The following is a 115,343-nucleotide window of genomic DNA, read 5'->3' on the forward strand; positions in this document are numbered from 1 at the left end:
ACGGAAGTCGACAGGCCGATTTTCATTTGGCGCGACGGTGAACGGAACCGCGGCTCACGCCGCCTGCTTCATCGCATTGGGCCGACAGCCGTTCGCTGCACGAAAGGCCGATGCGCTGCCGCTGCGCGCCTCGGCCGCCTTCGACTGCGCATGCTTGCGCATCCGCGCAGACAGCTCGTTGCACAGATTCACGCCGGCATCGCCGTACAGCGCCTGCATGACGCGCATCAGCGTGCCCGACTCGTGCCAGACCTTGAACCGGCGATGGCAGGTTTGATAGGACGGGTAGCGGCGCGGCATCGACGACCACGTCGCGCCGCTGTAGATCACCCATAGCACGCCGTTCAGCACGGCGCGCGTGTTGGCGAGCGGACGGCCGCGCAATTCGGCGCGCGGCTGCATCTCCGGCAGAAGCGGCGCGATGCTGCGCCATTCGTAGTCGGTCAATTCGCGATACGGCGTCATGGAGATCTCCAGCCTTAGGAACCATGACGCAACGATATCGGCTGACCTCGACGCTGAATATAAGACGAATCTGAAATTGCGCGTCGATTCGATGCATTTGACGGGATTTAACGATTGGATCGCAACGCGCACACAGCCGCGCTCAGGTGAGCGAAGTATCGACGATGCGCCGCGGCGTCTCGAGATATTCCTTCGACTGCATCTCGACGATGCGCGACACCGTACGCGCGAACTCGTTGGCCATCGGGCCTTCGACGTACAACTGCTCGGCCGGCACCGCCGCCGACATCAGCAGCTTCACCTTGTGGTCGTACAGCACGTCGATCAGCCAGGTAAAGCGCCGCGCTTCGGACGCCATGCGCGGCGACATCTGCGGCACCTCGGACAGCACGATTGCATGAAAGCGGCTCGCCAGTTCGAGGTAGTCGTTCTGCGAGCGCGGCCCGCCGCACAGCGTCGCGAAATCGAACCAGACGACGCCGTCGGCCTTGCGCAAGGCCTTCAGTTCGCGCTTCTCGATATGCAGAATCGGACTTTCGTCGGGCACCGCCGCGAGCTTCGCGAACGCATGACGCAGTTCGCGATCGGCCTGCGCGCCGAGCGGCGTGTGATACATCTGCACCTGCGCGAGCGTGCGCTGCCGATAGTCGATGCCCGCATCGACGTTGATCACGTCGAGCTTCTCCTTGATCAGCGCGATCGCCGGCAGCATGCGGTCGCGATGCAGGCCGTCCGGATAGAGGTCGTCCGGATCGTAGTTGGACGTCATCACGAACTGCACGCCGTTCGTGAACAGCCGATCGAGCAGCCGGTACAGGATCATCGCGTCGGCGATGTCGGACACGTGGAATTCGTCGAAGCAGATCAGCCGGTAGCGCTTCGCGATGCGGCGGGCGAGCTCGTCGAGCGGATCGGCCTGCCCCTTCAGTTCCTCGAGCTCGCGATGCACTTCGCGCATGAACTCGTGGAAATGCAGGCGCGTCTTGCGCTGGACGGGCACGACCGCGTAGAAGCTGTCCATCAGGAAGCTCTTGCCGCGGCCGACGCCGCCCCACATGTAGACGCCGCGCGGCAGATCGGGGTGATTGATCAGCTTCTTGAACGCGTTCGAGCGGCGCGCCTTGTACGCGACCCACTCGTCGTAGCAGCGCTGCAGGCGATCGACGGCCGCCCGCTGCGCGGCGTCCGACTGATAGCCGCGCGTGGTCAGCTCGCGTGTGTAGTATTCGGTGACGTTCATCGGGCAAACCAAAAAAACGAAGGCGAGCGGGAAACCCCGCCCGCCTTCGTCATGAGACGGCTGCGCCGGCCGACGTGCGGCCGGCGCCGGACCACGCTCAGCTGTTCAGCGAGCGTTTGTCGACGGCGAGCGCCGCTTCGCGCATCACTTCCGACATCGACGGGTGCGGATGGCAGATGCGGGCGATGTCTTCCGACGCCGCCTTGAACTCCATCGCCACCACGGCTTCCGCGATCAGATCCGACGCGTTCGCCGCGATCACGTGCACGCCGAGCAGTTCGTCGGTCTTCGCGTCCGCGATCATCTTCACGAAACCGTCCGGCGCGTTCATGCCGAGCGCGCGGCCGTTGATCGAGAACGGGAACTTGCCCGTCTTGATCTCGCGGCCTTCCGCCTTCAGCTGCTGCTCGGTCTTGCCGACCCACGCGATTTCCGGGTACGTGTAGATCACCCACGGAATGCAGTTGTAGTCGATGTGCGGCTTCTGGCCGTCGATCACTTCCGCGACCAGCACGCCTTCGTCTTCCGCCTTGTGCGCGAGCATCGGGCCGCGCACGACGTCGCCGATCGCGTAGACGTTCGGCACCGCCGTGCGGCAGTGGTCGTCCACGTCGATGAAGCCGCGCTCGTTCGTCTTCAGGCCGATCGCCTCGAGGCCGAGATTGTCGGTGTTCGGCACGCGGCCGACCGACACGATCAGGCGGTCGGCGTCGAGCGTCTGCGCGTTGCCGTCCTTGTCGGTGTAGGCGATCGACACGCCGTTCGCGGTCGTCTTCACTTCGCCGATCTTCACGCCGAGATGGATGTCGAGGCCCTGCTTCTTGAACAGCTTCGCGGCTTCCTTCGCGAGTGCTTCGTCGGCTGCGCCGAGGAACGCCGGCAGCGCTTCGAGCACCGTCACTTCGGCGCCGAGACGACGCCACACCGAGCCGAGCTCGAGGCCGATCACGCCTGCGCCGATCACGGCGAGCTTCTTCGGCACCGAGTCGAACGTCAGCGCGCCTTCGTTGTCCGACACGATCTTGTTGTCGACCGGGATGCCCGGCAGATGACGCGCCTTCGAGCCCGTCGCGATGATCACGTTCTTCGCGGTGACGACTTCGGTTTCGCCCTCGCCGCTGACTTCGATCTGCACGCCGGCGTCGGTCTTGCCGGTGAACTTGCCGTGGCCCTTCAGCCAGGTGATCTTGTTCTTCTTGAACAGGAACTCGATCCCGCTCGTCATCTTCTCGACGATCGCATCCTTGCGGCCGAGCATCTTCGCGATGTCGATCTTCACGCCGTCGACGCTGATGCCGTGATCGGCCAGATGATGCTGCGCGTTTTCGAACTCTTCCGACGAGGCGAGCAGCGCCTTCGACGGGATGCAGCCGACGTTCAGGCACGTGCCGCCGAGCTTCAGCGCGCCGGCCGGGTTCTTCCACTTCTCGATACAGGCAACGGTCTTGCCGAGCTGCGCGGCACGGATCGCGGCGATGTAGCCGCCGGGGCCGGCGCCGATCACGACGACGTCAAATTCCTTGGACATGGCAATCCTTTCTACTTGTGCATCCGCACGGACGCGCGGTCGCGCGCCCGTGCGGAGCGGGTCAATGCGGTGAGACTCGGCTTACAGGTCGAGCAGCAGACGTGCCGGATCTTCCAGCGCATCCTTCATCGCGACGAGCGACAGCACGGCTTCGCGGCCGTCGATGATGCGGTGGTCGTACGACAGCGCGAGGTAGTTGATCGGACGGATCACGATCTGGCCGTTTTCGACGACCGGACGCTCCTTCGTCGCATGCACGCCGAGGATTGCCGACTGCGGCGGGTTGATGATCGGGGTCGACAGCATCGAGCCGAACACGCCGCCGTTCGAGATCGAGAACGTACCGCCCGTCATTTCCTCGATCGACAGCTTGCCGTCCTTCGCCTTCTGGCCGAATTCGGCGATCTTCTTCTCGATCTCGGCAAGGCTCAGCTGATCCGCGTTGCGCAGGATCGGCACGACGAGGCCGCGCGGCGAACCGACCGCGATACCGATGTCGAAATAGCCGTGGTAGACGATGTCGTTACCGTCGATCGACGCGTTCACGAGCGGGAACTTCTTCAGCGCGTGGACGGCCGCCTTCACGAAGAACGACATGAAGCCGAGCTTCACGCCGTGTTCCTTCTCGAACTTGTCCTTGTACTTCGCACGCAGGTCCATGACCGGCTGCATGTTGACTTCGTTGAACGTCGTCAGGATCGCGTTGGTCTGCTGCGACTCGAGCAGACGCTCGGCGATACGCGCACGCAGGCGCGACATCGGCACGCGCTGTTCCGGACGGTCGTTCAGCCAGGTCGTTGCCGACGCCGGCACCTTCACTTCCGGCAGCGCCGGCTTGGCCGCGGCCTTTGCCGGTGCGGCGGCCGGAGCAGCCGCCTTCGGCGCGCTGCCGGCGGCGAGCGCGTCGCCCTTCGTGACGCGGCCGTCGCGGCCCGAGCCGGCGACGTCGCCTGCCGACAGGCCCTTCTCGGCCAGCAGCTTCGCTGCGGCCGGCGAGGCCGTGCCCGACGAAGCGGCCGTCGTCGATGCTGCGGCCGTCGCGGCAGCCGGCTGAGCGGCCGGTGCCGCTGCGGGTGCGGCGGCCGGCTTGACTTCGGCTGCGCCTGCCGCGGCTTCGGCAGCGCCCGCCTTCGCTTCGGTGTCGATCGTCGCGATCACCTGATCGGCGACCACCGTGTCACCGTCGTTCTGCAGCACTTGCGCGAGCACGCCCGCGGCCGGCGCCGGCACTTCGAGCACGACCTTGTCGGTCTCGAGTTCGATCAGGATTTCGTCCTGCGCGACTGCTTCGCCCGGCTTCTTCTTCCACTGCAGCATGGTGGCTTCCGACACCGACTCCGAAAGCTGGGGGACTTTGACTTCTACGATAGCCATGTGATTTTCCTGGATGCTTAATCTGGGTAATGACGAGATTCCTGCGGCTCTTTCGGCCCGTGCGGCGCGCGGCGCGCGCGGCAGGCCGAAAGAGACGGGAAAGCGCAGCGCGCCTTCCCGTATCGCTTCCGTCGATTATTTCGCGATCGATGCGCTCTTCAGGCGGCCGAATGCACCTTCGACGAGGGCCTTCTGCTGCTCGTAGTGCTTCGCGTAGTAGCCGACCGCCGGCGAGGCCGAAGCCGGGCGGCCGCTGTACGCGAGCTTCTGCCCTTCCTTCATGCCTTCCTTCAGGTGGTGCTCGACGTAGAACCAGGGGCCCTGGTTCTGCGGCTCGTCCTGCACCCAGACCACTTCCGTCGCGTTCTCGTACTTCTTCATTTCAGCTTCGAACTGCTTGTGCGCGAACGGATACAGCTGTTCGATACGGATGATCGCGACGTCGTTCGCCTTCGTTTCGCGGCGGTGCGCGACGAGGTCGTAGTACACGCGGCCCGAGCACACCAGTACGCGCTTGACCTTCTTCGCGTCGATGCCGCCGTCGATTTCGCCCAGCACGGGCTGGAACGAACCCTTCGCGAGTTCCGACAGATCCGACACCGCTTCCTTGTGACGCAGCAGCGACTTCGGCGTCGCGACGATCAACGGCTTGCGGAACAGACGGATCATCTGGCGACGCAGCAGGTGGAAGATCTGCGCCGGCGTCGTCGGCTGGACGACCTGCATGTTGTGATCCGCGCACAGCTGCAGGAAACGCTCGATGCGGGTCGACGAGTGTTCCGGACCCTGGCCTTCGTAGCCGTGCGGCAGCAGCATCGTGAGGCCCGACACGCGGCCCCACTTCACTTCGCCCGACGAGATGAACTGGTCGATCACGACCTGCGCGCCGTTGACGAAGTCGCCGAACTGCGCTTCCCACAGCACGAGCGTGTTCGGCTCGGCGGTCGAGTAGCCGTATTCGAAGCCCAGCACCGCTTCTTCCGACAGCACCGAGTCGATCACCGTGAACTTCGCCTGGCCTTCCGCGATGTTCTGCAGCGGCACGTACGTGCCGTCGTTCCAGCGCTCGCGGTTCTGGTCGTGCAGCACCGCGTGACGGTGCGTGAACGTGCCGCGGCCCGAGTCCTGGCCGGTCAGGCGCACTGCATAGCCCGATGCGACGAGCGACGCGAACGCGAGGTGCTCGGCCATGCCCCAATCGAGCGGCTGATCGCCGCGCGCCATGTTGCGGCGATCGTTGATCACGCGCTCGACGAGCGGGTGAACCTTGAAGTTTTCCGGCACCGTCGTGATGCGTTCGCCGAGACGCTTCAGTTCGGCGAGCGGCACGGCCGTATCGGCAGCGTCCGTCCACTTGCGGTTCAGGAACGGCACCCAGTCGACCGCGTACTTGCTCTTGTAGTTCGACAGGACCGGATCGACCGTGTGGTGACCGTCGTCCATCGCCTTGCGGTACGCCTTCACGTAAGCTTCGGCGTCTTCGGCGGTGATCACGCCCTGCTGCACGAGCTTCTCGGCGTACAGCGCGCGGGTGCCCGGGTGCTGCGCGATCTTCTTGTACATCAGCGGCTGCGTGACGGCCGGCGTGTCCTGCTCGTTGTGACCCAGCTTGCGGAAGCAGACGATGTCGATCACGACATCCTTGTGGAACTGCATGCGGTAGTCGATCGCGATCTGCGTCGCGAGGACCACGGCTTCCGGATCGTCGCCGTTCACGTGCAGCACCGGCGCCTCGATCATCTTGACGACGTCGGTACAGTACAGCGTCGAGCGCGCATCGCGCGGGTCCGACGTCGTGAAGCCGATCTGGTTGTTGATGACGATGTGCAGCGTGCCGTGCGTGCCGTAGCCGCGCGTCTGCGCGAGGTTCAGCGTTTCCATCACGACGCCCTGGCCCGCGAAGGCCGCGTCGCCGTGGATCTGCACCGGCAGCACTTGCGCGCCGTCTTCGTCGCCGCGACGGTCCATCCGCGCCTTCGCGGAACCTTCGACCACCGGGTTCACGATTTCGAGGTGCGACGGGTTGAACGCGAGCGACAGGTGAACCGGGCCGCCTTCCGTCGACACGTCCGACGAGAAGCCCTTGTGGTACTTCACGTCACCGGCCGGCAGGTCGTCGACGTGCTTGCCTTCGAATTCGGCGAACAGGTCCGCCGGCATCTTGCCGAGCGTGTTCACGAGCACGTTCAGACGGCCGCGGTGGGCCATGCCGATCACGATTTCCTGCACGCCCTTCTTGCCCGCGTGCTGGACGACTTCGTCCATCGCCGCGATGAAGCTCTCGCCGCCTTCGAGCGAGAAGCGCTTCTGGCCGACGTACTTCGTGTGCAGATAGCGCTCGAGGCCTTCCGCAGCCGTCAGGCGGTTCAGGATGTGCTTCTTCTTGTCGGCCGAGAAGTTCGGCGTCGCGCGGATCGATTCGAGACGCTCCTGCCACCAGCGCTTCTGTTCCGGATCGCTGATGTACATGAACTCGGCGCCGATCGTGCCGCAGTACGTGTCGCGCAGGCCCTTCACGATATCGCGCAGCGATGCCTGATCGAAACCGAAGTACAGGTTGCTTGCGCTGTACGTCTGGTCGAGGTCGGCTTCGGAGAAATCGTAGAACGCGGGTTCGAGTTCGGGAATGGCGGGACGTTCGCGACGCTTCAGGGGATCGAGATTGGCCCATTGCGAGCCGAGGAAGCGATAGGCGCTGATGAGGGACTGGACGTGGACTTGCTTGCGCGCCGTTGCCAGATTGGTACCGCTTTCGCGCGGAATGAAGGCATTGGCCTTCGCGCGCTGGGCGAACGACTCGACGATCGGGTAATGCGCCACGTCGCTGGCGTTCGAACCGTCCGTCGCAGGAACGTTCTGCAACGCGTCGAAATACTCTCGCCAGTTCTCGGGCACTGACGCCGGATTATCGAGATATGCTTCGTACTGTTCTTCTACGTACGAAGCATTGCCGCCGAACAAATAGGAGTTCAGCTGGAACTGCTTCATTACATCTGACATTTTACGCTCACCTTTCTTCGAGCTTCTCGAGAAATAGCGGGTTACTCAACCTTCCGCGACACGGCCTGACCGTTTAGCGGATTGCGCGAATCAAGTCTGCTGGGAAGGACCTAAAACTTGCGTGCGCGCAGCATATCACAGAACCGATACCGAAGTTCACGGCGGAACACGCACGAAAGCGCCGTGCGACGGGGTTTTGCCGCATTGCCGCGCAGGGTTGAAACAGTGTTTTGCAGCGCGTCGTCGCATGCGGCGCGCGACCATGCAAAAAGCCGCCCGAAGGCGGCTTTCTGGCGACCGGCGATCAGCACCGCGCGACTCAGTCGACTGCGGCTTCGCGGCTCGCGCGGCGACGCTCGTGCTCCTTCAGGAAGCGCTTGCGCAGACGGATCGATTGCGGCGTGACTTCGACGAGCTCGTCGTCGTCGATGAATTCGACCGCGTACTCGAGCGACATCTGGATCGGCGGCACGAGGCGCACCGCTTCGTCGGTGCCCGAGGCGCGCACGTTGGTCAGCTGCTTGCCCTTGATCGGGTTCACGACGAGGTCGTTGTCGCGGCTGTGGATGCCGATGATCATCCCTTCGTAGAGCGCATCGCCCGGCTTCACGAACATGCGGCCGCGATCCTGCAGCTTCCACAGCGCGTAGGCGACTGCGGCGCCGTCGTCCTGCGAGATCAGCACGCCGTTGCGGCGCTCGCCGACCGAGCCTTCCTTGACCGGTGCGTACGAGTCGAAGATGTGGCTCATCAGGCCCGTGCCGCGCGTGAGCGTCAAGAATTCGCTCTGGAAGCCGATCAGCCCGCGCGCCGGAATCCGGTATTCGAGACGCGTGCGGCCGCGGCCGTCCGACGCCATGTCGAGCATTTCGCCCTTGCGGCGGCCGAGCTCTTCCATCACGCCGCCCTGGTGCTCGTCCTCGACGTCGACCGTCAGCAGCTCGTACGGCTCGTGCTTCACGCCGTCGATTTCCTGCATCACGACGCGCGGACGCGACACGGCGAGTTCGTAGCCTTCACGGCGCATGTTCTCGACGAGAATCGTCAGATGCAGTTCGCCGCGGCCCGACACTTCGAACACCGTTTCGTCGCCGGTGTCGCGCACGCGCAGCGCGACGTTGTGGTTCAGCTCCTTCATCAGACGGTCGCGGATCTGGCGGCTCGTCACGAACTTGCCTTCGCGGCCCGCGAGCGGCGACGAGTTCACGAGGAAGTTCATCGTCAGCGTCGGCTCGTCGACCGTGATCATCGGCAGCGCTTCGGGCGTGTCGACGGCGCAGATCGTCGCGCCGATGCCGACGTCTTCAATGCCGTTGATCAGCACGATGTCGCCGGCCTCGGCCGATTCGACCTGGACGCGCTCGAGGCCCTTGAACGACAGCACCTGGTTGATCTTGCGGTTCAGCACCTCGCCTTCCGGACCGAAGCGCATCGCGACCTGCTGGCCCGGCTTGATGCGGCCGCGCGTGATGCGGCCGACGCCGATCCGGCCCACGTAGGTCGAATAGTCGAGCGACGTGATCTGCAGCTGCAGCGGCGCGTCGGGATCGGCCGGGCGGACCGGCACGTGCGCAAGGATCGCCTCGAACAGCGGACGCATGTCGCCTTCGCGCGCCGCCGGATCGAGCGACGCGTAGCCGTTCAGGCCCGACGCATAGACGATCGGGAAATCGAGCTGCTCTTCGGTCGCGCCGAGCTTGTCGAACAGGTCGAACGTCTGGTTGATGACCCAGTCGATCCGCGCGCCCGGACGGTCGATCTTGTTGACGACGACGATCGGCTTCAGGCCGAGCGCGAGCGCCTTCTTCGTGACGAAGCGCGTCTGCGGCATCGGGCCCTCGACCGCGTCGACGAGCAGCAGCACCGAGTCGACCATCGACAGCACGCGCTCGACTTCGCCGCCGAAGTCCGCGTGCCCCGGCGTGTCGACGATGTTGATGTGCGTGCCTTCGTATTCGACCGCGCAGTTCTTCGCGAGAATCGTGATCCCGCGCTCCTTTTCGATGTCGTTCGAGTCCATCACCCGTTCGGCAACCTGCTGGTTCTCGCGGAAGGTGCCGGACTGGCGAAGCAGTTGGTCGACGAGCGTAGTCTTGCCGTGGTCGACGTGGGCGATGATGGCGATGTTGCGAAGGGCGCGGGTCATAGAAACCTGGAAATCGATTGAACGCGCAAACGCGCACGCTCGTTCGACACGGGCGCGCGCGTTGCAGCTTGGAAAGCCTCAAATTATAGCACGCGCGAATGTCGTCAGCCGGCAGTTGCGTTGCAACGCAGCATGCGGGCCGCCGGCAACGACCTGCTCCGTCGATCGTCGATGCGCGCAAGCGGCGTGCCGCGCACCGTAAAAACCCCGATGCGCGTAAGGAAATGCGGCGGCGTTCAGCGCGCGCGCATCCGTTCGATTAACATTTGCCGCGGCAAGCAATTGTGCCTATACTGCTGCCTAGTCAACTATTGCAGCTTCAGGGTTTTATGTCGGATTCCTCTTCTCATTCGCCCGCGTCGGCGCTGTCGTCGTATCAGATGAACGACAGCGTCGGCTATCTGATGTCGCGCGTGAAGTCGCTGATGACGAACCTCGTCACGCAGCGTACGCAGGAGGAGCTCGGCATCACGGGCACGCAGGCGAGCATGCTGTTCATGATCGCGGTCGGCAAGTGCTCGACGGCCGCGGAGCTCGCGCGCGAATACGCGATCGATGCGAGCGCGGTCACGCGCCTGCTCGATCGCGTCGAGAAACGCGGGCTGCTGTGCCGCGTGCGCTCCGTCGAAGATCGCCGCGTCGTGCGCCTCGAACTGACCGACGAAGGCCGGGCGCTGGCCGAGCGGCTGCCGGCGATCTTCCGCAGCGTGCTCGATCAGCTGCTGGGCGGCTTCACGCCGGAAGAAGTCGGGTTCCTGAAGAGCATGCTGCGCCGGATTCTCAGCAACTATTGCGAGACCGCCGGCGGCAGCGTCGCGCAATAGTTGCCATAACAATTACTTTTGACAGATTAATGTAAGGAAATCCTTGCAGTGTCCATCATTCATTCCGAGTCAGGGATCAGCGCGATGAAATCCTCCCCGTTGTCCGTGCGTGCCGGGTCGCGCCGCACCGCCGTTGCCGTCGCGGTCGCCGCACTGGCACTGGCGGGCTGCGCGAACTACATCGGCATCAAGAGCGACAAGCAGATCGCCCCCGCGTCGCAATTCGAAACGGCGCAGAGCCTTCCGGCCCAGGGCGGCCGCTGGCCGTCGCTCGACTGGGCAAGCCAGTTCGGCGATCCGCAGCTGCCGAAGCTGATCGACGAGGCGCTCGCCGGCAATCCGTCGATCGCGCAGGCGCAGGCGCGCATCGCGAAGGCGTCGTCGTACATCGAATCGTCGCGCTCCAACCTGCTGCCGAAGGCCGAAGCGAGCTACTCGTGGACGCGCGAGCTCTATTCGGCGAACGGCCTCTTCCCGCCGCCGTACGGCGGCCAGTGGTACAGCGAGAACAACGTGCTCGCCAGCGCATCGTGGGAGCTCGACCTGTGGGGCAAGAACCGCGAGCGTCTGCGCACGGCCGTGTCGCAGGAAAAGGCCGCGGAAGCCGACATGCAGCAGGCGCGCATCACGCTCGCCTCGTCGGTCGCGCGCACCTACAACTCGCTCGCGCAACTGTACGCGCTGCGCGACATCGCGCAGCGCGAGATCGCCAACCGCGAGTCGGTCGGCAAGATCACCGACGGCCGCGTGTCGGCCGGCCTCGACACGAACGTCGAACGCCAGACCGCGCGCGGCAACATCGCGACGACGCAGGCGTCGCTGTCCGATCTCGACGGTCAGATCACGACCGTGCGCTATCAGCTCGCCGCACTGCTCGGCAAAGGGCCGGACCGCGGGCTGCAGATCGCCGCGCCGGTGCTGAACCCGGCCGGCGACGTCGCGCTGCCCGACAACCTGCCTGCCGACCTCGTGTCGCGCCGCCCCGACATCGTCGCCGCGCGCTGGCAGGTCGAAGCGGCAATGCACGACGTGAAGGAAGCGAAGGCCGAGTTCTTCCCGGACGTGAACCTCGCGGCCGGTTTCGGCTTCGATGCGTTCGGCTGGGGCAAATTCCTGAACTTCACGAGCCGCCAGGCGCAGTTCGGCCCGGCGATCCACCTGCCGATCTTCGACGCCGGCGCGCTGCGCGCGCAGCTCAAGGGCCGCTACGCGGACTTCGATCTGTCGGTCGCGAACTACAACCAGACGCTGATCAGCGCGCTGAACGACGTGGCGACGCAAGTGGCCGCGATCCGTGCGATCGATCGCCAGATGGGCGACGCGCAGCGCGCGCTCGACGCGTCGACGCGCGCGTACGACCTCGCGGTGATCCGCTACAAGGCCGGGCTGTCGCCGCAACTGCAGGTGCTGACCGCGGACAGCAACCGGCTCGCCTCGGAGCAGACCGTGACGAATCTGAAGATGCGCCGTCGCGACATGCAGCTCGCGCTGATCAAGGCGCTCGGCGGCGGCTTCGATGCGACCGGCACCGCGCTCGCGGCACCCGAGACCGCCAAACAGACCCGACAGGCCGCCAACTGATCCGGCGCCGCCCTACCAAGACACTCGAAATAACGGACGGAGAAAATCGCCATGAGCGACCCTCAACAAAACGCCGCCAGCGCCCAGCCGCAGAACAACGGCAAGCGCAAACGGATGATGACGCTGCTCGTCGCGGTCATCGTGATCGCGGCCATCGCATACGGCCTCTACTACTTCCTCGTCGCGCGCTTCCATGAGGAAACCGACGACGCATACGTGAACGGCAACGTCGTGCAGATCACGCCGCAGGTCACGGGCACCGTGATCGCGGTCAAGGCCGACGACACGCAGACGGTGAAGGCCGGCGATCCGCTCGTCGTGCTCGATCCGGCCGACTCGCAGGTCGCGCTGCAGCAGGCGGAAGCGAACCTCGCGCAGACCGTGCGCCAGGTGCGCGGCCTGTTCGTCAACGACGATCAGTACCGCGCGCAGGTCGCGCTGCGTCAGTCCGACCTGTCGAAGGCCGAGGACGACTTGCGCCGCCGTCTCGCCGTCGCGCAGACGGGCGCGGTGTCGCAGGAAGAAATCTCGCACGCGCGCGACGCCGTGCGCGCCGCGCAGGCGTCGCTCGACGCCGCGCAGCAGCAGCTCGCGTCGAACCGCGCGCTGACCGCGAACACGACGATCGCGTCGCACCCGAACGTGCTCGCCGCAGCCGCAAAGGTTCGCGACGCATACCTCGCGAACGCGCGCAACACGCTGCCCGCGCCGGTGACCGGCTACGTCGCGAAGCGCTCGGTGCAGGTCGGCCAGCGCGTGTCGCCCGGCACGCCGCTGATGTCGGTCGTGCCGCTGAACGCGGTGTGGGTCGACGCGAACTTCAAGGAAGTGCAGCTCAAGCACATGCGCATCGGCCAGCCGGTCGAACTGACGGCCGACATCTACGGCTCGTCGGTCGTCTATCACGGCAAGGTGGTCGGCTTCTCGGCCGGCACGGGCTCGGCGTTCTCGCTGCTGCCGGCGCAGAACGCGACCGGCAACTGGATCAAGGTCGTGCAGCGCCTGCCGGTGCGTATCGAACTCGATCCGAAGGATCTCGACAAGCATCCGCTGCGCATCGGTCTGTCGATGCAGGTCGACGTCAACATCAAGGACGAACGCGGGGACCAGCTCGTCAACGTACCGAATACCGTCTACCAGACCGACGTGTTCGCGAAGTACGGCGACGAAGCCGACGCGGAAATCGCACGCATCATCGCGGAAAACGCGGGCGGCAACGCGCCGGCGCCCGCTGCCGCTGCGGCGAAGCGCACCGCCGCGCCGAAGCTGATGTAACCGTTCCGACTCCGGAAAGACAAACGACATGGCACAGGCTCCTGTCTCTCACCCGCCCTTGCAGGGCGGGCAACTCGTGATCGGGACGATCGCGGTGTCGCTCGCGGTCTTCATGAACGTGCTCGACACCTCGATCGCGAACGTCGCGATCCCGACGATCTCGGGCGACCTCGGCGTGTCGTCCGATCAGGGCACGTGGGTCATCACCTCGTTCGCGGTCGCCAACGCGATCTCCGTGCCGCTGACCGGCTGGCTGACCGACCGCATCGGGCAGGTACGCCTGTTCCTCGCGTCGATCATCCTGTTCGTCATCTCGTCATGGATGTGCGGGCTGTCGCCGACGCTGCCGTTCCTGCTCGCGTCGCGCGTGCTGCAGGGCGCGGTGGCCGGCCCGATGATTCCGCTGTCGCAGTCGCTGCTGCTCGCGAGCTACCCGCGCGCCAAGGCGCCGATGGCGCTCGCGCTATGGTCGATGACGACCCTGATCGCGCCGGTCGCGGGCCCGATTCTCGGCGGATGGATCTCGGACAACTACTCGTGGCCGTGGATCTTCTACGTGAACATTCCGGTCGGCATTGCAGCCGCGATCGCGACGTGGTCGATCTATCGCACGCGCGAATCGACGGTGCGGCGCGCGCCGATCGACGGCGTCGGTCTCGCCCTGCTCGTCCTCTGGGTCGGCTCGCTGCAGATCATGCTCGACAAGGGCAAGGATCTCGACTGGTTCGCATCGACGACGATCATCGCGCTCGCGCTGATCGCGATCATCTCATTCGCGTTCTTCGTGATCTGGGAGCTGACCGCCGAGCATCCGGTCGTCGACCTGTCGCTGTTCCGCATGCGCAACTTCACGGGCGGCACGATCGCGCTGTCGGTCGGCTATGGGCTCTACTTCGGCAACCTCGTCCTGTTGCCGCTCTGGCTACAGACGCAGATCGGCTATACGGCGACGGACGCCGGCCTCGTGATGGCGCCGGTCGGTCTGTTCGCGATCCTGCTGTCGCCGCTGACGGGCAAGTTCCTGCCGCGCACCGATCCGCGCTACATCGCGACGGCCGCGTTCCTGATCTTCGCGCTCTGTTTCTGGATGCGCTCGCGCTACACGACGGGCGTCGACGAATGGTCGCTGATGCTGCCGACGTTCGTGCAGGGGATCGCGATGGCTGGCTTCTTCATCCCGCTCGTGTCGATCACGCTGTCCGGCCTGCCCGGCCACCGCATTCCTGCGGCATCGGGCCTGTCGAACTTCGTGCGGATCATGTGCGGCGGCATCGGCACGTCGATCTTCCAGACCGCGTGGGATCACCGCAACAACTTCCACCACGCGCAGCTGGTCGAGCAGACGAATCCGTACAACCCGACGTTCAATCAGGCCGTCACGCAGATGAACAACCTCGGGCTGACGCGCGACCAGGCGCACGGGCTGATCAACAACATGGCCACGCAGCAGGCCGCGCAGCTCGGCGTGAACGATCTGTTCTACATCTCGGCGGCGATCTTCGTGCTGCTGATTGCGCTGATCTGGATCACGAAGCCCGAACGCGCGGGCGGCGGCGATGCGGGCGCGGCGGCATCGGCCGCGCACTAGACGTCGCGCGCATCCGCGCAGCAAACGAAAAGCCCGGTCGAGACCGGGCTTTTTCGTTCCGATGGCGCACGTTCGCGCGCGTCATTGCGCGGTGACGACGAGCCGTTCCGGCGCGAGCACGCCGTTCGTCTTGCGCGCGACGCCGAGCAGCCGCGTCGCGTCGTACACGCGCACGCGTTCGCCTTCGGCGGCGTCGATCGCCTCCAGCGCCGACAGCGGCAGGCGCTGCCCGTGCAGGAAGCGCTTCGCGCAGGTGTCGTCGAGACGCACCAGCGGGAACGTCGACAGCAGCGCATCGACGGGCTGAAGCCAGGCGTCGCGCGCCGCTTCGTCGGCATCGGACAACGCATCGAGCGTCACCGCATGTTCGAGCGTCAGCGCGCCGACGCCCGTGCGGCGCAGCATCGTCAGATGCGCGCCGCAGCCGAGCGCTTCGCCGATGTCTTCCGCGAGCGTGCGCACATACGTGCCCTTGCTGCACGTGACGCGAAACGTCACGTCCGGCAGTTCGCATGTGAGCAAGTCGAGTGCGTGAATCGTCACGCTGCGACCTTCGCGCTCGACCGTCTGACCGGCACGCGCGTATTCGTACAGCGGCTTGCCGTCGCGCTTGAGCGCCGAATACATCGGCGGCACCTGCACGATGTCGCCCGTGAAACGCACGAGCGCCGCTTCCACGCCCGCGCGATCGCATGCGACGGGCCGCGTGTCGAGCACCTCGCCTTCGGCATCGCCGGTCGCGGTACGCACGCCGAGCCGCATCGTCGCTTCATAGGTCTTGTCCGCCTCGAGCAGATCCTGCGAGAACTTCGTCGCTTCGCCGAAGCACAGCGGCAGCAGGCCCGATGCGAGCGGATCGAGCGTGCCGGTATGCCCGGCCTTCTTCGCGAGGTACAGGCGCTTCGCGCGAATCAGCGCATCGTTGCTCGACAGGCCGACCGGCTTGTCGAGCAGCAGGACGCCGTCCAGCGCGCGGCGCGGCACGCGCGGACGTTGGGATGCTGCATTGGTCATAGGCGGGATACGCTCAGTCGTCCTTCGCCGGCGCGTCGGCCTCGTCGTCGTCCTTCGCACGCGTCGCGTTCGCCTCGTCGATCAGACGCGACATCGCGACGGCCTTCTCGATCGTCTGGTCGTAATGGAAGTGCAGCGCGGGCACCGTATGGATGTGCAGCCGCTTGAACAGTAGGTTGTGCAGATGGCCCGACGCGTGGTTCAGCGCCTGCTGCGTCGCGGCCGGATCGCCAGTCAGCGTCGTGAAATAGACCTTCGCGTGCGCGTAGTCCGGCGTCAGTTCGACGCTCTGGATGGTCACGATGCCGATGCGCGGATCCTTGACCTCGCGCATGATGAGTTCGGACAGATCGCGCTGAATCTGGTCGGCGATCTGCACGTTGCGATTGGGAGAAGTACGTTTCCTGGACATGATCGAATCCCTGATCCGTTTATCAGGATAAAACGGCGGCGCGCCGGACGGCGCGCGGCCATGAAAAAATGGGCGGGACAGGCCCAAGCCTGCCCCGCCCATGAGCCGATGCGCGATCGCGTTACAGCGTACGCGCGACTTCGGTCACTTCGAAGACTTCGAACTGGTCGCCTTCGAGGATGTCGTTGAAATTCTTCACCGACATACCGCATTCGAAGCCTTGCTTGACTTCCTTCACGTCGTCCTTGAAGCGCTTCAGCGATTCGAGTTCGCCCGTGAAGATCACGACGTTGTTGCGCAGCACGCGCACCGACGACGAACGCTTGACGATACCGTCGGTGACCATACAGCCGGCGACCGTGCCGACCTTCGGCACCTTGAACACCTGGCGCACCTCGACCATGCCGGTCACGACTTCGCGCTTCTCCGGCGCCAACATGCCGGACATCGCCGCCTTCACCTCATCCACTGCGTCGTAGATGATGTTGTAGTAGCGGATGTCGATGCCGTTCGCTTCGGCCAGCTTGCGCGCCTGTGCGTCCGCACGCGTGTTGAAGCCGATGATGACGGCCTTCGACGCGGTCGCGAGGTTGACGTCGCTTTCGCTGATGCCGCCCACCGCGCTGTGCACGATCTGCACGCGCACTTCGTCGGTCGACAGCTTGAGCAGCGACTGCACCAGCGCTTCCTGCGAGCCTTGCACATCGGCCTTGATGATGAGCGGCAGGTTCTGCACTTCGCCTTCGCCCATCTGCTCGAGCATGCTTTCCAGCTTCGCCGCCTGCTGCTTCGCCAGCTTCACGTCGCGGAACTTGCCCTGACGGAACAGCGCGATTTCGCGCGCCTTGCGCTCGTCCGGCAGCACGATGACTTCCTCGCCAGCGGCCGGCACTTCCGACAGACCCTGGATCTCGACCGGGATCGACGGGCCGGCTTCCTTCGTCGGCTTGCCGTTCTCGTCGAGCATCGCGCGCACACGGCCGTATGCGGTACCGGCCAGCACGATGTCGCCGCGGCTCAGCGTACCGGACTGCACGAGCATCGTCGCGACCGGACCCTTGCCCTTGTCGAGCTTCGCTTCGATCACGATGCCCTTCGCCGGCGCCTCGACCGGTGCCTTCAGTTCCAGCACTTCGGCCTGCAGCAGCACGTTCTCGAGCAGATCGTCGATGCCCGCGCCCGTCTTTGCCGACACCGGCACGAACGGCGAATCGCCACCGTACTCTTCCGGCACGACGCCTTCGGCGACCAGTTCCTGCTTCACGCGGTCGGGGTTCGCTTCCGGCTTGTCGATCTTGTTGATCGCGACGACGATCGGCACGCCGCCCGCCTTCGCGTGCGAGATCGCTTCCTTCGTCTGCGGCATCACGCCGTCGTCGGCCGCGACGACCAGAATCACGATGTCGGTCGCCTTCGCGCCGCGTGCACGCATCGCCGTGAATGCCTCGTGACCCGGCGTATCGAGGAACGTGACGACGCCGCGCGGCGTCTCGACGTGATACGCGCCGATGTGCTGCGTAATGCCGCCCGCTTCGCCCGCCGCGACCTTCGCGCGACGGATGTAGTCGAGCAGCGAGGTCTTGCCGTGGTCGACGTGACCCATCACCGTGACGACCGGCGGACGCGGCAGTTGCTCTGCGTCGGAGCCGGTTTCGCCTTCGACGAGCAGCGCTTCCGGATCGTCCAGCTTCGCTGCGAGCGCGCGGTGACCCAGTTCCTCGACGACGATCATCGCCGTTTCCTGGTCGAGCACCTGGTTGATCGTGACCATCTGGCCCATCTTCATCATCACCTTGATGACTTCGGAGGCCTTGATCGCCATCTTGTGCGCGAGATCGGCCACCGAGATGGTTTCCGGCACGTGCACTTCACGCACGATCGGCTCGGTCGGCGCCTGGAACGACGAGGCGTTGTCCTGGTGACGGCCGCGCCCCTTCGGGCCGCCGCGCCAGCCGCGGTCGACGCCGCCGCTCGAATCGCCGCGCGTCTTGATGCCGCGCCGCTTCGCCGCGTCGTCCTGCCAGCCGCCCTTGCCGCCGCCCGGCTTCTTGTTGCGGTCGCCCGCGCCTGCCGGCGCCGGCGTGGCAGCCGGCGCAGCCGCCGGCTTCTTCACGGCCGGACGCGCCTGCGCACCTTCCGGCTTCGCCGGCTTGTGCAGCGTGCCCTTCGCCTCGGCGGGCTTCGCCGGTTCGGCCGGCTTCGGCGGTTCGACCGCCTTGACCACGGCCTTGCGCGGCGTGTTCATCATCTCGCGGATCGCACGCGCTTCGGCTTCCGCCGCCTCGCGGCGCTTGCGAATTTCTTCCTGCTCGGCGCGCGCCTTTTCGGCAGCCTCGCGCGCGGCGTCTTCGGCCTTCTTCGCCGCTTCGCGCTGCGCTGCGCGCTCGGCAGCCGCACGTGCTTCGTCCTGCGCCGAATCGGCCGGTGCCGCCGCCTGCTGGGCCGCAGCTGCCTGCTGCGCCGCCTGTTGCGCGGCGGCCGCTTCGGCTGCCGCACGCTTGGCCGCGGCTTCTTCCTCCGCGCGACGGCGTTCGGCCTCGGCCGCTTCCTCGCGGGCACGGCGTTCCGCTTCCTCGCGCTCCAGGCGTTCCTGACGCTCGCGCAGTTCCTGCGCCTGCTTCTCGAGCAGCGCGGCCTCGCGGCGCGCCTCTTCCTCGCGACGCTTCAGCTCCGCATCGTCGTCCGCTTCGGCGACCTGCGCCTGACCCTGTTCCGCGACATCGCTCACGTCGTCGCGCTTGACGAACGTGCGCTTCTTGCGCACCTCGACCTGAATGGTGCGAGCCTTGCCCGTCGCGTCAGACTGCTTGATCTCCGACGTATGCTTGCGGGTCAGCGTGATCTTGCGCTTGTCGCCATCGGTTGCGCCGTGCGACTTGCGCAAATGATCGAGCAGACGCGCCTTGTCCGCCTCGGACAGCGCATCGTCTTCACTCGCTTTCTGGACGCCCGCTGCCTGCAGCTGTTCGAGCAGCACACCAGCAGGCATTTTCAGTTCCGCGGCAAATTGGGCTACGTTGTTACTCGCCATTCATTCCTCTTAGTGCAAGGACCGATTCCTTGCGGTTAGCATCGGGTCAGGCCATACGGCCGCCATCAAATCAGTGCGCCATGGTCATTTCTCACTGGAACCAGTGTTCACGTGCTTTCATGATCAACGCCTTAGCGGCATCCTCTTCCATTCCGGTCATGTCGACCAGTTCGTCCACCGCCAGCTCGGCGAGATCGTCGCGCGTCGCCACACCGTGTTCGGCCAGCTTCGCGAGCAGCTCCGGCGTCACGCCGTCGAGGCTCTTCAGATCCAGCGCCGCGTTTTCGACCTTTTCCTCGTTCGCGATCGCCATCGTCAGCAGCGCATCGCGCGCGCGGTTGCGCAGTTCGTGCACGGTGTCCTCGTCGAACGCTTCGATCTCGAGCATTTCGTTGAGCGGCACGTAAGCAATCTCTTCGAGGCTCGTGAAGCCTTCGTCGATCAGGATGTCGGCGACTTCTTCGTCGACGTCGAGACGCGTCATGAACAGTGCACGCAGCCGGTCGCGCTCCTCGCCCTGCTTCTGGGCGGACTCGTCCGGGGTCATGATGTTGATCTGCCAGCCGGTCAGTTCGCTGGCAAGGCGAACGTTCTGACCGCTACGGCCGATCGCGACGGCCAGCTCGTTCTCGTCGACGACGACATCCATCGAATGCTTTTCTTCATCGACGACGATCGACTGGACAGCGGCCGGCGCGAGCGCGCCGATCACGAACTGGGCGGGATCCTCCGACCATAGCACGATGTCGATGTTTTCGCCACCGAGCTCGTTGCGCACGGCCTGCACGCGCGAGCCGCGAATGCCGACGCAGGTGCCGATCGGATCGATCCGCTTGTCGTACGCGATGACGCCGATCTTCGCGCGCACGCCCGGATCGCGAGCGGCGGCCTTGATCTCGAGCAGGCCCTGCTCGATCTCCGGCACTTCCATCTCGAACAGCTTCATCAGGAACTCGGGCGCGGTGCGCGACAGTTCGATCTGCGGGCCGCGGGCGGTGCGGTCGACCTTCGCGATGTACGCGCGCACGCGGTCGCCCACGCGCAGGTTTTCCTTCGGGATCAGCTGATCGCGGCGCAGCAGCGCCTCGACGCGACCCGATTCGACGATGAAGTTGCCCTTGTCGAGGCGCTTCACCGTGCCGGTCATGATCTTTTCGCCGCGCTCGAGGTAGTCGTTCAGGATCTGCTCGCGTTCGGCATCGCGCACCTTCTGCAGGATCACCTGCTTCGCGGCCTGCGCGCCGATCCGGCCGAATTCGATCGACGGAACGGGTTCCTCGATGTATTCGCCGACTTCGACATCGGGCTTCTGCTCGCGCGCTTCGAACAGCAGGATCTCGCGATCCGGCTCCTGCAGGCCCGCTTCGTCGGGCACGACGAGCCAGCGACGGAAGGTTTCGTGCTCGCCGCTTTCGCGATCGATATGGACGCGGATTTCGGCGCCTTCGTCGAACAGCTTCTTGGAAGCGGACGCGAGCGCAGCCTCGAGCGCGCCCAGCACCACATCCTTGTCGACGTTTTTCTCGCGCGCCAGCGCATCCACCAGCATCAAAACTTCGCGACTCATTATTTGCGGCTCCTAAAGTCAACTTGCGGAATCAGGCGGGCTTTGTCGATGTCGGCCAGCGTGAAATCCAGCATGGCCGCCTCGCCCTTCTTCCTCTCAAATTCCAAACCGATCGTTTCGCCGTTCGGCGCGTGCAGAATGCCCCGGTACGTCTTGCGCCCGTCCAGCGGCTTTTTCAAGGTCACGGAGACTTCACTGCCGGCGAAGCGCTCGAAGTCGGCCAGCTTCTTCAACGGGCGGTCGAGCCCCGGAGACGAGACTTCGAGCCGTTCGTAATCGATGTTTTCGACCGTCAAGACGTGCTGGAGCTGACGCGTGACCTTTTCGCAATCTTCGAGCGAGATGCCGGCAGGCTGATCGATATAGACGCAAAGCATGCCGCGCCCGGTGCGCTCGAGATCCACCAGCTCGTAGCCGAGCCCGGTGACCGTGGTTTCTATCAGTTCCGTCAGTTGCACAGTGTCCTCTCAGGTGTTCGCGCCCGCCGCTCGCGATTCACCCGCGGGCGCGCGCCTTAGCCGGCGCAGGAAGCGCTACCCGAGATGCCTAACCGTTTCAGCAAAAAAAAATGGGCGGAACGCCCATCTTCTTACCGGTGGTCGCACCTGAGCCGCACATCGAATCCGTACGCCCAGCGACTCCGCGATTATAGCGATTTTTGGCGCAAACGCCAAGCGTCGGCCGCCGGAACAGCGCGCGATATACCGTTAAAAGCGAATTCCTGCGAAACGGTCTGCGCGCCGCCGACTATTCATATAGCGTCGATTACGCAAAATGCAATGCGCCGACAAAACCGGATCGACCCGGTCTTGCCGGCGCTGTCGCGCCTCGCGCAACGCGCCGCTCAGCGGCCGCGCGAGCGCCCGCCGCGCTGCGGACGCTGGCCGCCGCGCGCGCCGCCGTTGCCGGCGCCGCCATCCGCGCGATTGCCGTTCGGGTTGCGATTGCCGCCCTTGCCGCCGCCACGCTTGCCGCCTGCGCCGCCATGCGACGCGCGATTGCCGTCGACGTCGCGGCCGCCCGCGCGATTGCCGTACCCCGACGCGACCGGCAGGCTGCCGTAGCCGCTCAGGCCCGGCAGGCCGGGGCCGCCGCGCCGACCGCCGCGGCGCGGCTGGTCGAGCTGGCCGTGGGTCGTCAGCACCGGCTCGCGGCTGATGAAGCCCATCGAGGTTTGCATCGGATCGGGCTGCCGGCGCTCGGCCTGGCCGCCGCCGCGCTTGCCCTTCTCTTCCGACGGCGCCTTCAGGCCGACCGTCGCCATCAGCTTGCGCACCTGCGCCTCGTCGAGCTCCTCCCAGCGGCCGCGCTTCAGGCCGCGCGGCAGCGGAATCGGGCCGTGACGCGTGCGGATCAGGCGGCTCACCATCAGGCCGACCGCCTCGAACATCCGGCGCACTTCACGGTTACGGCCTTCAGCCAGCGCGACGTGATACCAGTGATTCGTGCCCTCGCCGCCGCCGTCGCGGATGCGCAGGAAGTTCGCGGGACCGTCGTCGAGCTCGATGCCGTGCAGCAGCTTCTGGCGCGCGCTTTCCGACAACTCGCCGACCACGCGCACCGCGTACTCGCGCTCGACGCTGTAGCGCGGATGCATGAAGCGGTTCGCGAGGTCGCCGGAGGTCGTCAGCATCAGCAGACCTTCGGTGTTGAAGTCGAGGCGGCCGACCGCGAGCCATTTCGCCGTCTTCATCGGCGGCAGGCGATCGAACACCGACGGACGGCCTTCCGGATCCGCGTGACTGACGATCTCGCCGGTCGGCTTGTGGTAGAGCAGCACGCGCGGCGGCTTGTTCGGCAGCTTGCGCTTGACCGGCTTGCCGTTGATCCGCACCTGGTCGGTCGGCATGATCCGCTGGCCGATATGCGCGGGTTCGCCGTTCACCGACACGCGGCCGGCGATGATCAGCTCTTCCATTTCGCGGCGCGAGCCCATGCCCGCCTCCGCGAGCACCTTGTGCAGCTTCGGCGCGTCGTCGTCCGGCGACAGCACGCGCTTGTTCGCCGGCTGACCGCGGCCGCGGCGCAGCATCGGCGCACGCACGCCGCTGCCCGGTGCAGCGTTGTCCGCGTCGAACGCCGGCGACGTCACGTAGGCGAACAGGTCGTCCTGCGCCGCTTCGCCTTCGCCCTTCGACGCGCCGCCACGCTTGGCGTGGCCTTGGCCTTGACCCTGCGCGCCCTTGCCGCCCGCGCCTTCGCGCTTGCCGCCGGACTTGCCGCGCCCGCCCTTGGCCGCGCCTTCCTTGCGCGGCGCACGCGCCGGCTGCGCCTGCGCGGCATCGGCCGGCGGCGCATCGGCGGCTTCGCCGTCTTGCGGCGCCGCGTCGGCGCCCTTCGACTTGGCCGCTGCGCGACGGCGCGCGATCAGGCTGCGCGGACCGCGCCGCAGGCCGCGGCGGGGACGTTCGTCGCCACCCGCGGCCGGAGCGTCCTGCTCCGGCGCATCGTCGGCGCGCGCAGCCTGCACGGCGGGCGCGGACGATTCAATATCGTGGATATCTGTCAAAACAACCTCAAAATGTCAGGTCTCGCGCCCGGAACGGGCGCGGCAAGAAGTCAGCCGCGATCAGGCGCGACGCTGTTCGGGTTCTGCTTCATCGTCCTGCAGCGCATCCGCGTCGATCGACGCGCTGGCGCTGCGCACGGCGCCGGCAAGACTGTCGGACGTGTCGTCCGGCATCTCGCCGTCCGCGGGACGGGTACGGTGCGCATCGGCCTCTTCGGCCCCGTCCGGCCTGTCGCCGGTCGCTTCCACACCGTCTCCGGCAGCCGCTTCGGCGGCCGGCTTGCGATCTTCCTCGTTCGATTCCGCATGCAGCGGCACCGGCTGCACGCCGGCCGGCGCTGCTTCGGCACCGGCCTGTTCCGTTTTCCCGCGATCAGCCCCGAGCGTATCGCGGTTTGGCAATTCCTGCGTCGGCGCGTGTTCGTCCGTCGTCGCCATGTTCGGCACGGCGTCCGGCTGCGCTTCGGCTGCTTCGATTGCTTCGCCCGCTTCAGCCGCTTCGGCCGACGACGCATCGGCCGCGGTCGCATCGTCGGCGGCTTCCGGCGCGTCGCCGTCGAAATCCATTGCCTGCTGCGCGAGCAGCGCGGCCTCGATGTTCGCGGCCGGCTCTTCGAGCGCGGGCAGATCGTCGAGCGCCTTCAGTCCGAGGTCGTCGAGAAACTGCTTCGTCGTCGCATACAGCGCCGGACGCCCCGGCACGTCGCGATGCCCGATCACTTCGATCCAGTTGCGATCCTCGAGCTGCTTGACCACCTGCGTGTTGACCGTGACGCCTCGGATTTCCTCGATGTCGCCGCGCGTGACCGGCTGCCGGTACGCGATGATTGCCAGCGTTTCGAGCACCGCGCGCGAATATTTCGGCGGCTTTTCCGGATGCAGGCGATCGAGAAAATGACGCATCGCCGGCTTGCTCTGAAAGCGCCATCCGCTCGCGAGCGCCACCAATTCGACACCGCGGCCGGACCAATCCTGTTTCAGATCTTCGAGCAACGTGCGGACCGTGTCAGCCGACACGCCGTCGGCAAAGAGCTTGCGCAAATCGCCGAGCTTGAGCGGCTCCTGCGCACAGATCAAAGCAGTCTCGAGGACGATCTTCGCCTCTTGGGTATTCATGCAGCTAGGCCAGACCCTGTGGTCAAACGAACCGGATCAACAAAACAGACGAAAGGAACGGAAGACGCGCTCGCCCGATTCTGATCGGTCATATTGATGGGAGCACGAACCGGGGGCGGCAGCATCGACTTCAAGCCAGGCCCGAACCGGACGGAACAGCACGACTCAACGACGGAGCCGCGTGACTGAGCGCCATATTACGCAAAATTGCCCGGTGCGTAAAGATGAGTCGCGCGGCGCGGCCGGCACTCCGGCCCCGCTTCAGCCGGCACGCGCGCCGCGCGCCAGAAAGCGCCGTAGTCGCTCGACACCGGCATCCAGTCGAGCCGTCTCGCAGGCGTAGCACCAGCGCACGAAGCCCTCGCCTTCCGGCCCGAACGCGCGACCGGGCGCAAGGCCGAGCGCCGCCTCGCGCACCAGCGCCTTGCAGAACGCGAGGCTGTCGTCGGCACCCGGCAGCTTCAGGAACACGTACATCGCGCCCGGCGGCGCGGCCACGTCGACGCCCGGCAGCGTGCGCAACGCGCCGATCAGATGATCGCGTGCGTCGCGCAGCGCCGCCACGAACGTGCGGACAAACGGCTCGCCGTCGCGCAGCGCGACTTCGCCGGCCGCCTGCACGAACGCCGGCGCACAGGAGGTGTTGTATTCGATCAGCTTCGACAGATCGCCGGCCAAGGCAACGGGCGCGACGAGCCAGCCGAGCCGCCAGCCCGTCATCGCCCATGCTTTGGAAAACGAATTGACGACGACGACGCGTTCGTCGCGTGACGCAATATCGAGCAACGATGGCGCGCCGCCCGCATCGAACGCGAGCCGCTCGTACACCTCATCAGCCACGATCCAGATCCCGTGTCGGCGGCAATGCGCGAGCACGGCAAGCTGATCGTCGCGCGACATCGTCCAGCCGGTCGGATTGTTCGGCGAGTTGATCATCAGCATCCGCGTGTCGGGCGTCAGCGCCGCGAGCAGCCGGTCGACGTCGAGCTGCCAGCCGGCGCGCCCATACGCGAGCGGCACGCACTCGACGCGCGCACCGAGAATCTTCGGAATCTCGACGAGATTCGGCCACAGCGGCGTGAGCGCGACGACGCGATCGCCGGGCCCGACCAGCAGCTGCGCGGCGAGCATCAGCGCGCTGACGCCCGAGCTCGTGACCGCGATCGAGTCGAGCGCCGTGGCACCGTGGCGCGCGCTCACGTAGCCGGCGATCGCACGACGCAGCGACGCCGTGCCGAGATTCGGCGTGTAGAACGTCGCGCCGTCCCGCAACGCGACGGCCGCCGCATCGCGGATGAAGTCCGGCGTCACGCGATCGGATTCGCCGAACCAGAACGGCAAGACGTCGCGCACGCCGAAACCTGCATTCGCGACTTCGCGGATCAGCGACGGGCGCAACGCGTGCACTGCTTCGCGGGCCACCGGCTCATGCGCCGGCTCGAACTCTGCGGAATCTGCGGAATGCACCATCGTCGATCGCCACCGGAGAACACGATTCGCGTAGTGTACCCACGACGCAGGGCCGCACGCGCGTCAGTCGAGGTCCTCCGCACGCGACGGCATCTCGCGCACGAGCTCCCAGATCGCCTGCGCGGCAGGCGACAGCGACCGGTCGCGGCGCCGCACGAGCTCGACCGTCCGTTCGGTGCGCGGCGTCAGCGGCCGCGCGACGAGCGTCGAGCCGGCCGGCAACGGCAACGACAGCCACGGCTGCACGCTCACGCCGATGCCGGCCTCGACGAGCCCGAACACGGTCGCGGAATGGCCGAGCTCCTGCATCACCGTCGCGTTGACGCGGTGAGCGGCCAGTGCCGCATCGATCAGCGGACGGCTGCCCGAGGCGTGATCGAGCAGGACGAGGCGTTCGCCGTTCAGCGCGGTCCACGGCACCTCGGCGCGTGCGGCCAGCGGATGATCGGCGCGCGCGACGAGGCAGAACGAATCGGTCATCAGCGGCTCGCAGACGAGATCCGCGACGGCCAGCGGCCCGATCACGACGCCGAAGTCGACTTCGCTCGACTTCACCTTGCGCAGCACGTCGCTTTGCACGTCGTCGCGCAGCCCGAGCGTGACGAACGGAAACTGCCGCTCGCACGACGCGACGACGCGCGGCATCAGCCGGCACGCGATCGTCGGGCTCGCCGCGACGATCACGCGCCCGCGGCGCTGCTCGCCGATCTCGCGAATTTCGCGCAGCGTGTCGTCGAGATCGTCGAGCTGCCGCGACACGCTCGCGATCAGGTTCGCCCCGACATCGGTCAGCTGCACGTCGCGCGTCGTGCGATCGATCAGCTTCAGCCCGAGCTCGGTCTCCAGTTCGCGCACGCAACGGCTGACCGCGGACTGCGTGAGCCCGATCTCGTCGCCGGCGCGGCTGAAGCTCCTGAGCCGCGCGACCTCGATGAATACGCGAAGCTGGCGCAGCGTGACGTTCATCCCCGGACCTCATCAATCGTCGATATCGATGCGCGATTTTAATGCGCGATGGATGCCGCGACGTGTGAATCGATCTCGGCACGGCGTGTTTCGCTGCGGTGCAATAAGCGCGCAAACGCACGCCGTACGGGCGAATTGCACAAGATTGGTGATTGTCCTGATTTGCTGGCGGGTTATTTTGGCGTCTTATACGCCCCTAGCTGACTTAGCCGTCGGCTCGCTGCCAAGCGGCTCTCGAGGGATTCGCCTCCGACATGGCACGCTTCGTGCATTGCATGGCGCACAGGGCGCAGGTGATGTCGGACAACGGGCAGGAACACCGCTACCGGCCAACCGAACGCCCCCACCCGGCACTCGACGACGAGTGCCTGAAGAGTGCGCGGCGCATGGCAGCGCACCGGAGTTAGCTTCGCTGAGGTGAGGACATGATGCTGTTCGACGATTTGAGAGATAACGAATGGGCGCTGGTCGAAGGACTGTTTTGCTCGGAGCCTGCACGCAGTGAGCGGCGCGGTCGCCCGCGCGTGGAGGCCCGTTCGGTGGTAAATGCCGTGCTTTGGGTTCTGTCGACGGGCGAAGGCTGGTCCAAACTGCCGGGCCGCTATCCGTCTCCGCCGACCTGCCGTCGTCGCTTCGATGAATGGCAGGCCGACGGCACACTCGCCGAAATCGTCAAGCGACTCGGCACGAGCGGCCGTCAGATTTCGCTGCGCGGCCGGATCGGCGCAAGCGCGGCGAAGCCGCCTGCACCGCCGAGCCGCGATCGACTGCGCGGCGCGTTCTGGACCAATCCGGAATCGTGGCGCGCGCCGGTCAAAATGGCGTAACGGATAGCGATACGGGCGGCTTCGGCCGCCCGTTTTCATTCTGCTTGCCGCCTTGCGCGCGGCGCACGCGTGACGCCCCGTTACGGACGCCGCTCGGCGATACATCTATTTACTATTATTTACAGCAAGCCTGCACTCCCACGCTTACCTTAGCGACATATCAACGGGCCGCGCCGACGGCTTGAAGGGAGCCCTCCATGAAACCAATGTCACTGCTCGTCGCATGCGGCATTGTCGTTTCCGTGGTGCTGGCGACTCCCGTCCACGCCGACGATCGCACGAAGGCGCCGCGCCGCCAGGATCATCGAAATGCGCTGGCGCATCAGCCGCCGCCCTCCGCACCGCCCGACCGCCAGACCGTGCCGCGCGGCGACCTGCGCGGCGACATCGCAAGCAACGCGCGCGCACGCATCGGCTCGCAGCCGAACGACCTGCCGCGACATCCGTAGTCGCAGGTAGTCGCACTTCACCGATTCACCGAAGAAAATGCCGGCGCCCGGGAACTGACCGGCATGCACCGGGTCACACGGTTGCCATGAGCACAGCGTGGCAGCAGCAAAAGTATCCGGTACGCCCGTATCCTCGTGATACGGGCTTTTTTTCGAGCATGCCGTGTGCGGCCGATGCGCGGCTGCGCTAGAGACGGCTTTCGAGAACCGATACGGCGCCCGCTTCGCTGAGCGCGTAGTCGTCCATCCGTCGATCGAGCCAGGTCGCCGCTTTCTCTTCGCGCTCGAGGCGCGCGAACTCGGCGCGACCGCTGTCGGTCAGCACCGCGATGTCCACCGGGGCGTGAAAGCCGGGTGCGGGCGCCACGGTCTTCTGCCTGACCGTATCCATCAGCCCGAGCGATCGAAGATACTCGAACACGCCCGGGCGGCGCGCCCACGGAACCTGGCGGTACTGCACTCGTCTCAATGCGTCGAGCACCGCTTCATTGGAATACGTGGCCATCTCGATTCTTTCTTAAAGTGCAGCGACAATGCGAAGCGGCGCGCCGGACGGGGTCTCCGCCCGCCGATACCGCCACCGGTTCTTGGGGCCGACATTCGGCGTCGCGTCAGGGGCGAATTGTCAGCCATCCATAAAAAGACACCATACCCCAATCAAATTGATTCTGTTCGATTCATTTGTACTTCTCTTCATCGGATTCCTGCTGTGCCGCAAGCAACGGCGGCGTATCGCGCTCGCCGCGGTCGCGCTGTTCTGGCTCATCGCGAGCGGCTGGCTCGCGGCGCCGTTCATCGCATGGGCCGAAGCCGGCGTCGAACCGGTCGAGCACCCGGACATGCATGGACAGACGGTACTCATCGTCCTCGGTGCCGGCACGCAGCGCGCCGATGACGGCCTTCGGCCGCCGCGGGACGGCGCGGCCCGCATTCGCAAGGCCGCCGAACTGTACCGAACCTGCCGCCGGCAGGCCGAGCGGTGCACCGTCGTGATGTCGGGCGGCGATCCGCAGCATCACGGCGACACCGAAGCGGCCGTCTACGGGCGCGGGCTCGTCGCCGCCGGTGTCGATCCCGGCGATCTCGTGCTCGAGCCGAAGAGCCGCACGACCTACGAAAATGCGCAATTCACGACGTCTATACTACGCTCACGGCGTGACGACGCGCGTATTCTCATCACGTCGTCGTATCAGATGCGCCGCGCACTGCTCGACTTCCGCCGTTTCGGCATCGATCCGCAGCCCGTCTTTGCGAATCGCCGCGAAGCGCATACGGGGTGGCTGCCGCGCTGGTCGAATGTCGTCGCGGCCGAACTCGCGCTGCACGAGTTGATCGGCATCGCGCAGTTTCATGTCTATCGGCTGATCGGCCGGTTCTGATCGCGCAGCGCGCCGCAACGATCGCAACGGACGATGGCATGCGCGTGACGGGCCTCGCGAAGTGTTGCGCGGCTTCAACGTACGCTTGCGCGCCGGCGCGATCCGGTGCACATTGATCCGTCACTTTTGTTACACTCGACACGCACTCGATTGCAGTCGCCAGACAAAACGGCAACACTCGGGTTCATCACCACTTAGCGGAGGTAAAGCAATGAAGAAGACGTCCCTGGCTATCCTGGTTGCGATGTCGGCGCTGACTGGCGCAGCGTATGCGCAAGAGAGCACGGAAATCAAGACCATCACCGATCCGGCCAAGATCGCCGAGATCGAGCAGCGCGCACAGGCGCTGCAACAGCAGCAAGCGTCCGAAGCGGCGCAGCCGGCGATGCACGAAGAGCATCACCACGGCAAGAAGGCTGCTCACCACAAGGCAGCGAAGAAGGCCGGCAAGAAGGCCGCGCCGGCAGACGCTGCGAGCCAGTAAGTTCGGCGGCTCCGCACAAGCGAAAAGCCGAATCCGGGCAACCGGGTTCGGCTTTTTTACTTGCGGCGCCCGCGCTGTGCTAAAGTCGCGCACCGAATTTTTCCAACCGTGCGCACCCCGGTGCGGAGGACAGCATGAGCAACATTCAACTCGACATCGAGTGGACCGAAGCCGCCACTCGCAAGATCAAGCAACTGATGCCGCGCGGCTCGGACGACGCGTTCCTCGCACTGCCGCCGATCGAGTGCCTGCCGATGGAAGGCGACGTGCTGTTCCTCGGCCCGCAAGGCAAGCAGCAGCCGTTCATCGTCGCGGAACGCCAGTACCATCACGACCGCGACGCCGACTGGACGATCATCCTGATCCTCGACGTGCCGAACGCGTCGCACTGACGCATCGCGGCGGCCGCGCCAGCCGGCCGCCCCGCTCGCTCACGCAAGCTTCGACAATACGCGGACTTCCGAACGCTCGATCCAGTCCGCGGCCGCCTCGCGATACGCGAGGATATGCGCGGAACGCGCATGGGCGGCCAGCGCCTCCTCGCTCTCCCATCGTTCGATGAAGACGAATCGGGCCGGCTCCTTCAGGTCCCGATGCAGATCGTATTGCAACGCGCCGACTTCGTTGCGCGTCGGCTCGACGATACGCTCGAGCACCGCGCGCAGTTTCTCTTCCGCGCCGGGCTTCGCGACAATCAACGCGACCACTGCAATTTCAGCCATACCGACTCCGTCGAATCCGAAAACGACGAGAATACGCGAATCGCACGGTGACCGTATGGGCGCCGTACATCGCGACGGACCAAAAAAATAGCCCGCGCTTCAGAGAAGCGCGGGCAAAACCGTCGCCCTACGAGGATAGGCGACGGGGCCATCGGGATCCGCGCGCGGCGCGGATCGTCATCGTTGTCGCCGGCGCATTGCACCGGCATCGGCAGCGTCGATACCGTTGATCGGGCGTTCGCGACGCGCGCCCGGCACCTGACGCCGTCCTCCCCTTTCTGACAATCCCTACATATAAAGCAGCTTCCGTGCCAGATGAGGATCAGCCACTATTGCGTTGATTTATAAGCGGAAATTTTTCGGTCATGACGATGTAACACGCGTTCTGCCACCGTAACGCCCGGAACGTTACGTAACGTCACGCGAGGTGTCCGTGCGCTGTCCCGCACGTCTGCGCGCGGCGCGCGCGCATAAAAAAACCCGCCGGATGGCGGGTTTTGCATGGGGGCGTGGTGCGGTCAGCGCAGCTGATTCACGAGCAGTGCCATGATCTGGCGCGCGGGCGACGAGGTGTCGATTGCGCCCGACTCGTCGACGACCGCGACGCGCGTCTCGTCCGGCGTCAGCGCCTTCACGTTGACGCGATACTGCTTCGCCTGCTTCTCCTTCTTGCCGTGGAACAGCTGGCTCCAGAAGCCTTGCTGGGCCGCGCTGAGATCCTTCGGATCGACGTAGCGCACGAAATACAGCCCCTGCGTGCGATCGCGATCGTCGACCGTGAAGTTCGCGCGATCGAGCGCCAAGCCGACATGCAGCCAGGAGCGATCGTACGGTTCGCCGAGCGTCACCTCGGACGGCACCGTGGCGGCGCTCGCATCGCCGCCCTGCGACGACGTGCGCGACACGTTCTGCGCGGCGATGGCGGCGGCCGCCTTCGACGACGCATCGGCGTCCTTCTTGTCCTTCGGCGCTGCCTCTTCCTTGATGTTGGCGATCGGCGGCTCGCCGTTCTTCGCACGCTGCTCGTTTTGCGCGAGCACGGCCATCAGGCGCTTCAGGTATTCGGTTTCGAGGCCCGGATCGTTCGGCTTCGGCTCCCACTTGCTCGAATCGTTGTTCGCGCCGGTGAGCGCTTCGCGCATCCCCTTCTGGCTGATGAACACGTAGGTGCCGCCGTTCGGCGCCGCGTCGAGACGCGTGCGGTACTTGTTGCGCTCGGCCGTCACGTACGAGTTGCCCATCGCCTTCGAGATCACGCTGCGGATCAGGCCGTCGTTGATTTGCGGGCGCGTCTCGTTCCAGTCCGTTTCCATCACGCCCTTGTCGCGCTGGTCGACGACGAGCAGGAAACCCTGCTCCTGCCAGAAGCGGCGCACCTGCGGCCACACGTCGGCCGGCTTCTTGCCGTCGATCACGAGCCAGCTCTCGGTGCCGTCGCGCTGGATGCGCATGTCGGCGACGGCCGGCGCGACGGTGTCCGTGGCCGGTGCAGCCTGCTGGACCTGCTGCAGCGCAGACAGGGAAGTCGCGCCGCCCTGCGGAGGCAGCGAACGCTGATCGGCCGTCTCGTCGAGCATGTTGGGCGGCACTGCAAGCGACGCTTCCTTCGATTTCGAGTCGCTCTTGTAGTCCACTTTCGTGGGCGACGACGTACCGCAACCGGCGACGAGCGCGCCGGTGGCGAGCACTGCAGCGAACCGCATGGTAAGACGAAGATCAGTCATGTTCGGGGAATCCTCTTCCGCTAAATCACGGCGCTTTCCGTGGATCAACCGTGCATTTTACCGGGGCCGCGCGGCACTGTGCAAAAAAGCGACCGGCAAGAAAAAACCCGCGTCAGCTTGAACTGACGCGGGTTCTTGTCTGGTCGGGGCGAGAGGATTTGAACCTCCGACCACCTGCACCCCATGCAGGTACGCTACCAGGCTGCGCTACGCCCCGAAAGCACAAAAGTATAACAGACAGTTTGGCCGATTAGAACGGGTCGCATGCATTTTGTGAATGTTCCCGCAAAGTTTCCTGCGTCGGCGCCGTTAATCGAAACACGCGCGTCGACGGCGTTGCGCAGCCGCGCCGGCTCGCGTCGCGTTACGCGGCTTTCGCCCAACGCTTGGCAGCGTCACACCGCCGCGCCCTTCTCTGACGCCTGCACCGACGCGTTCCACTCACTCTATCCCGTGCCTCGCGCAACGGCACCGCATCGAAATCCAAACGCCAGTTTGACTTTCGCGCGCTGCGGCCGCGAACCCGTTGTGCGGCCGTCCGTCGGCGAAAGCCGTGCCCGCGCGCGTTGTTTGGTGACGCCGCTCTAGCCGGCTATGTCAGACTGCACGGCATCGACGCCCGCGCCGCGCATGGACGCGTGCCGCCGTCGATCATGACAAGACAGGGAGACAGACGATGCGGAATGCGGTCCGGCGCGGCCATCGCACGCCTTTGGCAATTTTCGACTGGATGTCGCGCTCGCCACGCGCAGATGCGCCGCGAGCGCCGCGCCGAGCGACCATGCTCGGCTGTGGCGCGCTCGCCGTTGCGCTGCTCTGCAGCGGCTGCGCGGAATCGGCGGCACAGCGCGACGGCAGTGCAGCGGCCGCGTCGACGAAGCTCGAGCGCGCGAAAGCCGAGCGTCTCGCGCGCGAGCAGCAGATCGCGCGCACGGTCCCGTCGCTCGGCTCGATCCGCCTCGCGCAGCCGCGGCCATTCACGCTGCGCGACTCGGGGCAAAACGGCGCGATGACGTTCCTGCGCGATGTCGATTTCCGAATCGTCGGCAACCTCGGTTTCTTCATTCATCAGCTCTCGGCGACGCTCGTGCCGACGCAGCCCGGCGCACCGATCGTGTTCGATGATCCGACGAGCTTCGAGATCGACGTCCATCGCGGCACCGTCACGCTCGACGACGCGAAGCTGACCGCGCTCTTCAACACCTACATCTTCGGGTACCGCAACGCGCCGCTGCGCAAGCTTGCCGTCTCGGCCGGCGACGGCGTGATCCACCTGCAGGGCGAAATGCAGCGCAACGGCTGGGTCCCGTTCTCGCTGACAGGCACGCTCGCGCTGCGCGACCGCGGTCAGCTCGTGTTCCATCCGACCGGCGTACGCGTGTCCGGGCTCGACGCGCAGCCGGTGATGCGCGCCGCCAACGTCAGGATGTCGGATCTGCTGAAGGTCGACACGCCGATCGCGCGGCTCGCCGGCGACGATCTCGTGATGTCGGTCGACAAGCTGATGCCGCCGCCGCGACTCAAGATCTCGATTACGGCGCTGCGCGTCACGCCGGCGGGCCTCGACCTGACGCTCGACGACGGCACGCAGGCCGGCTTCGCCATGCCCGCGAACGCGCCGCAGCAGGCAATGCTCATCCGCGGCGGCGACGTGAAGTTCATGCGCTCGATGCCGATGAACGCCGACATCCTGATCGGCCCCGTCGAGCCGACGAGCCCGCAGAACTTCGTGTTCGACCTGTATCACTATCGCGACCAGGTATCGGCCGGCTATTTCAATTTCGACGAAAGCGGCGCGATGACGATCCGCATGCCCTCATATGCGGGCGCGACCGGCGTGCCGCTCGGCAACGCGGCCGCGCGCCTGAACGACGGCTTTATCGCCGCACAGCAGAGCGCGCTGCGCGAGCTGCGCCGGCATTGGGAAGCCTATGCGCTCGCCGCCGACACCGCGCAGCCCGGCATGCAGAAAGTGGCGATCCGGCGCACGCCGAACGCGCCGTTCGACGAGCGCCACGTCTCGAACCGCCATCCGACGATCCATCTGCACAATGTCGACTTCAACCTGTCCGGCGATATCGGTTTTCACGTCGAGGACCTCGACGTGCAGCTCGTCGCGAAGCGGCCCGGCGAACCGGTCGACCTCGACGATCCGAACCAGTACGACATCCGCATTCTGGGCGGCACGGTCGTCGAATCGTGGAAGGCGATGTCGGCCCTGTTCAACGACTATCTGCTCGATTACTCGCCGCGTTCGCTCAACGATCTGCGGCTCGCGGCGGACGGTCAGGACCTGCGCGTGACGGGCGGCATCAAGCTGTGGAACCACGTGCCCGGCGTATGGCTGCCGACCGACATGAAGGGCTCGCTGTCGGTGCTCGACGATCGGCATCTCGCGTTCAAGCCGTCGCAGGTCTCGGTGCTCGGCATTCCTCAGGCGAAACTGCTGCGCTCGCTCGGCATCGAGCTGTCCTCGCTGACGCCGCTGCAGCGGCGCGGCGCCGAACTGCGCGGCGACACGCTCGTGCTCGACCAGTACACCGTGTTTCCGCCGCCGATGCTGAACGGCAGGCTCGCGCACGCGACCGTCGAGCCGGATGGACTGCGCCTCACCTTCCGCCGCGTCGCCGACGCATCGCTGCCGAAACGGCCGTCGATCGATGCGCCGAGCTATATGTGGATGGAAGGCGGCGACATGAAGATGTTCAACGTGCTCGAACTGAACGTGCGTGCATTGATCCGCAATTCGGCCGAAACCGGCGCGATGCGTTTCGACCTGTACGACTATCGTCGGCAGGTCGCGCAAGGTTCGGTGCGCATGCTGCCGGACGGCACGCTCGTCGTCGACACGGGCCGGCCGAATCCGCTGGCGTCGCACTGACACGCGCGCCCGACAAAAAAGCCCGGTGGCGTCGCGCGCCAACCGGGCTTTCGTATGCGCTCCGTCGAGCGGATCAGTCGTGCTTCAGGCCGTCGATCACGTCGAGCAAGGCCTGCCGCAGCGCGGCCACGTCGACCGTCGCGCCGGGCTTGCTGCCGGCCGCGCGCGTTTCGTCGGCGGCCATTTCCTCGGTGCCGGCCGCGGTGCGCTCGCTGCCCGGCGAGTCGAGCCGGTTGCGCGCGCCGTTGATCGTGAAGCCCTGTTCGTACAGCAGCTCGCGGATCCGGCGAATCAGCAGCACTTCGTGATGCTGGTAATACCGGCGGTTGCCGCGCCGCTTCACCGGCCGCAGCTGCGTGAATTCCTGTTCCCAATAACGCAGCACGTGCGGCTTGACCCCGCATAGTTCGCTGACTTCGCCGATCGTGAAGTAGCGCTTCGCGGGAATCGGAGGCAAGACGACTTTCTCAACCGTGTTGGTCATCGTCGGTTAACCGTCGGTAAAGGGACGCGCGGCGGACGCGCGGGACGTCAGCGCGCGGCGGTCGGCTCCGCGCCGTTTTCGACCAGCGCCTTGAGCTTCTGGCTTGCGTGGAAGGTTACCACTCGGCGGGCCGCGATCGGAATCGCCTCGCCCGTCTTCGGATTGCGACCCGGGCGCTGCGGCTTGTCGCGAAGCTGGAAGTTGCCGAACCCCGACAGCTTGACGCTTTCGCCGTTTTCGAGCGCGTCGCGGATCACTTCGAAAAACGCCTCGACCATGTCCTTCGCTTCACGCTTGTTCAGCCCGACGCTGTCGAACAGCAACTCCGCCAGCTCCGCTTTCGTGAGCGTAGGCGTCTCGGCGGACGCCGACGCCGCCGCGTCGCGGTTCATGGCGCTGCGTTGCGCCGTCAGGAGGGCTTCGAATTCACTCGAGGTCATGTCGTTCATATCTGCCATACAGCGCGTTAAACCCAAACTCACGATCGGGAAAAACCGCCCGCGAACGGGCGGCCCCTCTCCTTAGCCGCGCAGGCGCGCACCGGCACGAGCCATGCGCTCGACCAGCGTCTGGATCGCCTGATCGACGACCTCGTCCTGTAGCGTGCCCGCCGGGTCCTGCAGCGTCACGCGGAATGCAAGGCTCTTCTCGTGTGCGGCAAGACCCCCGGAAGTATTTGATTTTGCACGAAATTCGTCGAAGAGTACAACCTTCTGAACGAATCGGCACGCGTCGTCCGCGAGCGCCTGCTTCATTTCGTCGAAAAGCGTCTGAACTTCGACCGCCTGATCGACGACGACCGCGATGTCGCGGCGCACCGGCGGGAACTTAGACACGTCGGTCGGCGCCGGCAACGCGCGTGCGATCAGTGCGTCCGCGTCGATTTCGAACATCACCGGCGCGTGCGGCAGTTCGTACTTTTGCATCAGGCGCGGGTGCAGTTCGCCGATCCAGCCGACCGCGCGGCCGTCCACCTCGATGCGCGCGCTGCGGCCCGGATGGAGTGCCGGATGCTCGGCCTTGACGAACCGTGCGGCTGCCGGCGCGAGCAGCGCCTCGAGATCGCCCTTCACGTCGAAGAAATCGACCGCGCGCGTCGCGATGCCCCATTGCTCGTCGAACGCCGGGCCGTACGCGAGCGCGCCGACACGCTTCGGCTGCGCATAGCCTTCGACCGTCAACTCGCCCGCCTTCACCGAAGGATCGGCGATGAACACGCGGCCGGTCTCGAACACGCGCACGCGGTCCGCGCGGCGGTTCAGGTTATGGCGCAGCACCGCGATCAGGCTGCCGAACAGCGTCGTGCGCATGACCGACAGCTGGCTCGCGATCGGATTCAGCAGGCGAATCGGATTGTCGTTGCCGGCGAAATCCCGTTCCCATTCCGCATCGACGAAGCTGAAGTTGACCGTTTCCGCGTAGTCGCGCGCGGCCAGCGCGTGACGAATGTCGTGGATCGAGCGGCGCGTTTCGTTCGTCGCGCGCATCTCGCTCGTCGCGACCGGCGGACGCGCGGGAATCTTCTCGAAACCGTAGATGCGCGCGACTTCCTCGATCAGGTCTTCCTCGATCTCGATGTCGAAGCGGTGCGACGGCGGCGTGACGGAGAACACGTCGCCGTCGCGCTCGAACGGCAGACCGAGGCGTGTGAAGATGTTCGCGATTTCGTCCGCGTCGATCTGCACGCCGATGATGCGGTTCGCGCGCGACACGCGCATCTTCACCGGCGTGCGCTGCGGCAGATTCACGGCCTGATCGTCGACCGGGCCCGCCTTGCCGCCGCAGATTTCCAGGATCAGCTGCGTGATGCGTTCGACGTGCTCGACGGTCGTCGCATAGTCGACGCCGCGCTCGAAACGATGCGCGGCATCGGTCGAGAAGTTGTACTTGCGTGCGCGGCCGCGGATACTGTCCGGCCACCAGAACGCGGCTTCCAGATAAATGTTCGTCGTGTCGAGCGTGACGGCCGTGCTGTCGCCGCCCATGATGCCCGCGAGGCTTTCGACCTGACGATCGTCGGCGATCACGCCGACCGTCTCGTCGAGCTCGACCGTGTTGCCGTTCAGCAGCTTCAGCGACTCGCCGCGCTTGCCCCAGCGCACCTCGATGCCGCCGTGGATCTTGTCGAGGTCGAACACGTGCGACGGCCGGCCGAGTTCGAACATCACGTAGTTCGAGATGTCGACGAGCGCCGACACGCTGCGCTGGCCCGCGCGCTCGAGGCGCTCGACCATCCACTGCGGCGTCTTCGCACGCGCGTTCACGCCGCGAATCACGCGGCCCGAGAAGCGGCCGCACAGATCGGGCGCCGAAATGCGCACCGGCAGCGTCTCGTCGAGTTCGACGGGCGCCGGACGAATCTCGACGGGCGTCAGCGGCGCGCCGGTGATCGCGGCGGTTTCGCGCGCGATGCCGAACACCGACAGGCAGTCGGCCTTGTTCGGCGTCAGCTTGATCTCGAAGATCGTGTCGTCGAGGTTCAGCGCATCGCGGATGTCCTGACCGACGGGCGTGTCTTCCGGCAGGATCAGCAGGCCGCTGTGGTCTTCCGACAGCTTGAGCTCGCGCGCCGAGCAGAGCATCCCCTGGCTTTCGACGCCGCGCAGCTTCGACAGCTTGATCGCGAACGGCTTGCCGCCCTCTTCGGCCGGCGGCAGTTCCGCGCCGACCAGCGCGACCGGCACCTTGATGCCGGGCGCCACGTTCGGCGCGCCGCAGACGATGTTCAGCGTCGCGCCCGTGCCGGCGTCGACCTGGCAGACATTGAGCTTGTCGGCATCCGGATGCTTGACGACTTCGAGCACGCGGCCGACGACGATTTTCGACGTCGGCGGCGCGGCCTTGCTCAGCGACTCGACTTCGAGCCCCGCCATCGTCAGCGCGTGCGACAGCTCGTCCGTCGTCATCTGCGGGTCGACGAAGGTTCTCAACCAGGATTCAGGGAATTGCATGGATGTCTACGTTCGAAACGGGTTAGATCGACGCCCGGCGCTCCGTCGTCGGAGCGGCGCGGGCACATGTCGGCGCGGCGCGCGTTACGCGAACTGGCGCAGGAAGCGCAGATCGTTCTCGAAGAACAGGCGCAGATCCTGCACGCCGTAGCGCAGCATCGTCAGACGCTCGAGGCCGCTGCCGAACGCGAAGCCGATGTAGCGCTCGGGGTCGAGGCCCATGTTGCGGATCACGGTCGGATGCACCTGCCCCGAGCCGGAGATCTCGAGCCACTTGCCGGCGTTCTTGCCGTGCTCGAACATCATGTCGATCTCGGCCGACGGTTCCGTGAACGGGAAGTACGACGGACGGAAGCGCACGAGGATGTCGTCGCGCTCGAAGAATTTTTTCAGGAAGTCGGTGTAGACGCCCTTGAGGTCGGCAAAGCTGATGTTCTCGTCGATCCACAGGCCTTCGACCTGGTTGAACATCGGCGAATGCGTCGCGTCGCTGTCGACGCGATACGTGCGGCCCGGCGCGATCACCTTGATCGGCGGACGGTTCATCCGCGCGTAGCGGACCTGCATCGGGCTCGTGTGCGTGCGCAGCAGCAGCGGGCGGCCGTCGGCGTCCTTGCCTTCGACGTAGAAGGTGTCCTGCATCGACCGCGCCGGATGGTTTTCCGGGCTGTTCAGCGACGTGAAGTTGTACCAGTCGGTCTCGATCTCGGGGCCGTCGGCCACGTCGAAACCGATCGAACGGAAAATCTGTTCGACGCGCTCCCACGTGCGCATCACGGGGTGCAGCGTGCCGGTGCCCGCGCCGCGGCCGGGCAGCGTGACGTCGATCGCCTCGGCGGCGAGGCGCTGGTTCAGCAGCGCGTCGGCAAGCGCCTGACGGCGCGCGGTCAGCGCGGCTTCAACCTGCTGCTTCGCGACGTTGATGCGTGCGCCTTCGGTCTTGCGTGCTTCGGGATCGAGCTTGCCGAGGCCCTTCAGCAACTCGGTCAGCGCGCCCGACTTGCCGAGAAATCGTGCTTTCTCGTTTTCGAGCGTGGTGATGTCGGCAGCCCGTTCGAAGGACTGCTGCGCGTCGGCGACAATCTGGTCCAGATCCATAGATCCCATCATTTCCAACGTCATTCGGTCTTGACCGGCGAATTCGTCCGGCCAACAGAAAACGGCCCTCACGCACGCTTCGTTCGCTGCCCGCCGGGCGCTCGGCCCGCTTCGGGCGGCCCAGCGAGGGCCGATAAAAAAAGGGGCTCGGAAGAGCCCCCGTTTTCGCTGCAGCGGCCGAGACTACCGGAACATCGCTGCAACTCACCACGCAGTGCTAATTTTGCAATTAGGCTGCAACGGCGGCTTTCACCTGCTTGACGATCGCAGCAAAAGCAGCCTTGTCGAACACCGCCATGTCGGCCAGCACCTTACGGTCGAGTTCGATCGACGCCTTCTTCAGGCCGTTGATGAACACGCTGTAGGTCATGTCGTGCTGGCGAACTGCCGCGTTGATACGCGTGATCCACAGTGCGCGGAACACACGCTTCTTGTTGCGGCGATCGCGGTACGCGTACTGACCAGCGCGCATCACCGCCTGCTTGGCGATGCGGTAGACGTTATTGCGGCGGCCGCGATAACCCTTGGCCAGGTTGATGATCTTCTTGTGACGGGCCCGTGCGGTTACCCCACGTTTGACTCGAGGCATGTTTCTCTCCTTAGAGTATCGGTTGAGGGGTTACGCGAACGGGAGCATCGCGCGGACGGAGTTCAGATCGGAATCATGAACTGCCGTGGCGCCGCGCAGGTGACGCTTGTTCTTCGTGGTTTTCTTGGTGAGGATGTGGCGCTTGAAGGCTTGACCGCGCTTGACGGTACCGCCCGGACGCACCACGAAGCGCTTTGCGGCGCTCTTCTTGGTCTTCATCTTAGGCATGACGAACAACTCCAGTTTATTAGATGGCGATGGGTGTGCGGTTGGCTTGCGCCCCTGACCCGCCCTTCGAAACCCAGTCCACTTGTGTACGGCGCGCTGCATGCAGCCGCCGTCGTTTCTGGCGCGCCACCCGACAGGGCGACGCGCCGAACCACTGCGAAACCCGCGCGCCACTGCGCGCCGGCCCGTTACTTCTTCTTTTTCGGCGAGAGCACCATGATCATCTGGCGCCCTTCCATCTTCGGCATCTGCTCGACCTGGCCGACTTCCTCGAGATCGGTGCGCAGACGCTCGAGCATCCGCATGCCGATTTCCTGGTGAGCCATTTCGCGGCCGCGGAAACGCAACGTGATCTTCGTCTTGTCGCCTTCCTCAAGGAAGCGCACGAGATTGCGAAGCTTGACGTTGTAATCCCCGTCATCGGTACCCGGCCGGAACTTGACTTCCTTAACCTGGATGACCTTCTGCTTCAGCTTCGCTTCATGCTGCTTCTTGGCTTCCTGGTACTTGAACTTGCCGTAATCCATCAGACGGCAAACCGGCGGCGACGCCTGCGGCGCGATTTCCACCAGGTCAACATCCAGTTCTTCCGATTTACGGAAAGCATCAGCGAGCTTTACGATACCGAGCGGTTCGTTCTCGATTCCGACCAGACGCACTTCCGGCGCAGTGATTTCACCGTTGATGCGATGCGACGACTTATCAGTAGCGATGTTACGTTTCCTCTAAAAATTAAAAAAACGAGCCGCGCTGCCAGGGTGGTTACTTGAACGAACGCAGGTCTTCCTGCAGACGCTCAACGAAGGCTTCGACCGGCATAACGCCAAGATCGACGCCGCCACGGGCACGCACGGCTACCGTTTGTGCATCACGCTCCTTGTCGCCCACGACGAGCAGATAAGGCACCTTTTCCAGCGTGTGCTCGCGTATTTTATAGCTAATCTTCTCGTTGCGCAAATCGGCCGTCACTCTAACCCCTTGTTTTTGCAACGTTTGGGCCAGAGACTGCGCATATTCGACCTGACTTTCGGCGATATTGAGCACAACCGCCTGCACCGGCGCGAGCCAGACCGGCATCGCGCCCGCATGGTGCTCGATCAGAATGCCGAGGAATCGCTCCATCGAGCCGACGATCGCACGGTGCAGCATCACGGGCCGGCGACGGCTGTTGTCTTCCGCGACGTACTCGGCGCCAAGGCGCTCCGGCAGCACCATGTCGAGCTGCAGCGTGCCGCACTGCCACGAACGGCCGAGCGCATCCTTGATGTGGTACTCGATCTTCGGGCCGTAGAACGCGCCCTCGCCCGGCAGTTCCTCCCACGACAGGCCGCACGCCGTCAGCGCGTCGCGCAGGCCCTGCTCCGCGCGGTCCCAGGTCTCGTCCGTGCCGGCGCGCTGTTCGGGGCGCAGCGACAGCTTGATGTCGATATGCTCGAACCCGAAATCCTTGTACACGCTCATCGCGAGCGTGTTGAACGCGATCGACTCGGCGATGAACTGCTCTTCCGTACAGAAGATGTGCGCATCGTCCTGCACGAAGCCGCGCACGCGCATCAGGCCGTGCAGCGCGCCCGATGCCTCGTTGCGGTGGCACGAGCCGAATTCCGCGTAGCGCAGCGGCAGGTCGCGATACGAGCGCAGGCCGTGCTTGAACACCTGCACGTGACCGGGGCAGTTCATCGGCTTGATCGCGTAGTCGCGCTTCTCCGACTCGGTCGTGAACATGTTCTCGCGATAGTTCTGCCAGTGACCGGACGCTTCCCAGAGCGAGCGGTCCATGATCATCGGCGTCTTGATCTCGAGATAGCCGGCCTCGTTCACGCGGCGGCGCATGTACTGCTCGACCTGCTGCCACAGCGCCCAGCCCTTCGGGTGCCAGAACACCATGCCCGGCGACTCTTCCTGCATATGGAACAGGTCGAGCTGCTTGCCGAGTTTGCGGTGATCGCGCTTCTCGGCTTCCTCGAGCATGTGCAGGTACTGGTCCTGATCTTCCTTCCTGGTCCAGGCGGTGCCGTAAATGCGCTGCAGCTGCTCGTTCTTCGAGTCGCCGCGCCAGTACGCGCCGGCCACCTTCATCAGCTTGAAGACCTTCAGCTTGCCCGTCGACGGCACGTGCGGGCCGCGACACAGGTCGGTAAAGCCGCCGTGCGAGTACAGCTTGATTTCGTCGCTCTCGGGAATCGACTCGATGATCTCGGCCTTGTACTTTTCGCCGATGCTGCGGAAGTAGCCGGCCGCCTCGTCGCGCGACACGACGCGGCGCGTGACGGGCTCGTCCTTCTTCGCGAGCTCCTGCATCCGCTTCTCGATCTTTTCCAGATCTTCCGGCGTGAACGGGCGGTGGTACGCGAAATCGTAGTAGAAGCCGTTGTCGATGACCGGGCCGATCGTGACCTGCGCGTCCGGATAGAGCTCCTTCACCGCATAGGCCAGCAAGTGCGCGGTCGAGTGACGGATGATGTCGAGACCGTCCGGATCCTTGTCGGTGACGATCGCGAGCGAGGCGTCGTGATCGATGACGGCGGACGTATCCACGAGTTCGCCGTCCAGCTTGCCGCCGAGCGCAGCCTTCGCAAGGCCGGGACCGATCGACGCCGCCACTTCGGCGACCGTCACCGGATGCTCGTATTGTCGAACTGACCCGTCAGGCAAGCGTATCGAAACCATAGCACTCTCCGTGATGCCGACCCGTGGGCGGCAGACCAAAGGCGCACGACGCACGTCGCACGTCGCACGCGAAAATTTCGCGACAAAAAAAAATGCGGCCCCGCTTTCGAGGGGCCGCATTCGATACTTCACTCAAACCGCAAGGGCGAAAACGTTCCTCGACTAGCGTCGCTCCGAAAAGGTTTCGGTCAACGTTCGCGGTGTCATAACCGTATTCGCCTTGTATGCGTTGAGTTATTTACTGCAGCGAACACCCGGAAACCGGGCGCTCTCAATTCGTTGGTAGGCTCGATTGGACTCGAACCAACGACCCCCACCATGTCAAGGTGGTGCTCTAACCAGCTGAGCTACGAGCCTAAAGAAGCTGAGATTATAGAGAGCCGCTATCGGTTTGGCAAGCGTTTTATGCAACCGCAGGAAAACCGCGGCGGCAAGCCGAAACGGCAGAGCGAAGCGGCGAACCGTAGCGGTAAACCGAAACAGCAAGCGATCGCGCCCCGTTTCGCGAGACCGCTGCCTTACGCCTTGCGCCCCGCCCGCACGACGCCCTGCACTTCGCCGAGCAGCGTGCAGGCGCGCTGCACCTGCGCCGAATTCGACACCTCGACCGTGAACTGCATGAAGGCCGTATTGCGGCGGCTCTGCGTCTTCACGCCGACCACGTTCATCTTCTCGCGCGCGAAAACTTCGGAAATGTCGCGCAGCAAGCCCTGCCGATCGGTCGCCTCGATCATCAGGTCGACCGGATAGACGGAAGCGCCGCGGCCGCCCAGCACGTCGGCCGACCAGGTGGTGTGCAGCACGCGTTCCGGCGCGCGCTCGGCCATCCGGCGGAACGTCGCGCAGTCGCTGCGATGAATCGACATGCCCTTGCCGCGCGTGACGAAACCGCTGATCGGATCCGGCGGCGCCGGCCGGCAACAGCGCGCGAGCTGCGTGAGCAGCGCGTCGACGCCGACCACCAGCACGCCCGTCGAGGCACCGTGCGCGACGCTCGCGCCGCTGCTGCGCTTCTCGAAATCGGCGGGCGCCTCGGGCGCCGGCTCGGCGGGCGGCGCGTCGGACAGCGCCTGCTCGATGTTGCGCAGGCTGAACTCTTCCTTGCCGACGACCGAAAACAGCTCTTCGGGCGACTTGAAGCCGAGCTTCGCGGCGAGGCTGTCGAGACTCACCGACGTCTTGCCTTCTCGCTGCAACGTCTTTTCGACGAGCGCACGGCCGTGCGCGATGTTCTCTTCCTGCTCGATCGCGTTGAACCACGCGCGCACCTTCTGGCGTGCACGCGGGCTCTTCAGATAGCCGAGCTGCAGGTTCAGCCAGTCGCGCGACGGACCGCCCTCCTTCACCGCAACGATCTCGACCGTCTGACCGTTCGCGAGCGGCGTGTTCAGCGGCACCATCGCGCCGTCGACGCGCGCGCCGCGGCAGCGATGCCCGAGTTCGCTGTGCAGGTGATACGCGAAGTCGACCGGCGTCGCGCCCTGCGGCAGCGCGATCACGCGCGCCTGCGGCGTCAGCACGTAGATGTGGTCGTCGTCGAGCGAGGTCTCGCGCAGTTGCGCCCACGCCTTGTCGCCCGACTGTTCGGCGCCGTCCTCGACGTCGTCCTTCCACGCGAGCAGCTGACGCAGCCACGCGATCTTCTCGTCGTACTTGTCGCTCGCCGAGAACTGGCCGCCGTAGCCGCGCGTGCCTGCCTCCTTGTAGCGCCAGTGCGCGGCCACGCCGTATTCGGCGAAGCGATGCATTTCCTGCGTGCGGATCTGCACCTCGAAGGCGCGGCCGTCGTCGCCGATCACGACCGTATGCAGCGACTTGTAGCCGTTCGGCTTGGGCCGCGAGATGTAGTCGTCGAATTCCTTCGGCACCGGCTGCCACAGGTGGTGCACGATGCCGAGCACCGCGTAGCAATCCTTGATGTCCGGCACGATCACGCGGAACGCGCGCACGTCGTACAGCTCGGAAAAATCGAGCTCCTTGCCGCGCATCTTGCGCCAGATGCTGTAGATGTGCTTCGGCCGGCCGCTGACGTCGGCCTGCACGTTCGCGGCGGCGAGTTCCTGCTGCAGCCGCTCGATCGCCTGCGCGACATAGGCCTCGCGCTCCGCACGCTTCTCGTCGAGCAGCTTGGCGATGCGCTTGTAGGTGATCGGATCCTCGAAGCGGAACGCGAGATCCTCGAGCTCCCACTTCAGTTGCCAGATGCCGAGGCGGTTCGCGAGCGGCGCATAGATCTCGAGCGTCTCGCGCGCGACCTCCGGCGGCGGCTCGAGCTTCGCCGCCGCGTAGTAGCGCAGCGACTGCAGCCGCGACGCGAGCCGGATCAGCACGACGCGGATGTCCTGCGCGAACGCGAGCAGCATCTTGCGCAGCGCCTCGATCTGCGCGCGCCGCTGCTGGGCCGCATCGCGACCCGCCTCGGGCGCGGCGTGCTGCGCCGCGCGCAAGCTGACCGTGCCGAGCCGCAACAGCTTGCGCACGTCGGCCACGAGCCGCGCGACTTCGTCGCCGAAGCGCTCCGTCAGTTCGCGTTCGGGGTCGCTCAGATGCGGCGTCAGCGCGAACAGCGCGGCCGCCTGCATCGCAGGCGGGTCCACGTTCAGCGTGCGCATGATCGCCGCGGTGCCGGCCGCGTGATCGGCGAGCCGCTCGCCCGACGCGAGACACGCGTCGCCGGCCCGCTCGCGCACGAACGCGAGCACGTCGTCGAACGACGGCGCCGCGACGGAGGAAGCGGATACGGACTCGGTCATCGCACGGCCTGACGGAATACGGTCATCTCGACGCGGATCAGCTCCGCTGCGCGGCGACGACGACGATCTCGACGAGCAGCGCCGGATCGGCAAGCTTCGCCTCGACCGTTGCGCGCGGCGGCGTGTTGCCCGGCGCGACCCATGCGTCCCACTCGGCGTTCATGCCCTCGAAGTTCGCGAGATCGGACAGGTAGATCTGCACGGACAGCAGATGAGCCTTGTCGCTGTTCGCTTCGGCGAGCAGGCGATCGATATGGCCGAGCACTTCGCGCGTCTGGCCGCGGATGTCCTGCGTGGTGTCTTCGGCGATCTGGCCGGACAGGTACACGGTACCGTTGTGGATCGCGGTTTCGGACAGGCGCGGCCCGACGTGGTGACGAATGACTGCCATGAAATGTTCCGGTCGTAAATGATGGGTGAAGGTTGTCGCGGCCACGCTGCGCGTGCCGCCGAACCGCATATTATGACGCGTTTATGTGCCCGTTTCGACGAAAAACCGCCGCGCAAGCGCGATCTGCTCGGCGTCGACGAACGCGGGCGCATGCCCGACGCCGGGGATTTCCGCGTGCGTCACATGCCGGCCGCGCCGCACCATGTCGGCGACGGTCTCGCGCGACAACAGGTCCGATTCGGCGCCGCGCACGACGAGCAGCGTCGCGTCGGTCGTCTCGATCGCACGCCACAACGCGGCTTCGCCGAGCGCGGCCAGCTCGGGCGTCGTCGCCTTGAACGGCTCGGCGATGCGCGGATCGTAGCGGATCGTCCAGCCGCCTTCGGGCAGTTCGCGCAGCAGCGGCGCGTTCAGCGCGCGCCATTCGTCGTCGGTCAGCGCGCCGAACGGCAGCGACAGCGACGTCAGGTAGTCGATCCCCTCCTGCTCGGTCGCAAAGCGCGGCTGCACGCCGAGGTATTCGCCGATGCGCGTCAGCGATTCGGGCTCGATGTGCGGACCGACGTCGTTGACGATCATCCGGCGGATCGGCGAGCCGGGCAGCCCGGCCAGCGCGATGCCGATCAGCCCGCCCATCGACGTGCCGAACCAGTCGACCGCTTCGACGTCGGCGCGCGCGATCAGCGTCACCATGTCGGCCACGTATTGCGGGATCGCATAGTGCCGCGGATCGGCGAGCCAGTCGGAACGCCCGCGTCCGACGACGTCGGGACAGACGACGCGATACACGTCGGACAGCGCCGCCGCGAGCCGGTCGAAATCGCGCCCCGAGCGCGTGAGCCCGTGCACGCACACGAGCACGCGTGGGTTCGCGGGATCGCCCCACTCGGTATACGCGACGTGATGAAGGCCGGCGGCGCTCGCGCACTGCACGCGTCGCTGGCGGGGAACCGGAGGATTCGCTGAAGTCGTGGGCATCGTGGCATCCTGTCGAACGGGAGCGGCGCAGCGGGCCTCGCAGGCGCCGGGTCCGATGCGATCGATTGTAAACCGCTTCCGTTGCGCAGGTCGGCTCGCGCGGCGCGCGGGCCCATCATGACGAACGCCCCGCATGCCGGCGACGGCATGCGGGGCGTCGGGAACACGGCGCGCCGAGCGGACGCGCGTCGGCCTCAGGCGACCGCGCTCACGTCGAGCGGTGCGCCCGTCTTCGCCTGGATTTCGTCGACGCTCACACCGTCCGCGAGTTCGAGGACCTTCAGGCCGTTCGGCGTGACTTCGATCACGCCGAGATCGGTGATGATCAGATCGACCACGCCGACGCCCGTCAGCGGCAACGTGCATTCGTCGAGAATCTTGTGCTGGTCGCCCTTCGCGACATGCTCCATCAGCACGACGACACGCTTCACGCCGGCGACGAGATCCATCGCGCCGCCCATCCCCTTGATCATCTTGCCGGGGATCATCCAGTTCGCGAGGTCGCCGTTCTTGCTGACCTGCATCGCGCCGAGGATTGCGAGATTGATGTGGCCGCCGCGGATCATCGCGAACGAATCGGCCGACGAGAAGATCGACGAGCCCGGCAGCGTCGTGACGGTCTGCTTGCCGGCGTTGATCAGGTCCGCGTCGACTTCCTCTTCGGTGGGCGACGGGCCGATGCCGAGCAACCCGTTCTCCGACTGCAGCCACACTTCGACGCCTTCCGGCACGTGATTCGCGACGAGCGTCGGCAGGCCGATGCCGAGGTTCACGTAGAAGCCGTCCTGCAGTTCCTTCGCCGCGCGCGCGGCCATCTGGTCACGATTCCAGGCCATGTCAGTCTCCTTTCGCGCGCACGACGCGTTGTTCGATACGTTTTTCCGGCGTCGCGTTCAGCACGAGGCGCTGCACGAAAATGCCCGGCGTGTGGATGTGGTCGGGATCCAGTTCGCCGTTCTCGACGATCTCCTCAACCTCGGCGACCGTGATCTTGCCGGCCATCGCGCACATCGGGTTGAAGTTGCGCGCCGTGCGGCGATAGATCAGGTTGCCCGATTTGTCGGCCTTCCAGGCCTTCACGAGCGCGACGTCGGCCGTCAGCGACGGTTCGAGCACGTAATGGCGATCGCCGAACTGGCGCGTTTCCTTGCCTTCGGCGATCACGGTGCCGTAGCCGGTGTTCGTGAAGAATGCGGGGATGCCCGCGCCGCCGGCGCGCAGCTTCTCGGCCAGCGTGCCCTGCGGCGTGAATTCGAGCTCGAGTTCGCCGGCGAGGTACTGGCGCTCGAACTCCTTGTTCTCGCCGACGTACGACGAGATCATCTTCTTGATCTGGCGCGTTTCGAGCAGCAGACCGAGGCCGAAACCGTCGACGCCCGCGTTGTTGCTGATGCAGGTGATGCCCTTGACGCCCGAATCGCGCAACGCGGCGATCAGCGCTTCCGGAATCCCGCACAGGCCGAAGCCGCCGACCGCGAAGGTCTGTCCGTCGCGGACGATCCCTTCCAGCGCCGCAGCCGCGCTTGGATAGACTTTGTTCATCTGTATGTCCCTTCCTCTATGGAAACCAGCGAAACCGGTTTACGCGCCGACGTGGCCCGCAAGCCCGCCGCATCATTCTATGCATGCTCGACGCGGTATGCGTCGAAGCGCGCCGTTTTTATACCGCGGCATGCGCCGCGAGATGCCCGAAAGGGTACGATGCGCCGCGGATACGGCACAATACGCAAAAATACATAAGCGTTTGCCACCGGCTGCCCGCGTCCATGCCCGCTCTCGATTACCAGACCGCCTTCCATCTCGCGCCGCTCGGCCTCGTCATGTCGCGCGACCGCGTGATCGAGGACTGCAACGACGCGGTCGCCGCGATCTTCCGCTGCACGCGCGCCGACCTGCTCGGCCAATCGTACGAAGTGCTGTACCCGTCGCCGGACGAATTCCAGCGGATCGGCGAGCGCATCTCGCGCGTGATGGCCGCGAACGGCATTTACGCGGACGACCGGATCATGAAACGGGCGGACGGTGAACTGTTCTGGTGCCACGTCACGGGCCGCGCGCTCGATCGCACCGCGCCGCTCGCGGCCGGCGTGTGGACGTTCGAGGATTTGAGTGCGACGCGCCGCGTCGCGGTCGAACTGACGCCGCGCGAGCGCGAGATCGCCGCGCAGCTCGCGACCGGCAAGACCAGCAAGCAGATCGGACGCGTGCTCGACATCAGCTCGCGCACGGTCGACATCTATCGCGCGCGGCTGATGCGCAAATACGGCACGAGCAATACGGCGGAGCTGCTGCAGCGCCTGCTCGGGCAGTGACGGGCCGGCATCGCGGCGGGCACGCCCGACGCCGTCGATGCGCGCAAGACCGGGAACGGAAAAGCAAAGGCGCCGGCGGCGCGCAGCGGCGGCGGCCAGCCGGCGTGCCGGCGCTCAGTCGACCTTCGCGCCGAGCGCGGATTCGATCGCGTCGCGCAGCACCTGCGGCAGCGGCACCGATTTGCCGAGCGCATAATCGACCCATACGCAGCGCGCGTTGCCGCGCGCATAGACGTGATGCGGATCGTCGGCGCGCGTCAGTTCGAAGCCGGTGTCGAAGCTGCTGCGACCCGGCCGCGCGGCCGTCATCTTCGCAATCACGTCGCCCGGATAGTGCAGCTGCTTCAGGAATTCCATCGACGCGGTGACGATCACGGGCCCGTGCCCTTCGCCATTGCCGCCCGCGATGCCGAGCTGCTCGAACCACGAGATCCGCGCCTGCTCCATGTAACGGAAATAGACCGTGTTGTTCACATGGCCGAATGCGTCCATGTCGCCCCAGCGGATCGGCATCGACATTTCAAATACGGGAAAGTAATCGCTCATTGCAGTCTTCTTCGTTGCGGAGGCTCCGCTCAGGCGACGCCGAAGCCGTCGTCCGCGGAGATGATCGAGCCGTTGATGAACTGCGACTCGTCGGCCGCGAGCAGCAACAACAGCCCGTCGAGATCCTGCGGCTTGCCGACGCGCCGGCGCGGCAGCATCGACTGCAGCTTCTGGCCCTGCTCGGTTTCCCACAGGTAATGGTTGATTTCGGTATCGATGTAGCCCGGGCAGATCGCGTTCACGTTGATCCCGTGACGGCCCCATTCGAGCGCCATCGCGCGCGTCATCTGCACGACCGCGGCCTTGCTCATCGCATACAGACCGATCTGCGGAAACGCGCGCAGCCCGGCCACCGACGCGATGTTGATGATCCGGTACGGCGGCTTGCCGTTGCCGTTCGCGCGCATGATCATCCGCTTCGCGACTTCCTGCGCGACGAAAAACGCGCCGCGCGTGTTCGTGTCGAACACGAACTCGAAATCGGCGGGCGTCACGTCGACGAGCTTCTGCATCGTCGACACGCCCGAGTTGTTCACGAGGATGTCGATCGTACCGGCTTCGGTTTCCGCATGCGCGACGGCAGCCTTGATGCTCTGCACGTCGGTGACGTCGAGCGACACGACGTGCGCGGCGCCGCCCTCCGCTTCGATTTCCGCGCGCAGCTCCTTCAGGCGCTCGACGCGCCGGCTCGCGAGCACGACCTTCGCGCCGGCCTGCGACAGCACTTGCGCGAAGCGTTGCCCGAGGCCGCTCGACGCGCCCGTGACCAGCGCAACCTTGCCTTCCAGATTGATCGATCGACCCATTGCCCACCCCTTTCGATGTCTCGTTTCGCCGCCTCGAACGGCGCGGCACGGACGGCATAACGCTAGCACATAAATAGAACGGTCGTGCTAATCTAGCCGGATGCTGTTGCGGCAAGCGTTTTGTTTCGCAGACAATACGCTCCCGAATAAAAGCATTCTAACGGTTAGAGGAACGCCAATGACCCCCGCAAGCCTCATCGAGCAATACGGCCCGCGCGAATCGATGGAATACGACGTCGTGATCGTCGGCGGCGGCCCGGCCGGGCTGTCGGCCGCGATCCGGCTCAAGCAGCTGGCTGCCGAGAAAGGCACCGAGATCGGCGTGTGCGTGCTCGAGAAGGGTTCCGAGATCGGCGCGCACATTCTGTCGGGCGCGGTGATGGACCCGCGCGCGCTCACCGAGCTGTTCCCGGACTGGAAGGAACGCGGCGCGCCCTTGAACGTCGAGGTGACGGAAGACCGCTTCCTGTTCCTGTCCGAGAAGAGCGCGGTGCAAACGCCGAACTGGGCGCTGCCCGACAACTTCAAGAATCACGGCAACTACGTGATTTCGCTCGGCAACGTCACGCGCTGGCTGGGCCAGCAGGCCGAAGCGCTCGGCGTCGAAATTTTTCCCGGCTTTCCGGCCGCGGAGATTCTCTACAACGACGACGGCTCGGTCAAAGGCGTCGCCACCGGCAACATGGGCGTGGGCAAGGACGGCGAGCCGACCGAGAACTTCCAGCTCGGCATGGAGCTGCACGCGAAGTACACGCTGTTCGCCGAAGGCTGCCGCGGCCATCTCGGCCGCCAGCTGATCGCGAAGTTCAAGCTCGACGCGAACGCCGATCCGCAGGCGTACGGCATCGGCATCAAGGAGCTGTGGGAAATCGATCCGGCCAAACACAAGCCGGGCCTCGTGATCCACACGGCCGGCTGGCCGCTGAAGCCGGACACCTACGGCGGCTCGTTCCTGTATCACATGGACAACAACCAGGTCGTGGTCGGCTTCGTGGTCGGCCTCGGCTATACGAATCCCTATCTGTCGCCGTTCGAGGAGTTCCAGCGCTACAAGACGCATCCGTCGATTCGCGCGTTCCTCGAAGGCGGCAAGCGCGTGTCGTACGGTGCGCGCGCGATCACCGCGGGCGGGCTGATGTCGCTGCCGAAGACGGTGTTTCCGGGCGGCGCGCTGATCGGCGACGATGCGGGCTTCCTCAACGCGTCGCGGATCAAGGGCAGCCATGCGGCGATCAAGACCGGCATGCTCGCGGCCGACGCGGCGTTCGACGCCGTGCAGGCGGGCCGTCAGAGCGACGAACTCAATGCGTATCCCGATGCGTTCCGGCAGTCGTGGCTGTACACGGAGCTGTACCGCGCGCGCAACTTCAAGCAGTGGATGGCCAAGGGGCTGTATCTCGGCACGCTGATGGTCGGCATCGAGCAGAAGCTGATGGGTGGCAACGTGCCGTGGACGCTGCATCACAAGCATGCGGATCACGAGATGCTGAAGCCGGCGTCGCAGTGCGAGCCGATCGTCTATCCAAAGCCGGACGGCAAGCTGACGTTCGACCGCCTCTCGTCGGTGTTCATCTCGAACACGAACCACGAAGAGAACCAGCCGGCGCATCTGACGCTGAAGGATCCCAGCGTGCCGGTGAACGTGAACCTGCGCACGTATGCGGGCCCGGAGGGCCGCTTCTGCCCGGCGGCCGTGTACGAGTTCGTGAAGAACGACGACGGCAGCGATCGTCTGGTGATCAACGCGCAGAACTGCGTGCACTGCAAGACCTGCGACATCAAGGACCCGACGCAGAACATCGTGTGGGTCACGCCCGAAGGCGGCGGCGGGCCGAATTATCCGAACATGTGACGCACCGATCAACGCCGCGCGACGCGGCGTTTTTTTCGTGCAAAAAGAAACGGGGCGCGGCTCATTGCCGTGCCCCGTTTCCTTCTGCGTCGATGCGCTCAGCGACGGCGCGTGTGCCGCATCACGTCGCGCTGCCGGCGATTTTCGGCGTCTGCGTCTCGACGTCGCCGCACTGCGCACGGTGGCGCAGCGCATGGTCGATCAGCACCAGCGCGAGCATCGATTCGGCGATCGGCGTCGCACGGATGCCGACGCACGGATCGTGGCGGCCGAACGTTTCGACCGTCGCCGGCTGTCCGTCCTTCGTGATCGAGCGGCGCGGCGTACGGATGCTCGACGTCGGCTTGATCGCGATCGACACCGTGATGTCCTGCCCCGTCGAAATCCCGCCGAGCACGCCGCCCGCGTGATTGCCGACGAAACCGGCCGGCGTCAGCTCGTCGCCGTGCACCGAACCGCGCTGCGCGACGCTGTCGAAGCCCGCGCCGATCTCGACGCCCTTCACCGCGTTGATGCTCATCATCGCCTTCGCGATGTCGGCATCGAGCCGGTCGAACACCGGCTCGCCCCACCCGACCGGCACGCCGGACGCGACGACGTCGATGCGCGCGCCGATCGAATCGCCGTCCTTGCGCAGCGCATCCATGTATGCCTCGAGTTCCGGGACGATCGCCGCATTCGGCGCGAAGAACGGATTCTCGCGCACGTGCGACCAGTCGACGAACGGCACGTCGATCTCGCCCAGCGCGCTCATGTAGCCGCGCACCTCGACGCCGAAGCGCTCGCGCAGCCACTTTTTCGCGACCGCGCCCGCGCCGACGATCGGCGCGGTCAGGCGCGCGGACGAGCGGCCGCCGCCGCGATAGTCGCGCACGCCGTATTTCTGCCAGTACGTGTAGTCCGCATGGCCGGGCCGGAACGTCTCGACGATGTTGCCGTAGTCCTTGCTGCGCTGGTCGGTGTTGCGGATCAGCAGCGCGATCGGCGTGCCGGTCGTCACGCCTTCGAACACGCCGGACAGGATCTCGACCTCGTCGGCCTCCTGCCGCTGCGTGACGTGCCGCGACGTGCCCGGCTTGCGGCGGTCGAGCTCGGCCTGGATGTCCGCCTCGGTGAGCCCCATGCCCGGCGGGCAGCCGTCGATCACGCAGCCGATCGCGGGGCCGTGCGACTCGCCGAAGGTCGTGACAGTGAAAAGCGTGCCGAGGGTATTGCCGGACATGGTGGAACCGCCCAAAGAAAATGCGCAAACCCGAACGCGGCCTGTCGTCCAACAGGCACGCCGCCGGTTCGCCGATCGAAAAATAGGTAAGCCGACATTATGCCAGCCGTGCCGGCTGTCCGGGCCGCGCGATGCGATCGCGCGCCGGCGCGCGGCGCCGACGCGCCGTTATTTGCGCGCGCCGCGCAGTTCGGCCACGGCGGCCTGCAGCGCGGCCGGCGTCGCGAGCGCCGCCGGCATCGGCTCGCCGACCGCCAGGGTGAGCCGGCTCATCACGCCGCGCTTCACGGGCCGCGGCAGCCGTGCATCCGCATGCCGCGAGAACACGCTGCCCCACAGCCCGCGCAGCGCCATCGGCACGACCGGCACCGGCACGCGCGTCAGAATCTCGGTAATGCCGTGGTGGAACGTGTTGATGTCGCCCGTCTTGGTCAGCTTGCCTTCGGGGAAAATGCAGACGATCTCGCCTTCCTTCAGCGCCGCCTCGCATGCGTCGTACGCGCGCGCGAGCATGCCGGGATCCTCGTGGCGCGGCGCGATGGGGATCGCCTTCGCATGGCGGAACACCCAGCTCCCGAAACGCGTCTTGAAGATCCGGTGATCCATCACGAAGCGGATCGGCCGCGGGCTCGCGGCGGCCAGCACCAGCGCGTCGACATAGCTCACGTGATTGCAGACGAGCACGGCCGCGCCGTCTTCCGGAATCCGCTCCGCATGCACGATCCGGATCCGGTAGAACGTATGCACGAGCACCCACGCGACGAAGCGCAGCAGGAACTCCGGCACCAGCAGATAGATATACGCGGCCACCGCGACGTTCAGCAGCGCGGTCACGAGAAACAGCCCCGGAATGTCGACGCCGGCCTTCGTCAGCGCCATCGCCATCACGGCCGACACGATCATGAAGAACGCGTTGAGGATGTTGTTTGCGGCGATGATGCGCGCGCGGTGCGTCGGCGCGCTGCGGCTCTGGATCAGCGCATACAGCGGCACGCTGTAGAAGCCGCCGAACATCGCGAGCAGGAACAGGTCGGCGAGAATGCGCCAGTGGCGCAGGCCGGCCAGGAATTCGCCGACCGACAGCAGGTGCGCGGGCGCCGGCAGCGCATGGCTCGCGAAATACAGATCGATCGCGAACACGCTGATGCCGATCGAGCCGAGCGGCACGAGGCCGATCTCGACGCGCCGCTGCGACAGCCGCTCGCACAGCAGCGAGCCGAGCCCGATGCCGACCGAGAACGTCGCGAGCAGTACCGTGACGACGTCGGGGCTCGCGGACAGCACGTCCTTCGCGAAATTGAAGAACGACGTGAGGAAGGTCGCGCCGACGAACCAGAGCCACGAGATGCCGAGCAGGCTCAGGAACACCGTGCGGTTTTGCCGCGCGAGCGCGAGATTGCGCCACGTTTCGCTGATCGGATTCCAGTTGATCACGAGATCGGGCTGCGGCGCGGGCGTCGGCGGCACGCGCTGCGCCGCGAGCCGCCCGGCAAGCGCGATCGCGACGACGCTGACCGCGAGCACGCGCTCGCCGCTGCCTTCGATGCCGGCCGCGGCGCCGCCGACGATCGTCCCGATCAGGATCGCGATGAAGGTGCCCATCTCGACGAGCCCGTTGCCGCCGACGAGTTCGTGCTCGCCGAGATGCTGCGGCAGGTACGAATACTTGACCGGGCCGAACAGCGTCGAGTGCATCCCCATCATGAACGTGCACAGATACAGTAGCGCCGCGCTGTGCGTGACGAAGCCGGCCGCGCCGATCAGCATCAGCACGATCTCGAACGTCTTCACGAAGCGCGTGAGCGTCGCCTTGTCGTATTTGTCGGCGATCTGGCCGGACGTGGCCGAGAACAGCACGAACGGCAGGATGAAGATCGCTGAGATCAGGAATGCGGCGGTTTTCGCGTCGACGCCGGAGAACCGGGCGGTGTGATAGGTGACGAGCGACGTGAAACCGATCTTGAAAACGTTGTCGTTCAGCGCACCGAGGAATTGGGTCGTGAAGAACGGCGCGAAACGGCGTTCGCGCAACAGGTCGAACTGGGACGCATGGGCGCGCCGCTCGCTGCGCCGCCCCGACGAAACATGCGATTGATCGCTCATTCGGAATACGCGCGCGTCGTCTCGGCGAAGCTGCGCGGGCCTTGTCGTGTGGTTGTCGAAAAAGCGGCGGCGCAGGCGCTGCCTGTGCCGCCGCATCCGGGCCGGCTGCGCCCGCGCGTCGTCATCTCGACGGCGGGCTGCCTTCGGTTCACGGCTTGTGCGCTTCGGCTTCCGGTTCCGGCCAGTCGCGGATGTAGGCCTTCAGCATGCGGTTCTCGAAGCTCTGCGCCTCGACGACCGTCTTCGCGACGTCGTAGAACGAAATGACGCCCATCAGCACCTTCTTGTCGAGCACCGGCATGTAGCGCGCATGGCGCTCGAGCATCATCCGGCGCACTTCGTTGACGTCGGTTTCCGGCGTGCAGGTGAGCGGCTCGTCCATCACCTTGCGCACCTGCACGTCGCCGATCGCGCCGCCGTTTTCGCGCAGCCGCAGAATGATTTCGCGGAACGTCAGAATCCCGACGAGATCGCCGTACTCCATCACGACGAGCGAACCGATATCGTGTTCGGCCATCGTGTCGACCGCTTCGCGCAGCGGCTTATCGGGCGTCACCGTAAACAGCGTGTTGCCCTTCACTTTCAGAATATCGCTGACGCGCATCGTAGTCCCCTCATGCTTGAATGCAAAACCGTTTTCGATCCTATCGGAAAGCCTGTCAAAAGGAAAGCGCGCGGCCCCGCCGGGCGCGCCGGCGCCCGCTTGCGGAGGTTCGCCGGCCGCCGCACAATGTCCGGGTGGACGGCGGCCCGAGGAGACGGCCATGGCGCATACGCATACGGAGCAATTCGCCAGCTTCGCTGATTTCTATCCGTACTATCTGAACGAACACCAGAACCGCACGTCGCGACGGCTGCATTTCATCGGCTCGCTCGGCGTGATCGGCTGCGTCGCGATGGCGATCGCGACCGGCGACTGGGCGTGGCTGCCGGCCGCCGTCGTCTGCGGCTACGGATTCGCGTGGGTCGGTCATTTCTTCTTCGAAAAGAACCGCCCCGCGACGTTCCGCCACCCCGTCTACAGCCTGATGGGCGACTGGGTGATGTTCAGGGACATCTGTACCGGAAAGATCCCGCTGTAACGCGCACCACCGCGCTCACGCGGTGCGCGGCGGATGCGCGTGCGGCTCCGGCGTGTCATCCGGAGCCGGCTCGGATGCCGCGGCCGGCTGCGCGCCGGACAGCCGGCGCGCGGCGATCAGCGACGCGAGCGTCACGTCGAAGCGCTCGCTCGACAGCACCGCGAGCAAGGCGCCGCCGTCGATATGGCTGCGCCGCCGCTGCAACTGATATGTGAGTTCCGCGCGGTCGATCACGAGCACGTCGAACAGCTGCGCGAGCGTGAGGCGCTCGGGATTCGCAAGCAGGATGTAGCGCGGCGAGTCCTCGCCGCCCTCGAGGCGCGCCACCCATTCCCGTTCTTCGAGCAAGGTCAGCAGCCGCTGCGCGGTTTGCATGTCGCAGCGCAGCATCGTCGCAAGCCGGATCGCGCTGCGGCCCGGCTTGCCGGCCGCTCGTGCTTCGGCGAGCCGCGCGAGCAGTTCGAGCGCGTCGAGCAGGTCGCTGCCCGGATAGTCGACGCGGTGGAACTGGCCGATCCGGATCGCCGGCAGTGCGGACGTGACCATCGCGCCAAGCAGCGCGATGAACCAGCTCAGATACATCCAAAGCAGGAACACGGGCAGCGCGGCGAACGCGCCGTAGACGGCCGTGTACGTCGGAATGCGCCGCACGTAGTAGCCGAAGCCGCGCTTAGCCAGCTCGAATGCGACGGCCGCGAACAACCCACCGATCACCGCGTCGCGCCACGCGACCGTGCAGTTCGGCAGATAGACGTACAGCAGCGTGAACGCGAGCACCGTGAGCGGCAGCGACGCGAGCGTGAGCAGCCATTCGACGATCGACGTTGACGGCGCCGCGCCCGTAAACGCAAGCGACTGCGTAAACAAATACGACGACAGCGACAGACTCACGCCGAACAGCAGCGGCCCGAGCGTGATCAGCGCCCAGTACGCGAGCACGCGCTGCGCGAACGGGCGCGGCTTGCGCACGCGCCAGATCAGGTTGAAGGCGGACTCGATCGTCATCATCGTCATCACCGACGTGACGACGAGCACGATCAGGCCGGCCGTCGTCAGTCCCTTCGCCTTCGCCGCGAACTGGTTCAGATACTTGAAGATCTGGATGTTGAACTGCGCGGGCATCAGGTGATCGGCGAGGAAGCCCTGCAGCGAGATCTGGAACGACGCGAACATCGGAAACGCGGTGAACAGCGCGAACGCCACCGTCACGAGCGGCACGAGCGCCAGCATCGTCGTAAACGTGAGGCTGCCCGCCACCTGCGGGATGCGGTCTTCGGCGCTGCGCCGCGCGGCGAACTGCGCGAGACGCTTGATGGTGTCGAGATCGACGCTCAACTTCGGCAAACGGCTTCTCCTTGTCGATGCCGCGCGCCCGACGGCGCGCCGCCGCCGCGCTGCGCGACGGCTTCAGCCCCTATAATAGCCGCTCGATCCAGCAGGGGCCGACTGCACCGGGCACGCGCGCGGCCGCGGGCGGCTCCGTCGTCCATGAAAGACATTCTCGTCCTCTACTACAGCCGCCACGGCGCGACGCGCGATCTCGCGCTCGCGATCGCCAACGGCATCGACAGCGTGCCGGGCATGCAGGCGCGCATCCGCACGGTGCCGCCCGTCTCGACGGTCTGCGAAGCCACCGCCCCCGACATTCCCGCCGACGGCCCGCCCTACGCCGAGCTGCGCGACCTCGAGGAATGCGCGGGTCTCGCGCTCGGCTCGCCGACGCGCTTCGGCAACATGGCCGCGCCGCTCAAGTATTTCCTCGACGGCACGACGCCGCAATGGCTGTCCGGCGCGCTGAGCGGCAAGCCCGCGAGCGTGTTCACGTCGACCGGCAGCCTGCATGGCGGCCAGGAGTCGACGCTGCTGTCGATGATGCTGCCGCTGCTCCATCACGGGATGATGATCGTCGGCATTCCGTACACCGAATCGGCGCTGACCACGACGCGCACCGGCGGCACGCCGTACGGCGCCTCGCATGTCGCGCAGCACGATCGCGCGGCGCCGGCCGGCCTGTCGGCCGACGAGAAGACGCTGGCCGCCGCGCTCGGCGTGCGGCTCGCGCGCGCCGCCGCCGCGCTGTGCGCGGCCGAGGCCGCATGAGCACGCGCCCCGCTCCCGCCGCCGTGGCTGCGCGGCCGCGTTACGCGCTGGCCGCGGCCGCGTGCCTCGTCGCGCTGATCGCGCTGTGCATCGCCTGGGAAGTGTGGCTCGCGCCGCTGCGCCCCGGCGGCTCCGCCCTGATGCTGAAGGCCGTGCCGCTCGCGCTCGCGCTGCCGGGCGTCTGGCGGCGTAACATCTATACGATGCAGTGGGCGAGCATGCTGGTTCTCGTCTATTTCGCCGAAGGCATCGTGCGCGGAATGTCCGATCGCGGGCTGTCCGCGACGCTCGGCTGGTGCGAGACCGCGCTCGCCCTCGGCTTCTTCGCGGCTGCACTCGCCTACGTCGCGCCGTTCAAACGCGCGGCGAAAAAGCAGCGCGCCGCGTCCTGACCCTTACGCGACAGGATGATGATGTCCATCGACACTTTCGTTTCCGCGTGCCGCGACGCGATCGGCGCCGCGCACGTGCTGACCGACGCGCACGATACCGAACCGTTCCTGACCGACTGGCGCCGCCGCTACAAGGGTGCCGCCTGCGCCGTGCTGCGGCCCGGCAGCACGGCCGAAGTCGCGGCGCTCGTGCGCATCGCGAACCGGCACGGCGTCGCGCTCGTGCCGCAAGGCGGCAACACGGGCCTCGCCGGCGGCGCGACGCCGGACACGTCCGGCACGCAGGCCGTGCTGAGCCTGGCGCGGCTCAATCGCGTGCGCGCGCTCGATCCGCACAACAACACGATCACCGTCGAAGCGGGCGTGATCCTCGCCGACGTGCAGGCACGTGCACGCGAAGGCGGCCGCCTGTTCGCGCTCAGCCTCGCGGCGGAAGGCAGCTGCACGATCGGCGGCAACCTGTCGACGAACGCGGGCGGCACCGCGGTGCTGCGCTACGGCAACGCGCGCGAGCTCTGTCTCGGCCTCGAGGTCGTGACGCCGCAGGGCGAGATCTGGGACGGCCTGCGCGGACTGCGCAAGGACAACACCGGTTACGACCTGCGCGATCTGTTCATCGGCGCGGAAGGCACGCTCGGCATCATCACGGCCGCCGTGATGAAGCTGCATCCGCTGCCGGCCGCGCAAGTCACGGCGCTGGCCGCGCTCGAATCGCCGCACGCTGCACTCGACTTCCTGTCGCTCGCGCAGCGCGCGGCCGGCCCGCTGCTGACGGGCTTCGAGCTGATGTCCGATTTCTGCATGCAGCTCGTCGGCAAGCACTATCCGCAACTGCGCTATCCGTTCGCACAGACGCACGCGCAGACGGTGCTGCTCGAACTGTCCGACAACGAAAGCGAAACGCATGCGCGCGCGCTGTTCGAAAAGCTGATGGAAGAAGCATTCGACGCGGGGCTCGTGGTCGATGCGGTGGTCGCGGAAAACCTCGCGCAGTCGCGCGCGTTCTGGGACTTGCGCGAGCACATCCCGCTCGCGCAGGCCGACGAAGGGCTCAACATCAAGCACGACATCGCGGTGCCGATCTCGTCGATCGCGCGCTTCATCGACGAAACCGACGCAGCGATCCAGCAGGCCGCGCCCGGCGCGCGGATGGTCACGTTCGGCCATCTCGGCGACGGCAACCTGCACTACAACGTGCAGACGCCCGAAGGCGGCGATCCGAAGGCGTTCCTCGCTCAGTTCCAGGCGCCGATCAACCGCATCGTGTACGACAACGTGCATCGCCATCACGGCACGATCAGCGCGGAGCACGGCATCGGGCAACTGAAGATCGACGATGCGCAGCGCTACAAGTCGCCGGTCGAAACGGCGCTGATGCGCACGCTGAAGACCGCGCTCGATCCGCGCGGGCTCATGAATCCGGGCAAGGTCCTGCGCTGAAGCCGTCCATTCGGGAGCGACGTTCGTGAAAATCCGTGTGCTGTCCGACCTGCACCTCGAAAGCCACCAGCCCGATACGATCGCGCATGCGGACGCCGATCTCGTCGTGCTGGCGGGCGACATCCACAATCACGCGGAAGGCCTGCGCTGGGCGGCGGAAACGTTCGACCCGCGCGTGCCGGTCGTCTATGTGCCGGGCAATCACGAGTACTACGACGGGGAATTCGGCGCGCTCGAGACGGCGATGCGCGACGCCGCGCGCGCGCTCGACAACGTGCATTACCTGAACAACGACGTCTACGTCGATCCGCAACGGCGCTTTCGCGTGCTCGGCACGACGCTGTGGGCCGATTTCTCGCTGTTCGGCGCAGACGACGACAGCGTCGCGCGCGCGATCGAGGCCGCGCAGCGCGTGATGCTCGACTTCAAGGGATTGATCCAGGTGACGTGGCCGCACGATGCGGCGCTGCACGGCGACGCGCCTGCGCCGGAGCGCGACTTCGCGCCGGCCGATGCGATCGCGCTGCATCGGCGCAGTCGCGCGTGGCTCGCGGCGCAGCTCGCGCAGCCGTTCGCGGGCCGCACGGTCGTCGTCACGCACCATGCGCCGCACCGGCTGTCGCTGGCGCAACGCTATGCGCAAGATCTGGCTTCGGCGGGATTCGTCACGCAGATGACGGAACTCGTGCGGCCGCCCGTCGCCCTGTGGGTGCACGGCCATACGCACACGTCATTCGACTATGTCGTGGCGGGTGGCACGCGCGTCGTCTGCAATCCGCGCGGCTACATTCATCGACGCACCGGCGAACGGGAAAACGCTGCGTTCGCGTGGGACAAGGTGATCACGCTCGACTGAGCGTGCAGAAACCGGCCGCAGGCGGCCGGCGATGGTGCTGCGGGGTCGGACGGCGGGGCGCTCAGCGGCCGGCACGGCGCGCAGCGTCGTCGCGCGCGCGTACGCGGACCGGCACCGGCTGCATCCGCGCGTTCGTCGCCATCGCGCGCAGCACGTCGCGAGCAGCGACAGCGGCGAGCGCACCGAACAGCAGCCCAAATCCGATCATCAGCGACGTATCCATTGCAGCTCCGGGTAACAGACCTCGATGACTGAAACAGTATCAAACTGTCCGGCGATCGATCGTAAAAAAATGTTGCGCGAACGACAAATCTGGTCAGATCGCGCGTCCCTGCGTCGTCATGTCGCGCGCATGCACTGTTCGAGGGCCGCTTCATCGGCGGCGAGCGTCGTCGGCAATTCATCGCGCAGGAAATCGACCCAGGTGCGGATTTTTGCGTCGAGATACTGGCGCGACGCATACAGCGCGTAGATGTTCATCACGTGAGACCGGTATTCGGGCATCACGCGCACGATCTGCCCGCTGCGCAACCCGCCGATCGCCGAATACAGCGGCAGCCCGCCGATCCCCATCCCTTCCCGCACGGCGACGGCCAGCGCCTCGGCGACGTTCACGCGAAACGGCGGCGCGGTGACGGGCACCGACTCGTCGCCGTCGGGGCCGGTCAGCGTCCATTCGTCGTAGTGGAAACCGGGCGCGACCATCCCGAGGCACACGTGCTGCGCGAGGTCGGCCGGACACTGCGGCGCGCCATGCGCGGCGACGTAGGCGGCCGACGCGCACACGACGCTGTAGCTCTCGCCGAGCCGCTGCGACACGAGCCCCGAATCGGGCAGATCGCGGCCGACGACGATCGCGACGTCGTACCCCTCGTCGAGCAGATCGGGCATTCGCTGCGCGAGCGTCAGCTCGACGTGCACGTCGGGATAGCGCTCGCGATAGCGCGCGACGGCCGGCACCAGGTAGTGCTGGCCGAGGCTCGTGAAGCAGTGGACCTTCAGCTTGCCGGACGGGCGCGCATGCGCGTCGCCCGCCTCGGCTTCCGCCTGGTCGACATACGCGAGGATCTGCTCGCAGCGCTGCAGATAGCGCTCGCCGGCTTCGGTCAGCGCGATCCGGCGCGTCGTGCGGTTCAGCAGCCGCGTGCGCAGATGCGCCTCCAGATCGGACACCGCGCGCGACGCGTAGGCGGTCGTCGAATTCATCTGCTGGGCGGCGGCGGTGAAGCTACCGGCGTCGACCACGCGAACGAATACCCGCATGTTTTGTAACGTATCCATCCCGTTTCCCGTTTGAATCCGGACGGATTGTTGCACAGAGACCAACCAATATTGTCTCAAAATCCGTAAAAATCCCTTGCACCGTTGTCCATTTATTCAGGAATCACTGAAAAATATAATCGCCTCCGACTCATCTATATCCGAAAAGGGAGAAAATCGTGCAGTCTCCGGCAACAAAAGGGACGCTGGCACTGGCGGTTCTTGCAGTCTCATTAATAATGGCCGGCTGCGCGAGCATGGGCGACAACAAGCCTCAGTCGACCCGGATCGACGCGAACGCGCTCGACGCCGGCGCCGCGATCCGCGCGGCCGACCGCGATGCGGGCTGGCCCGCGTCGGACTGGTGGCGCGCGTACGGCGACCCGCAGCTCGACGCGTGGATCGCCGCCGCGCAGGCCGGCAACCCGACGCTCGCGGCCGCGCAGGCCCGCGTGCGCGAAGCGCAGGCGATGGCGCGCGTCGCTCGCTCGGCCGAATTGCCGCAGATCAACGGCAACCTGTCGCTGATGCGCCAGCACTGGCCCGACAACGTGTACTACGGCCCGGGCCCGCTCGCGGACACCGATACCTGGAACAACACCGGCACGCTCGGGCTGTCGTATCACCTCGACCTGTGGGGCAAGGACAAGAACGCGACCGAGCGCGCGCTCGACACCGCGCATGCGACGGCCGCCGACGCACGCGCCGCGAAGCTCGAACTCGAAGCGAACGTCGTGCGCGCGTACGTCGGCATGTCGATGAACTACGCGCTGCTCGATCTCGCGCGCGAAACCTTCGAGCGCCAGCGCGCGCTCGCCGATCTCGCGCACAAGCGGTTGCAGGCCGGCATCGGCACGCAGCTCGAAGTGAGCCAGGCGGAATCGACGCTGCCCGACTACGAGCGCCAGATCGACACCTATGAAGAAGCGATCCAGCTCGCGCGCCACCAGCTTGCCGCGCTCGCCGGCAAGGGGCCGGGCGCCGGCGACGCGATCCGGCGGCCGAAGCTGTCGCTCGACGCGCCGGCCGGCCTGCCGTCCGCGATGCCTGCCGACCTGCTCGGCCGCCGGCCCGACGTCGTCGCGGCGCGCTGGATGGTCGACGCGCAGGCGCGCGGGATCGACGTCGCGAAGGCCGCGTTCTATCCGAACATCGATCTGCTCGCGACCGTCGGCGGGTTCGGCGTGACGGCGCCGTTTACCGACTTCCTGCGCGCGATGAACGGCGGCTGGACGGCCGGCCCCGCGCTGTCGCTGCCGATCTTCGAAGGCGGCCGCCTGCGTGCGCAACTCGGCGCCGCGAATGCCGGCTACGATCGCGCGGTCGAGCATTACAACCAGACGATCGTCGGCGCGCTGAAGGACATCGCCGACCAGGTCGTGCGCATCCGCTCGCTCGATACGCAGAAGAAGGACGCCGCGCGCTCGGTCGCCGCGAACGAGCGCAGCTACCGGCTGTCGCGCGAAGGCTTCCGCCGCGGACTGACCGATTACGTGAACGTGCTGGTCGCGCAGCAGCAGCTGCTGCGTGCGCAGGAAACGGCGGCGCGCATCGATGCGGAACGTCTCGCCGCGCACGCGGCGCTGATGGCAGCGCTCGGCGGCGGTGTCGAGACCGGCGCCGATGTGCCCGACGAGCGCGCGGCGGCGGCCGGCGCGGTGCCGGCGAGCGCGCCGCATGCGCCGGTCGCGGCGGCGGGTGTACCGGCATCGGGTGTCCCGGCACCGGCCGCGGCATCGTCCGCCGCCCGCACGCGAGGCGCGCTCGCGGCGAACGCCAACGCCAACGCCAACGCGGGCGCCGCGCCCGCAACGGCCGCCCGGTAACGCGGAGCGCACGCCATGTCAGCCTCCTCCCCCGCCTCCCCGCACGCCGGCAGCGCGCTGTCGGCCCGCTTCGCCGCATTCGGCGACTGGGCCCGCACCGACGGCGTCGCGTGGCTCTATCTCGCAAAGGCGCTGCTCGCGGCCTTCATCTCGCTCGCCGTGTCGATGCGGCTGGACCTGCCGGCGCCGAAGACCGCGATGACGACGGTATTCATCGTGATGCAGCCGCAAAGCGGCGCCGTGCTCGCGAAAAGCTTCTATCGCGTCGCGGGCACGATCTTCGGGCTCATCGCGACGCTCACCTTCGTCGGGCTGTTTCCGCAGCAGCCGCAGCTGTTCCTGCTCGCGGTCGCGCTGTGGGTCGCGCTCTGCACGGCTGGCGCCGCGCGCAACCGCAACTTCCGCAGCTACGGCTTCCTGCTGGCCGGCTACACGGCCGCGCTGATCGGCCTGCCCGCGTCGCAGCACCCGGACGGCGCGTTCATGAGCGCGATGACGCGCGTAGCCGAAATCGTCGTCGGCATCGTGTCGGCCGGCGTCGTCAGCGCGCTCGTGTTCCCGCAGTACACGGGCGAGCAGATGCGCACGACGGTGCGCAAGCGCTTCGGCAGCTTCGTCGACTACGTCGCGGCCGCGCTGTCCGGACAGCTCGAACGCGCGCACATCGAAAGCGTGCACACGCGCTTCGTCGCCGACGTGGTCGGCTTCGAGGCCGCGCGCAGCATGGCCGTGTTCGAGAACCCGGACACGCGGATGCGCAGCGGCCGTCTCGCGCGGCTCAACAGCGAATTCATGAGCGCATCGAGCCGCTTCCATGCGCTGCATCAGCTGATGAACCGGCTGCGCGCGGCCGGCGCGCAGGCCGCGATCGACGCGCTCGAGCCGTATTTCCGCGAGATCGCGCCGCTGCTCACGCGCAACGGCGAGCCGGTGCGCACGTCGGCCGACGCCGCCCACGCGGCCGAGCAGCTGCTCGCGTGGCGCGACGCGCTGCCGCGCCGCATCCGCGCAACGCGTGCCGAACTCGAAACGCAGCCCGACTTTCCGCTGCTCGACTTCGATACGGCCGCCGAGCTGCTGTACCGCTTCATCACCGACCTGCGCGAATATGCGGCGACCTACGCGTCGCTGTCGAGCGCGACGCACGAGCGCGAGCGCTGGATCGAGCGCTACGAGCCGCGCACGAACCTGACCGCAGCCGTCATCGCGGGCATCCGCACGGCGGCCGTGATCCTCGTGCTCGGCTGGTTCTGGATCGAAACCGCATGGCCGAGCGGCGTCACGCTGACGCTCACGGCGGCCGCGACCTGTGCGCTCGCGTCGTCGACGCCGCGCCCGACCGCGATGGCCGCGCAGATGGGGATGGGCACCGCACTCGCGGTATGCACCGGCATGATCACGATGTTCGGCATCTATCCGCGCATCGACGGCTTCGCGCTGCTCTGCGTCGGGCTCGCGCCGATGCTCGCGATCGGCATCTTCCTGACGCTGAAGCCGAAGCTCGCGGGCTACGGGATGGGCTATCTGATCTTCTTCAGCTTCCTCGCCGGCCCCGACAACATCACGCACTACGATCCGACCGGCTTCATGAACGACGCGCTCGCGCTCGTGCTGTCGATGCTCGTGTCGGCGATCGCGTTCGCGGTGCTGTTCCCGCCGACCGCGCCGTGGCTCAAGAAGCGGCTGCTCGCCGATCTGCGTCATCAGGTCGTCGCCGCCTGCCACGCACGGCTTGCCGGGCTGCGCACGCGCTTCGAGAGCGGCGCGCGCGATCTGATGTATCAGGCGCACACGCTGTCGGCCGACCAGCCGACCGTGCAGCGCGACGCGCTGCGCTGGATGTTCGCGGTGCTCGAAACGGGCAACGCGGCGATCGACCTGCGTGCGGAACTCGCGACGCTGCCGGCCGATCCGCACTACGCGCCGACGATGCCGTGGCGACGTGCGATCGAGACGATGCGCAACGCGCTGTCGGCGCTGTTCGCGAAGCCGGATGCCGCGCGCTTCGACGCGGCGCTCGGCGCAGCCAACGACGCGATCGAAGCGACGCGCCCGCTGCTCGACACGCTGCATGCGTCGCGCGAAGAACGGCACCGCCTGCAGCGCATCCTGAGCCATCTGCATTTCGTGCGCAGCGCGCTGCTCGATCCGGAGTCGCCGCTTGCGCCGCTCAACCGCAACCGCCCCGCACGCCCCCAACCAGGAGCCTCGTCATGATCCCGCGCGAAATCGCGATTCTCGATGCGTACATGCCCACGGTCGTGCTGATGTTCGTCGTCGGCGCGCTCGCGACCTGGGCCGTCGACCGACTGCTCGCCTATACGGGCCTCTACCGTGTCGTCTGGCACCCGTCGCTGTTCCGGGCCTGCCTGCTCGTCTGCATATGCGGCGGACTCAGTCTCGCCGTTTACCGTTGATCCACCACCACCATGATGCTCAGAAAACTCTTCGGCTTCGTCGCGACGGCCGTCATCCTTCTCGTCGCGATCCTGATCGGGCGCTCGCTGTGGGTGCACTACATGGAAGATCCATGGACGCGCGACGGGCGCGTGCGCGCGGAAATCGTCAACGTCGCGCCGGACGTGTCGGGCGCGATCGTCGAGCTGCCCGTGCATGACAACCAGCTCGTCAAGAAGGGCGACCTGATCATGCAGATCGACCCGTCGCACTATCAGATCGCGGTCGAACAGGCGCAGGCGGCCGTCGCCGCCCGCCGCGCGGAACTGCAGATGCGCCGCGACGACGCGGCCCGCCGCGCCGATCTCGACGCGCTCGTCGTGTCGAAGGAAAACCGCGAGAACGCCGCGCACAGCGCGTCGAGCGCCGAGGCGCAGTACCAGCAGGCACTCGCCGCGCTCGACGCCGCGAAGCTGAATCTCGAACGCACGCGCGTCGTCGCGCCGGTCGACGGCTACATCACGAACCTGCAGACCTTCAAGGGCAACTACGCGGTCGCCGGTCAGGCGAAGCTCGCGATCGTCGACAGCCATTCGTTCTGGGTCTACGGCTACTTCGAGGAAACCAAGCTGCCGCGCGTGAAGGTCGGCGCGCCGGCCGAGATGCGGCTGATGAGCGGCGGCGTGATGAAAGGCCACGTCGAGAGCATCTCGCGCGGCATCTACGATCGCGACAATCCGCAAAGCCGCGACCTCGTCGCCGACGTGAATCCGACCTTCAACTGGGTGCGCCTCGCGCAGCGCGTGCCGGTGCGCATCAAGATCGACGAGGTGCCGGACGGCGTACTGCTGTCGGCCGGCACGACCTGCACGGTCATCATCGATCCCGATCGCAAGAAGCAGTCGTCGTAACGCCCGGCGGCCGGACCGCCCGGCCGCCGATGCCGGCGCGGCGCGTGTGGCCCGCGCGTCGCGCGCCGCGCGCGCTCAATCGGCCGCGAGCCGGAAACGTCCGACGAGCGCCTTCAGCGACTGCGCCTGCTCGTCCAGCGCGCGCGCCGCGGCCGCCGCCTGCTCGACGAGCGCCGCGTTCTGCTGCGTGCCGGCATCCATCTGCGTGACCGCGCGGCCGATCTCGTCGATGCCCGCGCTCTGCTCGTCCGAGGCCGCCGCGATCTCGCCGATGATGTCGGTCACGCGCTTGACCGCGCGCACGACGTCGTCCATCGTGCGGCCCGCGTCGTGTGCGAGCGCCGCACCGTTCGCGACGCGCTCGACCGACGCGCCGATCAGCGCGCGGATCTCCTTCGCCGCGGTCGCCGCGCGCTGCGCGAGCGAACGCACCTCGCCGGCGACCACCGCGAAACCGCGCCCCTGCTCGCCCGCGCGTGCGGCCTCGACGGCCGCGTTCAGCGCGAGGATGTTGGTCTGGAACGCGATGCCCTCGATCGTGCCGATGATGTCGCGGATGCTCTTCGCGCTGTCGTCGATGTCGCTCATCGTCGCGACGACGCGCCCGACCACCTCGCCGCCCGCTTCCGCGACGGCCGACGCATTCGCGGCCAGCATGCTTGCCTGCCGCGCGTTCTCCGCGTTCTGCCGCACCGTCGAGGTCAGCTGCTCCATGCTCGCCGCGGTGCGCTCGAGCGCGGCCGCCTGCTGTGCGGTGCGCTGCGACAGATCGAGGTTGCCGGTCGAGATCTCGCCGGATGCCGACGCGATCGCGTCCGCACTGACCGCGATTTCGCCGACGGTCGCGGCCAGCCCCCGCTGCATGTCGGCGAGCGCGCGCACCATGCTGTCGCGGTCGTGCCGGCCGAGTGCGATCGGCCGCGTGAGATCGCCGCGCGCGATGTCGGCGGCGATTGCCTTCGCATACGCAGGCTCGCCGCCGAGCTGCGCGGCGAGGCGGCGCACGACGCGCTCCGCGATCGCGATCGCGAGGACGAACAGCGCAGCCGTCATCGCGGCGATCATCGCGAACGACGACGAGAAGATCGTCGCCGACGCATCGAGCGTCGCCTTCGACTTCGCGCCGCGCGTCTTCACGAGATCGCCGACCTGTTTCTCGAGCTTGCCGGTCTCGACGAGCAGCGACACGTCCTGCGTGCCGACCTGCCAGTTCATCTGCGACAGGTCGAGCGGCTGCGCGCGCACCAGCGCGACGAAGTCGCGCAGATGGCCGCTCCAGGTGCCGACGGCGGACGAGAATGCGCGCAGCCGTGCGCTGTCGTCGGCGTCGGCCGGGTCCGCCTCGCGCTGCAGCGTACCGAGCGCGCGGCCGATCGACGCGAGCCCCGCATCGACTTCGGCACCGAGCTCGTCGCGCTCCTTCGCGGTGGTCGCGGTCAGCAGCATCTTCTGCGCGCGGCTCGCACGCAGCACCTCCGCGCGCACCTCCTCGGCTGCGCGGCTCGCGACGTGCCCCTGCTCGTAGACCGACGCGATCGACGCATTCAGCCGGCTGATCTGCCAGAGCGAAAACACGCCGATCGCGACCGTGCCGATCAGCAGAACCGCGAACGCGGCGCGCAGCGTCGCCTTCACGGTCCACGGCCGGCGCTCGGTGCGCGCGGCGCGGCCGCGACGGGCGGGCCGGCGCGCGGCGGCGGTCTCGGATCCGGATGCGGCGGCGGCCGCCGCGCCCGGCTGCGGATGCAATGATGCTGCTTTCATCAATCTATCCCCGTATTGATCGTGCTGCCGGAAAGGTCGGTTCCGGCTTTACCGCGATGGTCGGTCGGCCCCGGGCCGCGTCTCGCACCGGACCGGCTCGTGGCCAGGCCGGCGCGGCGCGCCTCTGTCGTCGTTGTGTCGTTCTACGGTCGCGAGCGCCGTTCCTTGAGTCCGGACAAACGCGCATCCGGCCCGCGCGCGGCGTCGCCGCCAAGCGGCACCGCGTCGCGAGCGTTATACCCGGTCAAAAAACCGCGCAGCAGCCGATCGTCATACCAATGTCCGATTTGCGACAAAAGTTGGCCTGACATTCTCGATGCGCCACATTACACTCCTTTGACGCAACAACGATTCGAACGCGCGGATCCCCATCCAAGCGCGCCCTGCTACCTCAATTCGCTCAGCTCACATGGAAACCAGCCTCGACACGGGCACGGCCGGCGCAGCCGCCGCGGCCCAGACGTCTGCTCCGCCTGCGCCGCGCACCGTCTATCCGGTGCTCGGCGCAATCAGCTTCTCGCACATGCTCAACGACATGATCCAGTCGTTGATCCTCGCGATCTATCCGATGCTCAAGAGCCAGTTCGCGCTGTCGTTCGCGCAGATCGGGCTGATCACGCTCACCTACCAGATCACCGCGTCGCTGCTGCAGCCGCTCGTCGGCCTCTACACGGACAAGCGCCCGAAGCCGTACTCGCTGCCGGTCGGGATGGGCTTCACGCTGTCGGGCCTGCTGCTGATGTCGGTCGCGCCGAATTTCCCGATGCTGCTCGTCGCGGCCGCGCTCGTCGGCTGCGGCTCGTCGGTGTTCCACCCGGAATCGTCGCGGGTCGCGCGCATGGCGTCGGGCGGCCGGCACGGCCTCGCGCAGTCGCTGTTCCAGGTCGGCGGCAATGCGGGCTCGGCGCTCGGGCCGCTGCTCGCCGCGCTCGTGATCATTCCGCACGGCCAGCACAGCATCGCGTGGTTCTCGGCCGCCGCGCTCGTCGCGATGGTCGTGCTCACGCAGATCGGCCACTGGTACAAGAAGCATCCGTCGATGAAGAAGAAGGCGGCCGCCGCCGGCCATCCGACGCTGTCGCGCGGCCGCGTGCTCGGCGCCATCGGCGTGCTCGTGCTGCTCGTGTTCTCGAAGTATTTCTATCTGGCGAGCATCAACAGCTACTTCACGTTCTATCTGATCGACAAGTTCCATCTGTCGGTGCAGGCCGCGCAGATCCACCTGTTCGTGTTCCTCGCGGCCGTCGCGGCCGGCACGCTGATCGGCGGGCCGGTCGGCGACCGGATCGGCCGCAAGTACGTGATCTGGGTCTCGATTCTCGGCGTCGCGCCGTTCACGCTGCTGCTGCCGTACGCGAACCTGTTCTGGACCGGCGTGCTGAGCGTGATCATCGGCGTCGTGCTCGCGTCGGCGTTCGCGGCGATTCTCGTCTATGCGACCGAGCTGATGCCGGGCAAGGTGGGGATGGTCGCGGGGCTGTTCTTCGGCTTCGCGTTCGGTCTCGGCGGCGTGGGCGCGGCCGTGCTCGGTCAGCTCGCCGATGCGACCAGCATCCCGTTCGTCTACAAGGTGTGCTCGTTCCTGCCGCTGATCGGCGTGCTGACGGTATTCCTGCCGAATCTGGAAGGCAGCCGCCGCAAGAAGGCCTGACGATGCAGCCCGCCGCGCGCGCGGCGGCCGGGCCGATGAAAAAAAACGGAAACGACGGCGGCTTCAGGCCGCCGTCGTCGCGTGCAGCGTCAGGAAACGCTTGAGGATGCCCGACGAATAGCTGCTCGCGATCGCGGACAGGAAGTGCGAGAACGACTGCGTCGCATGATCGTCGGCCGTATCGGAGATCGCGCGCACGAGCGCGAACGGCACGTCGTGCTCGGCGCACACCTGCGCGATCGCCGCGCCCTCCATCTCGACCGCGAGCGCGTCCGGCAGCGCGTCGCGCAGCGCAGCAACCTCGCGCTCGCTCGACACGAAGCGGTCGCCGCTGATGATGAGGCCGCCGTGCAGCGTCGCGCCCGCGAGCCCGAAGCGCTCGGCGAACTGCGCGCCCTCTTCGGCGACGAACAACGTGCATGCGGCCTTCAGGCGCGCGGTCAGCTCCGCGTCGGTCGCGAAGCGCGTGATGCCGAGCAGCGGCACCTCGTAGCGCGGGAACAGCGGCGACGCGTCGAGATCGTGCTGCAACAGCGTATCGGCGACGACGACGTCGCCGACGCGCACCGCGCGCGACACGCCGCCCGCCACGCCGGTGAACACGACGCCCGACACGCCGAACACGTGGATCAGCGCACTGACCGTCGCGGCGGCCGCGACCTTGCCGACGCGCGCGAGCGTGACGACGCAGGCCGCACCGTGCACGGTGCCGACGTGATAGTCGCGGCGGCCGAGCGTGACGGTCTTCATCGGGCCTTCCGCGCGCATCGCGGCGATCAGATCGCCGAGTTCCTCGGGCAGTGCGGCGAGAATGCCGAGCGGGCGCGTCGCGGCGCCGGTTGCGATGTCGACGCTCGTCATTCCACCGCCTGCAGCTTCGCGACCGCGAGCGCGAGCCATTTCTCGCCGTGCCGCTTGAACTTCACCTGCGCCTTTGCGTCGGCGCCGCTGCCTTCGAGCGCGGTTACCGTCCCTTCGCCGAATTTCGTATGGAACACCTGCTGGCCGACGCGGAAGCCGACGTCGGCCGCCCGCTGCTGGTCGGCGAACGCGGGCAGCGGCGCGGACACCGCCGCGTCGACGTACTGCTCGCGCCCGGCGCCGGGCCGCGCGAACCAGTCTCGGCCCCAGCCCGCGTTGTCCGAGCGACCGCCCCAGCGCGCACCGGCCTCGACCTTCGGCGTCAGCCACTTCAGCACGTGCTGCGGCAGTTCGTCGAAAAAGCGCGAGCGCACGTTATAGCGCGTCTGGCCGTGCAGCATCCGGCTCTGCGCGAACGACAGATAGAGCCGCTCCTTCGCGCGCGTGATCGCGACGTACATCAGCCGGCGCTCTTCCTCGAGACCGTCCGATTCGAGCACGCTGTTCTCGTGCGGGAACAGCCCTTCCTCGAGCCCGGTGATGAACACCGCCGAGAATTCGAGCCCCTTCGCCGCGTGCACGGTCATCAGTTGCACGGCGTCCTGGCCAGCCTGTGCCTGGTTGTCGCCGGCCTCGAGCGACGCGTGCGACAGAAAGCCCGCGAGCGGCGTCATCGTGTCGGGGTTCTGCGCGGGATCGTCGAGCGAGGCGGGCGCGAGCACGTCGACCGACGCATCGTCGCGGGCCGCGCCGATCTCGGGCGCCGCGATCGCGCCGGCGCGCAGCGGAATCGAGCGCGCGGGCGTGTCGAGCCCGTAGCCTTCCTCGCTGACGAACGCGGTCGCCGCGTTCACGAGTTCCTGCAAGTTCTCGAGGCGGTCCTGCCCTTCGCGCTCGCCCTGATAGAAATCGGCGAGGCCGCTCGCGCGCACGACGTATTCGACGGTCTCGGGCAGGCTCATCTGCTGCGTTTCCGCACGCATCTTCGCGATCAGGTTCGCGAACGCGCCGAGGCTCGTGCCGGCCTTGCCCGTCACGTAGGGAATCGCGGCGGCCATCGAGCAGCCGTACAGACGCGCGGCGTCGGCCAGCTGCTCGATCGAGCGCGCGCCGATTCCGCGCGTCGGGAAGTTGACGACGCGTGCAAACGCGGTGTCGTCGTTCGGATTGTCGATCAGGCGCAGATACGCGAGCGCATGCTTGACTTCCTGACGCTCGAAAAAGCGCAGGCCGCCGTACACGCGATACGGGATGCCCGACGTCATCAGCGTGTGCTCGATCGCACGCGACTGCGCGTTGCTGCGATAGAGCACCGCGATCTCGCTGCGCGACAGCCCCGTGTTGATCAACGAACGGATCTCCTCGACGATCCAGCCGGCTTCCTGCGCATCGGTGCTCGCCTCGTACACGCGCACCGGTTCGCCGTGGCTCGCGTCGGTGCGCAGGTTCTTGCCGAGACGGTGCGCGTTGTTCGAGATCAGCTGGTTCGCCGCATCGAGGATGTTGCCGTGCGACCGGTAGTTCTGCTCGAGCTTGATCAGGTTGCGTACGCGGAATTCGTCCTCGAAGTCGCGCATGTTGCCGACGTTCGCGCCGCGGAACGCGTAGATCGACTGATCGTCGTCGCCGACCGCGAAGATCGCGTTCTGTCCGCCCGCGAGCATCTTCAGCCACGCGTACTGCAGCTTGTTGGTGTCCTGGAACTCGTCGACGAGGATGTGCCGGAAGCGCGCCTGGTAGTGCGCGCGCAGCGGCGCGTTGTACGCGAGCAGCTCGTAGCAGCGCAGCAGCAGTTCCGGAAAGTCGACGACGCCCTCGCGCTGGCACTGCTGGTCGTAGGCCTGATAGAGCTCGACGAACTTGCGGTTGAAGTTGTCGGACGCGTCGACCTTGTCGGGGCGCAGCCCCTGCTCCTTCGCGTTGTTGATGAAGTACTGCACGTTCTTCGGCGGATATTTCTCGTCGTCGACGTTCAGCGTCTTCATCAGCCGCTTGATCGCGGACAGCTGATCGGCCGTGTCGAGGATCTGGAACGTCTGCGGCAGGCCCGCGTCGCGGTAGTGCGCGCGCAGCATCCGGTTGCAGAGGCCGTGGAACGTGCCGATCCACATCCCGCGCGTGTCGATCGGCATCATCGCGGAGAGCCGCGCCATCATCTCGCGCGCGGCCTTGTTCGTGAACGTGACGGCGAGCACGGTGGCCGGCGACGCATAGCCTTGCTGGATCAGCCACGCGATGCGCGTGATCAGCACGCGGGTCTTGCCGCTGCCCGCCCCCGCGAGGATCAGCGCCGGTTCGTTCGGCAGCGTGACGGCGGCGTATTGTTCGGGGTTCAGATTGGCGAGCAGATCGGGCATGGAGCGGCAGCGAACGGGCGTGGAAAAATGCGGACCCGCCATTATAAGTCCGCCGCGCGCTGCCGTTTTCGGCCGGCGCAACTCGCGCGCGACGCGCGTCGCGGCCGGCGCGCGCGCCGGTGCGATGGCTGGCCGATGTGCATCCATTTATAATCGTCGGATTCGGCATTCAATTCACGCATTTTTCGGCAGATTTCCAACCATGAGCGACAGCACGCTTGCGAAGAGTTTCGAACCCCACACCATCGAGGCCCAATGGGGGCCGGAGTGGGAAAAACGCGGCTATGCGGCCCCGGCATTCGATCCGGCGCGCCCGGATTTCGCGATCCAGTTGCCGCCGCCGAACGTCACGGGCACGCTGCACATGGGCCACGCATTCAACCAGACGATCATGGACGGCCTCGCGCGCTATCACCGGATGCTCGGCGAGAACACGCTGTGGGTACCGGGCACCGACCACGCGGGGATCGCGACGCAGATCGTCGTCGAGCGCCAGCTCGACGCGCAGGGCGTGTCGCGCCACGATCTCGGCCGCGAGAAATTCGTCGAGCGCGTGTGGGAATGGAAGCAGAAATCGGGTTCGACGATCACCGGCCAGGTGCGCCGGCTCGGCGCGTCGACCGACTGGTCGCGCGAATACTTCACGATGGACGACAAGATGTCGGCCGCCGTGCGCGACGTGTTCGTGGCGCTCTACGAACAGGGTCTGATCTACCGCGGCAAGCGCCTCGTGAACTGGGATCCGGTACTGCTCACCGCGGTGTCGGATCTCGAAGTCGTCAGCGAAGAGGAAAACGGCCACCTGTGGCACATCCGCTACCCGCTCGTCGACGGCTCGGGCTCGCTGACGGTCGCGACCACGCGCCCCGAGACGATGCTCGGCGACGTCGCGGTGATGGTCCACCCGGAAGACGAGCGCTACCGCCACCTGATCGGCAAGCGCGTCACGCTGCCGCTGACCGGCCGCGAGATCCCCGTGATCGCCGACGACTACGTCGATCGCGAGTTCGGCACCGGTGTCGTGAAGGTCACGCCCGCGCACGACTTCAACGATTACCAGGTCGGCCTGCGCCACCAGCTCGCACCGATCGAGATCCTGACGCTCGACGCGAAGATCAACGACAACGCGCCCGAGCAGTATCGCGGGCTCGACCGCTTCGACGCGCGCAAGGCGATCGTCGCCGATCTCGACGCGCAGGGCTTTCTCGAATCGGTGAAGCCGCACAAGCTGATGGTGCCGCGCGGCGACCGCACGGGCGTCGTGATCGAGCCGATGCTGACCGACCAGTGGTTCGTCGCGATGACGAAGCGGGCACCGGAAGGCACGTTCCATCCGGGCAAGTCGATCACCGAAGTGTCGCTCGACGTCGTGCGCAGCGGCCAGATCAAGTTCGTGCCGGAAAACTGGACGACCACCTATTACCAGTGGCTCGAGAACATCCAGGACTGGTGCATTTCGCGCCAGCTCTGGTGGGGCCATCAGATTCCCGCGTGGTACGGCGAGAACGGCGAAGTGTTCGTCGCGCGCAGCGAGGAAGACGCGCGCGCGAAGGCCGCCGCGCAGGGCTACACGGGCGCACTGAAGCGCGACGAGGACGTGCTCGACACGTGGTTCTCGTCCGCGCTCGTGCCGTTCTCGTCGCTCGGCTGGCCGAACGAGACGCCGGAACTGCATCACTTCCTGCCGTCGTCGGTGCTCGTCACCGGCTTCGACATCATCTTCTTCTGGGTCGCCCGGATGGTGATGATGACCACGCACTTCACCGGCAAGGTGCCGTTCCACACCGTGTACGTGCACGGCCTCGTGCGCGACGCGGAAGGCCAGAAGATGTCGAAGAGCAAGGGCAACACGCTCGACCCGATCGACATCGTCGACGGCATCGATCTCGAAACGCTGGTCGCGAAGCGCACGACGGGCCTGATGAATCCGAAGCAGGCCGCGACGATCGAAAAGAAGACGCGCAAGGAATTCCCGGACGGCATTCCGGCGTTCGGCACCGACGCGCTGCGCTTCACGATGGCGTCGATGGCGACGCTCGGCCGCAACGTGAACTTCGACCTCGCGCGCTGCGAGGGCTATCGCAACTTCTGCAACAAGCTCTGGAACGCGACGCGCTTCGTGCTGATGAACTGCGAAGGCCACGACTGCGGGCTCGACAAGCCGGAAGTCTGCGGCGCGGGCGACTGCGGCCCCGGCGGCTACCTCGACTTCTCGGCGGCCGACCGCTGGATCGTGTCGCTGCTGCAGCGGACCGAAGCCGACATCGCAAAGGGCTTCGCCGACTATCGTTTCGACAACGTCGCGAGCAGCATCTACAAATTCGTGTGGGACGAGTACTGCGACTGGTATCTGGAACTCGCGAAGGTGCAGATCCAGAACGGTACGCCGGAACAGCAGCGCGCGACGCGCCGCACGCTGCTGCGCGTGCTCGAAACGGTGCTGCGTCTCGCGCACCCGATCATCCCGTTCATCACCGAAGCGCTCTGGCAGAAGGTGGCGCCGCTCGCGGGCCGCTATCCGAAGGGCAAGGCCGAGGGCGAAGCGTCGCTGATGACGCAGGCCTACCCGATCGCCGAGCCGAAGAAGATCGACGAAGGGTCCGAGCAATGGGCGGCCGATCTGAAGGCGATCGTCGACGCGTGCCGCAACCTGCGCGGCGAGATGAACCTGTCGCCGGCGACGAAGGTGCCGCTGCTCGCGGCCGGCGACGCCGCGCGTCTGCATACGTTCGCACCGTACGTGCAGGCGCTCGCGCGCCTGTCCGAGGTCCGGATCCTCGCGGACGAAGCCGCGCTCGACCAGGAAGCGCACGGCGCGCCGATCGCGATCGTCGGGCCGAACAAGCTGGTACTGAAGGTGGAAATCGACGTTGCGGCCGAGCGCGAGCGCCTCTCGAAGGAAATTGCGCGTCTGACGGGCGAAATCGCGAAATGCAACGCGAAACTCGGCAACGAGGCGTTCGTCGCGAAGGCGCCGCCGGCGGTGGTCGAGCAGGAACAAAAACGGCTCGCCGAGTTCCAGGGCACGCTCGAAAAGCTGCGCGCGCAGCTCGAACGGTTGCCCACGTAACAAACGGTAAGCCGGTTTGCGTTCACTATAATTCGGACGTGAACATAGACGTCTGACAAGTCGATTACATCAATAAAGGTTCGATCATGTTGAAAGTCACCAAGGCGGTATTCCCTGTTGCCGGCCTCGGCACGCGGTTCCTCCCGGCAACAAAGGCGAGCCCGAAGGAGATGCTGCCGGTCGTGGACAAGCCGCTGATCCAGTACGCGGTCGAAGAAGCGATCGCGGCCGGCATCACCGAAATGATCTTCGTGACGGGGCGCAGCAAGCGCGCGATCGAGGACCATTTCGACAAGTCCTACGAGGTCGAAGCCGAACTCGAGGCCCGCGGCAAGGAAAAACTGCTCGAGCTCGTGCGCAGCATCAAGCCGAGCCACGTCGACTGCTTCTACGTGCGCCAGCCGGAAGCGCTCGGCCTCGGTCACGCCGTGCTGTGCGCCGAAAAACTGGTCGCGGACAACCCGTTCGCGGTGATCCTCGCGGACGACCTGCTCGACGGCAATCCGCCGGTGATGAAGCAGATGGTCGACGTGTTCGATCACTATCACAGCTCTGTGATCGGCGTCGAAGAGATCCCGCCGTCGGAGACGAAGTCGTACGGGATCGTCGACGGCAAGGAGTGGGAAGACTCGATCATCAAGATGTCGGCGATCGTCGAGAAGCCCGCGCCGGACGTCGCGCCGTCGAACCTCGGCGTGGTCGGCCGCTACGTGCTGAAGCCGCGGATCTTCGATCATCTGCGCGCGCTGAAGCCGGGCGCGGGCGGCGAGCTGCAGCTCACCGACGCGATCGAGGCGCTGCTCGCCGACGAGCAGGTGCTCGCGTACAAATATCAGGGCACGCGCTACGACTGCGGCAGCAAGCTCGGCTATCTGAAGGCGACGGTCGAATTCGCGCTGCGCCATCCGGAAGTCGGCGCCGACTTCGAAACGTATCTGCGCACGCGCGACGGCGCGCAGCCGGCCGCCTGACGCGGCCCCGAAGGCGCGCGCCGCGCGCCCTCGCCCGGCCGTTGCGGCCCGCGCCTCAGTGCGCGGGCGCCGGCTTCACCGAGACGACGCCCGGCATCGCGCCCGCGTCGTCTTTTTTCGTCTCGACGAGCCAGCCGCCGCCCGCGTCGAACGGCAGCTTCGCGAGCGCGCTCGTCACGAGCGCAGGCACCGCGTGCTGCACGCCGGGCTCGCGGTCGCGCAGCGCGGCCGACACGCGATAGACGTCCGCGCCCGACTTCGCGTCGACGAAACGCAGCGTCAGCACGTGGCGATACACGCGACCCGCGAACGGCAGCGCGAGCGGCGCCGGCCCGTCGACGGTCACGCACGCGCTGCTCGCGCCGCCGCACTGCTCCGCGCTCGCCGCCACTGCGGCCGGCTGCGTCGCATAGGCGATCGACAGCCGGTAGCGCGCGGCCTGCGCCGCCTGCACGTCGAAGCCACGGCGCGCGAGCGCCTCGCGCACGCGCGTCTCGATTTGCCGATAGTCGGCATCGTCGGCCTGCGCGGCCGTCCGGACGATGTCGTAGCCGTGCGCGCCCGACGCAAAGCCGTCCGGCTGCCCGACCGCGCTGACGCCGGTCGTGACGCCGGCGCAACCCGTCAACAGCGACGCCGCCAGCGCGGTCGCTGCCCATTGCTTTCTCATGACTTCCCCCAATGCCTGCCGTCGTGCCCGGCCCTGTCAGGCGGACGGCTCGTCGATCGCGGGCAGCGACACCGTCACCGCGGTGCCGACGCCCACTTCGCTGTCGACCGACACGCTGCCGCCGTGGCGCGTGACGACCGTCTTCACGAATGCCATGCCGAGCCCGGAGCCCGAGATTTCGGGCCGTTCGCCCGCATGGAATCGTTTGAAACGCTCGAACAGATGTCGCTGATCTTCCGGCGCAATGCCGTACCCCTGGTCGCGAATCGTACAGAACATCCGTTTCGACGCGTGTTCGACCGTCAGCGTACACGTGATCGTCGTGTCGGACGGACTATATTTGACCGCGTTGTTCAGCACGTTGACGAACGCGCGCGTGATCAGCGAGCGGTCCGCCCTCACCCAGCACATCTCCGTGCCGACGTCGGTATCGATGCGGATGCGCTTCGCCTGCGCCTGCGGCCACACTTCGTCGCTCGCGTCGATCAGCACGTCGACGAGGCTCGTCGTCTCGAGCTGATAGGCCTGCGACTCGGCGCGCGCGAGCTGCACGAACTCGTCGGCAAGCGACAGCGCGCGGTGTGCATAGCGTTCGATCCGCGCGAGCAGCGCGCGCATCGTGTCCGACTCGACGCGGTCGCGTTCGATCTCGACGAGCGCGAGAATCGACGACTGCGGCGAGCGCATGTCGTGCGACAGCAGATGCAGCGCTTCCTCGCGCTGCCGCTCGGCCGCGTGCAGTTCGGTGACGTCGACGAGGCCCGCGATCCAGCCGGTCACGTGACCCTGTGCGTTCGTACACGCTGCGTAGCGTAGCAGATGGTCGAGCCCGTCGCGATCGCGCACCTCGATGCCGCGCGCCATCACGTCGTGCTCGGCCGCGAGCGTCGGGTCGAGCGCGGCCGGCCAGCTGTCGCGGATCGCGACGTCGTGCTCCGCGTTGCCGTCGACGGTCTTCACGAACGTCAGCTCGCCGAGCGCCGCGCGCAGCGGCCGCCCTTCCGGCAGCGGCAGCGCGAGCCTCGAGCCGTAGCGCTTGGCGGCGTGGTTCGCGATCAGCACGGTGCCGGCCAGGTCGGTCACGAAGATCGGTTCCGGCATGCTGTCGAGGCTGTCCCACACGAAGCGCTTCATGTCCTGCAGGCGCTGCGCGGCCTGCGCCATCAGCGCCATCTGGCGCTCGAGCACGTCGCCGCCGACGCGGCGCGCGCGCGGCGCCTCCGGCAGCAGATGCGGTTCGTCGGCGAGCCGCTGCAGCTCGCGGCGCAGGTACGACATCGTCATCTCGAGGCGCCGCCAGTTCCAGATCGGATACACGGCGATCAGCCCGAACACGGCCGGCGCCGGCGACAGCCAGACGCGCGCCTCGAACAGCAGCGCAATGCTCGCGATCACCGCGAGCGCCGCGAGGCTCAGCGTCAGCAGCAGCGCGCGCCACGGCGACAGCATCAGGAAACCGCCGAGCAGCGCCGCGAGCGGCAAGAGCGACGCGGCGAACAGCACCGGTCGCGAGACCGGCGAAATCGCGGAGCCGGTCGTCAGCATGTCGAGCACGCTCGCGTGGATGTAGACGCCGGCGAGCGGGCCGAAATCGCCGGACACCGGCGTCGCGAAGCGGTCGTAGAGCCCCGACGCGGTCACGCCGACGACGACGATCTTGCCGCGCAGCGCATCGGGCTTCACGCGCCCTTCGAGCACATCGTCGAACGACAGCGTCGGATACGCGGGCGTATTGCGGCTGAACGGAATCAGATAGCGGCCTTCGCCGGTCGCGTCGCGCGACAGGTCGTGCGCGCGCGGGCCCGGCGCGCCGCCGGCCGGATGCAGCTTGCCGGCCGCGATCGCGCGATAGACAGGCACCATCAGCTGCGGCCAGCGCGTGCGGCCGTCGTCCTCGAACAGCGCGACGCTGCGCACGATGCCGTCCGGATCGACTTCGAGATTGATATGCCCGAGCCCCATCGCGCGCGCGGCGAGCGCCGCGACCGGCGGATCGAGTGCGCGCTTGCCGTCCTGCTCCGGGCTCAGCAGCACCGGCAGGAAGGTCGGCACGCGCGCCATCGCGTCGGCGAACGCGCGATCGTCGGGAGACGGCTCGGTAAACAGCACGTCGTAGACCACGGCCGCCGGCTGCGCACGCGCGAGCGTATCGAGCAGCCGCGCGTGCACGTTGCGCGACCACGGCCAGCGGCCGAGCGCGGACACGCTCCGGTTGTCGATGTCGACGACGACGACGTCCGGCGACAGCGGCAGGCTGCGCAGCATCAGCAGCCGATCGTAGATCAGCCCGTCGACGCTCGACGACGCGCGGCCGAGCGCGCATGTGCAGATCACCGCGATCCCGAGGCACCCGATCGCGATCCATTCGAGCAGGAAGCGGCGCCCGAGCTGCCGCCGCGGAGAAACGGAATCGGCTTTCATCTGCCGCGGATCAACGCGACAACGTAAACGCACCGACCGGGCTCGTCTTCTCGTAGAACTTGCCGCCCGAGAACTCCTCGACCGTCACGGCCCAGAAATACTCGCCCGGCGGCAGATGCGCGACGCTGATCTGACGCGCCCGCAGCCCGACTTGATCGACGACCGGTGCGCTCAAGTCCTTCGAGCGCGACAGCACGAACCGGTAGCGCGCGCCGTCGCCCGCGCCGTTGGCCGACCAGCGGAACACGTAGCCGCCCTCGCCGGGCGTCGCGGTCGCATCGAGGCCCATCAGCCGGCGCTCGAACGCATAGATGCGCGGCAGGCCCTCGAGGCCGTTGTCGTCGATCGCCGCGATCCGCACGAAGTACGTACCGTTCGGCACGTCGCGAAATACCGCACGCGGCCCGTCGCTGCGCGTTTCGCGGAACAGCTCGAGCATGCCCGCGTCGCGCGCGAGCTGTACGTGATAGGCGCGTGCCTGCGCGAGCGGCGCGAGATCGAACGCAACGTCCGCGTCGTCCTGCACCTTCTCGGGATGCGCAAGCACCGGTGCCGGCAGCAGCTGAATCGGCGCGCCGACCGCGCCGGACGCGCTCGCGACGCTGCCGAAGTTCGCATGCACGAGCGTCGCGCCGGCCGGACGCCGGCTGCCTGCGACGCCGACCGTGCCGTCCAGCACCTCGACGCGCGTGGCCGCGCTGCCGGCGGCATCGTAATTCACGCGAAAGCGCGTGCCGCGCACGCCGGCGACGACCGACGGCGAGCGGATCTGGAAACGGTCGTCGCGCTTCTTCAGGTGCGTGACGTCGCTGTCGACCGAGCCGCGCGTCAGTTCGAACTGACGGTCGAGCGTGCCGGTCAGCACGGTGCGGCGCAGCGTCTTCAGGTCGAGCTGGCTGTCCGGAGGCAGGCTCATGTGCGTGCCGTCGGCGAGCTCGAGCGTCAGGAAACCGTTCGCGCCGGTGCGCACGCGGTCGCCCTCGGTGACCGTCGCGTCGGCGGCAAGCGGCGCGTATTGCGCATTGCCGGTCGCGCGCTCGGCGGTGCCCTGCACCGCGACGACGCGCGCCGAGAGCCGCTCCTTGCGCAGCCGCGCGACGGGCAGCTTCAGCGCGATGCCGGGCTGCAGATGCTTCGGCTCGGGCACGTGGTTCAGCTGCTGCAGCAGCTGCCAGTCGTCGACGCCTTGCAGATAGCGCGCGGCGATGTCGTACAGCGTATCGCCCGCCTGCGTGCGGTATGCGATCGTCTTGCCCGCCGTGGCGGGCGGCTGGGCCGCGGCATGCTGCGCCGCGACCGCGAGCGCGACCGCACAGGCCGCGCGCAGGCCGGCGGTACGCAGCATGGCGGCGCGCTGCGTGATGGCCGTCGTCACTCCGGTTCTCCCTGGCCGACGCGCTCGAGCCGGTAGCCGTAGCCGTAGATGGGCGCGAGCCGATAGCCGTTTTCGGGCCGCAGGCCCAGCTTCGTGCGCAGCATCGAGATGTGCGTGTCCATCGTGCGCGACGGAATGTCGGTCGCCTGCTTCCACACGAGATCGAGGATGTGCGCGCGCGACAGCGGCCGGTCGAGATGCTGGAACAGCAGCAGCGCGAGCTCGAATTCCTTCTGCGTGAGGCTCACGGCCTTGTCGCCGACGTACGCCTGCTTCAGGTTCACGTCGAAGCGGAACTGGTCGAACTCGCGAACGGTCGCCTCCGCGTTGACCGGATACGCGCGGCGCAGCAGCGAGCCGATGCGCGCGCGCAGGATCGGGCCGGACACGGGCTTGACGACGTAGTCGTCGGCGCCGGCGTTCAGGATTTGCGTGATCCCGGCCTCGTCGTCGCGGCTGGTCATGAAGATGATCGGCAGGCTGTGCTCGGTCTGATTCGCGCGCACCCACTTCAGCACTTCCTCGCCCGACATGTCCGGCACGTTCCAGTCGAGGACCAGCAGATCGAACGTCTCGCGCTGCAGACGCTTCTTCAGGGCCTTGCCTTCCTTGAACGCGTAGCACGTGTGGCCGGCGGCCGTCAGCGTTTGACTGACGAAATCCGTCTGGGCCGGATCGTCATCCAGTACAGCAATTCTCATAGCACCCCGCAAATCGAAAGCGATTCGTCCAGTTCAACTCCCCGCTCCTGCCGCTGCCGCATCGACTGCGGCGCGGCCCCGATACCGGCCCTCGAGCCGCCGGTCGCCGCCGCGCAACGGATGCGACACGGTTGCCCCGGCAACATATCTCAAAAACGGGGCACGGACGAACCGGCGATTTCAGCATAGTAGTATGAAATTCGCCAGGGAATTGCGTGGACTACGGCTCATTCTTCGAATAATCGTCGTTGTCGCGCGATCGCCGCGGCCCTGGCCCCGGCCGCGACCGCACCGGTTCCGCGTTACAGCCAGTCGTCGGCCGGCGCGTGCTGCGCGAGCATCCGCTGCAGTTGGCCGCGCACCTCTTCCCACGCGGCGGCCGCATAGTCGGGCCGGTTCGCCGCCCAGGCGTGCGCGAGATCGAACACGCGTTCGACGGTCGCGCTGCAATACGTGACGGCCGGCGCGTCGTGCTGCGCGGCGTCGCGCAGCCGCTCGCCGAGCCATTCGGCCAGCCACGGCATCTCGGCCGCCGCCGAATCGGCGTATGCCTCGAGTGCGGCCCGCGCATGGCGGTCCTGCTGCGGATCCAGCTCCACGCGGCTCGATGCCGGCGTGCAGGCGGATGCAATGCAATCCCTTGTGGACGGACTTCGTCGGGTCCCTGGTCTGAAGGACATGTCCTCTCCCCCGTTATACGACGGTCGCGTCGGGCGTGGCCCCCGTGCCTGCCTCTTCGACGTACCGTGGCCGGCGCGCCCGAACAGCACGGACGACCGGACGGGCCAGTATACGCAGCCGCCGGCAAACGGAGGTTTAAGAATTGTCAGACTGGCGCGGAGCGGAACCGTGCGAGACAGGGCCGAAGCGGCCCCGGCACGGCGCGCAGCGACGCGCCGAGGTGCGTTTGCGTCGTTGCGGGGCACCGGGGGGGCGATGTGGCGAGGTGTGGCGTGGCGTGGCGTCGCGTCAGCGGCGACGCATCAGGAACACGAAGGTCTTGTCCTGCGTCGTCGATTCGACGATTTCGTTGCCGGTCTGCTTCGCGAACGCGGCAAAGTCGCGCTGCGAGCCCGGATCGGTCGCGAGCACCTTCAGGATTTGCCCGCTCTCCATATCGGCGAGCGCTTTCTTCGCGCGCAGGATCGGCAACGGGCAATTGAGCCCGCGCGCGTCCACTTCCTTGTGAATCTGCATCGGCTGTCGACCTTCGAATGGCGCGCCGCACGGGGCGCGGGAGGAAGCCGCGATTTTACCGCAGCGCCGCCTCGCGCGCCGGGCAGCCCGACGCGGCCGTCGCAGGCCCCGTCGCAGGCCCCGTCGCGAGACCGTTTCGGGGCCGCTGCGGGCCCGTCATGCGCCCGAGAAACCGCCCGCCAGCCGCTCGCGCAGATGGCGCACGAGCGCGCGCACGGCGCTCGGCACGACCGCGCTGTACGGCCGGATCGCGAAGATGTGGTCGCCGAACGCGCCGGACGGCCGCCACCCGTCGAGCAGCGACACGAGCCGGCCCGCATCGAGATCGCGCCGCGCGCTGAAATCGGGCAGCAGCGCGATGCCGAGCCCGCCGAGCGCGGCGTCGCGCATCGCCTCGCTGTTGTTCGCCGCGAAGCTGCCGCGCACCGGCACGCTGACGCGCTCGCGCCGCCTGCCCTGCAGCTCGAAGCTCCACGCGGCGGGCTCGTTGTCGCGCAGATAGCAGAGGCAGCTGTGGTCGACGAGTTCGCGCGGATGGCGCGGCGCGCCGCGCGCGTCGAGATAGTCGCGGCTGGCGACGAGCAGCGAGCGCGTATCGCAGAGCTTCCATGCGACATGCGTTTGCGGCGCGGTCGTCGTATGGCGGATCGCGAGATCGAAGCCTTCCTGCGTCAGCGAATGCAGCCGGTCCGACAGGTCGAGCTCGAGATGCACGCCCGGATGCGCGCGCAGGAAATCCGGCAGATGCGGGACGATCTGCTGGCGGCCGAGCGCGACCGGCGCCGTCACGCGCACGAGCCCGCGCGGCTCGCCGGCGAGCTCCTTGACGCGCGCGAAATGCTGGCCGATCGACTCGAACGCGTCGCGCGTGCTGTCGACGAGCGTCCGGCCCGCGTCGGTGAGCCGCACGCTGCGCGTCGTGCGGCGCACGAGCGGCACGCCGGCCGCCTTTTCGAGATCGGCGATGCGCTGACTCATCGCGGCCTTGCTGATCCCGAGCCGCTGCGCGGCGGCCGTGAAGCTGCCGGCGGCGGCCAGCACCGTCAGCGAATGGATGTGCGGCCAGAGCGCCTGGACATTTTGCTGATTCATCCGCCGATTATTCAGAATTCTGAACAGTGAATCAAGCTGCGCGGCCTTCTCCGGCCCGCCGCGTTTCCCTAGACTGAGGCCTTCCCTTCCCCCGAATCTTCAGGAGACACGATGAACCCGGTTCCCGCGTATACGTCCGATGCCGACGTCGGCCACTACCTCGACGGCGCGCCTGTGGCCGGCCGCAGCGGCCGCTTCCAGGACGTCTTCAATCCTGCGCTCGGCCGCGCGGTGCGTCGCGTCGCACTGGCCGACGACGGCGAAGTACAGCGGGCCGTCGCGTCGGCCGCCGCGGCGTTTCCGGACTGGGCCGCGACGCCGCCGATTCGCCGCGCGCGCGTGCTGCACCGTTTCCTGCAGTTGATGAACGAGCATCGCGACGCGCTCGCGGCGATCATCACCGCCGAGCACGGCAAGGTGTTCTCCGACGCGCAGGGCGAAGTCGCGCGCGGCATCGACATCGTCGAATTCGCGTGCGGGATTCCGCAACTGCTGAAGGGCGACTACACCGACCAGGTCAGCACCGGCATCGACAACTGGACGATGCGGCAGCCGCTCGGCGTCGTCGCCGGCATCACGCCGTTCAACTTTCCGTGCATGGTGCCGTGCTGGATGTTCCCGGTCGCGATCGCGACGGGCAACACGTTCGTGCTGAAGCCGAGCGAGCGCGACCCGTCGGCCGCGCTCTACATCGCCGACCTGCTCACGCAGGCCGGGCTGCCGCCCGGCGTGTTCAACGTCGTGCAGGGCGACAAGGGCGCCGTCGATGCGCTGCTCGATCATCCCGACGTGCAGGCCGTCAGCTTCGTCGGCTCGACGCCGATCGCCGCGTACGTGCAGCAGCGCGCGGTGCAGTCGGGCAAGCGCGTGCAGGCGCTCGGCGGTGCGAAGAACCACCTCGTCGTGATGCCGGACGCGAACCTCGAGCAGGCCGTCGACGCACTGATCGGCGCCGCGTACGGCTCGGCCGGCGAGCGCTGCATGGCGATCAGCGTCGCGGTGCTGGTCGGCGATGTCGCCGAGCGGATCGTGCCGGCCGTCGCCGAGCGCGCGCGCAAGCTCGTGATCGGCGACGGGATGTCGCCGGAAGTCGAGATGGGCCCGATCGTCACGGGCGAGGCGCTCAAGCGCATCGAAAGCTATATCGAGCTCGGCGTGCAGGAAGGCGCGCAACTGGTCGTCGACGGCCGCGGGCTGCGCGTGCCGGGCCGCGAGCAAGGCTTCTTCACCGGCGGTACGCTGTTCGATCACGTGACGCCCGACATGCGAATCTACAAGGAAGAGATCTTCGGGCCGGTGCTCGGCTGCGTGCGCGTGAAGGACTTCGGCGAAGCGGTCGACCTGATCAACGGGCACGAGTTCGGCAACGGCGTGTCGTGCTTCACGAGCGACGGCGGCATCGCGCGCGAGTTCGCGCGGCGCATCCAGGTCGGGATGGTCGGCATCAACGTGCCGATTCCGGTGCCGATGGCGTGGCACGGCTTCGGCGGCTGGAAGAAGAGCCTGTTCGGCGACATGCACGCGTACGGCGAGGAAGGCGTGCGCTTCTATACGCGGCAGAAGTCGGTGATGCAGCGCTGGTCGTCGAGCATCGGCAAGGGCGCCGAATTCGCGATGCCGACCGCGAAGTGACCACGGCGGCGCGCCGCCCCTCGGCGGGCGGTGCGCCGAGGCCGGCGCGGCGTCAGCCGGCCTTCGAGCCGTGCGCGCCGTCGGCGCTCGGCAGGTACGACAACTCGAGCCGATACGCGAGCGCGACGAACAGACTCTGCGCGAGGCCCATCGACGCCGTCAGCGCGCGGAAGCCGAACGTCGCGCTTTCCTGCACCATCAGCGTCACCTCGGCTTCGCGCGCGATCGGACTCATCCGGCTGTCGGTGATCGCGATCAGCCGCGCGCCGCGCTGTACGGCCTGCTGCGCGACCTGCACCGTCTCTTCCGCATACGGCATGAACGAGATCACGATCATCACGTCGCCGTCGCGCACCGAGCGGATCTGGCCGAGATGCATGCTGCCGAGCGCGCTGAACAGCCCGATGCGCTTGTCGGTATGCTGCAGCGCATAGTCGAGATACACGGCGATCGGAAACGCGCGGCGCGAGCCGGCGATCCAGATCGCCTGCGTGTCGGCCAGCAGATCGACCGCCTGCGCGAGCGCCGCCGGGTCGAGCGTCTGCCGCAGCTGCTGCATGCCCGCAATGCTGCCCTTGATGAACTCGTCGGCGATCTGCTCGGGCTGCAGGCTCGACGAACCCGATTCGATCACGTCGCGCAGCCGCAGGCTGTAGGCGCGGCCCGGCGCGATCTGCTGCGCGAGCCCTTCGCGGAACAGCCGCTGCATCTCCGAGAAACCCGAAAAACCGAAGTGCTTCGCGAAGCGCACGACGGCCGACGGCTGCACGCCGCACGCCTCGGCAAGCGACTGGATCCCTTCGAGGCCCAGCTGATCCCGGTGCGTTTCGACGTGCCGCGCAATGACCTTCAGGCGGTTGCTGAGGCCGTCGTATTCCTGCGTCAGACGCTGCAGGAACTGTTCGACGGTGGCGGGAGGTTTCTCGGACGAAGTCATCGAATGGCGCGAAATGGACGGCCCCGATACGCGAACGCGGCTCGGGACACCGCATCAACACATGCATGAAGGGCGAATTTAAACACGTTTGCGGCGCGGCTCGCGCCGCCTGCTCGCTCCCACGCGCTCGATCATCACCGGCCTGCACACCGCGGCGATACCGGAACGATTCTCCACCGGCGTCGCGGCCGCGTAAAGCTTAGGGCGTGCACCGACGGCGGTGGCCGGCGCCGCGGCGCGCGCACCACGCGCGCCGCCGTGCGTCGCGGCGCGCAACTCAGCGGTAGTCGACCCACACGCCGCCCGCGTCGGCCGAGCGCACGCAGTTCTCGACCCAGCGCACGCCCTCGACGCCGGCGTGGACATCGGGAAAGCGGATGCCCTTGAGCGCGTCGGCGTCGCCGCGATCGGCCGCGTCCATCGCGAGCGCGAAGCGCGCGTACAGATTCGACCATGCGTCGAACAACCCTTCCGGATGGCCGGCGCCGATCCGGTCCTCGCGCAATGCGTCCGGATGCAGGTACGGCATGCCGCGATCGAGCATCTGCGCAGGCTGCCCCTGCACCTCGTAGCGCAGCTGGTTCGGATGCTCGTCCCACCATTCGACGCTCGCCTTCGAGCCGATCACGCGCACCTTCTGCCCATGCATCGAGCCGGCGTTCACCGCACTCGACCACACGTAGCCGATCGCGCCCGTGTCGTATTCCATGATCGTGAACGCGTTGTCCTCCAGCGGCGCGCGGCTCTTCACGAAGCTCTGCCGCGAGCACATCAGCCGGCGGATCTTCAGCCACGGCACCATGACTTCGGCGATGTAGAGCGGATGCGTGCCGATGTCGCCGAGCACGTAGCTCGGCCCCGCGAACTTCGGGTCGACGCGCCAGCGCGCGGCCGCGCTCTCGGCTTCGACGCCGTCGCTGTGAAAGCCGTGCGCGAACTGCATCTGCACGATGCGGATCTCGCCGAGATCGCCGCGCGCGATCATCTCGCGCGCCTGCTCGATCATCTGGTGGCCCGAATAGCCGTACGCGACGCCGACGATCCGGTTCTTCTCGACGGCCAGCCGCTGCAGCGCCTCGGCCTCCTGCGTCGTGAAGCAGAGCGGCTTCTCGCAGACCACGTGCAGCCCCGCGTTCAGCGCCGCGCGGCAGATTTCGAAGTGCGTGTTGTTCGGCGTCGCGATCGAGACCGCGCGGATGCCGTCCTCGCGCTTCGCTTCGGCGTCGAACATCGTCTGATAGTCGGGATAGCAGCGCTCGGCGTCGACGCCGAGCTTCACGCCGAACTGCCGCCCGCGCTCGGGATCGAGGTCGAACGCGCCGGCGACGAGCCGGAAGCTGCCGTCGCGCAGCGCGGCCGAGCGGTGGCTGTAGCCGATCTGGCTGCCCAGGCCGCCGCCGACCATCGCCCAGGGAATCGAATGTCCAAGCAGAATCTGTCCGTCGATCATGATGTTCGTGGTCCTCAGTGCGTATCCGGGTGTTCCGTATTCAGCGGTTCGATTTCGTTCTTCGCGCATTCGCGCGGATGCATCGTTCAGGCGAACCCGGCCGACGCGAGAAACGCACGGCTCGCCGCGACATCGCGCAGGCTCGTGTCCGCATTGCGCGGATCGCGCTCCTGTTCGATCGTGATGTAGCCGGCGTAGCCGATGTCGTCGAGCGTGCGCTTGATCGCGCGGTAATCGAGCACGCCACGGCCGATCGGACACATCACGCCGCGCGCGCATGCATCGAAGAAGCGGATCCGCTCGCTCATCACCGCGTCGTATACGGCCGCGTCGATATCCTTGAAATGCACGTAATCGAGCCGCGCCGCATGGCGGCGCAGCCATTCGCTCGGGTCCATGCCCGAGTAGTAGAGGTGGCCCGTATCGAGGCAGAGGCCCGCCGTGTCGGCCGGTATGTCGGCGACGATCCGGTCGATCTCGTCCGCGAATTCGATATAGCCGCCCGCGTGCGGATGAATCACCGCGCGCACGCCGAACGCGTCGCGCGCGAGCGTCGCGATCTGCCGGATGTGGTCGACCATCGCGGCCCAGTCCTCCTTCTGCAACCGCGGTGCGCGATCGCCGTGACCGGCCGCATCGTCGCGTTCGTCGTGGCCCCAGTCCATCACGACGAGATACGGCGCCGCGTAGCGCTGCCCGCGCTGCGTCGGCAGCTTCGGCAACTGCGTGATCAGCGTGCAGATGTCGCGCGTCTGGCGCAGCAGGTTCGGCAGATTCGCGGGCGACACGAGATCGTCGAAGATCGTCCCGGCCGTGATGCTCAGCCGCTGCCGCTCGAGCTCCGCGCGCACGACGTCGAGCGCGAGCGGGATGTAGCCGTACGGACCGAGCTCGATGCCCGAATACCCGGCCGCCGACGCCTCGGCGAGCACGTGCCGCCACGGCGGCAAGTGCGGGTTGCTCACGTCGTCGACGCCCCAGCAGCACGGCGCGCAGCCGATCTTCATCGTCATGTGGGTCGATTCCCGGAAGAGGTTGGTCTCAAGCGCGATAGAACGCGGGACGTTCGGCGATCGCGATCGGTTCGACCGTCCCGCTCTTCTGCGCGCGTACGCAGGCGTCGGCCGCGACCGCGGCCGCATAGCCGTCCCACGCGGACGGGCCGGTCAGTGCCTGCCGGCGCACGCCGTCGACGAACGCCTGCAGCTCGACGTCGTACGACGCGATGAAGCGCTCCTTCCAGTCGGTCATGATCTCGACCGACTGCCGCGCCAGATGCTTGAGCCCGACGGCCGGCGGATCGGGCAGCTTCGCGATCCCGTTCTCGCCGACCACCTCGCACTGGATGTCGTACCCGTACTGGCAGTTCACGAAGATCTCGACGTCGATGCGCACGCCGCTCGCCGTTTCGAGCAGCACGATCTGCGGATCGGCGAGATGCGCGCTCGCGTGGCGCGTCTTCTTCGGATAGACGACCTGCGCGCTCACGTAGTCCTCGCCGAGCAACCAGCGCAGCACGTCGAGTTCGTGGATCAGCGTGTCGGTGATCGCCATGTCCGTCGTGTAGCGCTCGCCGACCGACTGGTTGCGGTGTGCGCAATGCAGCATCAGCGGTGCGCCGATCTGGCCGCTGTCGATCACGCGCTTGAGCGCGCGATAACCTTCGTCGTACGGCCGCATGAAGCCGACCTGCACGAGCCGCGTGCCGTGCGCGAGCTCCGCTTCGACGATGCGCATGCAACCGTCGGCCGTCACCGCGAGCGGCTTCTCGCAGAACACCGGCTTGCCGTGCGCGATCGCGTCGAGCACGAAGGCCTCGTGCGTCGGCCCCCACGACGTGACGAGCACGGCCTGCACGTCGGCGGCCGCGATCAGGTCGCGGCCGTCCGCGTAGATCTCCGCGTCGGGCGCGTAGTGCGTCACCGCATCGCGCGCCTGCTGCGGATCGATGTCGTTGACGGCGACGACGCGCGCGCCGGACAGCGTGCGCATCAGCCTGCGAATATGGTCCTGGCCGATCGCGCCGCAGCCGATCACGCCGATTTGCAAGGTCATCAGGGTATCTCCGGTCGTTCGTTATCCGCGGCGCGTGCCGCGCCGTGAGTCCATCGAATCGTTTCAGCGCGCGGCGCGATCGAAATGGCGCTCGACGTAGCGCTGGATCGTCTCGCGCATGTAGCGCGACGAGGCTTCCGCGCGGTCCTCCCAGGCGAACACGCACGACGACATCACGCCGTCGAAGCGCGCATCGGCGAGTGCGCGGAAGAACACGTCCCAGTCGATCTCGCCCTGCCCGATGTCCAGATGCTGGTGCACGCGGATCTGGTTCGAGCCCGGCGGGTTCACGATGTAGCGCAGCTGGCTGCTCTTGCGGTGGTCGAAGGTGTCGGCCACGCGCACGTGCGCGAGGATCGGCGCGGCCTGCGCGATCATCGCGGCCATGTCGTCGCCGTAATAGAACGTGTGCGGCGCGATGTACGACAGCTTCAGCGACGGCGAACCGATGTTCGTGACGATGTCGATCGCCGGCTGCAGCTGCTCGATCCAGTCCTCCGGATGCGGTTCGACCGACAGCACGATGCGCTCGCGCTCGAGCACGGGCAGCAGCTCGTCCATCGAGCGGAACCACGCGGCTTCGCAGAGCTCCTTCGGGTTCGCGCCCGGCCGCTCGCCGACCGAGCGTTCGGGCGACGCGCCGCGTCCGAACTCCGACACCATCAGCGTGCATTCCATTTCCAGCGCGACCTCGATCGCCTTCCTCCAGCAGCGCACGGCCCACTGCCGCTCGTCTTCGAACGGGCTCGCCCAGCGATACATCGGCTGCAACGATGCGAGACCGACGCCGCTCGCGTGCAGCGCGCGGCGGAACGCGGCCATCCGCTCGCGCGTCGCGCGCGGCATCACCCACCAGTCGAGGAAGTCGCTGCGCGGCGACAGCTCGATCTGGTCGTAGCCGAGCTCGGCGACGGCGTGCGGCAGCCGATCGAGCGGCAGGTGGCGAATCATGTACGGATCGAGTGCGATCTTCATGGCGATGTTCGTGCGATGTGCAGTGGAATCGTCGCGCTCAGCGGCGCTTCTTCTTGTTGCGATACTGGTCGGCGATCACGGCCGCGACGATGATCGCGCCCTTGACCATCTCCTGGTAGTACGCGTCGATTCGGATGAACGTGAAGCCCGACGTCATCACGCCGAGGATCAGCACGCCGATCACGGTGCCCGTCACGCGGCCGAGGCCGCCCGACAGCGACGTGCCGCCGATCACGACGGCCGCGATCGCGTCGAGCTCGTACATCACGCCCATCCCCGACTGGCCCGAGATCGCGCGCGCGGCCGTCACGGTGCCGGCGATCCCGCTCAGCAGCCCGGCGATCGCGTAGACGAGCACGAGATGGCGCGTCACGTTGATGCCCGACACGATCGCCGCATGGCGGTTCGCGCCGATCGCATACGTGTACTTGCCGAAGCGCGTGTAGCGCAGCACGACGTGGAAGATCGCCGCGATCACGAGGAAGATGATCACGGGGTTCGCGCCCGCGCCGATCGCCGCGAACTGGTCGGTCAGCATCGACACCGGCATGCCGTTCGTGAACCACTTCGCGAAGCCGCGCGCGGCGACCATCGTGCCGAGCGTCGCGATGAACGGCGGGATGCCGGTGAGCGCGATCAGCGAGCCGTTCAGCAGCCCGACCAGCAGCCCGACGCAGACGCCCGCCAGCACCGGCCAGATCACGGGCAGGTCGGTCAGATGCGGAAACACCGCGCGCGGAAAGTCGGATACCTGCGCGAGGCTCGCCGACACGACCGCGGCCGCCGCGACGACCGACCCGGACGACAGGTCGATCCCGCTCGTGATGATCACGAGGTTCACGCCGACCGCGATGATGCCGATCACGGCCATCTGCAGCACGATGATCTCGAGCCGCTCGGCGTTGAACAGGAAGCTCTGGCCGACGACGAGCCAGCCGATCGCCTCGAAGAACAGGCTGATGCCGACCAGCACGAGAAAGATGCTCAGCTCGGGCGGCCACTTCGCGTGCCGCGTCTTGATCGTCATGGACTGCGCGTCCGCGACCGGATTGAGGTTGCCCATTTCAGTTGTCTCCATGCTTGTTGCGGCTCAGCGCGACGCGAGATCCATGATGCGGACCTGGTCGGCGTCCTTGCGATCGACGATGCCCGTCATGCGCCCTTCGTGCATCACCATCACGCGATCGCTCATGCCGAGCACTTCCGGCATCTCCGACGAGATCATCAGCACCGCGACGCCCTTGCCCGCGAGTGCGCTGACGAGCCGGTGAATCTCGGCCTTCGCGCCGACGTCGATGCCGCGCGTCGGCTCGTCGAGGATCAGGATGCGCGGCTGCGTGAGCAGCCAGCGGCCGATCAGCACCTTTTGCTGATTACCGCCGGACAGGTTCTGGATTTCCTCGTGCAGCCCGGGCGCCTTCACGCGCAGCGTCCGGCTCATTGCCTCGCAGTCGCGCTTCAGTTGCGCATGCCGCACGAAATTGAACTTCACGTAGCGGCGGCTGAGCACGGCCGCTTCCATGTTCGCGAGCAGATCGAGGTTCAGGAAGCAGCCGGTGTCCTTGCGGTCCTCGGTCAGGAACGCCATCCCGTGCTTCATCGCCTGCGCCGGCGTCGAGATCCGCACCGGCTTGCCGTCGATCAGGATCTCGCCCGAGGTCGCGGGCACGACGCCGAACAGCGCCTCGGCCACGTTCGAGCGGCCCGAGCCGACGAGGCCCGCGACGCCGAGGATTTCGCCGGCGCGCAGATCGAAGCTCACGTCGCGGAACACGCCCTCGACGCCGAGATTGCGCACCGACAGCACGACGTCGCCGATCGGTACGTCCTCCTTCGGAAACATCTGCGTGATCTCGCGGCCGACCATCATGCGGATGATGTCGTCGCGCGTGACGTCCGACGACGCGTGCGTGCCGATGTACTTGCCGTCGCGAAACACCGAGAACTCGTCGGCGATCTCGAACAGCTCGTTCATCTTGTGCGTGATGTAGACGATGCCCTTGCCCTGCTCGCGCAGCTGCCGGATGATCCGGAACAGGTGCGTGACTTCCTTGTCGGTCAGCGCGGACGTCGGCTCGTCCATGATCAGCACGTCGGAGTCGAACGACACGGCCTTCGCGATTTCGACCATCTGCCGGCTCGCGACGGTCAGCGTGCGCACGTCGGCGTCCGGATCGATGTCGATCGACAGCCGCTCGAACAGCGCGGCCGTGCGGCGGCGCAACTGCGCATGGTCGATCAGCCCGAAGCGGTTCTTCGGTTCGCGGCGGATCCAGATGTTCTCCGCGACCGTCATGTAGGGCATCAGGTTCAGTTCCTGATGGATCATCGCGATGCCGCGATCGAGCGCGTCGAGCGGGCCGTTCAGCACGACGGGCTCGCCCTTGAGCAGGATCTCGCCGCAATCGGGCGTATAGACGCCGGCGATGATCTTCATCAGCGTCGACTTGCCGGCGCCGTTCTCGCCCATCAGGGCGTGGACCGTGCCGCGGCGCACGCGAAACTGCACGCCGTCGAGCGCGACGACGCCCGGAAACGACTTGCCGACGCCGCGCACCTCGAGCAGGCAATCGGACGCCGGCGCGCCGGACGAACCGGGTGCGGCGAACGAAGCGGCCGGCGCGCCGTCGCTGGCCATCGGGCGCGCCATCCTGGCTGTAAACATGGACGTTCCTCGAAAGTCGCACGCGGTCCCGGACGCGCCGGGCCCGCGCAATTCAGCGGAAAACCCGGTCAGTGCTTCGCGTACTGGTTCATGTTGTCGGGCGTGACGAGCTCGAACGGCACGTTCACGTAGCGGTCGACGTTCTGCTTCTTCGCGAGCTTCAGCGCGGCCGCGACGGCCTGCGTGCCCTGCCCGGACGCGTTCTGGTACACCGACACCTTCAGCTCGCCGCTCTTCATCGACGCGAGCCCGTCCGGCGTCGCGTCGATGCCCGCGACGATCGTCTTCGGCGTCCACTTGCGTGCAGCCTTCAAGGCGTTGATCGCGCCGATCGCCATTTCGTCGTTGTTCGACACGATCGCGTCGAACTTCATCCCGGAGCTGAGCCAGTTCATCGTGATGTCCTGACCCTGCGTGCGGCTCCACTTGCCTTCGCGCTTGTCGACGATGCGCATCCCGGCGCAGTCCTTCGTCGCGATCACCTCCTCGATGTCCTTGGTGCGCGCGCGCGCCGACTCGTTCGACAGCTCGCCCATCAGCACCAGGAGGTCGCCCTTGCCGCCCAGCAGCTTGCAGACCTGGCGCGCCTGCAGCGTGCCCGACTGCTTCTCGTCGGACGCGACGACCGCGACGCCGGCCGGTAGCTTGTCGAAATCGACCGGCTTGCGGTTCACGTAGACGAGCGGAATCTTCGCGGCCGTCACCATCTTCGTGATCTTCGGCGTCGCGTCGGTGTCGACCGCGTTCACGATGATCGCGTCGACCTTCTGCGCGATCATGTTCTGGACCTGGCTCAACTGCTTGCCGACGTCGTTGCCGGCATCCTCGATCTGCACGGTCGCGCCGTCCTTCTTGGCCGCGTCGGCGATGCTGTTGCGCAGGATCGTCAGAAACGTGTCGTCGAACGACGCCATCGTGACGCCGATCTTCTCGGCATGCGCGAGCGGCATCGCCAGCATCGCGGCGGCCGCGACGGCCATCAGCTTGGTCTTCATGATCACTCTGTCTCCTCATCTCCGGGGGGCGGAAAACGGCGCGTTGCGCGCCGCCGGGCCGAGTCCGATACGGACTGAAGCATCCGGATGAAACTGTAGATCACTTCGTCGAAATTTTGGAAATTTATTTCTACGTGATTTCACCTAGGGAACTGGATTTCCAAAAAGCCTAGACTGCGTCCGTAGCCCGATGGCTTGCGGCGGGCGGCGTCGCGTCGTGCGGTACGCGCGCGGCGCGCCGGTCGCAGCCTCGGTCCCCTAACTGCCGGCATCGCCGAACGCCGGCCGCGAGCGTGAAACGTCTATGAGCCCGTTGAACTTTCCGAGTGACCGCCCCATCGATCTCGCCTGCCTCGGCCGCGTCGCCGTGGATCTTTACGCGCAGCAGTACGGCAGCCGTCTCGAGGACGCGCGCACGTTCCAGATGTATCTCGGCGGCTCGTCGGGCAACGTCGCGTTCGGCGTCGCGCGGCTCGGGCTCAGGACCGCGATGATCTCGCGCGTCGGCGACGAGCAGATGGGCCGCTTCGTACGCGAAACGCTCGAGCGCGAAGGCTGCGACACGAGCCAGCTGCAGACCGACCCGGAACGGCTGACGGCGCTGGTGCTGCTCGGGCTCAAGGATCGCGACACATTTCCGCTGCTGTTCGTGCGCGAGAACTGCGCCGACATGGCTCTGCGCGCGGACGAGATTCGCGGGGACTTCATCGCGCGCTGCCGCGCGCTCGCGATTACCGGCACGCACCTGTCGACGCCCGGCACGCGCGAAGCGTCGCTGACCGCGCTCGGCTACGCGCGCCGCCACGGCGTCGTGCGGATTCTCGACATCGACTATCGGCCCGTACTGTGGGGGCTCACGCCGCGCGGCGCGGGCGAGAACCGCTACGTGCCCGATGCGCAGGTCACGCAGCAGTTGCAGCAGGTGCTCGGCGAGTTCGATCTGCTGGTCGGCACCGAAGAGGAATTCCTGATCGCGGGCGGCGTGCCGCACGACCTGATCGCGTCGCTCGAAGCCGTGCGCCGCGTGAGCGATGCGGTGCTCGTCGTCAAGCGCGGCGCACTCGGCTGCTGCGTGATCGAGCGCGACATTCCGGCGCGCATCGACGATGCGCCGACCTTCGCCGGCGAACGCGTCGAGGTGCTGAACGTGCTCGGCGCCGGCGACGCGTTCCTGTCGGGCCTGCTGTCCGGCCTGCTGCGCGGCCGCGACTGGGCCGAATCGACGCGCATCGCGAATGCCTGCGGCGCGATCGTCGTGTCGCGCCACGCCTGTTCGGCCGCCATGCCGACGCCGGCCGAACTCGCACACTGGTTCGGCGGCAGCCGCAATCCGCAGGTCGATGCGGACCGGACGCTCGCGCATCTGCATCGCGTGACGGTGCCGCGCCGCGAATGGGACGACCTCTGCGTGATGGCGTTCGACCATCGCAGCCAGTTCTACGAGCTCGCGGTACAGGCCGGCGCCGACGAAGCGCGGATCAAGACGCTGAAGCGGCTGCTCGTGCGCGCCGCCGAGCAGGTCGAGCGCGAGCGCCATATCGAAGGCCACGTCGGCGTGCTGATCGACGGCGGCGCGTACGGGCGCGACGCGCTCGCGTCGGCGACCGGACGCGGCTGGTGGGTCGGTCGGCCCGTCGAACTGCCGGGCTCGCGGCCGCTCTGCTTCGACGACACGCGCTCGGTCGGCACCGCGCTCGTGCACTGGCCGACCGAGCAGGTCGTCAAATGCCTCGTCCACTATCACCCGGACGACGACGTCGAGCTGCGCGTCGCGCAGGAGCAGCGCGTGCTCGAGCTCTGGGAGGCGACGCGCGCGACCGGCAACGAACTGCTGCTCGAGATCATTCCACCGCGCGCGGTGACGCCGGCCGGCACCGAGGACGATGCGGTGCTGCGTACCGTCGCGCGCTTCTACAACCTCGGCGTGATGCCCGAATGGTGGAAGCTGGCGCCGATGAGCGCCGACGGCTGGGCGCGGCTCGAGGCGCTCGTCGCCGAACGCGACCGCCACTGCCGCGGCGCCGTGATCCTCGGGCTGAACCAGCCGCTGCAGTACCTCGTCGACAGCTTCCGCGCGGCGACCAACCCGATCGTGAAGGGCTTCATGGTCGGCCGCACGCTGTGGGCCGACGCGTCGCTGAACTGGCTCGCCGGCCGCATCGACGATCAGGCGCTGATCGACGAAGTCGCCGGCAATTTCGCGCAACTGGTGGACGCGTGGCTCGGCCGCCGCGACGCGGCGCGCGCCGCCGCGGCCTGACGTGCGGCCCGCGCATCCATTCGACTCCTTTTCCTCGAACGACGATGACCCAAACCGTAAGACTGACCGTCAGCCAGGCGCTGGTCCGTTATCTGGCCGCGCTGCGCGCCGAAGTCGTGCAGCCCGACGGACGCACCGAGATCCTGCCGTACTGCGGCGGCGTGTTCGCGATCTTCGGCCACGGCAACGTGGCCGGCCTCGGCGAGGCGCTGCACGCCGAACGCGACCGGCTGCCGACGTACCGCGCGCACAACGAGCAAGGGATGGCCAATGCGGCCATCGCGTTCGCGAAAGCGAACTTCCGGCAGCGGATGATGGCCGTGACGTCGAGCATCGGCCCCGGCGCGACCAACATGCTGACGTCGGCCGCGCTCGCGCACGTCGGCCGGCTGCCGCTGCTGCTGCTGCCCGGCGACGTGTTCGTGTCGCGGCTGCCCGATCCTGTGCTGCAGCAGATCGAGGATTTCGAACAGGGCGACGTCAGCGCGAACGACTGTTTCCGTCCCGTGACGCGCTACTTCGATCGCATCACGTCGCCCGAGCAGCTGCTCGTCGCGCTGCCGCGCGCGATCCAGGTGATGACCGATCCGGCGCAATGCGGCCCCGTCTGTCTCGCGCTGCCGCAGGACGTGCAGACCTTCGCGTACGACTGGCCCGAGGATTTCTTCGCCCCGCCGCCGATCCGCATGCGGCGGCCGCCCGCCGACGCGCTCGAGCTCGCCGATGCGCTCGACGTGCTGAAGGCCGCGAAAAAGCCGCTGATCGTCGCCGGCGGCGGCGTGCTGTACAGCCAGGCGTGGGACGCGCTGCGCACGTTCGCCGACACGCACGGCGTGCCGGTCGCCGAATCGCAGGCCGGCAAGGGCAGTCTCGCGTGGGATCATCCGCTGAACCTCGGCTCGATCGGCGTGACGGGCTCGCCCGCCGCGAACCGCGCGGCCGCGCAGGCCGACGTCGTGTTCGCGGTCGGCACGCGGCTGCAGGATTTCACGACCGGCTCGCATGCGCTGTTCGGCCAGGCCACGCTGCTGAGCCTGAACGTGCAGCCGTTCGATGCGGGCAAGAAGCGCGGGCGGCAGCTCGTCGCCGATGCGCGCACGGGGCTCGGCCAGCTGTCGGCCGCGCTGGCCGGATGGCAGGCCGATCCGGCATGGACGGCGGCGAACCGCGATCAGGCCGCCGCGTGGAACGCGCGCGTCGCCGAGCTCACTACGCGCGTGCCCATCGACACGCTGCCGTACGACGCGGAAGTGATCGGCGCGGTGCGCGACTCCGCGGCGGACGCCGGACGCGACAGCGCGCGCGACGATCTGGTCGTGTGCGCGGCCGGCACGCTGCCGGCCGAACTGCACAAGCTCTGGCGCAGCGGGCTGCCCGGCAACTATCACATGGACTACGCGTATTCGTGCATGGGCTACGAGGTGGCCGGGGGCCTCGGCGCGAAGCTCGCGCGGCCCGAGCGCGAGGTGATCGTGATCGTCGGCGACGGGTCGTACATGATGCTCAACGCGGAGCTCGCGACCTCGGTGATGCTCGGCCGCAAGATCATCGTCGTGATTCTCGACAACCGCGGCTACGGCTGCATCGAGCGGCTGCAGCTGAACTGCGGCGGCGCGAGCTTCAACAACATGCTCGACGACTGCGTGCCCGAAGGCGGCGAACGCGCGACGATCGACTTCGCGATGCATGCGCGCTCGATGGGCGCCGAGGCCGTGCACGTGCGCGACGTCGGCGAGCTGCGCCGCGAGATGGTGCGTGCGCGCGCGGCCACGAAGAGCCAGGTGCTCGTGATCGACACGACGCACCGCCGCACGACCGACGACGGCGGCGCGTGGTGGGAAGTCGCGGTGCCGCAGGTGTCCGCGCGGCCCGATGTCGAACGCGCGCACCGCCGCTATCTCGACGACAAGACGCGGCAGCGGCGCTGACGCCGCGCCGCCCTGCTCACCCGCACGCACGCGACAACAACATCGAGGAAGCCTGACATGAGCTGGAACGTTCGCATCGGTATCAACCCCCTGTCGTGGATGAACGACGACCTGCCGTCGCTCGGCGGCGAAACGCCGCTCGAGACGGCGCTCAAGGAAGGCGCCGAAATCGGCTACGCGGGCTTCGAGCTCGGCAACAAGTTTCCGAAGACGGGCCCCGAGCTGAAGGCGAAGCTCGCCGAGTTCGGGCTCGTGTGCGTGTCGGGCTGGTATTCCGGCTTTCTCGCCGAAGTCGCGCCCGGAATGACCGACGCCGACGCCGTCGCGGCCGAAATCGAGCGCTGCCGCGCGCACATGACGAAGCTGCAGTACAACGACGTGAAGGTCGTCGTCTACGGCGAATGCGCAGGCACGATCCAGGGCCGCATCGATACGCCGGTCGCGAAGCGCCCGCGCTTCGTCGATGACGCAGCATGGCGACGCTATGCGGCGCGCCTCGACGCGTTCGGCGCGCATCTGCTCGACACGTACGGGATCAAGCTCGCGTATCACCACCACATGGGCGCGTACGTCGAATCGCCGGACGACGTCGATCGACTGATGGCGCTGACCGATCCGGCGAAGGTGTTCCTGCTGTTCGACACCGGCCATGCGTATTTCGGCGGCGCGGCCGATCCGGTCGCCTTGCTGAAGAAGCACGTCTCGCGCGTCGTGCACGTGCACTGCAAGGACGTACGGCCGCAGGTCGTCACGCAGGCGCGCAACGCCGGCTGGAGCTTCCTGAACGGCGTGATCAACGGCACGTTTACGGTGCCCGGCGACGGCGCGCTCGACTACGACGCGACGCTGCGCACGCTGAAGGACGCCGGTTACGAAGGCTGGCTCGTCGTCGAGGCCGAGCAGGATCCGGCCGTCGCGCCGAGCTATCAGTATGCGAAGAAGGGTTACGAGTCGCTGCGTGCGATCGTCGACAAGCTGAGCGCGTAACCCGTCACCTCATTGCGGAGCCCGATCCGATGACGATTTCACCCCTCTTGATCAAGGCCGCCGCCGGCCGCGAAATCTGCAACGTCACGCCCGAATCCGCAGGCTGGCAGCATGTCGGCTTTCGCGCGCTGCGCCTGAAGGCCGGCGACACGGAAACGCTCGACACCGGCACGCGCGAACTGTGCGTCGTCGTGCTGACCGGCACCGTGCGCGCCGAGGTCGACGGCGACACCTACGACGCGCTCGGCAAGCGCGACAGCGTGTTCGAACCCGTGTCGCCCGACGCGCTGTACGTGCCGGGCGGCAAGACCGTCACGCTGGTCGCGACGCGCGATGCCGAAGTCGCGCTCTGCACGGCGCCGTATGCGAGCGGCGACAAGCGCGTGCTGCGCCTCGACGGCGAACGGATGCGGCGCACGGTGCGCGGCCAGGGCACCAATACGCGCTACGTCTGCGACATCCTGATGGGCGACAACCCGGCCGCGGATCGACTGCTCGTCGTCGAGGTCGTCACGCCAGCGAGCCATTCGAGCAGCTATCCGCCGCACAAGCACGACCGCGACGCGGCGCCCGACGAAACCTCGCTCGAGGAAACGTACTACCACCGCATCGATCCGCCGCAGGGCTTCGCTTTCCAGCGCGTGTACACGGACGACCGCAGCCTCGACGAAGCCTGCGCGGTCGAGAACCACGACGTCGTGATGGTGCCGCGCGGCTATCACCCGGTCGTCGCGCCGCACGGCTACAACCTGTACTACCTGAACGTGATGGCCGGACCGAGCCGTGCGTGGGCGTTCAAGAACGATCCCGCACACGAATGGATGCTCGACGCGACACCGGCCCGCTGAGCGCGACGCCGCGCCTGCGCCGGCCACGCAACCGCACCGCTACGGAGGCCGCGATGGGAATGCCGTTTACGCACCGCGAACCCGCGCCGTTCGACGACGACGCGGCCGACGTGACGCTGCCGTGCTTCAACGCGGACGTCGCACGCCGGCTCGGCGAAATCGCGACCAACCTCGCCCGGCGCCGCGGGCAGCCGATCGCGGTCGGCATCGTCGGCACGCATGCGCCGCTGTTCTACTGCGCGCTCGACGGCAGCGGCGCGGCCGATTGCGAGGCGATCCGCCGCCGGCAAAACACGGTGCTGCGCTTCGCGCTCAGTTCGCGCGCCGTCGGCGCGACGTTCCGGCGTACCGGCCAGTCGCTGCAGTCGCTCGGGCTGTCGGCGGACGACTATGCGCTCGACGGCGGCGGCGTGCCGCTGCGGATCGCCGGTGCGCGGCTCGTCGGCGCGCTCGCGATCGCGGGGCTCGACGCCGAACGCAATCACGCGCTCGCCGTCGAGAGCCTGCGCTGGCACGTCGGCACGCATGCGCTCGCGATCGGCGCGTAGCCGCGCACGATCGCCTTCGCGCGCGCGCCGCGCGGCCGCTCAGCGCAGCCCGCCGCTCGCGACCAGATGCTCGCCCGTCAGCCAGCGCGCGTCGTTCGACGCGAGGAACACCGCGACCGATGCGATGTCGTCCGGCGCGCCGTGGCGGCCCAGCGGCGTTTCGGCGAGCACCTGCTTTTCGAGGTCCGAACCGATGATGCCCGTCGTATGCGTGCCTTCGGTCACGACCAGTCCCGGGTTGATCGCGTTCACGCGAATCTTGCGCGGCGCGAGTTCGTTCGCGAGCACACCGGTGATCGCGTCGACCGCGCCCTTCGTGCCGCTGTAGACGGCGCTCGCGGGCGGCACCATGCTCGTGATCGCCGAGCTGATGTTGATGATGCTCGCGCCTTCGCCGAGATGCTTGGCGGCCGCCTGCGTCGTCAGCAGCAGGCCGAACACGTTCGTATCGAACTGCTTGCGGTAGTGCTCTTCGGTAATGGTTTCGATCGGCGCGAACTCGTAGATGCCGGAATTGTTCACGAGTACGTCGAGACGGCCGTACGTCTCGATCGCGGTGTCGACGATGCGCTGCGCGTCGGCCGCCTTCGACACGTCGCCACCCACCGCGACCGCGCGCCCGCCCGCTTCGACGATCGCGCCCACGACCGCATCCGCGCCCGCCTTGCTGCTCGCGTAGTTGACGACGACCGCCGCGCCTTCGGCGGCCAGCGCCTTTGCAATCGCCGCGCCGATGCCTTTCGATGCGCCCGTGACGATCGCGACCTTGTCTGCCAGCTTGCTCATGATCGGATACCTTTCGAAAATTTGACGATGAAGGGGCACCGGCTGCCGACTGCGCGGCGAACCGGCGTTGTCATGCATGTTGGCGGTTCGGTCCGCGGCGATAAAGCGGCTCGATGCGAATTGTGTGGCGCGGCCAGCCGAACAATCGGCCGGCGCTCAGCCGGTGCCGAGCCAGGCGCGCACGGTGTCGTCGCCGAGGCCGTCGAGCGCGCCGTCGTAGACGATCGTTCCGCGCCCCATCACCGCGACGCGATGCGCCAGCCGCGGCGCCAGCTGCAACCGCTGCTCGATCAGCAGGATCGCGACGCCGTCCGCCTGCAGCGCGGCGAGGCACGCGCGCACTTCGTCGACGGCAAGCGGCGCGAGCCCCTCGGCCGGTTCGTCGACGAGCAGCACGCGCGGGCGGCCGGCGAGCGCACGCACGAGCGCGAGCACCTGCTGTTCGCCGCCCGACAGCCGCGCGGCCTTCACGTCGGCGCGCGCGGCCAGCAGCGGAAAGCGCGCGAACAGGCGCTCGAGTTCCGCGCGCGCGGCCGCCCGGCCGACGCCGCGCAGCCCGAGCAGCAGGTTGTCGCGCACGCTGAGCAGCGGAAACACGTCGCGACTTTCGGCGACGTAGGCGACGCCGCGACGCGCGATGTCGAAGGTGCGTGCGCCCACGCATTCGACGCCCGCGACGCGCACCGAACCGCTCGTGCGCACGAGCCCCATCACGGCCTTCGCGAGCGTCGAGCGGCCGGCGCCGTTGCGTCCGAGCAGCGCAAGCGTCTCGCCCGGCGCGAGCGCGAGATCGATGCCGTCGAGCACCGGCTGATGTCCGTACCATGCGCGCAGCGCACGAATGTCGAGCAGCGCGCTCATCGTGTGCCCTCGCCGAGATATGCGGCGCGCACGGCCGGATCCGCGCGGATCGCCTCCGGTGCGCCGGTCGCGACGATCGCGCCGCGCACGAGCACCGTGATGCGTTCCGCGAAGCCGAACACCGCGTCCATGTCGTGCTCGATCATCAATACCGTGCGCCCCTGCGTGGTCGCGCGGATCAGCGCGATCATGCGCGCGGCCTGGTCGCGATTCATGCCGGCGGTCGGCTCGTCGAGCAGCAGCGTGCGCGCGCCGCTCGCCAGCGCGATGCCGAGATCGAGCGCGCGCTGCTCGGCGTAGGCGAGGTCGGCGGCCGGCGTGTCGCGCCGTGCGTCGAGGCCGATGTCCTCCATCACGCGCGCGGCCGCGAGATCGACCGACGCCGATTCGCGCAGCCGGTTCCACCAGCGCCGCCGCTCGGCCGGCGCATGCAGCGCCGCGCAGCGCAGGTTGTCGAACACGCTCAGGCGCGCGAACGCGCTCGTCTGCTGAAAACTGCGGCCGACGCCGAGCCGGCTCGCGATCACGGGCCCGCGCCCGCGCAAGTCGACGCCGTGCAGCATCACGCGCCCGCGCGTCGGCCGCAGCGCGCCGCCGATGACGTTGAACAGCGTCGACTTGCCGGCGCCGTTCGGGCCGATCAATGCATGACGCTCGCCGGCCGCGACGTCGAGGTCGATGCCGTCGAGCACCGTCCGCGCGCCGAAGCGCAGCACGATCCCGCGCAGCGCGACTGCGGTGCCGCTCATCGCCGCCGCTCCGCGTCGGCACGCGCGAAGCGCGCGCGCCAGCCCCACAGCAGCATGCCGACGGCGGCCGCCGAAGCGGCAACGGCCCAGCCGACCGGCGTATCGGCGTCGATCCGCCATGCGCCGAACGCGGCGCCCGGGCCGTCGTCCTGCGCGAAGCGCCACGCATAGCCGAGTTCGGCCGCGGCGACGAGCGCGATGCCCCAGAACACGCACGCGCCGAACGCGCACAGCAGCCGCCAGCGCTCGCTCGCCGATGCGCCGCGACGCAGCGCGTGCGCGAGCGCGTCGACGAGCCCCGCGAGCCCGCGCGGCGCGGCAACGACGACCGCGACGAACAGCACGCCGAGGTAGAGCGCCCACGCGCGCGACATGCCCGCAACGACGACGCTCAGCGCGGTCAGCACCGCCGCGCCGGCCGCGGGCCCGAAGAACGCGCCGCTGCCGCCGATCACGGCAGCGATCAGCACGCTGGCGGAGCGCGCCATCGATACGCTGTCGGGCGTCGCGATCTCGACGTCGATCAGCGTCAGCGTGCCGGCAATGCCGGCGAAGAACGAGGCGCACGTGACCATCGCGAGCCGCACGCGGCGCGGATCGGTGCCGAGCGCCGCGACGCGCGCCGGGTTGTCGCGCACCGCGTTCGCGAGCCGCGCAAGCGGCGTGCGTGTCAGCGCGCGCATCGCGAGCGCGGAGGCGATGCACCATGCGGCAATCACCGCATACGCCTGCGCCGGTGCGCCGAATTGCCAGCCGCCCCACGGTGTGCCGCTCGCGCGATCGATCGGCACGCCGCCGATTCCGCCGAACCATGCCGGCACGCTCCACGCGGCCGCTGCTACGCACTCGCCGAGGCCGAGCGTGATCATCGCGAACGCGGTGCCCGCGCGACGCGTCGCGAGCAGCCCGGCGACGAAGCCGAAACCTGCGCCGGCCGCGCCGCCGACGAGCGGCAGCAGCGGCAGCGGGCCGCCGAAGCGGTTGAACCAGTGCGCGGCCGCGAACGCGCCGAGCCCCGCAAACGCGGCATGGCCGAACGACAGCAGCCCGGTTGTGCCGAGCTGCAGGTTGTACGACAGCGCGAGCACGACGAGCGATGCCGTCTGCGCGAGGTAGCCGAGCACGGCGCCCTGCGGCCACAGCCACGCGGGCAGCACGAGGCAGCCTGCGAACAGCGCCCAGCGCACGAACGCCGCGAACGTGCCGCCGCTACGCATCGGCACGCTCGCCGAACAATCCGCGCGGCCGCGCGACCAGCACCGCGACGAGCAGCAGGTACGGCACCAGCGGCGCCAGCTGCGCGATCGATACGGCCGCGACGCCGTCCGGCAGCGCAAGGCCGGCCGCTTGCGCGAGCGTGCGCAGCGTGACGTCGCTCGACGCGGCGAACGTCTGGGCGAAGCCGACCGCGAGCGACGCGACGAACGCGCCGCCGAGCGAGCCGAGCCCGCCGATCACGACGACGGCGAACACGACCGAGCCGACCGTCTCCGCGAGCGCGGGCTCGATCACGGCAAGCGGCGCGCCGATCACGCCGGCCAGCGCGGCAAGCGCGGTGCCGGCGCCGAACAGCAGCGTCATCAGCCGCGGCACGTCGTAGCCGAGCGCCTCGACGGCCGCGCGATGCGTGAGCGCCGCGCGCACGACGAGCCCGAGCCGCGACGTACGCAGCAGCGCGCCGAGCGCGATCAGCATCGCCGCCGACATCGCCATCATGAACAGCCGATAGCGCGGCAGCGCGAGCCCGAACACGCTCACGGGCGCGCCCTCGAACGACGCGGGCACCGGCGCGGGCAGCGGCGCGAGCCCCCACGCGAGCTTGGCGACCTCGCCGATCAGATAGGCCAGCCCGAAAGTCAGCAGCAATTCGCCGGTATGGCCGCGCGCCTGCACGCGGCGCAGCAGCGTGCGCTCGCATGCCGCGCCGAGCGCGCCGACCGCGAGCGGCGCGAGCACGAGCGCCGGCCAGAAGCCCGCACGCAACGCGATGCTGTAGCCGACGTATGCGCCGAGCATGTAGAAGCTCGCATGGGCGAAGTTGAGCACGCCCTGCACGCTGAAGATCAGCGTGAGGCCGGCCGACAGCATGAACAGCAGCAAGCCGTAGCTGAGGCCGTTGAACGCCTGGAGCGCGAATGCGTGCACCGCGCGCCCCGTCAGGCCGCGAGCGGCTCGAGCGCGGCGCGCAGCGCGTCGGGTAGCGGCACCGGGCGGCGCGTGCCGCGATCGACGTAGACGTGCACGAAGTGCCCCTGCGCGGCGGGGGCGGCCTCGCCGGCCGCGAACAGCCCGATCTCGTAGCGCACGCTCGACGTGCCGAGCTTCGCGACGCGCAGCCCCGCATCGACGGCCTGCGGAAACACGAGCGGCGCGAAATAGTTGCACTGCGTCTCGACGACGAGGCCGATCGTCTGGCTGCGCTCGACGTCGAGCACGCCCGCGCCGATCAGGTACGCGTTGACGACCGTGTCGAAGTAGCTGTAGTAGACGACGTTGTTCACGTGCCCGTAGACGTCGTTGTCCATCCAGCGGGTCGTGATCGGCAGGAAATGGCGATACGCGTCGCGCGGACGCGGCTGCGGCTTGTCGGACATGGCGATGGCGATCGGAACGGTGACGGGGAACGGGGCCGCGTACGCGGCGGTCATTGACCGGGACGGTCGACGAACTGGAAATCGAGGCCGCGCGCACGCATCCAGTCGGCGAGCGCGTAGCCGGTGCCCGCGCGCCACGGGCGCAGCAGCGGCGGATCGACGAGCCGGTATTCGAGCAGCTCCGGCGACAGCGTGACGGTGCCCGACGCGCGCACGTGATACGCGATGATCAGCTCGTTCTTGCGGATGAATTCGTAGACGCCGACCAGCGCGATCTGCTCGGCGTTCAGCCCGGTTTCCTCGCGCACTTCGCGCGCGATGCCGTCCTCGGGCGTTTCGCCGTGCTCGAGGAAGCCGGTGATCAGCGCGAACATCCCTTCCGGCCAGGCCGCGTTGCGCGCGAGCAGGATCTTGCCGTCGAGCTCGACGATCGCGGCAACCACCGGCAGCGGATTGTTCCAGTGCACGTAGCCGCATGCATCGTCGGGACACGCCTGGCGCAGGCGGCCGCCCTCGTGGTCCGGATCGGCGCGTTCGATCAGCGGGCTCGCGCAGCGCGGGCAGAAACGGTAGTCGGCAGTGGTCATCGGCAGGACATGACGGCGCCGCACGGCGCCGCTCGGCACGGGAAAGGCCTCATTCTAGCGAGTTTGCCCGCCACGCAGCCGATCCGGCCCCATCGTCGTCAGCGGCGCACGCGCGCGGCGGCGGCGGTCGCCGCGAAACCGGCCGCGCCGGCGAGCAGCGCGGCCGCCGCGACCCACAGCGCGGGCGAGAACGATCCGAAGCGCGCGGTCAGCGGCGCCGCGACGAGCGGGCCGAGAATCTGCCCGATTCCGTACGAGGCGGTCGCATAGCCCATCAGCCCCGCCGCGCGCTCGCCGTGCAGACGCCGCGCCTCGCGCATCGCGAACAGCGTGATCGCGGTGAACGGCAGCCCGAGCAGCGCGCTGCCGATCGCGAAGCCGGCCGTGTTCGGCCATACGATGCCGGCCGCGATCCCGAGCGCCTGCATCGCACAGCCGCCGGCCAGCAGCAGCCGGTTGTCCCAGTGCGCGGGCAGCCGCGCGGCCGCAATTGCGCCGACGATCAGCGCCGCGCCGAACATCGGCCAGAACAGGTCGGGCCACGGCGAGCCGGCCGGCAGCGCAGCGCGCGCGATCACGGGCAGAAACGTCGCCGTGATGATGTAGCCGAAGCCCGGCATCCCGTACAGCACGATCAGCCAGCCGGCGTCGACCCGCGCGCGGCGCGCGTCGTGGACCGCGGCCGGCGTCGCCGCCGCCGCGTGCGCCGCCGTGCCGGCGGCCGGTGCCGGCGCGGCCGCCGAGGCGGTGCCGAAAGTGCGCCAGATCGCAGCGGACAGCCCTGCCGACAGCGCCGCGAAGCCGAGCCAGCCGAGCGTCGCGCGATGGCCCGCGAGCGCGCTGCCGATCAGCCCGGTCAGCACGATGCCGGCGCCCGGCCCCGCATAGATGACGCCGCTCCACGCGGGCGCATGGAGCTCGGCGAGCCGCCGCAGCCCCCACTGCGACACGAACACGAACGTCCACGCGCTGACGACGCCGGCGACGAAGCGCACCGCGAGCCAGACCGGCAGCAGATGACCGACGCCCATCGCGGCCGTCAGCAGCACCGTGGCGGCGAGCCCGACGCGCACCATCCGCGCGGGCGGCACGCGCAGCGCGGCGCAGCTGACCGCGCCGACGAAATACCCCGCATAGTTCGCCGACGCGAGCCAGCTGCCGGCTTCGAGCCCGAGCGAGCTGTCGGCGAGCATCAGCGGCAGCAGCGGCGTGAACGCGAACCGGCCGACGCCGAGCGCGACCGCGAGTCCGACCATGCAGGCGAGCGCCGCCGCGCGCGCACGGCGATCGGCGTCACGCGACGCATGCGGGTGGACGGCGGCGGACGACGCATCGGAACGGGACATGGCGCAATGGACCGGCGCGACACGCCGGCCGACACGGAAATCGGATGACGCCATCGTAGCTTGACCGATCATTCTCGAAAAATGAATAATTCAGAATCCACCCATCGCAGGGAGAGAATCATGGATCTGGCGGCGCTGGCGATTTTCCGCGCGGTCGTGCGCGAGAACGGCGTGACGCGCGCGGCCGCGAAGCTCAACCGCGTGCAGTCGAACGTGACCACGCGCATCAAGCAGCTCGAGGAGGAACTCGGCGCGGCGCTGTTCGTGCGCGACGGCCGCCGGCTCGTGCTGACGCCGGCCGGCCGCACGTTGCTGCCGTATGCGGAGCGGCTGCTCGCGCTGGCCGACGAAGCGCGCGATGCGGTGCGCGAGGACACGCCGCGCGGCCGGCTGCGGCTCGGCACGATGGAAAGCACGGCCGCGAGCCGGCTGCCGGCCGTGCTCGCGCGCTATCACCATGCGTGGCCGGACGTGTCGCTCGAGCTCGTCACGGGCACGACGGGCTGGCTGATCGACCGCGTGCGCGAGTTCGACGTCGACGCCGCGCTGTTCGCGCGGCCGCCCGCGCCCGACACGCTGCCCGACACGTTCGAGACCGTGCCGGTGTTCCGCGAGGAACTCGTGCTGCTCACGCCGCGCGGCCATCCGCCGGTGCGCACGCCGCGCGACGTGATCCTGCCGACGCTGATCGCGTTCGAACGCGGCTGTACGTACCGGAAGTACGTCGAGCAGTGGTATGCCGAATACGGGCTGAAGCCCGCGCGCGTGCTGGAGCTCGGCTCGTATCACGCGATCGTCGCGTGCGTCGCGGCCGGTGCCGGCATCGCGGTCGCCCCGCGCTCGGTGCTCGACCTGCAGCCGGAGACGGACAACGTCGCGCAGCACGCGATCGCCGCATTCGGCGCGATCGATACGCTGCTCGCGTGGCGGCACGGCTATGAATCGGCTGCCCTCGCCGCGTTGCGCGACGCGTTGACCGATGCCGCGCCGACCGCAGCCGACGGCGACAAACATGCGGCCACGATAGCGGCGTAACACGAGCGACACTCGCCGGGCGGTTCACCGTTGGTGCGCCGCGCTGCTCGCCGGCCCGCTCGCCGGGCCCCGAATGCAGAACGCCCCGACCGGCCTGCGCCGATCGGGGCGTTTCGTTTGCGTGCGTGACGCCGGCGAAGCGCGGCCCCGCGGCGGGCGCCGCGCGGCCGCGCGCTCGGGCGATCAGAGCCGTGCTTCGACCCAGCCCTTCACGCCGGCGAGCGCGGCCGGCAGGTTCGCCGGTTCGGTGCCGCCGGCCTGTGCCATGTCGGGGCGGCCGCCGCCCTTGCCGCCGACCTGCTGCGCGACGAAGTTCACGAGCTCGCCGGCCTTGACCTTCTTGCTCGCCTCGGCCGTCACGCCGGCGATCAGGCTGACCTTGCCGCCCTCGACCGCCGCGAGCACGATCGCCGCGCTCTTCAGCTTGTCCTTCAGCTTGTCGACCGTCTCGCGCAGCGTCTTCGCATCGGCGCCGTCGAGCGTCGCGGCCAGCACGTGCACGCCGCCGACTTCGACGGCCTGCTGCGCGAGCTCGTCGCCCTGGCTCGACGCGAGCTTCGACTTCAGCGCCGCGAGCTCCTTCTCGAGCGACTTGACCTGATCCTGCACCTGCGCGATGCGCTGCGTGAGCTCCGCGGGCTGCGCCTTCAGCGCGGCTGCCGCTTCGTTCACGCGCGCGTCGAGTTCCTGCACGTAGCGCACGGCGTTGTCGCCGGTGATCGCCTCGACGCGGCGGATGCCGGCCGCGACGCCGCCTTCCATCACGATCTTGAAGAGGCCGATGTCGCCGGTGCGGCTCACGTGCGTGCCGCCGCAGAGCTCGCGCGAGAAGCCGAGGTCGAGCACGCGCACTTCGTCGCCGTACTTCTCGCCGAACAGCGCCATTGCGCCGCCCTTCACCGCTTCGTCGTACGGCATCACGCGCACGATGCCCGGTGCGTTGGCCAGGATTTCGTCGTTGACGATCTGCTCGACGCGACGGATTTCGTCGTCGGTCAGCGGCGCGTTATGCGCGAAGTCGAAACGCGTTTTGTCCGCGTCGACGAGCGAGCCCTTCTGCTGCACGTGCGAGCCGAGCACTTCGCGCAGCGCCTTGTGCATCAGGTGCGTCGCCGAGTGGTTGCGCTGCGTGCGCGCGCGGCGCTGCGCGTCGATCTCCGCGCGCAGCACGTCGCCGACCTTCAGCGTGCCCTGCTCGAGCGTGCCGTGGTGGCCGATCACGTCGGCCTGCACCTTCAGCGTGTCGGCGACCGCAAAGCGCGTCGACGCGTTCGCGAGCACGCCCTGGTCGCCGACCTGGCCGCCCGATTCCGCGTAGAACGGCGTGTGATCGAGCACGACGACCGCATCCTGACCGGCCTTCACTTCGGTGACGGCCGAGCCGTCGACGTACAGCGCGACGACCTTCGCGTCGTCGAACGCAATCTCCTCGTAGCCGTGGAACGTCGTCTTCGCGCCCGTGTATTCGAGGCCCTGCGCGGCCTTGAACTTGCCGGCCGCGCGCGCCTGCTCGCGCTGGCGCGCCATCGCGTCGTCGAACGCGGGCTCGTCGACCGTCACGCCGCGCTCGCGGCAGACGTCGGCCGTCAGATCGAGCGGGAAGCCGTAGGTGTCGTGCAGCTTGAACGCGAGTTCGCCGTCGAGCACCTTGCCGCCCTTCGCCTCGAGATCGGCGAGCGCCGATTCGAGGATCGACATGCCGTGCTCGATCGTTTCGAAGAAGCGCTCCTCTTCCTGACGCAGCACGTCGGTCACGCGCTGCTCGGCTTCCTTCAGCTCCGGATACGCGGCGCCCATTTCGGCGACGAGATCGGCCACCAGCTTGTGGAAGAACGCGCCCTTGCGGCCGAGCTTGTAGCCGTGGCGGATCGCGCGGCGCACGATGCGGCGCAGCACATAGCCGCGGCCTTCGTTGCCCGGAATCACGCCGTCGACGATCAGGAACGCGCAGGCGCGGATGTGATCGGCGATCACCTTCAGCGAGTTGTTGTTCAGATCGCCGACTTCGGTCACGCGCGCGGCGGCCTTGATCAGGTTCTGGAACAGGTCGATTTCATAGTTGCTGTGCACGTGCTGCAGCACCGCGGCGAGACGCTCGAGGCCCATGCCGGTATCGACGCACGGCTTCGGCAGGCGCGTCATGTTGCCCTGCGCGTCGCGGTTGAACTGCATGAACACGAGGTTCCAGATTTCGATGTAGCGATCGCCGTCTTCTTCCGGCGACCCCGGCGGCCCGCCCCACACCTCCGGGCCGTGATCGTAGAAGATCTCGGTGCACGGGCCGCACGGGCCCGTGTCGCCCATCGTCCAGAAATTGTCGGACGCGTAGCGCGCGCCCTTGTTGTCGCCGATCCGGATGATGCGCTCGGTCGGCACGCCGACTTCCTTCGCCCAGATGTCGTACGCCTCGTCGTCTTCCTGGTACACGGTGACCCACAGCTTGTCCTTCGGCAGCATGTAGACCGTGGTCAGCAGCTCCCACGCGAAGCGGATCGCGTCGTGCTTGAAGTAGTCGCCGAACGAGAAGTTGCCGAGCATCTCGAAGAACGTATGGTGCCGCGCGGTGTAGCCGACGTTCTCGAGGTCGTTGTGCTTGCCGCCCGCGCGCACGCTGCGCTGCGCCGTCGTCGCGCGCGTGTACGGACGCCGGTCGGTGCCGAGGAAGACGTCCTTGAACTGGACCATCCCCGAGTTCGTGAACATCAGCGTAGGATCGTTACCGGGCACGAGGCTCGACGAGCGGACGATCGTGTGGCCCTTCGATTCGAAGAATTTGAGAAATTTCTCGCGGATTTCGGCAGCTTTCATGGCGTGCGGGGACAGTCTGCTAAGACGGCTTCAAACGCCGGCGGCCGTTGCGGACGCGCGGCGGCATGGTTCGGAAACGATCGATTATACGGGATTGAATGCGATTCCCGGCAAAGCGGCTCGACGCTCCGGCCGGCCCCACGGGGCCACCGGCGGCGCCGATTCGCCTTAAGATGCTCGGCATGCCAATTCGCCTTGCCGCGCAAGGCCACGCCATGAAAGGAGACGAATCGACGATGGGTGCCCTGAGCCATATCCGCGTGCTGGACCTGACCCGCGTGCTCGCGGGCCCGTGGTGCGCGCAGACGCTCGCCGACTTCGGCGCCGACGTGATCAAGATCGAGCGCC

The 115,343-nt window shown here is 67.4% G+C and carries 98 protein-coding genes, 2 tRNA genes and 1 pseudogene (1 of these 101 running past the window's edge); 32 read left to right on the forward strand and 69 right to left on the reverse strand.

The genetic code is table 11. From position 1 onward, the window contains the following. Positions 1 to 54 precede the first annotated feature (54 nt). From BCR55_RS00585 to typA, 7 genes are all read right to left on the reverse strand, one after another. The gene (locus tag BCR55_RS00585) at positions 55 to 597 is read right to left on the reverse strand and encodes a transposase (RefSeq protein ID WP_139094007.1); all 543 of its coding nucleotides are present in this window, start codon (positions 595 to 597) and stop codon (positions 55 to 57) included. Between the two features lie 10 nt (positions 598 to 607). Continuing rightward, positions 608 to 1,705: a cell division protein ZapE gene (gene zapE / locus BCR55_RS00590; RefSeq protein WP_006400314.1), complete on the reverse strand. Its 1,098-nt coding sequence runs from the start codon at positions 1,703 to 1,705 to the stop codon at positions 608 to 610. A gap of 97 nt (positions 1,706 to 1,802) precedes the next feature. After that, positions 1,803 to 3,233, reverse strand: coding sequence for a dihydrolipoyl dehydrogenase (gene lpdA / locus BCR55_RS00595; protein WP_006400315.1), 1,431 nt, complete (start codon positions 3,231 to 3,233; stop codon positions 1,803 to 1,805). Positions 3,234 to 3,314: 81 nt separating this feature from the next. Next, positions 3,315 to 4,607: a 2-oxoglutarate dehydrogenase complex dihydrolipoyllysine-residue succinyltransferase gene (odhB, locus tag BCR55_RS00600; RefSeq protein ID WP_059939878.1), complete on the reverse strand. Its 1,293-nt coding sequence runs from the start codon at positions 4,605 to 4,607 to the stop codon at positions 3,315 to 3,317. A 135-nt stretch (positions 4,608 to 4,742) separates the two neighbouring features. Next, a complete protein-coding gene (locus BCR55_RS00605) occupies positions 4,743 to 7,607 on the reverse strand; it encodes a 2-oxoglutarate dehydrogenase E1 component (protein WP_006414736.1) in 2,865 nt (954 codons plus the stop codon). A 110-nt stretch (positions 7,608 to 7,717) separates the two neighbouring features. Further along, positions 7,718 to 7,918 (reverse strand): hypothetical protein, encoded by a 201-nt coding sequence (locus BCR55_RS29890; protein WP_083211756.1) that lies wholly within the window; start codon positions 7,916 to 7,918, stop codon positions 7,718 to 7,720. An 8-nt stretch (positions 7,919 to 7,926) separates the two neighbouring features. Beyond that, entirely contained in the window at positions 7,927 to 9,753 is a 1,827-nt protein-coding gene (typA, locus tag BCR55_RS00610) for a translational GTPase TypA (protein ID WP_006400319.1), read from the reverse strand. Between the two features lie 329 nt (positions 9,754 to 10,082). Between typA and BCR55_RS00615 the strand changes: the two genes are divergently transcribed. From BCR55_RS00615 to BCR55_RS00630, 4 genes are all read left to right on the forward strand, one after another. Next, on the forward strand, positions 10,083 to 10,577 hold the full coding sequence (locus BCR55_RS00615; protein ID WP_006400321.1) for a MarR family winged helix-turn-helix transcriptional regulator: 495 nt from the start codon (positions 10,083 to 10,085) through the stop codon (positions 10,575 to 10,577). 84 nt (positions 10,578 to 10,661) lie between these two features. Continuing rightward, positions 10,662 to 12,158, forward strand: a complete 1,497-nt coding sequence (locus BCR55_RS00620) for an efflux transporter outer membrane subunit (protein WP_043279514.1) — start codon at positions 10,662 to 10,664, stop codon at positions 12,156 to 12,158. 51 nt (positions 12,159 to 12,209) lie between these two features. Then, positions 12,210 to 13,433 (forward strand): EmrA/EmrK family multidrug efflux transporter periplasmic adaptor subunit, encoded by a 1,224-nt coding sequence (locus BCR55_RS00625; protein ID WP_006400323.1) that lies wholly within the window; start codon positions 12,210 to 12,212, stop codon positions 13,431 to 13,433. A 28-nt stretch (positions 13,434 to 13,461) separates the two neighbouring features. Beyond that, positions 13,462 to 15,021 (forward strand): DHA2 family efflux MFS transporter permease subunit, encoded by a 1,560-nt coding sequence (locus tag BCR55_RS00630; protein WP_006400324.1) that lies wholly within the window; start codon positions 13,462 to 13,464, stop codon positions 15,019 to 15,021. A gap of 81 nt (positions 15,022 to 15,102) precedes the next feature. Here BCR55_RS00630 and truB read toward each other — a convergent pair whose 3' ends face one another. The 9 genes from truB to BCR55_RS00675 all read right to left on the reverse strand — a co-directional run bounded on the left by truB (position 15,103) and on the right by BCR55_RS00675 (position 27,106). Next, positions 15,103 to 16,035, reverse strand: coding sequence for a tRNA pseudouridine(55) synthase TruB (gene truB, locus BCR55_RS00635; protein ID WP_059937713.1), 933 nt, complete (start codon positions 16,033 to 16,035; stop codon positions 15,103 to 15,105). Between the two features lie 13 nt (positions 16,036 to 16,048). After that, the gene (gene rbfA / locus BCR55_RS00640; RefSeq protein WP_043279864.1) at positions 16,049 to 16,447 is read right to left on the reverse strand and encodes a 30S ribosome-binding factor RbfA; all 399 of its coding nucleotides are present in this window, start codon (positions 16,445 to 16,447) and stop codon (positions 16,049 to 16,051) included. A gap of 121 nt (positions 16,448 to 16,568) precedes the next feature. Next, positions 16,569 to 19,478: a translation initiation factor IF-2 gene (gene infB, locus BCR55_RS00645; protein WP_065494020.1), complete on the reverse strand. Its 2,910-nt coding sequence runs from the start codon at positions 19,476 to 19,478 to the stop codon at positions 16,569 to 16,571. A gap of 91 nt (positions 19,479 to 19,569) precedes the next feature. After that, on the reverse strand, positions 19,570 to 21,045 hold the full coding sequence (gene nusA / locus BCR55_RS00650) for a transcription termination factor NusA (protein ID WP_006402063.1): 1,476 nt from the start codon (positions 21,043 to 21,045) through the stop codon (positions 19,570 to 19,572). After that, entirely contained in the window at positions 21,045 to 21,503 is a 459-nt protein-coding gene (gene rimP / locus BCR55_RS00655; protein WP_006402064.1) for a ribosome maturation factor RimP, read from the reverse strand. The genes nusA and rimP overlap by 1 nt, the downstream gene beginning before the upstream one ends. A gap of 386 nt (positions 21,504 to 21,889) precedes the next feature. Further along, positions 21,890 to 23,554, reverse strand: a complete 1,665-nt coding sequence (gene rluB / locus BCR55_RS00660) for a 23S rRNA pseudouridine(2605) synthase RluB (protein WP_059937710.1) — start codon at positions 23,552 to 23,554, stop codon at positions 21,890 to 21,892. Positions 23,555 to 23,614: 60 nt separating this feature from the next. Next, positions 23,615 to 24,670, reverse strand: a complete 1,056-nt coding sequence (gene scpB / locus BCR55_RS00665) for an SMC-Scp complex subunit ScpB (protein WP_065494021.1) — start codon at positions 24,668 to 24,670, stop codon at positions 23,615 to 23,617. Between the two features lie 261 nt (positions 24,671 to 24,931). Then, positions 24,932 to 26,140, reverse strand: a complete 1,209-nt coding sequence (locus tag BCR55_RS00670) for a pyridoxal phosphate-dependent aminotransferase (protein ID WP_065494022.1) — start codon at positions 26,138 to 26,140, stop codon at positions 24,932 to 24,934. Between the two features lie 63 nt (positions 26,141 to 26,203). Then, on the reverse strand, positions 26,204 to 27,106 hold the full coding sequence (locus tag BCR55_RS00675) for a LysR family transcriptional regulator (protein WP_065494023.1): 903 nt from the start codon (positions 27,104 to 27,106) through the stop codon (positions 26,204 to 26,206). A 428-nt stretch (positions 27,107 to 27,534) separates the two neighbouring features. Between BCR55_RS00675 and BCR55_RS00680 the strand changes: the two are divergent. Together BCR55_RS00680 and BCR55_RS33320 are read left to right on the forward strand one after the other, a co-directional pair. After that, a pseudogene (locus BCR55_RS00680) lies at positions 27,535 to 27,930 on the forward strand (transposase); the annotation flags it as partial. A 200-nt stretch (positions 27,931 to 28,130) separates the two neighbouring features. Further along, the gene (locus BCR55_RS33320; protein ID WP_006404956.1) at positions 28,131 to 28,382 is read left to right on the forward strand and encodes a hypothetical protein; all 252 of its coding nucleotides are present in this window, start codon (positions 28,131 to 28,133) and stop codon (positions 28,380 to 28,382) included. A gap of 187 nt (positions 28,383 to 28,569) precedes the next feature. Here the strand turns inward: BCR55_RS33320 and BCR55_RS00690 are convergent, their stop codons facing one another. Beyond that, complete coding sequence (locus tag BCR55_RS00690; RefSeq protein WP_006404957.1) at positions 28,570 to 28,887, reverse strand: hypothetical protein; 318 nt, start codon at positions 28,885 to 28,887, stop codon at positions 28,570 to 28,572. Between the two features lie 157 nt (positions 28,888 to 29,044). On the opposite strand from BCR55_RS00690, the gene BCR55_RS00695 reads away from it, so the two are divergent. From BCR55_RS00695 to BCR55_RS00705, 3 genes are all read left to right on the forward strand, one after another. Beyond that, positions 29,045 to 29,761, forward strand: a complete 717-nt coding sequence (locus BCR55_RS00695; protein ID WP_065494024.1) for a YdcF family protein — start codon at positions 29,045 to 29,047, stop codon at positions 29,759 to 29,761. Between the two features lie 211 nt (positions 29,762 to 29,972). Then, entirely contained in the window at positions 29,973 to 30,245 is a 273-nt protein-coding gene (locus BCR55_RS00700) for a hypothetical protein (protein ID WP_006402074.1), read from the forward strand. 134 nt (positions 30,246 to 30,379) lie between these two features. Continuing rightward, positions 30,380 to 30,637, forward strand: coding sequence for a DNA-binding protein (locus BCR55_RS00705; protein ID WP_065494025.1), 258 nt, complete (start codon positions 30,380 to 30,382; stop codon positions 30,635 to 30,637). A 39-nt stretch (positions 30,638 to 30,676) separates the two neighbouring features. On the opposite strand, the gene BCR55_RS00710 is transcribed toward BCR55_RS00705, so the two are convergent. The 3 genes from BCR55_RS00710 to BCR55_RS00720 form a co-directional block, all read right to left on the reverse strand. Continuing rightward, positions 30,677 to 30,967, reverse strand: a complete 291-nt coding sequence (locus BCR55_RS00710) for a putative quinol monooxygenase (protein ID WP_006402075.1) — start codon at positions 30,965 to 30,967, stop codon at positions 30,677 to 30,679. A gap of 518 nt (positions 30,968 to 31,485) precedes the next feature. Next, positions 31,486 to 32,691, reverse strand: a complete 1,206-nt coding sequence (gene bamC / locus BCR55_RS00715) for an outer membrane protein assembly factor BamC (protein ID WP_035946051.1) — start codon at positions 32,689 to 32,691, stop codon at positions 31,486 to 31,488. A gap of 140 nt (positions 32,692 to 32,831) precedes the next feature. Continuing rightward, positions 32,832 to 32,908 (reverse strand) — tRNA-Pro (locus tag BCR55_RS00720). Between the two features lie 459 nt (positions 32,909 to 33,367). Between BCR55_RS00720 and BCR55_RS00725 the strand changes: the two genes are divergently transcribed. Continuing rightward, positions 33,368 to 35,572 (forward strand): hypothetical protein, encoded by a 2,205-nt coding sequence (locus BCR55_RS00725; protein ID WP_065494026.1) that lies wholly within the window; start codon positions 33,368 to 33,370, stop codon positions 35,570 to 35,572. Positions 35,573 to 35,645: 73 nt separating this feature from the next. Here BCR55_RS00725 and BCR55_RS00730 read toward each other — a convergent pair whose 3' ends face one another. The 14 genes from BCR55_RS00730 to BCR55_RS00795 all read right to left on the reverse strand — a co-directional run bounded on the left by BCR55_RS00730 (position 35,646) and on the right by BCR55_RS00795 (position 49,256). Continuing rightward, complete coding sequence (locus BCR55_RS00730) at positions 35,646 to 36,056, reverse strand: MerR family transcriptional regulator (RefSeq protein WP_006402078.1); 411 nt, start codon at positions 36,054 to 36,056, stop codon at positions 35,646 to 35,648. Between the two features lie 47 nt (positions 36,057 to 36,103). Beyond that, complete coding sequence (locus BCR55_RS00735; protein WP_035488220.1) at positions 36,104 to 36,505, reverse strand: integration host factor subunit alpha; 402 nt, start codon at positions 36,503 to 36,505, stop codon at positions 36,104 to 36,106. A gap of 72 nt (positions 36,506 to 36,577) precedes the next feature. After that, positions 36,578 to 39,007 (reverse strand): phenylalanine--tRNA ligase subunit beta, encoded by a 2,430-nt coding sequence (gene pheT, locus BCR55_RS00740; RefSeq protein WP_006404961.1) that lies wholly within the window; start codon positions 39,005 to 39,007, stop codon positions 36,578 to 36,580. Between the two features lie 84 nt (positions 39,008 to 39,091). Then, positions 39,092 to 40,105 (reverse strand): phenylalanine--tRNA ligase subunit alpha, encoded by a 1,014-nt coding sequence (gene pheS / locus BCR55_RS00745; protein WP_006408513.1) that lies wholly within the window; start codon positions 40,103 to 40,105, stop codon positions 39,092 to 39,094. A gap of 229 nt (positions 40,106 to 40,334) precedes the next feature. Then, complete coding sequence (rplT, locus tag BCR55_RS00750) at positions 40,335 to 40,694, reverse strand: 50S ribosomal protein L20 (RefSeq protein WP_004192938.1); 360 nt, start codon at positions 40,692 to 40,694, stop codon at positions 40,335 to 40,337. Positions 40,695 to 40,724: 30 nt separating this feature from the next. Further along, complete coding sequence (rpmI, locus tag BCR55_RS00755) at positions 40,725 to 40,922, reverse strand: 50S ribosomal protein L35 (protein WP_004191477.1); 198 nt, start codon at positions 40,920 to 40,922, stop codon at positions 40,725 to 40,727. A 188-nt stretch (positions 40,923 to 41,110) separates the two neighbouring features. After that, on the reverse strand, positions 41,111 to 41,635 hold the full coding sequence (gene infC / locus BCR55_RS00760) for a translation initiation factor IF-3 (RefSeq protein WP_080512257.1): 525 nt from the start codon (positions 41,633 to 41,635) through the stop codon (positions 41,111 to 41,113). A 49-nt stretch (positions 41,636 to 41,684) separates the two neighbouring features. Then, a complete protein-coding gene (gene thrS / locus BCR55_RS00765) occupies positions 41,685 to 43,592 on the reverse strand; it encodes a threonine--tRNA ligase (RefSeq protein WP_006402084.1) in 1,908 nt (635 codons plus the stop codon). Between the two features lie 280 nt (positions 43,593 to 43,872). After that, positions 43,873 to 43,949: transfer RNA gene (locus BCR55_RS00770), tRNA-Val, on the reverse strand. A gap of 161 nt (positions 43,950 to 44,110) precedes the next feature. Continuing rightward, positions 44,111 to 46,345, reverse strand: a complete 2,235-nt coding sequence (locus BCR55_RS00775) for a bifunctional (p)ppGpp synthetase/guanosine-3',5'-bis(diphosphate) 3'-pyrophosphohydrolase (RefSeq protein WP_006402085.1) — start codon at positions 46,343 to 46,345, stop codon at positions 44,111 to 44,113. Between the two features lie 37 nt (positions 46,346 to 46,382). Next, positions 46,383 to 46,736 carry a RidA family protein gene (locus BCR55_RS00780; RefSeq protein WP_012467599.1) on the reverse strand — a complete coding sequence of 118 codons (354 nt, stop codon included), beginning with the start codon at positions 46,734 to 46,736 and terminating at the stop codon, positions 46,383 to 46,385. An 81-nt stretch (positions 46,737 to 46,817) separates the two neighbouring features. Then, positions 46,818 to 47,714, reverse strand: coding sequence for an alpha/beta fold hydrolase (locus BCR55_RS00785; protein WP_065494027.1), 897 nt, complete (start codon positions 47,712 to 47,714; stop codon positions 46,818 to 46,820). A gap of 194 nt (positions 47,715 to 47,908) precedes the next feature. Further along, entirely contained in the window at positions 47,909 to 48,550 is a 642-nt protein-coding gene (locus tag BCR55_RS00790) for a CoA transferase subunit B (RefSeq protein WP_006402088.1), read from the reverse strand. Position 48,551: 1 nt separating this feature from the next. Then, positions 48,552 to 49,256: a CoA transferase subunit A gene (locus tag BCR55_RS00795; protein ID WP_006402089.1), complete on the reverse strand. Its 705-nt coding sequence runs from the start codon at positions 49,254 to 49,256 to the stop codon at positions 48,552 to 48,554. A gap of 224 nt (positions 49,257 to 49,480) precedes the next feature. On the opposite strand from BCR55_RS00795, the gene BCR55_RS00800 reads away from it, so the two are divergent. Continuing rightward, positions 49,481 to 50,026 carry a PAS and helix-turn-helix domain-containing protein gene (locus BCR55_RS00800; protein ID WP_006413753.1) on the forward strand — a complete coding sequence of 182 codons (546 nt, stop codon included), beginning with the start codon at positions 49,481 to 49,483 and terminating at the stop codon, positions 50,024 to 50,026. A 114-nt stretch (positions 50,027 to 50,140) separates the two neighbouring features. Here the strand turns inward: BCR55_RS00800 and BCR55_RS00805 are convergent, their stop codons facing one another. Next, positions 50,141 to 50,572 carry a thioesterase family protein gene (locus BCR55_RS00805; RefSeq protein WP_006402091.1) on the reverse strand — a complete coding sequence of 144 codons (432 nt, stop codon included), beginning with the start codon at positions 50,570 to 50,572 and terminating at the stop codon, positions 50,141 to 50,143. Between the two features lie 29 nt (positions 50,573 to 50,601). Then, positions 50,602 to 51,378 (reverse strand): SDR family oxidoreductase, encoded by a 777-nt coding sequence (locus BCR55_RS00810; RefSeq protein WP_006404965.1) that lies wholly within the window; start codon positions 51,376 to 51,378, stop codon positions 50,602 to 50,604. 178 nt (positions 51,379 to 51,556) lie between these two features. On the opposite strand from BCR55_RS00810, the gene BCR55_RS00815 reads away from it, so the two are divergent. Beyond that, entirely contained in the window at positions 51,557 to 53,230 is a 1,674-nt protein-coding gene (locus BCR55_RS00815) for an electron transfer flavoprotein-ubiquinone oxidoreductase (RefSeq protein WP_006402093.1), read from the forward strand. 121 nt (positions 53,231 to 53,351) lie between these two features. On the opposite strand, the gene aroC is transcribed toward BCR55_RS00815, so the two are convergent. The 3 genes from aroC to BCR55_RS00830 form a co-directional block, all read right to left on the reverse strand. Next, positions 53,352 to 54,452 carry a chorismate synthase gene (gene aroC, locus BCR55_RS00820; RefSeq protein WP_006402094.1) on the reverse strand — a complete coding sequence of 367 codons (1,101 nt, stop codon included), beginning with the start codon at positions 54,450 to 54,452 and terminating at the stop codon, positions 53,352 to 53,354. A 168-nt stretch (positions 54,453 to 54,620) separates the two neighbouring features. Further along, the gene (locus BCR55_RS00825; RefSeq protein WP_065494028.1) at positions 54,621 to 56,555 is read right to left on the reverse strand and encodes an MFS transporter; all 1,935 of its coding nucleotides are present in this window, start codon (positions 56,553 to 56,555) and stop codon (positions 54,621 to 54,623) included. A gap of 148 nt (positions 56,556 to 56,703) precedes the next feature. Next, the gene (locus BCR55_RS00830) at positions 56,704 to 57,159 is read right to left on the reverse strand and encodes a CBS domain-containing protein (RefSeq protein WP_006402096.1); all 456 of its coding nucleotides are present in this window, start codon (positions 57,157 to 57,159) and stop codon (positions 56,704 to 56,706) included. A gap of 160 nt (positions 57,160 to 57,319) precedes the next feature. Here BCR55_RS00830 and BCR55_RS00835 point away from each other — a divergent pair, with 160 nt between their 5' ends. Further along, positions 57,320 to 57,637, forward strand: coding sequence for an Mpo1-like protein (locus BCR55_RS00835; protein WP_006402097.1), 318 nt, complete (start codon positions 57,320 to 57,322; stop codon positions 57,635 to 57,637). Between the two features lie 15 nt (positions 57,638 to 57,652). Here the strand turns inward: BCR55_RS00835 and BCR55_RS00840 are convergent, their stop codons facing one another. Then, positions 57,653 to 58,981, reverse strand: coding sequence for a YihY family inner membrane protein (locus BCR55_RS00840; protein WP_006404969.1), 1,329 nt, complete (start codon positions 58,979 to 58,981; stop codon positions 57,653 to 57,655). 144 nt (positions 58,982 to 59,125) lie between these two features. On the opposite strand from BCR55_RS00840, the gene wrbA reads away from it, so the two are divergent. From wrbA to BCR55_RS00860, 4 genes are read left to right on the forward strand one after another with little or no spacing between them, the layout of a single operon-like run. Then, positions 59,126 to 59,737 carry an NAD(P)H:quinone oxidoreductase gene (gene wrbA / locus BCR55_RS00845; protein WP_006402099.1) on the forward strand — a complete coding sequence of 204 codons (612 nt, stop codon included), beginning with the start codon at positions 59,126 to 59,128 and terminating at the stop codon, positions 59,735 to 59,737. Then, on the forward strand, positions 59,734 to 60,129 hold the full coding sequence (locus BCR55_RS00850) for a DUF2069 domain-containing protein (RefSeq protein ID WP_006404970.1): 396 nt from the start codon (positions 59,734 to 59,736) through the stop codon (positions 60,127 to 60,129). Before wrbA ends, BCR55_RS00850 begins: the two co-directional genes overlap by 4 nt. 18 nt (positions 60,130 to 60,147) lie before the next feature. After that, on the forward strand, positions 60,148 to 61,569 hold the full coding sequence (locus BCR55_RS00855; protein WP_043279886.1) for an FAD-binding oxidoreductase: 1,422 nt from the start codon (positions 60,148 to 60,150) through the stop codon (positions 61,567 to 61,569). Between the two features lie 25 nt (positions 61,570 to 61,594). After that, complete coding sequence (locus BCR55_RS00860; protein ID WP_065494029.1) at positions 61,595 to 62,425, forward strand: metallophosphoesterase; 831 nt, start codon at positions 61,595 to 61,597, stop codon at positions 62,423 to 62,425. 61 nt (positions 62,426 to 62,486) lie between these two features. Here the strand turns inward: BCR55_RS00860 and BCR55_RS32925 are convergent, their stop codons facing one another. Continuing rightward, entirely contained in the window at positions 62,487 to 62,648 is a 162-nt protein-coding gene (locus tag BCR55_RS32925; RefSeq protein ID WP_006402103.1) for a hypothetical protein, read from the reverse strand. Positions 62,649 to 62,764: 116 nt separating this feature from the next. Next, on the reverse strand, positions 62,765 to 63,706 hold the full coding sequence (locus tag BCR55_RS00865; RefSeq protein ID WP_065494030.1) for a LysR family transcriptional regulator: 942 nt from the start codon (positions 63,704 to 63,706) through the stop codon (positions 62,765 to 62,767). Between the two features lie 158 nt (positions 63,707 to 63,864). On the opposite strand from BCR55_RS00865, the gene BCR55_RS00870 reads away from it, so the two are divergent. The 4 genes from BCR55_RS00870 to BCR55_RS00885 are packed head-to-tail and all read left to right on the forward strand — an operon-like array spanning position 63,865 to position 68,819. Continuing rightward, positions 63,865 to 65,511: an efflux transporter outer membrane subunit gene (locus BCR55_RS00870; protein ID WP_065494031.1), complete on the forward strand. Its 1,647-nt coding sequence runs from the start codon at positions 63,865 to 63,867 to the stop codon at positions 65,509 to 65,511. A 15-nt stretch (positions 65,512 to 65,526) separates the two neighbouring features. Further along, positions 65,527 to 67,728, forward strand: coding sequence for an FUSC family protein (locus tag BCR55_RS00875; protein WP_006411598.1), 2,202 nt, complete (start codon positions 65,527 to 65,529; stop codon positions 67,726 to 67,728). Next, positions 67,725 to 67,928, forward strand: a complete 204-nt coding sequence (locus BCR55_RS00880; RefSeq protein WP_006402107.1) for a DUF1656 domain-containing protein — start codon at positions 67,725 to 67,727, stop codon at positions 67,926 to 67,928. The genes BCR55_RS00875 and BCR55_RS00880 overlap by 4 nt, the downstream gene beginning before the upstream one ends. Before the next feature lie 12 nt (positions 67,929 to 67,940). After that, the gene (locus BCR55_RS00885; RefSeq protein WP_006402108.1) at positions 67,941 to 68,819 is read left to right on the forward strand and encodes an HlyD family secretion protein; all 879 of its coding nucleotides are present in this window, start codon (positions 67,941 to 67,943) and stop codon (positions 68,817 to 68,819) included. Positions 68,820 to 68,894: 75 nt separating this feature from the next. On the opposite strand, the gene BCR55_RS00890 is transcribed toward BCR55_RS00885, so the two are convergent. Beyond that, complete coding sequence (locus BCR55_RS00890) at positions 68,895 to 70,583, reverse strand: methyl-accepting chemotaxis protein (protein ID WP_065494032.1); 1,689 nt, start codon at positions 70,581 to 70,583, stop codon at positions 68,895 to 68,897. A gap of 409 nt (positions 70,584 to 70,992) precedes the next feature. Here BCR55_RS00890 and BCR55_RS00895 point away from each other — a divergent pair, with 409 nt between their 5' ends. Then, the gene (locus tag BCR55_RS00895) at positions 70,993 to 72,234 is read left to right on the forward strand and encodes an MFS transporter (protein ID WP_006402111.1); all 1,242 of its coding nucleotides are present in this window, start codon (positions 70,993 to 70,995) and stop codon (positions 72,232 to 72,234) included. A gap of 63 nt (positions 72,235 to 72,297) precedes the next feature. On the opposite strand, the gene BCR55_RS00900 is transcribed toward BCR55_RS00895, so the two are convergent. Further along, a complete protein-coding gene (locus BCR55_RS00900) occupies positions 72,298 to 73,095 on the reverse strand; it encodes a 5'-methylthioadenosine/adenosylhomocysteine nucleosidase (protein ID WP_053297331.1) in 798 nt (265 codons plus the stop codon). After that, positions 73,092 to 75,452 (reverse strand): UvrD-helicase domain-containing protein, encoded by a 2,361-nt coding sequence (locus tag BCR55_RS00905; protein ID WP_065494033.1) that lies wholly within the window; start codon positions 75,450 to 75,452, stop codon positions 73,092 to 73,094. The genes BCR55_RS00900 and BCR55_RS00905 overlap by 4 nt, the downstream gene beginning before the upstream one ends. 202 nt (positions 75,453 to 75,654) lie before the next feature. On the opposite strand from BCR55_RS00905, the gene BCR55_RS00910 reads away from it, so the two are divergent. Together BCR55_RS00910 and galU are read left to right on the forward strand one after the other, a co-directional pair. Next, complete coding sequence (locus BCR55_RS00910; RefSeq protein ID WP_065494034.1) at positions 75,655 to 78,522, forward strand: valine--tRNA ligase; 2,868 nt, start codon at positions 75,655 to 75,657, stop codon at positions 78,520 to 78,522. Between the two features lie 86 nt (positions 78,523 to 78,608). Next, entirely contained in the window at positions 78,609 to 79,493 is an 885-nt protein-coding gene (gene galU, locus BCR55_RS00915) for a UTP--glucose-1-phosphate uridylyltransferase GalU (RefSeq protein ID WP_006402116.1), read from the forward strand. A 55-nt stretch (positions 79,494 to 79,548) separates the two neighbouring features. On the opposite strand, the gene BCR55_RS00920 is transcribed toward galU, so the two are convergent. The 7 genes from BCR55_RS00920 to BCR55_RS00950 all read right to left on the reverse strand — a co-directional run bounded on the left by BCR55_RS00920 (position 79,549) and on the right by BCR55_RS00950 (position 86,949). Continuing rightward, positions 79,549 to 80,163: a DUF4136 domain-containing protein gene (locus BCR55_RS00920; RefSeq protein ID WP_065494035.1), complete on the reverse strand. Its 615-nt coding sequence runs from the start codon at positions 80,161 to 80,163 to the stop codon at positions 79,549 to 79,551. 36 nt (positions 80,164 to 80,199) lie between these two features. Further along, positions 80,200 to 82,584 (reverse strand): CHASE2 domain-containing protein, encoded by a 2,385-nt coding sequence (locus BCR55_RS00925; protein ID WP_065494036.1) that lies wholly within the window; start codon positions 82,582 to 82,584, stop codon positions 80,200 to 80,202. 10 nt (positions 82,585 to 82,594) lie between these two features. Further along, complete coding sequence (locus BCR55_RS00930; protein ID WP_053297334.1) at positions 82,595 to 83,959, reverse strand: FecR domain-containing protein; 1,365 nt, start codon at positions 83,957 to 83,959, stop codon at positions 82,595 to 82,597. Continuing rightward, positions 83,956 to 84,660 (reverse strand): response regulator transcription factor, encoded by a 705-nt coding sequence (locus tag BCR55_RS00935; RefSeq protein WP_006402120.1) that lies wholly within the window; start codon positions 84,658 to 84,660, stop codon positions 83,956 to 83,958. The genes BCR55_RS00930 and BCR55_RS00935 overlap by 4 nt, the downstream gene beginning before the upstream one ends. A gap of 302 nt (positions 84,661 to 84,962) precedes the next feature. Beyond that, the gene (locus BCR55_RS00940) at positions 84,963 to 85,340 is read right to left on the reverse strand and encodes a hypothetical protein (protein ID WP_035488218.1); all 378 of its coding nucleotides are present in this window, start codon (positions 85,338 to 85,340) and stop codon (positions 84,963 to 84,965) included. 289 nt (positions 85,341 to 85,629) lie between these two features. Next, positions 85,630 to 85,857 (reverse strand): sulfurtransferase TusA family protein, encoded by a 228-nt coding sequence (locus BCR55_RS00945; RefSeq protein WP_006402122.1) that lies wholly within the window; start codon positions 85,855 to 85,857, stop codon positions 85,630 to 85,632. Between the two features lie 156 nt (positions 85,858 to 86,013). Next, on the reverse strand, positions 86,014 to 86,949 hold the full coding sequence (locus BCR55_RS00950; RefSeq protein ID WP_065494037.1) for a LysR family transcriptional regulator: 936 nt from the start codon (positions 86,947 to 86,949) through the stop codon (positions 86,014 to 86,016). Positions 86,950 to 87,060: 111 nt separating this feature from the next. On the opposite strand from BCR55_RS00950, the gene BCR55_RS00955 reads away from it, so the two are divergent. Further along, positions 87,061 to 88,581, forward strand: coding sequence for a CoA-acylating methylmalonate-semialdehyde dehydrogenase (locus tag BCR55_RS00955; protein WP_006409754.1), 1,521 nt, complete (start codon positions 87,061 to 87,063; stop codon positions 88,579 to 88,581). Positions 88,582 to 88,633: 52 nt separating this feature from the next. Here BCR55_RS00955 and BCR55_RS00960 read toward each other — a convergent pair whose 3' ends face one another. The 8 genes from BCR55_RS00960 to BCR55_RS00995 all read right to left on the reverse strand — a co-directional run bounded on the left by BCR55_RS00960 (position 88,634) and on the right by BCR55_RS00995 (position 97,658). Next, complete coding sequence (locus tag BCR55_RS00960; protein ID WP_006402125.1) at positions 88,634 to 89,518, reverse strand: MurR/RpiR family transcriptional regulator; 885 nt, start codon at positions 89,516 to 89,518, stop codon at positions 88,634 to 88,636. A gap of 277 nt (positions 89,519 to 89,795) precedes the next feature. Beyond that, entirely contained in the window at positions 89,796 to 90,968 is a 1,173-nt protein-coding gene (locus tag BCR55_RS00965; protein ID WP_006411429.1) for a Gfo/Idh/MocA family protein, read from the reverse strand. 86 nt (positions 90,969 to 91,054) lie between these two features. Beyond that, on the reverse strand, positions 91,055 to 91,981 hold the full coding sequence (locus tag BCR55_RS00970) for a TIM barrel protein (RefSeq protein WP_053297337.1): 927 nt from the start codon (positions 91,979 to 91,981) through the stop codon (positions 91,055 to 91,057). 28 nt (positions 91,982 to 92,009) lie between these two features. Then, a complete protein-coding gene (locus tag BCR55_RS00975; protein WP_053297338.1) occupies positions 92,010 to 93,023 on the reverse strand; it encodes a Gfo/Idh/MocA family protein in 1,014 nt (337 codons plus the stop codon). 63 nt (positions 93,024 to 93,086) lie between these two features. Beyond that, positions 93,087 to 93,998 (reverse strand): sugar phosphate isomerase/epimerase family protein, encoded by a 912-nt coding sequence (locus BCR55_RS00980; RefSeq protein WP_006417298.1) that lies wholly within the window; start codon positions 93,996 to 93,998, stop codon positions 93,087 to 93,089. Positions 93,999 to 94,035: 37 nt separating this feature from the next. Then, positions 94,036 to 95,061 (reverse strand): ABC transporter permease, encoded by a 1,026-nt coding sequence (locus BCR55_RS00985; RefSeq protein WP_006402131.1) that lies wholly within the window; start codon positions 95,059 to 95,061, stop codon positions 94,036 to 94,038. Between the two features lie 27 nt (positions 95,062 to 95,088). Further along, on the reverse strand, positions 95,089 to 96,663 hold the full coding sequence (locus BCR55_RS00990; protein WP_006402132.1) for a sugar ABC transporter ATP-binding protein: 1,575 nt from the start codon (positions 96,661 to 96,663) through the stop codon (positions 95,089 to 95,091). Positions 96,664 to 96,731: 68 nt separating this feature from the next. Next, on the reverse strand, positions 96,732 to 97,658 hold the full coding sequence (locus tag BCR55_RS00995; RefSeq protein ID WP_035488216.1) for a sugar ABC transporter substrate-binding protein: 927 nt from the start codon (positions 97,656 to 97,658) through the stop codon (positions 96,732 to 96,734). A gap of 304 nt (positions 97,659 to 97,962) precedes the next feature. On the opposite strand from BCR55_RS00995, the gene iolC reads away from it, so the two are divergent. From iolC to BCR55_RS01020, 5 genes are read left to right on the forward strand one after another with little or no spacing between them, the layout of a single operon-like run. After that, positions 97,963 to 99,918, forward strand: coding sequence for a 5-dehydro-2-deoxygluconokinase (gene iolC / locus BCR55_RS01000; RefSeq protein WP_065494038.1), 1,956 nt, complete (start codon positions 97,963 to 97,965; stop codon positions 99,916 to 99,918). 44 nt (positions 99,919 to 99,962) lie between these two features. Further along, on the forward strand, positions 99,963 to 101,846 hold the full coding sequence (gene iolD, locus BCR55_RS01005; RefSeq protein WP_053297340.1) for a 3D-(3,5/4)-trihydroxycyclohexane-1,2-dione acylhydrolase (decyclizing): 1,884 nt from the start codon (positions 99,963 to 99,965) through the stop codon (positions 101,844 to 101,846). 57 nt (positions 101,847 to 101,903) lie between these two features. After that, positions 101,904 to 102,833 (forward strand): myo-inosose-2 dehydratase, encoded by a 930-nt coding sequence (gene iolE, locus BCR55_RS01010; RefSeq protein WP_065494039.1) that lies wholly within the window; start codon positions 101,904 to 101,906, stop codon positions 102,831 to 102,833. A gap of 29 nt (positions 102,834 to 102,862) precedes the next feature. Next, positions 102,863 to 103,681, forward strand: a complete 819-nt coding sequence (gene iolB, locus BCR55_RS01015) for a 5-deoxy-glucuronate isomerase (protein ID WP_065494040.1) — start codon at positions 102,863 to 102,865, stop codon at positions 103,679 to 103,681. A gap of 53 nt (positions 103,682 to 103,734) precedes the next feature. Then, entirely contained in the window at positions 103,735 to 104,229 is a 495-nt protein-coding gene (locus BCR55_RS01020) for a heme-degrading domain-containing protein (RefSeq protein ID WP_006408512.1), read from the forward strand. Between the two features lie 39 nt (positions 104,230 to 104,268). Here BCR55_RS01020 and BCR55_RS01025 read toward each other — a convergent pair whose 3' ends face one another. The 8 genes from BCR55_RS01025 to BCR55_RS01060 form a co-directional block, all read right to left on the reverse strand. Next, a complete protein-coding gene (locus BCR55_RS01025) occupies positions 104,269 to 105,015 on the reverse strand; it encodes a glucose 1-dehydrogenase (RefSeq protein WP_065494041.1) in 747 nt (248 codons plus the stop codon). A gap of 156 nt (positions 105,016 to 105,171) precedes the next feature. Further along, positions 105,172 to 105,876, reverse strand: a complete 705-nt coding sequence (locus tag BCR55_RS01030; RefSeq protein ID WP_065494042.1) for an ABC transporter ATP-binding protein — start codon at positions 105,874 to 105,876, stop codon at positions 105,172 to 105,174. Continuing rightward, on the reverse strand, positions 105,873 to 106,625 hold the full coding sequence (locus BCR55_RS01035; RefSeq protein WP_065494885.1) for an ABC transporter ATP-binding protein: 753 nt from the start codon (positions 106,623 to 106,625) through the stop codon (positions 105,873 to 105,875). The genes BCR55_RS01030 and BCR55_RS01035 overlap by 4 nt, the downstream gene beginning before the upstream one ends. Further along, positions 106,622 to 107,842, reverse strand: coding sequence for a branched-chain amino acid ABC transporter permease (locus BCR55_RS01040; RefSeq protein WP_006404998.1), 1,221 nt, complete (start codon positions 107,840 to 107,842; stop codon positions 106,622 to 106,624). Before BCR55_RS01040 ends, BCR55_RS01035 begins: the two co-directional genes overlap by 4 nt. After that, positions 107,835 to 108,770 (reverse strand): branched-chain amino acid ABC transporter permease, encoded by a 936-nt coding sequence (locus BCR55_RS01045; protein ID WP_059938525.1) that lies wholly within the window; start codon positions 108,768 to 108,770, stop codon positions 107,835 to 107,837. The genes BCR55_RS01040 and BCR55_RS01045 overlap by 8 nt, the downstream gene beginning before the upstream one ends. 11 nt (positions 108,771 to 108,781) lie before the next feature. Then, positions 108,782 to 109,219, reverse strand: coding sequence for a thioesterase family protein (locus tag BCR55_RS01050; protein WP_006405000.1), 438 nt, complete (start codon positions 109,217 to 109,219; stop codon positions 108,782 to 108,784). A 50-nt stretch (positions 109,220 to 109,269) separates the two neighbouring features. Continuing rightward, positions 109,270 to 109,806, reverse strand: coding sequence for an NUDIX domain-containing protein (locus BCR55_RS01055; RefSeq protein ID WP_035488324.1), 537 nt, complete (start codon positions 109,804 to 109,806; stop codon positions 109,270 to 109,272). Between the two features lie 98 nt (positions 109,807 to 109,904). After that, positions 109,905 to 111,152 (reverse strand): YbfB/YjiJ family MFS transporter, encoded by a 1,248-nt coding sequence (locus BCR55_RS01060; RefSeq protein ID WP_175403808.1) that lies wholly within the window; start codon positions 111,150 to 111,152, stop codon positions 109,905 to 109,907. Between the two features lie 120 nt (positions 111,153 to 111,272). On the opposite strand from BCR55_RS01060, the gene BCR55_RS01065 reads away from it, so the two are divergent. Continuing rightward, positions 111,273 to 112,187 (forward strand): LysR family transcriptional regulator, encoded by a 915-nt coding sequence (locus BCR55_RS01065; RefSeq protein WP_006402147.1) that lies wholly within the window; start codon positions 111,273 to 111,275, stop codon positions 112,185 to 112,187. Between the two features lie 183 nt (positions 112,188 to 112,370). Here BCR55_RS01065 and alaS read toward each other — a convergent pair whose 3' ends face one another. Then, on the reverse strand, positions 112,371 to 114,995 hold the full coding sequence (gene alaS / locus BCR55_RS01070; RefSeq protein WP_006402148.1) for an alanine--tRNA ligase: 2,625 nt from the start codon (positions 114,993 to 114,995) through the stop codon (positions 112,371 to 112,373). Positions 114,996 to 115,231: 236 nt separating this feature from the next. On the opposite strand from alaS, the gene BCR55_RS01075 reads away from it, so the two are divergent. Then, a protein-coding gene (locus BCR55_RS01075) for a CaiB/BaiF CoA-transferase family protein (RefSeq protein WP_006402150.1) crosses the window boundary here: on the forward strand, positions 115,232 to 115,343 show its start. 1,109 nt of this gene lie beyond the right edge of the window; only the first 112 of its 1,221 coding nucleotides appear in the window; the start codon lies at positions 115,232 to 115,234; its stop codon lies beyond the right edge, outside the window.

The sequence above is a fragment of the Burkholderia sp. CCA53 genome (assembly GCF_001685525.1).
GTDB classification, from domain to species: Bacteria; Pseudomonadota; Gammaproteobacteria; order Burkholderiales; family Burkholderiaceae; genus Burkholderia; species Burkholderia multivorans.

Bases quoted from the DNA above. Each gene is read 5' to 3' on its own strand.
- nusA (WP_006402063.1), bottom strand. From the start codon at position 21,045: ATGAGTCGCGAAGTTTTGATGCTGGTGGATGCGCTGGCGCGCGAGAAA.
- BCR55_RS00790 (WP_006402088.1), bottom strand. From the start codon at position 48,550: ATGGCCTGGAATCGTGACCAGATGGCCGCGCGCGCGGCGAAGGAACTG.
- BCR55_RS01025 (WP_065494041.1), bottom strand. From the start codon at position 105,015: ATGAGCAAGCTGGCAGACAAGGTCGCGATCGTCACGGGCGCATCGAAA.
- BCR55_RS01020 (WP_006408512.1), top strand. From the start codon at position 103,735: ATGGGAATGCCGTTTACGCACCGCGAACCCGCGCCGTTCGACGACGAC.
- rpmI (WP_004191477.1), bottom strand. From the start codon at position 40,922: ATGCCTAAGATGAAGACCAAGAAGAGCGCCGCAAAGCGCTTCGTGGTG.
- aroC (WP_006402094.1), bottom strand. From the start codon at position 54,452: ATGTCCGGCAATACCCTCGGCACGCTTTTCACTGTCACGACCTTCGGC.
- BCR55_RS00890 (WP_065494032.1), bottom strand. From the start codon at position 70,583: ATGAAAGCAGCATCATTGCATCCGCAGCCGGGCGCGGCGGCCGCCGCC.
- BCR55_RS00955 (WP_006409754.1), top strand. From the start codon at position 87,061: ATGAACCCGGTTCCCGCGTATACGTCCGATGCCGACGTCGGCCACTAC.
- BCR55_RS00620 (WP_043279514.1), top strand. From the start codon at position 10,662: ATGAAATCCTCCCCGTTGTCCGTGCGTGCCGGGTCGCGCCGCACCGCC.
- BCR55_RS00775 (WP_006402085.1), bottom strand. From the start codon at position 46,345: ATGACCGAGTCCGTATCCGCTTCCTCCGTCGCGGCGCCGTCGTTCGAC.
- BCR55_RS01065 (WP_006402147.1), top strand. From the start codon at position 111,273: ATGGATCTGGCGGCGCTGGCGATTTTCCGCGCGGTCGTGCGCGAGAAC.
- BCR55_RS00865 (WP_065494030.1), bottom strand. From the start codon at position 63,706: ATGGATACGTTACAAAACATGCGGGTATTCGTTCGCGTGGTCGACGCC.
- BCR55_RS00675 (WP_065494023.1), bottom strand. From the start codon at position 27,106: ATGAACGTCACGCTGCGCCAGCTTCGCGTATTCATCGAGGTCGCGCGG.
- BCR55_RS00725 (WP_065494026.1), top strand. From the start codon at position 33,368: ATGCGGAATGCGGTCCGGCGCGGCCATCGCACGCCTTTGGCAATTTTC.
- BCR55_RS00995 (WP_035488216.1), bottom strand. From the start codon at position 97,658: ATGAAGACCAAGCTGATGGCCGTCGCGGCCGCCGCGATGCTGGCGATG.
- pheT (WP_006404961.1), bottom strand. From the start codon at position 39,007: ATGCAATTCCCTGAATCCTGGTTGAGAACCTTCGTCGACCCGCAGATG.
- thrS (WP_006402084.1), bottom strand. From the start codon at position 43,592: ATGGTTTCGATACGCTTGCCTGACGGGTCAGTTCGACAATACGAGCAT.
- BCR55_RS01060 (WP_175403808.1), bottom strand. From the start codon at position 111,152: ATGTCCCGTTCCGATGCGTCGTCCGCCGCCGTCCACCCGCATGCGTCG.
- BCR55_RS00855 (WP_043279886.1), top strand. From the start codon at position 60,148: ATGATGTCCATCGACACTTTCGTTTCCGCGTGCCGCGACGCGATCGGC.
- BCR55_RS00830 (WP_006402096.1), bottom strand. From the start codon at position 57,159: ATGCGCGTCAGCGATATTCTGAAAGTGAAGGGCAACACGCTGTTTACG.
- BCR55_RS00785 (WP_065494027.1), bottom strand. From the start codon at position 47,714: ATGCCCACGACTTCAGCGAATCCTCCGGTTCCCCGCCAGCGACGCGTG.
- BCR55_RS00810 (WP_006404965.1), bottom strand. From the start codon at position 51,378: ATGGGTCGATCGATCAATCTGGAAGGCAAGGTTGCGCTGGTCACGGGC.
- BCR55_RS00615 (WP_006400321.1), top strand. From the start codon at position 10,083: ATGTCGGATTCCTCTTCTCATTCGCCCGCGTCGGCGCTGTCGTCGTAT.
- BCR55_RS00875 (WP_006411598.1), top strand. From the start codon at position 65,527: ATGTCAGCCTCCTCCCCCGCCTCCCCGCACGCCGGCAGCGCGCTGTCG.
- iolB (WP_065494040.1), top strand. From the start codon at position 102,863: ATGACGATTTCACCCCTCTTGATCAAGGCCGCCGCCGGCCGCGAAATC.
- BCR55_RS00925 (WP_065494036.1), bottom strand. From the start codon at position 82,584: ATGAAAGCCGATTCCGTTTCTCCGCGGCGGCAGCTCGGGCGCCGCTTC.
- BCR55_RS00705 (WP_065494025.1), top strand. From the start codon at position 30,380: ATGAGCAACATTCAACTCGACATCGAGTGGACCGAAGCCGCCACTCGC.
- BCR55_RS00960 (WP_006402125.1), bottom strand. From the start codon at position 89,518: ATGACTTCGTCCGAGAAACCTCCCGCCACCGTCGAACAGTTCCTGCAG.
- galU (WP_006402116.1), top strand. From the start codon at position 78,609: ATGTTGAAAGTCACCAAGGCGGTATTCCCTGTTGCCGGCCTCGGCACG.
- BCR55_RS00605 (WP_006414736.1), bottom strand. From the start codon at position 7,607: ATGTCAGATGTAATGAAGCAGTTCCAGCTGAACTCCTATTTGTTCGGC.
- BCR55_RS00895 (WP_006402111.1), top strand. From the start codon at position 70,993: ATGGAAACCAGCCTCGACACGGGCACGGCCGGCGCAGCCGCCGCGGCC.
- BCR55_RS00935 (WP_006402120.1), bottom strand. From the start codon at position 84,660: ATGAGAATTGCTGTACTGGATGACGATCCGGCCCAGACGGATTTCGTC.
- BCR55_RS01040 (WP_006404998.1), bottom strand. From the start codon at position 107,842: ATGCGTAGCGGCGGCACGTTCGCGGCGTTCGTGCGCTGGGCGCTGTTC.
- alaS (WP_006402148.1), bottom strand. From the start codon at position 114,995: ATGAAAGCTGCCGAAATCCGCGAGAAATTTCTCAAATTCTTCGAATCG.
- BCR55_RS33320 (WP_006404956.1), top strand. From the start codon at position 28,131: ATGAAACCAATGTCACTGCTCGTCGCATGCGGCATTGTCGTTTCCGTG.
- pheS (WP_006408513.1), bottom strand. From the start codon at position 40,105: ATGGATCTGGACCAGATTGTCGCCGACGCGCAGCAGTCCTTCGAACGG.
- BCR55_RS00815 (WP_006402093.1), top strand. From the start codon at position 51,557: ATGACCCCCGCAAGCCTCATCGAGCAATACGGCCCGCGCGAATCGATG.
- BCR55_RS00710 (WP_006402075.1), bottom strand. From the start codon at position 30,967: ATGGCTGAAATTGCAGTGGTCGCGTTGATTGTCGCGAAGCCCGGCGCG.
- odhB (WP_059939878.1), bottom strand. From the start codon at position 4,607: ATGGCTATCGTAGAAGTCAAAGTCCCCCAGCTTTCGGAGTCGGTGTCG.
- BCR55_RS00730 (WP_006402078.1), bottom strand. From the start codon at position 36,056: ATGACCAACACGGTTGAGAAAGTCGTCTTGCCTCCGATTCCCGCGAAG.
- iolD (WP_053297340.1), top strand. From the start codon at position 99,963: ATGACCCAAACCGTAAGACTGACCGTCAGCCAGGCGCTGGTCCGTTAT.
- BCR55_RS00905 (WP_065494033.1), bottom strand. From the start codon at position 75,452: ATGCCCGATCTGCTCGCCAATCTGAACCCCGAACAATACGCCGCCGTC.
- BCR55_RS00780 (WP_012467599.1), bottom strand. From the start codon at position 46,736: ATGGCAGTCATTCGTCACCACGTCGGGCCGCGCCTGTCCGAAACCGCG.
- BCR55_RS00880 (WP_006402107.1), top strand. From the start codon at position 67,725: ATGATCCCGCGCGAAATCGCGATTCTCGATGCGTACATGCCCACGGTC.
- wrbA (WP_006402099.1), top strand. From the start codon at position 59,126: ATGAAAGACATTCTCGTCCTCTACTACAGCCGCCACGGCGCGACGCGC.
- BCR55_RS00885 (WP_006402108.1), top strand. From the start codon at position 67,941: ATGATGCTCAGAAAACTCTTCGGCTTCGTCGCGACGGCCGTCATCCTT.
- iolC (WP_065494038.1), top strand. From the start codon at position 97,963: ATGAGCCCGTTGAACTTTCCGAGTGACCGCCCCATCGATCTCGCCTGC.
- BCR55_RS01035 (WP_065494885.1), bottom strand. From the start codon at position 106,625: ATGAGCGGCACCGCAGTCGCGCTGCGCGGGATCGTGCTGCGCTTCGGC.
- BCR55_RS00940 (WP_035488218.1), bottom strand. From the start codon at position 85,340: ATGTCCTTCAGACCAGGGACCCGACGAAGTCCGTCCACAAGGGATTGC.
- BCR55_RS01030 (WP_065494042.1), bottom strand. From the start codon at position 105,876: ATGAGCGCGCTGCTCGACATTCGTGCGCTGCGCGCATGGTACGGACAT.
- BCR55_RS00795 (WP_006402089.1), bottom strand. From the start codon at position 49,256: ATGAACAAAGTCTATCCAAGCGCGGCTGCGGCGCTGGAAGGGATCGTC.
- BCR55_RS00900 (WP_053297331.1), bottom strand. From the start codon at position 73,095: ATGACGAGCGTCGACATCGCAACCGGCGCCGCGACGCGCCCGCTCGGC.
- BCR55_RS00985 (WP_006402131.1), bottom strand. From the start codon at position 95,061: ATGGGCAACCTCAATCCGGTCGCGGACGCGCAGTCCATGACGATCAAG.
- BCR55_RS32925 (WP_006402103.1), bottom strand. From the start codon at position 62,648: ATGGATACGTCGCTGATGATCGGATTTGGGCTGCTGTTCGGTGCGCTC.
- iolE (WP_065494039.1), top strand. From the start codon at position 101,904: ATGAGCTGGAACGTTCGCATCGGTATCAACCCCCTGTCGTGGATGAAC.
- BCR55_RS00950 (WP_065494037.1), bottom strand. From the start codon at position 86,949: ATGAATCAGCAAAATGTCCAGGCGCTCTGGCCGCACATCCATTCGCTG.
- zapE (WP_006400314.1), bottom strand. From the start codon at position 1,705: ATGAACGTCACCGAATACTACACACGCGAGCTGACCACGCGCGGCTAT.
- BCR55_RS00835 (WP_006402097.1), top strand. From the start codon at position 57,320: ATGGCGCATACGCATACGGAGCAATTCGCCAGCTTCGCTGATTTCTAT.
- BCR55_RS00670 (WP_065494022.1), bottom strand. From the start codon at position 26,140: ATGGTGCATTCCGCAGATTCCGCAGAGTTCGAGCCGGCGCATGAGCCG.
- BCR55_RS00965 (WP_006411429.1), bottom strand. From the start codon at position 90,968: ATGATCGACGGACAGATTCTGCTTGGACATTCGATTCCCTGGGCGATG.
- BCR55_RS00990 (WP_006402132.1), bottom strand. From the start codon at position 96,663: ATGTTTACAGCCAGGATGGCGCGCCCGATGGCCAGCGACGGCGCGCCG.
- BCR55_RS01055 (WP_035488324.1), bottom strand. From the start codon at position 109,806: ATGACCACTGCCGACTACCGTTTCTGCCCGCGCTGCGCGAGCCCGCTG.
- lpdA (WP_006400315.1), bottom strand. From the start codon at position 3,233: ATGTCCAAGGAATTTGACGTCGTCGTGATCGGCGCCGGCCCCGGCGGC.
- rplT (WP_004192938.1), bottom strand. From the start codon at position 40,694: ATGCCTCGAGTCAAACGTGGGGTAACCGCACGGGCCCGTCACAAGAAG.
- BCR55_RS00945 (WP_006402122.1), bottom strand. From the start codon at position 85,857: ATGCAGATTCACAAGGAAGTGGACGCGCGCGGGCTCAATTGCCCGTTG.
- BCR55_RS00825 (WP_065494028.1), bottom strand. From the start codon at position 56,555: ATGAGCGATCAATCGCATGTTTCGTCGGGGCGGCGCAGCGAGCGGCGC.
- BCR55_RS00970 (WP_053297337.1), bottom strand. From the start codon at position 91,981: ATGACGATGAAGATCGGCTGCGCGCCGTGCTGCTGGGGCGTCGACGAC.
- BCR55_RS00800 (WP_006413753.1), top strand. From the start codon at position 49,481: ATGCCCGCTCTCGATTACCAGACCGCCTTCCATCTCGCGCCGCTCGGC.
- BCR55_RS01050 (WP_006405000.1), bottom strand. From the start codon at position 109,219: ATGTCCGACAAGCCGCAGCCGCGTCCGCGCGACGCGTATCGCCATTTC.
- BCR55_RS00980 (WP_006417298.1), bottom strand. From the start codon at position 93,998: ATGAAGATCGCACTCGATCCGTACATGATTCGCCACCTGCCGCTCGAT.
- BCR55_RS00920 (WP_065494035.1), bottom strand. From the start codon at position 80,163: ATGAGAAAGCAATGGGCAGCGACCGCGCTGGCGGCGTCGCTGTTGACG.
- bamC (WP_035946051.1), bottom strand. From the start codon at position 32,691: ATGACTGATCTTCGTCTTACCATGCGGTTCGCTGCAGTGCTCGCCACC.
- BCR55_RS00630 (WP_006400324.1), top strand. From the start codon at position 13,462: ATGGCACAGGCTCCTGTCTCTCACCCGCCCTTGCAGGGCGGGCAACTC.
- BCR55_RS00975 (WP_053297338.1), bottom strand. From the start codon at position 93,023: ATGACCTTGCAAATCGGCGTGATCGGCTGCGGCGCGATCGGCCAGGAC.
- BCR55_RS00700 (WP_006402074.1), top strand. From the start codon at position 29,973: ATGAAGAAGACGTCCCTGGCTATCCTGGTTGCGATGTCGGCGCTGACT.
- BCR55_RS00805 (WP_006402091.1), bottom strand. From the start codon at position 50,572: ATGAGCGATTACTTTCCCGTATTTGAAATGTCGATGCCGATCCGCTGG.
- BCR55_RS00735 (WP_035488220.1), bottom strand. From the start codon at position 36,505: ATGAACGACATGACCTCGAGTGAATTCGAAGCCCTCCTGACGGCGCAA.
- typA (WP_006400319.1), bottom strand. From the start codon at position 9,753: ATGACCCGCGCCCTTCGCAACATCGCCATCATCGCCCACGTCGACCAC.
- BCR55_RS00690 (WP_006404957.1), bottom strand. From the start codon at position 28,887: ATGGCCACGTATTCCAATGAAGCGGTGCTCGACGCATTGAGACGAGTG.
- truB (WP_059937713.1), bottom strand. From the start codon at position 16,035: ATGACCAATGCAGCATCCCAACGTCCGCGCGTGCCGCGCCGCGCGCTG.
- BCR55_RS00910 (WP_065494034.1), top strand. From the start codon at position 75,655: ATGAGCGACAGCACGCTTGCGAAGAGTTTCGAACCCCACACCATCGAG.
- rbfA (WP_043279864.1), bottom strand. From the start codon at position 16,447: ATGTCCAGGAAACGTACTTCTCCCAATCGCAACGTGCAGATCGCCGAC.
- infB (WP_065494020.1), bottom strand. From the start codon at position 19,478: ATGGCGAGTAACAACGTAGCCCAATTTGCCGCGGAACTGAAAATGCCT.
- BCR55_RS00625 (WP_006400323.1), top strand. From the start codon at position 12,210: ATGAGCGACCCTCAACAAAACGCCGCCAGCGCCCAGCCGCAGAACAAC.
- BCR55_RS00850 (WP_006404970.1), top strand. From the start codon at position 59,734: ATGAGCACGCGCCCCGCTCCCGCCGCCGTGGCTGCGCGGCCGCGTTAC.
- scpB (WP_065494021.1), bottom strand. From the start codon at position 24,670: ATGAATACCCAAGAGGCGAAGATCGTCCTCGAGACTGCTTTGATCTGT.